At 46.1% G+C, this 115,343-nt stretch carries 117 protein-coding genes, 1 pseudogene and 1 riboswitch (2 of these 119 cut by a window edge); of the genes and pseudogenes, 14 read left to right on the top strand and 104 right to left on the bottom strand.

Annotation, left to right across the window (positions count from 1 at the left end; translation table 11 throughout):
- The 4 genes from B5G11_RS04845 to B5G11_RS04830 all read right to left on the bottom strand — a co-directional run.
- Nucleotides 1–802, bottom strand: the 5' portion of a protein-coding gene (locus B5G11_RS04845) for a ribonuclease E/G (protein WP_087252374.1). The gene continues 413 nt to the left of window position 1, outside the view; only the first 802 of its 1,215 coding nucleotides appear in the window; it begins with the start codon at nt 800–802; its stop codon lies off the left edge, out of view.
- Nucleotides 802–1,503, bottom strand: coding sequence for a TIGR03936 family radical SAM-associated protein (locus B5G11_RS04840; protein WP_343215473.1), 702 nt, complete (start codon nt 1,501–1,503; stop codon nt 802–804). The genes B5G11_RS04845 and B5G11_RS04840 overlap by 1 nt, the downstream gene beginning before the upstream one ends.
- Nucleotides 1,478–3,343 (bottom strand): TIGR03960 family B12-binding radical SAM protein, encoded by a 1,866-nt coding sequence (locus B5G11_RS04835; protein ID WP_087252372.1) that lies wholly within the window; start codon nt 3,341–3,343, stop codon nt 1,478–1,480. The genes B5G11_RS04840 and B5G11_RS04835 overlap by 26 nt, the downstream gene beginning before the upstream one ends.
- Before the next feature lie 608 nt (nt 3,344–3,951).
- A complete protein-coding gene (locus tag B5G11_RS04830) occupies nt 3,952–7,347 on the bottom strand; it encodes a carboxypeptidase regulatory-like domain-containing protein (protein WP_087252371.1) in 3,396 nt (1,131 codons plus the stop codon).
- A gap of 169 nt (nt 7,348–7,516) precedes the next feature.
- On the opposite strand from B5G11_RS04830, the gene B5G11_RS04825 reads away from it, so the two are divergent.
- Entirely contained in the window at nt 7,517–8,062 is a 546-nt protein-coding gene (locus B5G11_RS04825) for a hypothetical protein (RefSeq protein ID WP_087252370.1), read from the top strand.
- A gap of 2 nt (nt 8,063–8,064) precedes the next feature.
- Here the strand turns inward: B5G11_RS04825 and B5G11_RS04820 are convergent, their stop codons facing one another.
- The 10 genes from B5G11_RS04820 to B5G11_RS04780 form a co-directional block, all read right to left on the bottom strand.
- Nucleotides 8,065–8,256: a hypothetical protein gene (locus tag B5G11_RS04820; RefSeq protein WP_087252369.1), complete on the bottom strand. Its 192-nt coding sequence runs from the start codon at nt 8,254–8,256 to the stop codon at nt 8,065–8,067.
- A 436-nt stretch (nt 8,257–8,692) separates the two neighbouring features.
- Nucleotides 8,693–9,928: a hypothetical protein gene (locus B5G11_RS04815; protein WP_087252368.1), complete on the bottom strand. Its 1,236-nt coding sequence runs from the start codon at nt 9,926–9,928 to the stop codon at nt 8,693–8,695.
- Between the two features lie 422 nt (nt 9,929–10,350).
- On the bottom strand, nt 10,351–10,512 hold the full coding sequence (locus B5G11_RS16300; RefSeq protein ID WP_158099214.1) for a hypothetical protein: 162 nt from the start codon (nt 10,510–10,512) through the stop codon (nt 10,351–10,353).
- A 90-nt stretch (nt 10,513–10,602) separates the two neighbouring features.
- Nucleotides 10,603–10,767 (bottom strand): hypothetical protein, encoded by a 165-nt coding sequence (locus tag B5G11_RS16295; protein ID WP_158099213.1) that lies wholly within the window; start codon nt 10,765–10,767, stop codon nt 10,603–10,605.
- Nucleotides 10,764–11,321: an accessory gene regulator B family protein gene (locus B5G11_RS04805; protein ID WP_087252366.1), complete on the bottom strand. Its 558-nt coding sequence runs from the start codon at nt 11,319–11,321 to the stop codon at nt 10,764–10,766. Before B5G11_RS04805 ends, B5G11_RS16295 begins: the two co-directional genes overlap by 4 nt.
- A gap of 166 nt (nt 11,322–11,487) precedes the next feature.
- Entirely contained in the window at nt 11,488–12,723 is a 1,236-nt protein-coding gene (locus B5G11_RS04800; RefSeq protein WP_158099212.1) for a GHKL domain-containing protein, read from the bottom strand.
- Between the two features lie 64 nt (nt 12,724–12,787).
- Nucleotides 12,788–13,558, bottom strand: coding sequence for a LytTR family transcriptional regulator DNA-binding domain-containing protein (locus tag B5G11_RS04795; protein WP_087252364.1), 771 nt, complete (start codon nt 13,556–13,558; stop codon nt 12,788–12,790).
- Nucleotides 13,559–13,712: 154 nt separating this feature from the next.
- A complete protein-coding gene (locus B5G11_RS04790) occupies nt 13,713–15,521 on the bottom strand; it encodes a hypothetical protein (RefSeq protein WP_087252363.1) in 1,809 nt (602 codons plus the stop codon).
- A 1-nt stretch (nt 15,522) separates the two neighbouring features.
- Complete coding sequence (locus B5G11_RS04785) at nt 15,523–17,433, bottom strand: glycosyltransferase (protein WP_087252362.1); 1,911 nt, start codon at nt 17,431–17,433, stop codon at nt 15,523–15,525.
- Nucleotides 17,430–18,512 carry a bifunctional glycosyltransferase family 2/GtrA family protein gene (locus B5G11_RS04780; RefSeq protein WP_087252361.1) on the bottom strand — a complete coding sequence of 361 codons (1,083 nt, stop codon included), beginning with the start codon at nt 18,510–18,512 and terminating at the stop codon, nt 17,430–17,432. Before B5G11_RS04780 ends, B5G11_RS04785 begins: the two co-directional genes overlap by 4 nt.
- Before the next feature lie 205 nt (nt 18,513–18,717).
- On the opposite strand from B5G11_RS04780, the gene mtnN reads away from it, so the two are divergent.
- Together mtnN and B5G11_RS16655 are read left to right on the top strand one after the other, a co-directional pair.
- Entirely contained in the window at nt 18,718–19,173 is a 456-nt protein-coding gene (mtnN, locus tag B5G11_RS04775) for a 5'-methylthioadenosine/S-adenosylhomocysteine nucleosidase (RefSeq protein WP_242958936.1), read from the top strand.
- A pseudogene (locus B5G11_RS16655) lies at nt 19,163–19,321 on the top strand (ATPase); the annotation flags it as partial. The gene mtnN and the pseudogene B5G11_RS16655, both read left to right, overlap by 11 nt.
- 97 nt (nt 19,322–19,418) lie before the next feature.
- Here B5G11_RS16655 and B5G11_RS04770 read toward each other — a convergent pair.
- The 34 genes from B5G11_RS04770 to B5G11_RS04605 form a co-directional block, all read right to left on the bottom strand.
- On the bottom strand, nt 19,419–19,637 hold the full coding sequence (locus B5G11_RS04770) for an HD domain-containing protein (protein WP_204229567.1): 219 nt from the start codon (nt 19,635–19,637) through the stop codon (nt 19,419–19,421).
- Between the two features lie 84 nt (nt 19,638–19,721).
- On the bottom strand, nt 19,722–20,084 hold the full coding sequence (locus B5G11_RS04765; protein WP_087252359.1) for a VOC family protein: 363 nt from the start codon (nt 20,082–20,084) through the stop codon (nt 19,722–19,724).
- A 47-nt stretch (nt 20,085–20,131) separates the two neighbouring features.
- A complete protein-coding gene (locus B5G11_RS04760; protein WP_087252358.1) occupies nt 20,132–20,752 on the bottom strand; it encodes an ATP-binding cassette domain-containing protein in 621 nt (206 codons plus the stop codon).
- A complete protein-coding gene (locus tag B5G11_RS04755; RefSeq protein WP_087252357.1) occupies nt 20,749–21,690 on the bottom strand; it encodes an ABC transporter ATP-binding protein in 942 nt (313 codons plus the stop codon). Before B5G11_RS04755 ends, B5G11_RS04760 begins: the two co-directional genes overlap by 4 nt.
- An 11-nt stretch (nt 21,691–21,701) precedes the next feature.
- A complete protein-coding gene (locus B5G11_RS04750; RefSeq protein ID WP_242958935.1) occupies nt 21,702–22,526 on the bottom strand; it encodes an ABC transporter permease in 825 nt (274 codons plus the stop codon).
- Nucleotides 22,523–23,515, bottom strand: coding sequence for an ABC transporter permease (locus B5G11_RS04745; protein ID WP_330616901.1), 993 nt, complete (start codon nt 23,513–23,515; stop codon nt 22,523–22,525). Before B5G11_RS04745 ends, B5G11_RS04750 begins: the two co-directional genes overlap by 4 nt.
- Nucleotides 23,516–23,553: 38 nt before the next feature.
- On the bottom strand, nt 23,554–25,170 hold the full coding sequence (locus B5G11_RS04740) for an ABC transporter substrate-binding protein (protein ID WP_087252356.1): 1,617 nt from the start codon (nt 25,168–25,170) through the stop codon (nt 23,554–23,556).
- Nucleotides 25,170–26,408 (bottom strand): nickel pincer cofactor biosynthesis protein LarC, encoded by a 1,239-nt coding sequence (gene larC / locus B5G11_RS04735; RefSeq protein ID WP_087252355.1) that lies wholly within the window; start codon nt 26,406–26,408, stop codon nt 25,170–25,172. The genes B5G11_RS04740 and larC overlap by 1 nt, the downstream gene beginning before the upstream one ends.
- Nucleotides 26,408–27,172 (bottom strand): nickel pincer cofactor biosynthesis protein LarB, encoded by a 765-nt coding sequence (gene larB / locus B5G11_RS04730; RefSeq protein WP_087252354.1) that lies wholly within the window; start codon nt 27,170–27,172, stop codon nt 26,408–26,410. The genes larC and larB overlap by 1 nt, the downstream gene beginning before the upstream one ends.
- Nucleotides 27,173–27,194: 22 nt before the next feature.
- Nucleotides 27,195–27,953, bottom strand: coding sequence for an ATP-dependent sacrificial sulfur transferase LarE (larE, locus tag B5G11_RS04725; protein ID WP_087252353.1), 759 nt, complete (start codon nt 27,951–27,953; stop codon nt 27,195–27,197).
- A gap of 211 nt (nt 27,954–28,164) precedes the next feature.
- Nucleotides 28,165–28,572, bottom strand: coding sequence for a DUF3842 family protein (locus tag B5G11_RS04720; RefSeq protein WP_087252352.1), 408 nt, complete (start codon nt 28,570–28,572; stop codon nt 28,165–28,167).
- A 109-nt stretch (nt 28,573–28,681) separates the two neighbouring features.
- Entirely contained in the window at nt 28,682–29,500 is an 819-nt protein-coding gene (locus B5G11_RS04715) for a hypothetical protein (RefSeq protein WP_087252351.1), read from the bottom strand.
- A gap of 58 nt (nt 29,501–29,558) precedes the next feature.
- A complete protein-coding gene (locus B5G11_RS04710; RefSeq protein ID WP_087167857.1) occupies nt 29,559–29,819 on the bottom strand; it encodes a Txe/YoeB family addiction module toxin in 261 nt (86 codons plus the stop codon).
- Nucleotides 29,809–30,078: a type II toxin-antitoxin system prevent-host-death family antitoxin gene (locus tag B5G11_RS04705; RefSeq protein WP_087167935.1), complete on the bottom strand. Its 270-nt coding sequence runs from the start codon at nt 30,076–30,078 to the stop codon at nt 29,809–29,811. Before B5G11_RS04705 ends, B5G11_RS04710 begins: the two co-directional genes overlap by 11 nt.
- A gap of 161 nt (nt 30,079–30,239) precedes the next feature.
- The gene (locus B5G11_RS04700) at nt 30,240–31,541 is read right to left on the bottom strand and encodes a putative ABC transporter permease (protein ID WP_087252350.1); all 1,302 of its coding nucleotides are present in this window, start codon (nt 31,539–31,541) and stop codon (nt 30,240–30,242) included.
- Between the two features lie 21 nt (nt 31,542–31,562).
- Nucleotides 31,563–32,420: a dTDP-4-dehydrorhamnose reductase gene (gene rfbD / locus B5G11_RS04695; protein WP_087252349.1), complete on the bottom strand. Its 858-nt coding sequence runs from the start codon at nt 32,418–32,420 to the stop codon at nt 31,563–31,565.
- Nucleotides 32,421–32,438: 18 nt separating this feature from the next.
- Complete coding sequence (gene coaD, locus B5G11_RS04690; protein ID WP_087167854.1) at nt 32,439–32,936, bottom strand: pantetheine-phosphate adenylyltransferase; 498 nt, start codon at nt 32,934–32,936, stop codon at nt 32,439–32,441.
- A 40-nt stretch (nt 32,937–32,976) separates the two neighbouring features.
- Nucleotides 32,977–33,315, bottom strand: coding sequence for a hypothetical protein (locus B5G11_RS04685; protein ID WP_087252348.1), 339 nt, complete (start codon nt 33,313–33,315; stop codon nt 32,977–32,979).
- A 70-nt stretch (nt 33,316–33,385) separates the two neighbouring features.
- A complete protein-coding gene (gene hisIE, locus B5G11_RS04680; RefSeq protein ID WP_087252347.1) occupies nt 33,386–34,672 on the bottom strand; it encodes a bifunctional phosphoribosyl-AMP cyclohydrolase/phosphoribosyl-ATP diphosphatase HisIE in 1,287 nt (428 codons plus the stop codon).
- 20 nt (nt 34,673–34,692) lie between these two features.
- Nucleotides 34,693–35,283: an imidazoleglycerol-phosphate dehydratase HisB gene (gene hisB, locus B5G11_RS04675; RefSeq protein WP_087167851.1), complete on the bottom strand. Its 591-nt coding sequence runs from the start codon at nt 35,281–35,283 to the stop codon at nt 34,693–34,695.
- Between the two features lie 2 nt (nt 35,284–35,285).
- Nucleotides 35,286–36,587: a histidinol dehydrogenase gene (gene hisD, locus B5G11_RS04670; protein WP_087252346.1), complete on the bottom strand. Its 1,302-nt coding sequence runs from the start codon at nt 36,585–36,587 to the stop codon at nt 35,286–35,288.
- Between the two features lie 14 nt (nt 36,588–36,601).
- On the bottom strand, nt 36,602–37,240 hold the full coding sequence (hisG, locus tag B5G11_RS04665; protein ID WP_087167849.1) for an ATP phosphoribosyltransferase: 639 nt from the start codon (nt 37,238–37,240) through the stop codon (nt 36,602–36,604).
- Nucleotides 37,237–38,502, bottom strand: a complete 1,266-nt coding sequence (hisZ, locus tag B5G11_RS04660) for an ATP phosphoribosyltransferase regulatory subunit (protein WP_087167848.1) — start codon at nt 38,500–38,502, stop codon at nt 37,237–37,239. Before hisZ ends, hisG begins: the two co-directional genes overlap by 4 nt.
- Before the next feature lie 87 nt (nt 38,503–38,589).
- On the bottom strand, nt 38,590–39,123 hold the full coding sequence (locus tag B5G11_RS04655) for a Holliday junction resolvase RecU (RefSeq protein ID WP_087167847.1): 534 nt from the start codon (nt 39,121–39,123) through the stop codon (nt 38,590–38,592).
- Between the two features lie 20 nt (nt 39,124–39,143).
- Nucleotides 39,144–40,127: an RluA family pseudouridine synthase gene (locus B5G11_RS04650; RefSeq protein ID WP_087252345.1), complete on the bottom strand. Its 984-nt coding sequence runs from the start codon at nt 40,125–40,127 to the stop codon at nt 39,144–39,146.
- Nucleotides 40,128–40,136: 9 nt separating this feature from the next.
- Nucleotides 40,137–40,712: a hypothetical protein gene (locus B5G11_RS04645; protein WP_087167845.1), complete on the bottom strand. Its 576-nt coding sequence runs from the start codon at nt 40,710–40,712 to the stop codon at nt 40,137–40,139.
- Nucleotides 40,713–40,724: 12 nt separating this feature from the next.
- A complete protein-coding gene (locus B5G11_RS04640; protein WP_087252344.1) occupies nt 40,725–41,504 on the bottom strand; it encodes an SDR family NAD(P)-dependent oxidoreductase in 780 nt (259 codons plus the stop codon).
- A gap of 18 nt (nt 41,505–41,522) precedes the next feature.
- The gene (locus B5G11_RS04635) at nt 41,523–43,427 is read right to left on the bottom strand and encodes a YgiQ family radical SAM protein (protein ID WP_087252343.1); all 1,905 of its coding nucleotides are present in this window, start codon (nt 43,425–43,427) and stop codon (nt 41,523–41,525) included.
- The gene (locus B5G11_RS04630) at nt 43,417–44,106 is read right to left on the bottom strand and encodes an HAD family phosphatase (protein WP_242958934.1); all 690 of its coding nucleotides are present in this window, start codon (nt 44,104–44,106) and stop codon (nt 43,417–43,419) included. The genes B5G11_RS04635 and B5G11_RS04630 overlap by 11 nt, the downstream gene beginning before the upstream one ends.
- On the bottom strand, nt 44,107–44,841 hold the full coding sequence (locus B5G11_RS04625) for a pseudouridine synthase (protein ID WP_242958933.1): 735 nt from the start codon (nt 44,839–44,841) through the stop codon (nt 44,107–44,109). It lies immediately after the preceding gene.
- Nucleotides 44,838–46,244, bottom strand: coding sequence for an RsmB/NOP family class I SAM-dependent RNA methyltransferase (locus B5G11_RS04620; protein ID WP_087252342.1), 1,407 nt, complete (start codon nt 46,242–46,244; stop codon nt 44,838–44,840). The genes B5G11_RS04625 and B5G11_RS04620 overlap by 4 nt, the downstream gene beginning before the upstream one ends.
- Before the next feature lie 58 nt (nt 46,245–46,302).
- A complete protein-coding gene (locus B5G11_RS04615) occupies nt 46,303–47,145 on the bottom strand; it encodes a M23 family metallopeptidase (protein WP_242958932.1) in 843 nt (280 codons plus the stop codon).
- Between the two features lie 234 nt (nt 47,146–47,379).
- Nucleotides 47,380–47,913, bottom strand: coding sequence for a nitroreductase family protein (locus tag B5G11_RS04610; RefSeq protein ID WP_087252341.1), 534 nt, complete (start codon nt 47,911–47,913; stop codon nt 47,380–47,382).
- Between the two features lie 201 nt (nt 47,914–48,114).
- Entirely contained in the window at nt 48,115–49,554 is a 1,440-nt protein-coding gene (locus B5G11_RS04605; protein ID WP_087252340.1) for an aminoacyl-histidine dipeptidase, read from the bottom strand.
- Nucleotides 49,555–49,669: 115 nt separating this feature from the next.
- Here B5G11_RS04605 and B5G11_RS04600 point away from each other — a divergent pair, with 115 nt between their 5' ends.
- Complete coding sequence (locus B5G11_RS04600; protein ID WP_242958931.1) at nt 49,670–50,599, top strand: transporter; 930 nt, start codon at nt 49,670–49,672, stop codon at nt 50,597–50,599.
- Nucleotides 50,600–50,605: 6 nt separating this feature from the next.
- On the opposite strand, the gene B5G11_RS04595 is transcribed toward B5G11_RS04600, so the two are convergent.
- Together B5G11_RS04595 and rsmD are read right to left on the bottom strand one after the other, a co-directional pair.
- A complete protein-coding gene (locus tag B5G11_RS04595) occupies nt 50,606–51,187 on the bottom strand; it encodes an ATPase (protein WP_087167840.1) in 582 nt (193 codons plus the stop codon).
- A 73-nt stretch (nt 51,188–51,260) separates the two neighbouring features.
- Complete coding sequence (gene rsmD / locus B5G11_RS04590) at nt 51,261–51,812, bottom strand: 16S rRNA (guanine(966)-N(2))-methyltransferase RsmD (protein ID WP_087252339.1); 552 nt, start codon at nt 51,810–51,812, stop codon at nt 51,261–51,263.
- A gap of 151 nt (nt 51,813–51,963) precedes the next feature.
- Between rsmD and yfcE the strand changes: the two genes are divergently transcribed.
- Nucleotides 51,964–52,506 (top strand): phosphodiesterase, encoded by a 543-nt coding sequence (gene yfcE / locus B5G11_RS04585; protein ID WP_087252338.1) that lies wholly within the window; start codon nt 51,964–51,966, stop codon nt 52,504–52,506.
- A gap of 66 nt (nt 52,507–52,572) precedes the next feature.
- Here the strand turns inward: yfcE and B5G11_RS04580 are convergent, their stop codons facing one another.
- From B5G11_RS04580 to B5G11_RS04510, 15 genes are all read right to left on the bottom strand, one after another.
- Nucleotides 52,573–53,466 carry a mechanosensitive ion channel domain-containing protein gene (locus tag B5G11_RS04580; protein WP_087167837.1) on the bottom strand — a complete coding sequence of 298 codons (894 nt, stop codon included), beginning with the start codon at nt 53,464–53,466 and terminating at the stop codon, nt 52,573–52,575.
- On the bottom strand, nt 53,448–54,341 hold the full coding sequence (gene pgeF / locus B5G11_RS04575; RefSeq protein WP_087252337.1) for a peptidoglycan editing factor PgeF: 894 nt from the start codon (nt 54,339–54,341) through the stop codon (nt 53,448–53,450). Before pgeF ends, B5G11_RS04580 begins: the two co-directional genes overlap by 19 nt.
- Before the next feature lie 13 nt (nt 54,342–54,354).
- A complete protein-coding gene (locus B5G11_RS04570; protein ID WP_087252336.1) occupies nt 54,355–54,705 on the bottom strand; it encodes a YraN family protein in 351 nt (116 codons plus the stop codon).
- 13 nt (nt 54,706–54,718) lie between these two features.
- Nucleotides 54,719–55,477: a ribonuclease HII gene (locus tag B5G11_RS04565; RefSeq protein ID WP_087252335.1), complete on the bottom strand. Its 759-nt coding sequence runs from the start codon at nt 55,475–55,477 to the stop codon at nt 54,719–54,721.
- Complete coding sequence (gene lepB, locus B5G11_RS04560) at nt 55,470–56,039, bottom strand: signal peptidase I (RefSeq protein WP_087167833.1); 570 nt, start codon at nt 56,037–56,039, stop codon at nt 55,470–55,472. The genes B5G11_RS04565 and lepB (B5G11_RS04560) overlap by 8 nt, the downstream gene beginning before the upstream one ends.
- Nucleotides 56,040–56,051: 12 nt before the next feature.
- Nucleotides 56,052–56,903, bottom strand: coding sequence for a ribosome biogenesis GTPase YlqF (gene ylqF / locus B5G11_RS04555; RefSeq protein ID WP_087167832.1), 852 nt, complete (start codon nt 56,901–56,903; stop codon nt 56,052–56,054).
- Nucleotides 56,904–56,919: 16 nt separating this feature from the next.
- Nucleotides 56,920–57,492, bottom strand: a complete 573-nt coding sequence (gene lepB, locus B5G11_RS04550) for a signal peptidase I (RefSeq protein WP_087252400.1) — start codon at nt 57,490–57,492, stop codon at nt 56,920–56,922.
- A 69-nt stretch (nt 57,493–57,561) separates the two neighbouring features.
- The gene (gene rplS, locus B5G11_RS04545; protein WP_087167831.1) at nt 57,562–57,909 is read right to left on the bottom strand and encodes a 50S ribosomal protein L19; all 348 of its coding nucleotides are present in this window, start codon (nt 57,907–57,909) and stop codon (nt 57,562–57,564) included.
- 102 nt (nt 57,910–58,011) lie between these two features.
- Entirely contained in the window at nt 58,012–58,770 is a 759-nt protein-coding gene (gene trmD, locus B5G11_RS04540; RefSeq protein ID WP_087252334.1) for a tRNA (guanosine(37)-N1)-methyltransferase TrmD, read from the bottom strand.
- 16 nt (nt 58,771–58,786) lie between these two features.
- A complete protein-coding gene (gene rimM / locus B5G11_RS04535) occupies nt 58,787–59,296 on the bottom strand; it encodes a ribosome maturation factor RimM (protein WP_087167929.1) in 510 nt (169 codons plus the stop codon).
- A gap of 93 nt (nt 59,297–59,389) precedes the next feature.
- Complete coding sequence (locus B5G11_RS04530; protein WP_087167829.1) at nt 59,390–59,617, bottom strand: KH domain-containing protein; 228 nt, start codon at nt 59,615–59,617, stop codon at nt 59,390–59,392.
- Nucleotides 59,618–59,641: 24 nt separating this feature from the next.
- Nucleotides 59,642–59,887: a 30S ribosomal protein S16 gene (rpsP, locus tag B5G11_RS04525; protein WP_087167828.1), complete on the bottom strand. Its 246-nt coding sequence runs from the start codon at nt 59,885–59,887 to the stop codon at nt 59,642–59,644.
- 39 nt (nt 59,888–59,926) lie between these two features.
- A complete protein-coding gene (gene ffh / locus B5G11_RS04520; protein ID WP_087167827.1) occupies nt 59,927–61,291 on the bottom strand; it encodes a signal recognition particle protein in 1,365 nt (454 codons plus the stop codon).
- A 1-nt stretch (nt 61,292) separates the two neighbouring features.
- Nucleotides 61,293–61,637, bottom strand: a complete 345-nt coding sequence (gene ylxM, locus B5G11_RS04515) for a YlxM family DNA-binding protein (protein WP_182466514.1) — start codon at nt 61,635–61,637, stop codon at nt 61,293–61,295.
- A 74-nt stretch (nt 61,638–61,711) separates the two neighbouring features.
- Complete coding sequence (locus B5G11_RS04510) at nt 61,712–62,632, bottom strand: S8 family peptidase (protein WP_087252333.1); 921 nt, start codon at nt 62,630–62,632, stop codon at nt 61,712–61,714.
- 153 nt (nt 62,633–62,785) lie between these two features.
- Between B5G11_RS04510 and B5G11_RS04505 the strand changes: the two genes are divergently transcribed.
- On the top strand, nt 62,786–63,016 hold the full coding sequence (locus tag B5G11_RS04505; RefSeq protein ID WP_087252332.1) for a chorion class high-cysteine HCB protein 13: 231 nt from the start codon (nt 62,786–62,788) through the stop codon (nt 63,014–63,016).
- 54 nt (nt 63,017–63,070) lie between these two features.
- Here the strand turns inward: B5G11_RS04505 and B5G11_RS04500 are convergent, their stop codons facing one another.
- The 3 genes from B5G11_RS04500 to B5G11_RS16510 form a co-directional block, all read right to left on the bottom strand.
- Nucleotides 63,071–64,012 (bottom strand): GTP-binding protein, encoded by a 942-nt coding sequence (locus tag B5G11_RS04500; protein WP_087252331.1) that lies wholly within the window; start codon nt 64,010–64,012, stop codon nt 63,071–63,073.
- Nucleotides 64,013–64,027: 15 nt separating this feature from the next.
- On the bottom strand, nt 64,028–65,095 hold the full coding sequence (locus B5G11_RS04495) for a GTP-binding protein (protein WP_087252330.1): 1,068 nt from the start codon (nt 65,093–65,095) through the stop codon (nt 64,028–64,030).
- A 151-nt stretch (nt 65,096–65,246) separates the two neighbouring features.
- The gene (locus tag B5G11_RS16510) at nt 65,247–65,405 is read right to left on the bottom strand and encodes a hypothetical protein (RefSeq protein ID WP_171027902.1); all 159 of its coding nucleotides are present in this window, start codon (nt 65,403–65,405) and stop codon (nt 65,247–65,249) included.
- Between the two features lie 106 nt (nt 65,406–65,511).
- Between B5G11_RS16510 and B5G11_RS04490 the strand changes: the two genes are divergently transcribed.
- Entirely contained in the window at nt 65,512–66,054 is a 543-nt protein-coding gene (locus B5G11_RS04490) for a hypothetical protein (protein WP_087167821.1), read from the top strand.
- On the top strand, nt 65,957–66,259 hold the full coding sequence (locus tag B5G11_RS04485; protein ID WP_087252329.1) for a hypothetical protein: 303 nt from the start codon (nt 65,957–65,959) through the stop codon (nt 66,257–66,259). Before B5G11_RS04490 ends, B5G11_RS04485 begins: the two co-directional genes overlap by 98 nt.
- Before the next feature lie 13 nt (nt 66,260–66,272).
- On the opposite strand, the gene B5G11_RS04480 is transcribed toward B5G11_RS04485, so the two are convergent.
- Entirely contained in the window at nt 66,273–66,752 is a 480-nt protein-coding gene (locus B5G11_RS04480; RefSeq protein WP_242958930.1) for an acyl-CoA thioesterase, read from the bottom strand.
- Between the two features lie 80 nt (nt 66,753–66,832).
- Between B5G11_RS04480 and truA the strand changes: the two genes are divergently transcribed.
- The gene (gene truA, locus B5G11_RS04475) at nt 66,833–67,576 is read left to right on the top strand and encodes a tRNA pseudouridine(38-40) synthase TruA (protein ID WP_087252328.1); all 744 of its coding nucleotides are present in this window, start codon (nt 66,833–66,835) and stop codon (nt 67,574–67,576) included.
- Between the two features lie 628 nt (nt 67,577–68,204).
- Here the strand turns inward: truA and B5G11_RS04465 are convergent.
- Complete coding sequence (locus B5G11_RS04465) at nt 68,205–69,095, bottom strand: patatin family protein (protein WP_330677387.1); 891 nt, start codon at nt 69,093–69,095, stop codon at nt 68,205–68,207.
- Nucleotides 69,096–69,234: 139 nt separating this feature from the next.
- Here B5G11_RS04465 and B5G11_RS04460 point away from each other — a divergent pair, with 139 nt between their 5' ends.
- Nucleotides 69,235–70,479: an aminopeptidase P family protein gene (locus tag B5G11_RS04460; RefSeq protein WP_087252326.1), complete on the top strand. Its 1,245-nt coding sequence runs from the start codon at nt 69,235–69,237 to the stop codon at nt 70,477–70,479.
- A 133-nt stretch (nt 70,480–70,612) separates the two neighbouring features.
- Nucleotides 70,613–72,253 carry an ATP-binding cassette domain-containing protein gene (locus B5G11_RS04455; RefSeq protein WP_087167816.1) on the top strand — a complete coding sequence of 547 codons (1,641 nt, stop codon included), beginning with the start codon at nt 70,613–70,615 and terminating at the stop codon, nt 72,251–72,253.
- A 70-nt stretch (nt 72,254–72,323) separates the two neighbouring features.
- Here B5G11_RS04455 and B5G11_RS04450 read toward each other — a convergent pair whose 3' ends face one another.
- Nucleotides 72,324–72,956, bottom strand: coding sequence for a histidine phosphatase family protein (locus B5G11_RS04450; RefSeq protein ID WP_087252325.1), 633 nt, complete (start codon nt 72,954–72,956; stop codon nt 72,324–72,326).
- Nucleotides 72,957–73,099: 143 nt separating this feature from the next.
- Here B5G11_RS04450 and B5G11_RS04445 point away from each other — a divergent pair, with 143 nt between their 5' ends.
- Nucleotides 73,100–73,579 carry an S-ribosylhomocysteine lyase gene (locus tag B5G11_RS04445; protein WP_087252324.1) on the top strand — a complete coding sequence of 160 codons (480 nt, stop codon included), beginning with the start codon at nt 73,100–73,102 and terminating at the stop codon, nt 73,577–73,579.
- Between the two features lie 34 nt (nt 73,580–73,613).
- Here B5G11_RS04445 and B5G11_RS04440 read toward each other — a convergent pair whose 3' ends face one another.
- The 4 genes from B5G11_RS04440 to B5G11_RS04425 are packed head-to-tail and all read right to left on the bottom strand — an operon-like array spanning nt 73,614 to nt 77,587.
- On the bottom strand, nt 73,614–74,162 hold the full coding sequence (locus tag B5G11_RS04440) for a DUF5662 family protein (protein ID WP_087252323.1): 549 nt from the start codon (nt 74,160–74,162) through the stop codon (nt 73,614–73,616).
- Between the two features lie 22 nt (nt 74,163–74,184).
- Nucleotides 74,185–74,859, bottom strand: coding sequence for a TraX family protein (locus tag B5G11_RS04435; RefSeq protein ID WP_087252322.1), 675 nt, complete (start codon nt 74,857–74,859; stop codon nt 74,185–74,187).
- On the bottom strand, nt 74,831–76,561 hold the full coding sequence (locus tag B5G11_RS04430) for an alpha-amylase family glycosyl hydrolase (RefSeq protein ID WP_087252321.1): 1,731 nt from the start codon (nt 76,559–76,561) through the stop codon (nt 74,831–74,833). Before B5G11_RS04430 ends, B5G11_RS04435 begins: the two co-directional genes overlap by 29 nt.
- Nucleotides 76,562–76,588: 27 nt before the next feature.
- The gene (locus B5G11_RS04425; RefSeq protein WP_087252320.1) at nt 76,589–77,587 is read right to left on the bottom strand and encodes a substrate-binding domain-containing protein; all 999 of its coding nucleotides are present in this window, start codon (nt 77,585–77,587) and stop codon (nt 76,589–76,591) included.
- Between the two features lie 156 nt (nt 77,588–77,743).
- Here B5G11_RS04425 and B5G11_RS04420 point away from each other — a divergent pair, with 156 nt between their 5' ends.
- Nucleotides 77,744–78,040, top strand: a complete 297-nt coding sequence (locus B5G11_RS04420) for a DUF1292 domain-containing protein (RefSeq protein ID WP_087167809.1) — start codon at nt 77,744–77,746, stop codon at nt 78,038–78,040.
- On the opposite strand, the gene B5G11_RS04415 is transcribed toward B5G11_RS04420, so the two are convergent.
- From B5G11_RS04415 to B5G11_RS04330, 18 genes are all read right to left on the bottom strand, one after another.
- Nucleotides 78,012–79,880, bottom strand: a complete 1,869-nt coding sequence (locus B5G11_RS04415; RefSeq protein ID WP_087252319.1) for an ATP-dependent helicase — start codon at nt 79,878–79,880, stop codon at nt 78,012–78,014. The two genes, B5G11_RS04420 and B5G11_RS04415, sit on opposite strands and share 29 nt — an antisense overlap.
- A 3-nt stretch (nt 79,881–79,883) precedes the next feature.
- Nucleotides 79,884–81,341 (bottom strand): glutamate--tRNA ligase, encoded by a 1,458-nt coding sequence (gene gltX / locus B5G11_RS04410; RefSeq protein ID WP_087252318.1) that lies wholly within the window; start codon nt 81,339–81,341, stop codon nt 79,884–79,886.
- 20 nt (nt 81,342–81,361) lie between these two features.
- Nucleotides 81,362–81,688 (bottom strand): DUF3784 domain-containing protein, encoded by a 327-nt coding sequence (locus B5G11_RS04405; protein ID WP_158099210.1) that lies wholly within the window; start codon nt 81,686–81,688, stop codon nt 81,362–81,364.
- Nucleotides 81,682–82,173, bottom strand: coding sequence for a threonine/serine exporter family protein (locus tag B5G11_RS04400; protein ID WP_087252317.1), 492 nt, complete (start codon nt 82,171–82,173; stop codon nt 81,682–81,684). Before B5G11_RS04400 ends, B5G11_RS04405 begins: the two co-directional genes overlap by 7 nt.
- The gene (locus B5G11_RS04395; protein ID WP_087252316.1) at nt 82,170–82,943 is read right to left on the bottom strand and encodes a threonine/serine exporter family protein; all 774 of its coding nucleotides are present in this window, start codon (nt 82,941–82,943) and stop codon (nt 82,170–82,172) included. Before B5G11_RS04395 ends, B5G11_RS04400 begins: the two co-directional genes overlap by 4 nt.
- Nucleotides 82,944–83,082: 139 nt before the next feature.
- On the bottom strand, nt 83,083–84,237 hold the full coding sequence (gene grdD / locus B5G11_RS04390) for a glycine/sarcosine/betaine reductase complex component C subunit alpha (protein WP_087252315.1): 1,155 nt from the start codon (nt 84,235–84,237) through the stop codon (nt 83,083–83,085).
- A gap of 13 nt (nt 84,238–84,250) precedes the next feature.
- Entirely contained in the window at nt 84,251–85,783 is a 1,533-nt protein-coding gene (gene grdC / locus B5G11_RS04385) for a glycine/sarcosine/betaine reductase complex component C subunit beta (RefSeq protein WP_087167802.1), read from the bottom strand.
- 114 nt (nt 85,784–85,897) lie between these two features.
- Nucleotides 85,898–86,371 (bottom strand): glycine/sarcosine/betaine reductase complex selenoprotein A, encoded by a 474-nt coding sequence (grdA, locus tag B5G11_RS04380; protein WP_087167801.1) that lies wholly within the window; start codon nt 86,369–86,371, stop codon nt 85,898–85,900.
- A gap of 108 nt (nt 86,372–86,479) precedes the next feature.
- Nucleotides 86,480–86,806: a thioredoxin family protein gene (locus tag B5G11_RS04375; protein ID WP_087167800.1), complete on the bottom strand. Its 327-nt coding sequence runs from the start codon at nt 86,804–86,806 to the stop codon at nt 86,480–86,482.
- A 24-nt stretch (nt 86,807–86,830) separates the two neighbouring features.
- Nucleotides 86,831–87,775 (bottom strand): thioredoxin-disulfide reductase, encoded by a 945-nt coding sequence (gene trxB / locus B5G11_RS04370; RefSeq protein WP_087252314.1) that lies wholly within the window; start codon nt 87,773–87,775, stop codon nt 86,831–86,833.
- Nucleotides 87,776–87,887: 112 nt separating this feature from the next.
- Entirely contained in the window at nt 87,888–89,195 is a 1,308-nt protein-coding gene (gene grdB, locus B5G11_RS04365; protein WP_087167798.1) for a glycine reductase complex selenoprotein B, read from the bottom strand.
- A gap of 18 nt (nt 89,196–89,213) precedes the next feature.
- A complete protein-coding gene (locus B5G11_RS04360) occupies nt 89,214–90,494 on the bottom strand; it encodes a glycine/sarcosine/betaine reductase component B subunit (RefSeq protein WP_087252313.1) in 1,281 nt (426 codons plus the stop codon).
- A gap of 70 nt (nt 90,495–90,564) precedes the next feature.
- Nucleotides 90,565–90,948, bottom strand: a complete 384-nt coding sequence (locus B5G11_RS04355) for a GrdX family protein (RefSeq protein ID WP_087167796.1) — start codon at nt 90,946–90,948, stop codon at nt 90,565–90,567.
- Between the two features lie 112 nt (nt 90,949–91,060).
- Nucleotides 91,061–91,160, bottom strand: a riboswitch (glycine riboswitch).
- Between the two features lie 153 nt (nt 91,161–91,313).
- On the bottom strand, nt 91,314–92,726 hold the full coding sequence (locus B5G11_RS04350; protein WP_087252312.1) for a sodium:alanine symporter family protein: 1,413 nt from the start codon (nt 92,724–92,726) through the stop codon (nt 91,314–91,316).
- A 268-nt stretch (nt 92,727–92,994) separates the two neighbouring features.
- Nucleotides 92,995–94,425 (bottom strand): adenylosuccinate lyase, encoded by a 1,431-nt coding sequence (gene purB / locus B5G11_RS04345; RefSeq protein ID WP_087252311.1) that lies wholly within the window; start codon nt 94,423–94,425, stop codon nt 92,995–92,997.
- Nucleotides 94,426–94,517: 92 nt separating this feature from the next.
- A complete protein-coding gene (locus tag B5G11_RS04340) occupies nt 94,518–95,282 on the bottom strand; it encodes a hypothetical protein (protein ID WP_087252310.1) in 765 nt (254 codons plus the stop codon).
- Nucleotides 95,257–96,552 (bottom strand): DUF5716 family protein, encoded by a 1,296-nt coding sequence (locus B5G11_RS04335; RefSeq protein ID WP_087252309.1) that lies wholly within the window; start codon nt 96,550–96,552, stop codon nt 95,257–95,259. Before B5G11_RS04335 ends, B5G11_RS04340 begins: the two co-directional genes overlap by 26 nt.
- Nucleotides 96,553–96,567: 15 nt before the next feature.
- The gene (locus tag B5G11_RS04330) at nt 96,568–99,867 is read right to left on the bottom strand and encodes a DUF5717 family protein (protein WP_343215472.1); all 3,300 of its coding nucleotides are present in this window, start codon (nt 99,865–99,867) and stop codon (nt 96,568–96,570) included.
- A 240-nt stretch (nt 99,868–100,107) separates the two neighbouring features.
- Between B5G11_RS04330 and B5G11_RS04325 the strand changes: the two genes are divergently transcribed.
- Nucleotides 100,108–101,211 (top strand): threonine-phosphate decarboxylase, encoded by a 1,104-nt coding sequence (locus B5G11_RS04325; RefSeq protein WP_087252308.1) that lies wholly within the window; start codon nt 100,108–100,110, stop codon nt 101,209–101,211.
- A 109-nt stretch (nt 101,212–101,320) separates the two neighbouring features.
- On the opposite strand, the gene B5G11_RS04320 is transcribed toward B5G11_RS04325, so the two are convergent.
- The 11 genes from B5G11_RS04320 to B5G11_RS04270 form a co-directional block, all read right to left on the bottom strand.
- Nucleotides 101,321–101,674: a cupin domain-containing protein gene (locus B5G11_RS04320; RefSeq protein ID WP_243272985.1), complete on the bottom strand. Its 354-nt coding sequence runs from the start codon at nt 101,672–101,674 to the stop codon at nt 101,321–101,323.
- Between the two features lie 84 nt (nt 101,675–101,758).
- The gene (locus B5G11_RS04315) at nt 101,759–103,738 is read right to left on the bottom strand and encodes an FtsX-like permease family protein (RefSeq protein WP_087252307.1); all 1,980 of its coding nucleotides are present in this window, start codon (nt 103,736–103,738) and stop codon (nt 101,759–101,761) included.
- A complete protein-coding gene (locus tag B5G11_RS04310; RefSeq protein WP_087167789.1) occupies nt 103,731–104,498 on the bottom strand; it encodes an ABC transporter ATP-binding protein in 768 nt (255 codons plus the stop codon). Before B5G11_RS04310 ends, B5G11_RS04315 begins: the two co-directional genes overlap by 8 nt.
- Before the next feature lie 133 nt (nt 104,499–104,631).
- Entirely contained in the window at nt 104,632–105,639 is a 1,008-nt protein-coding gene (locus B5G11_RS04305; protein ID WP_087167788.1) for a sensor histidine kinase, read from the bottom strand.
- Between the two features lie 7 nt (nt 105,640–105,646).
- A complete protein-coding gene (locus B5G11_RS04300; RefSeq protein ID WP_087167787.1) occupies nt 105,647–106,321 on the bottom strand; it encodes a response regulator transcription factor in 675 nt (224 codons plus the stop codon).
- A gap of 87 nt (nt 106,322–106,408) precedes the next feature.
- Nucleotides 106,409–109,609 (bottom strand): carbamoyl-phosphate synthase large subunit, encoded by a 3,201-nt coding sequence (carB, locus tag B5G11_RS04295; protein WP_087167786.1) that lies wholly within the window; start codon nt 109,607–109,609, stop codon nt 106,409–106,411.
- Nucleotides 109,609–110,679: a carbamoyl phosphate synthase small subunit gene (locus B5G11_RS04290; protein ID WP_087252306.1), complete on the bottom strand. Its 1,071-nt coding sequence runs from the start codon at nt 110,677–110,679 to the stop codon at nt 109,609–109,611. The genes carB and B5G11_RS04290 overlap by 1 nt, the downstream gene beginning before the upstream one ends.
- Nucleotides 110,680–110,839: 160 nt before the next feature.
- On the bottom strand, nt 110,840–112,051 hold the full coding sequence (locus B5G11_RS04285; RefSeq protein WP_158099209.1) for a transglutaminase domain-containing protein: 1,212 nt from the start codon (nt 112,049–112,051) through the stop codon (nt 110,840–110,842).
- A 74-nt stretch (nt 112,052–112,125) separates the two neighbouring features.
- Complete coding sequence (locus tag B5G11_RS04280) at nt 112,126–113,388, bottom strand: peptidoglycan-binding protein (RefSeq protein ID WP_087252398.1); 1,263 nt, start codon at nt 113,386–113,388, stop codon at nt 112,126–112,128.
- Nucleotides 113,389–113,621: 233 nt separating this feature from the next.
- Nucleotides 113,622–114,656, bottom strand: a complete 1,035-nt coding sequence (gene rseP, locus B5G11_RS04275; RefSeq protein ID WP_087252304.1) for an RIP metalloprotease RseP — start codon at nt 114,654–114,656, stop codon at nt 113,622–113,624.
- 8 nt (nt 114,657–114,664) lie between these two features.
- Nucleotides 114,665–115,343: the 3' portion of a 1-deoxy-D-xylulose-5-phosphate reductoisomerase gene (locus tag B5G11_RS04270; protein WP_087252303.1), read on the bottom strand. Its footprint extends 464 nt past the window's final position; 679 of the gene's 1,143 nt are visible here — the last part of the coding sequence; its start codon lies beyond the right edge, outside the window; its stop codon occupies nt 114,665–114,667.

Here is a 115,343-nt window from a genome sequence, read left to right as displayed (position 1 = left end):
TGTAGAGCTTGACAAGAGGAAACTGCGGATCCGTATACAGTCTGAGACTGTCCAGCACTTTTGGTTCGGTCTGTTCCAGATAGGATCTGAGACGCTCATAAACGTCCGGGAGGTCGGTCACAACCTCTTCCAGCGTATCCCAGCGGACATGGGCAAATCCCGCCTCTTCTCCTGCCGCTCCCGCTTTCAGGCGGGTGAAACAGGTGCGTGTCCTGGCTTTTTCAAGCAGGTCTGCAAGCTCTTTTTCCTGTTTCTGCAGCTCTTGGTGCAGTTCCTCCAGAGTCAGCTGAGCCGCTTCCGTACGGAGAATCACGCCAAATGGAGAGCTGTCTGTTTCCTGAAGCCATGCTTTCAGAGCTTCCCGTTCCTTTTTCGGAATCCGGGAGGAAACGCCGGGCATCTGCTTTTTGCGCGATACGACAGCGTACCGGCCGGTCAGCGAAATATCCGTAGTAAGAGACGGCTTTTTTGCCTTGGATGCTTCCTTTTTCACCTGTACTACCAGCTCATCTCCAACACAGACCGGCTTTTTCCCTGCTTTGGAAGTAAAACAGCCATCTGCTGCCTCCTCCTCACTGCAGTAACACTCCGTCCCTGGAAAAATTTCAATAAAAACCGCATGGATATTCGGAATTCTTTTTTTTACCTTTCCAATATAGATATCTCCCGCATGAACCGTTTTTTCCGGATGCTCATTTTGAGCCGTTTCGTCCGTGCAGAAGATTTCGGCCGTCTTTCCGTCCTCTTCCAGGAAAAAGCAGAGACGATCCATTACATTTGTTACAAGCACTTTCTGTTTCATTATACGATCTCCGTTCCAAGCGCATCCAGCGGTACCAGTGCTTCATCCTTTCTGGCATAGTTCTCTAGCCGGTGATAACGGTAATCTGCTTCTGCATCCAGATTTGATCCGGTCTGCTTTAAGAGCGCGGACATCACAAGTTCCGGTTTCAGATTGGTGGAACTTCCCGCGCATACTTTCATAAAAATCGACGCGCCCTGCTTTTCCATTTCCAGAATCCATGGACGGATATTGACTTCTTTTTCGCTCTTCTTTGTCTGTTTTACGACCAGAATCTCTTCCCGGGAAAGGAAATCCTGAATTGCCGCTTCCGTGACTTCTTTGGTCTCATCTTTTGGAAGTGCAAGATAATCGGCAGCCTCAATGATTGCCATTCCGGTTGCTTTCTTTTCCTCCGGAATCTGAACGAAGCTTACCACTTCCATCCCTTCCGCCATCACTTCATTGAGCCTTCTCACCGCCTCTTTGGACGCAACCGGCCCGGTCAGTTCAATATCAAAATATTCTCCGTCACTGGTCAGTCCGACGCCAAGGGGATTGGCAAAGGACATGATCATATGCGGACTGAATCCCTGGGTAAATGCGATCGGGATCTCTGCCCGGCGCATAGCCTTCTGGAAATACCGCATCACATCCAGATGACCGATAAATTTCATCACTCCGTATTTTCGGAACTTAATTCTTGCCTTCAAAGCAGACACCTCCCTGATAACACATTGCGCCGCAGGCCGAGCAGCGTTCCCGGCAGTTTGGCGTAACTTCCCCTTTCATGGCACGCTCCCATTCCCGCTTCAGGAATGATTTGCTGACGCCCACATCAATGAAATCCCACGGGAACAGCTCGTCCAGATCCCGTTTGCGCATCGTATAGAATTCCAGATCCACTCCGGTATTTTCAAACGCCTGCATCCATTTTTCATTGTCAAACTCATCGCTCCAGGAATCATAGAGACATCCCAGACGGTACGCTTCCAGAAGTACTTTGCCGGTCCGGCGGTCACCACGGGCAAACACGCCCTCCAGCACCGTCACATCCGCCTCGTGCCAGTTGTATTTGAGGCTCTTCCGGTTTAACTGCTCTTTCATCTCCTGATTCACGACATGAGCCCGGTGGATATAATCTTCCTGCGTAAACATTTCCGCCCACTGGAACGGCGTAAACGGCTTCGGGATAAAGAAGGACGTACTGAATGTAATCTGGCATTTTCCGTTTCTCTGATCCTTCGGAATCTCGTAGTACTTTTTAGCCACCCGATCCGCCAGTCTTGGGATCTCTTTCATATCCTCTTCTGTCTCACCCGGAAGTCCGAGCATAAAGTAGAGTTTGACTTTATTCCAGCCGCCTTCAAAGGCTTTGGAAGCACCGTCCAGAATCATCTCTTCGGTCAGACCTTTATTGATGACATTCCGCATTCGCTGGGATCCGGCTTCCGGCGCGAAGGTCAGACTGCTCTTCTTGATATCCTGTACCTTACCCATCACATCCAGAGAGAAGGAATCGATCCGAAGGGACGGAAGGGAAATATTGATCCCTTTCCCCTTAAATTCCTCGATCAGGAAGGTCACAAGTTCTTTTAACTGAGAATAGTCGCTGGAACTTAACGAGCTTAAAGAAATCTCTTCGTGCCCGGTATTTTTCAGCATCTCATACGCATACTGCTTTAATGTTTCCAGATCTTTTTCTCTGGTTGGACGGTAAATCATTCCCGCCTGGCAGAACCGGCATCCACGGATACATCCTCTCTGAATCTCCAGTACGACACGGTCCTGGGTCACTTTGATGAAAGGAACGACCGGTTTTGTCGGATACGGCACCGCGCTCAAATCCATGACAACCTGTTTTTTGATCGTTCTTTTGGCATGAGGATTGTTCGGTTCAAAGGACTTTAATGTTCCATCCTCATGGTATTCGGCATCATAAAACTGTGGAACATAGATTCCTTCGATCTCCGCTGCCATCTCCAAAAATTCTTTTCTTGTTCCGTTCTTTTTCTTGTTTTCCTTATAGGCATCCAGAAGCTCATCATAAACGGTCTCGCCCTCTCCAATGTAAAAAAGGTCAAAAAAGTCAGCCAGCGGCTCTGGATTGACGGCACATGGGCCTCCTCCGATGACAATCGGATCTTCTTCTGTACGATCCTTGCTGAACAGCGGAATACCCGAAAGATCCAGTACCTGCAAAATGTTGGTATAGCACATCTCATACTGAATTGTAATGCCAAGGAAATCAAATTCCCGGACCGGATCCTGGGACTCCAGGGCAAACAGCGGAATGTGCTCCTCTCTCATAATCCGGTCCAGGTCGGTCCATGGGGAGTAAACACGCTCACACCACGTATCATCTCTCCTGTTGAACATGTCATATAAGATCTTCATTCCGAGATGAGACTCCCCGATTTCGTAGACGTCCGGGAAACACATGGCAAATCGAATCGCCACCTTTTCCTTATCTTTCATCACCGAGTTGATCTCGTTCCCGATATAACGGGCCGGTTTCTCGATTTTTAGTAATATTTCATCACTTAAAGCTAGTTTTCTCAATTTTTCAACACCTTTTATTGTAAATTTTATACAATTTCCATTTCTCTAATTTAACTACAAGTTACGGTTATCAAGTACGATTATACTTGATCTATTTTAATATACTTTGCTCCATTTTGCACCTTAAATTTTAATCAAAAAATGGCAAATGGCGACAAATTTTCATTTTCCAAATCAATAATATCCGGTCTTCCTGATATTTTGCATCCGCCGTTTTTTTTCGCTGTATCCGTCAGCTCTTTTTTGAAAATCCTCCTTCCCGCATATAAGAGATCGTGAAGTTACGGATGTTCACGTCCCTTTTCATAAAGCACCAAATGTCATTTACAAAAAAACTTCATTATTCATAGTATCCTCCATGGTATCTGCGATGGAGAAATTACGAATCCGTATAAATTGTACTAAAAGGAGAATGCCATGTCAATCTAACGGATCAACATCCAGATACCATTCCATATTGCTGATCCGCCGCTGGTAAAGTTTTTCTGTGGCAACGGCCGTTCCTACTACCTTGACATCTTGTTCCCGGATACCGGCACCCGGTTCCGAAAATTTTCGTAGAAAAAGAGAGGCTCAAGTCAAGCCTCTCTTCTGTGTCAATTTCTGTCCTATTTTGTTTCGTCCATAGGAACTGGAATAGCAGCCATTCTTGCGTTTGCATTCGGCTGGTAGGTAATGTCTTCCGTAAACTGGTTGACATCGGTAATGGTATTCGTTGCTGCATCGTAATCGAATACGTGCCAGTTCACACCTGTTTTTCCTGTCGGTACCGGATACGCTTTGTAAAGCTGTCCGTCCAGGTATACTTCCACGATGGCCCCGGACTGGGACATTGCCGTACTGTCAGAGTTTCCACCATTGGAATAGTCATGAACATAAAAGCTGTATGTTCCGGATTCATTCTTTTGATACAGGCTGGTCGTTTCCGGTCCGTAAGAAGTAATGTCATCCACATCCAGATCTGCAATCCTTACAGAATCTTCGTTATGTCTCTTGTTTCCATAATAAATGTGGAAGTAATCGGATCCGTCTGCAGTTGGTCCCAGCAGATGGGAATCCAGGTCTGACGGGGTTTCTCCCCAGGTCAGTACCACACGCAGGTCTGCGGCTTCCAGGTCTTCCCCGTTCGGATTCATGGCCGCACTCTGCATACCAAGATCCATCGGGAACACAACAATATTCTTTGTTACCGTTACATAACCATCCCGTTCAATGGTTGCAGTGTAGTTGCCAGAAGCCATCTCCACCCGGTAGTCTCCGTATTCGTTTGTTTCTACCGTTGCAACGACATCACCGGATGTCTTATTCCAGCCTCTCCGGAGCGTAAGAGTTGCCCCAGGGATTCCTTCTCCTGTCACTGCATTGGTAATACGGCCCCGTGCAGAACCGGTCACACCCTCATACTGCTCGTCGATCATCAGCAGTACTTCCGTGTAGTTTTCCTTGTCTTTTTCTACCGTTACATCACATTCAAAGCTCTGATATCCGGCTGCTTCCACCTTAATCTTGTACTCTCCTGCCGGAAGAGACATCTCAAATCCGCCGTCCTGTCCTGCCTGTGTACTTCCTGCTGCGGTGGTACTGTCACCCTGGTATGCAGAAATTGTGGCACCTGCAATAGACGTATTCCGGTCTGCTGCGTCAGCCACCCTGCCGACGATCTTTCCGGTTTCCTCTTCATATGTACAGTGGTCTACCCGTGAGAAGTTTTCAAAGTGCCAGTTCGCTTTCAACGGGCTGTTTTCTTTCTTCCAGAATTCCCAGGTATAGCCAATATCCAGCCAGTCACCGATTACGCCTTCATCCAGGGCCGAAAGTTCCCCGTACAGGAAGACGTTTGCATCAATACACATCAGCTCGGTGTTGCGGATCAACAGTTCCCCGCTGGCTTCCGGGCCTGCAGAAACGCCAAAATCAATCAAATCCCAGCGCTTGCAGACTTCCAAAAGTCCGGAAAGGCTCGGCCCGATTTTTGCAGAGCCGGCCAGTGCTTTGAAGTCCACATCTGCTTCCAGGGAATCCACTTTCCGCAAGCGGTTATTTAATACCTGGACGCCGGTTTCACCGTCAATATTGCAGACAACTTCAATCTTGCCGCTGATCTCATACTTGATGCCAATCTGGGCATAAATTGTGACACCAGGGATTCCGGCAATCGGAAGTTTTCCAAGTTCCAGCAATCCGCCATTCGGGATATAATCATCCGGAACATAAGACCCGCCGTCTTTCTTGACCTCATATCCGCCGGTAGCTTCGATTGTCAATGGGAATTTCAAGTAAACATCTTTTATGTTAAATCCGCCCCATCCAAGATCCACATCCGCTTTGTATTTGATTTTCGGGAGGTTAATGGCAACATTACCATACAGTTCCCCTTTTCCGATCTTCTTGTGGATTTTGAAGTTGACTTTTCCTGGTGCTGCAAGGGAACCTTCCACGTCCACAACATTCACCCTAGCTGCTTTTGCCATGGCCGGTGCTGCTTCCGTAAATGTCACGCCCTCTGCCGGAATGAATCCGGACATATCCGCTGTTGCGGTTCCGGATGCAGTAATCTCATCCAGTGTTTCCTGGATATCCGGCTCCGCTGTTTCCACAACAACCGCCCCATCCGTTTTCTGGACAGTGACCGCTTTGTAAGGGGTCTGGTCCGGCAGGATAAAGATGCTGCCCTCTGTTATCATATCCCCGCCGGATGTAAAGGTGATGGTTGTCCCGTCCATCGTATACTCTGCATCTTCCGGGATGATGATAGCATCCTCGTCATAAACCACCTCTCCGGTATTTTCCTCCGGAGTTTCCACGTTTGCGATTTCCCGCACCTTAGAAAGTGCCGCATCTGCTTCTGCCTGTGTCAGTTCCTCTGCTGGACGGAAAGCTTCGTCTGTCAGCTGGAACAGTTCCATTGCAACCGCCGTTTCCACCTCCTGCTTGTAGGTGATGGCTGCTGCATCGGCACACGCGATGTCCTTTACTGGCTGGAATCCCAGTGCCTTCACTGCGGTATAAGCCGCAAACTCACGGTCTGCCGGTGCATCCGGACGGAATTCTGTTCCCATTTCCGGAAGAAGCTGGTTCGCATATGCAAGCAGGATCTGGTTTTTCTTTGCATGGCTGTCGATATCTGTAAACGGCAGTGTTTCGTTGTCATATACCACTTCCGTTTCCGGTGCATTGACCGCTACCAGCAGTTCATCAATCCATTGTGCCCTTGTCAGTACTGCTCCGGAAGGAGCTACTGTCTCCGGAAGGGAATAGCTGATATCTGCAGTCAGGGTGTATGATTTGTCCCCCAGCGCTACGTCTGCTGCAACCTGCAGTCCGCCCTGTCTGGAATCTGCCGCCTTCACTGGAAGCACACCGATGACGTATGGTCCTACCAGGGCTGCTACTAAGAGCAGGGAAAGAAGACCTTTTCCTTTTTTCTTCCGGATGCAGACGATCAGGATCACGCCTGCTGCTGCCACGCATACGACAATGAAAATGACCGGATTTGCGGAGTCCCCGGTGTCAACGGCATCTGCATCCTCGGAAGAAGGGGTAGCTGTCTTGTCTCCTCCCTTGGATGGGTTTCCGCCATTGTCATTCTGGTCTGGATTTGGGGATGGGTTCTTGTCTCCGCCATTCTGGTTGGATTCTTCCCGATCCCCACTGTCTTGGGATCCGCCGTTGTCCTGTGTTTTTGCTGCTTTCACTGTGTACTGAAGTGCGGTTTCTGAACCCGGTGCCAGCGTTTCCTCTTCTTTGGTCAGTGTGTCCCCCTCTTCCAGGCTGAGGCCTTCTGGAAGGACGCCCTGAATCCGTACCTTGCTGACCGGCTCATTCCCGGTGTTCTGCAAATGCACGGTGACTTCTGCCGAAGTCTTGTCCTTGGAAACTTCTGCTGTGATCTCTGCTGTCACGTCTTCATTGGACTTTGCCAGTGCCACGGTCGGCATACAGGCTGCAGTCATAATGAATGACAGCAAAAGAAGGGGCAGAAATTTCCTGCCTTTTGTTCTCATTCCTAGTTTCCTCCTGTTATTCCATATTGTTAGACAACTACATTCTTAATTATAAATTCCAGCTGACAGGAGTTCAATGGGAGAAAGTTCCAAAAATGGATTCTGAAATTTTACGTTTCTGACAAACTTTGTTATACTATAACAAAAAAATCAAAGGAGGGATGAATCATTGAAACCACATATCCCAAAACACGATCCCCGCTACCGTAACATCCGTCCGGAGGAGCTGCACAAAAGGACGCTCTATGAAAGTGAGGTGGAAGTGATCCAGAATCTGAAAAAGAACCTGAACGGGACATCCACCGTTGCAGGCTGGTTTGCCTTCTTCATGGGCCTTGCATTCCAGGGGATCAGCCTCTACCTGGTTTCCCTCGGGCAGTCCAGTACAAAAGACGTTGTGGGTCTGGCAGTCGGCACCCTGATCTTCTGGCTGGTGGGTGGACTCACTCTCCACAGCCGGATCCCGAAGCACGCTTCCATCACTCATACCCAATACGGCATCGTTAACGGAAAATGGCCGTCCCCTGCAAGAAGTGGAAACACCAACGGCCGGACCTACTATCTGGATGTAATCTTCCCGGATACCGGCACACGGATCCAGAAAGTGATCTGTAGCTATGGCGACTATAAGCGTGCCGAGCAGGGACAGCAGGTGCTGACAGTTGTGTTCGAGAACCGGAACCAGGCCTTCGGCATCTTACTTCCCCAGTCCTGATCTCAGGATGACACAAGAACATATGTAACTTTTTGCCAATATGGGAAGCCATCGGCACATCCCCGAATTCCTGCCACAGATGCTCGACGCTCTCCGGCAGACGGTTCCAGAACGGTCCGGATCTTGGACCATTTCACGCCTGAAAAAATCTTATCAAGCAAAGTTTTTGGTGTTGGGTAAAATTTGTTGTTCATATTGGTTTCCTCCTGTAAATTCCATTCTCAGATCCAATATGGAAGAATGATTTTTATTTTCTAATATTCAGAAAATACAGTGACATAACAAGTCTCTCTGAGTTGCCACTCAGAGAGACTTGTTATCAAAATTATATAAAATTAATTCGACATTTCTGCATATGTCCAAACATTTAATATCCATTGCATGCTGAAGACATAGTGATCCACTCCGATTCTAATACTGCTTCATCCACAAGTCACGCACTCCTCCCCAACAACCCGAAGTTTTTGAAACTCATGATCAAGACCGTTTTTGCCGTGTTTACATGGCATATCCACATAACGCAAACTTGTATATTTCTGCATTTTTGACATTCTATTTCCACAATTCATCTTACTTTTCCCATTTAGTGTCTTTCTCGTTCTCACACGTTGATTTTTGAATTCCCTGGAACTATTCTTTTACTTGATTTTCATACAACTTCCGGGCATTCTCTGCAATTTCTGACCCAACCTTTTCACAGGCATCCCAATCTTTTGTTTTTTCCCACTTTCCTTCGGTAACAGCCTTTTCAACTGCCTCTTCTAAATAGCTCTCGGTATCTGTTGCAAAATATGCACAATTTATGTCTTGATAGGCTTTTAATGTCATGTTTAATGTTTCTTCTGATACCTTAATGATTCGCTCAAAAAACATTTGATACTTATCGGGATCCGTTGGCAGTCCCTGGGCGCTGATTCCCTGCCACAGAAGTTCTGTTTCGTGGTTTAAAAATAACATTAAAAACTTATATGCTTCTTCTTTTCTTTCACATGACATACCTACGGCTCCGTATGCTTGTATAGATGCAACGCGGTTACCCGTTATGTCCGGAATAAATTCGATCCTTTTCAATCCATCCCGTACACTCGTCCAAGATGTATCTTGACTCCAATTTGCGCTTTGATCAATGTTAAGAGAAAAGAATTTCGTGTTAGAGACAAAGAACTCTTTCCATTTCTCCTTATCATATCGAACTTCTTGCTTCTGATAATCTGCTGCAGGCTGATACCAATTTTTAGGCATAAGTATATGATGCATAAAAACGCCTTTTAAATCCGTATCTTCTGAGCTTTCCGCACATTTCAGCCATTCAACAAGATTATCAGCCTCTGGCTTCTGAATCCAGTCATTTTCCGAAAGCAACAATTCACCAGAAAATGTAAGCGGGAGAATATACTGTTTGTAATCATATTTTCCTGCTTCCAGAAAAGCCGAATTATATGAACTCTTGTCCCAGTAATCATCCTGCTTCATATAATTGTCAAGCGGAGTAAATAGCCCGCTTTCCACTGCTTTATAAGGATTTTTAATAAGCGGCATCATATCAATTGGTCCGGCATTGTCATATCTTAAATTATTAAGCAGATAAATATCATACCCCTTTCCGGCCATGATCTGGGTTATTAATTTTTGGATTTCAATTTCTCTTGTACTAGGATTTGTAGACAGCGTTTTAATTTCTATATCCATATTAGGTGATTGCTCTGCCAAAAAATTTCGTGCGATTTTTATCTGACTTTCAAATTCCTGCTCTGTTAAAATACTAAGTGTAAATTTTTCAGGCTTTTTTTGATTTTGGCATCCGCAAGCCATCAGGCTTAAAAATATTGGGATGAACAATACGTAACCCCATCTTTTCCTTTTCATCAAATCACCTGCTCGTTCCTAAAGAGTTGCCCATAAAGATGGACAACTCTTTAATTTTCAATTCTCGTGCCATTAACTCAATAGACTCATTCTTTAATTGTATCCATGGCAGTCTGTTTTAACTGTAATCCAACCTGTATTTGTCACTGTTCCAGTTGCGCCACATTTTGGACAAGTCTCGGTATTTGAATATCGATTCTGAGTCAATAAATCTGTGCCGTGAGGTTTATGTGTACACTTGACTTCTGTTATACGGGAATCAATTACTCTTCTTACATTTGTCATTCCAATTCCGCAATTTGGGCAAAGACGTGCTCTTGCTTCTACATCATTTTCGGCTGCATTAACAGATACCATACCCATTGATAATACCATAATAATTGCTGCAACTACTTTTTTTGCTAGCGGATACTGACAAAAATCTAATGATCATTATCAGTCTTTTTATCATTCTTCTCTTTTTCAAGAATATCAAATGCTTCTAATATACCATCTCTTACAGCGGTTTTGATAACAATCATTGATACTGGAATAACTACAAATATAATAATTAAAACAATAAGAACGAAAAGTTCAATATCCATATAAAACTCCATAATGATATTTTTAGACATTTTTATTTTCTTTTAGTCTAACTTCCCACTGGCACCCTTCCCCTTTCCTAAAACTTCCATTTAGCTTTTTCTTTCATCTTTTTCCTGCTCTACTTTTTTAACAAGTTCAGCGAAATTCTCAGGCTTTTTCACTTTGTGCATGCTAAACGGAATACTCTTTCCCACACTTCGTTTTGCCACATCAAGTATCAATTTCTCGGCATAACAGGTAATTTTCTCTCTCATTTTAGATTCCTCCTTCTTATTAATGTTATTCCCTCTGCCAATATTGCACCTATTCCAATTGCCCCCCAATACCAATTTATACTAAAAAGAAATAATAATAGAATGTTAATTAAAATCATGATCTTGCATTTAACTATATAATATTTTTTTTGATCTAATTGACCAAAATACTCGTCATATGGAGCAAAAACAAGGTATAAAGTATTAATAATCAAGAAAAGAAGTATCCGTATTTTCATATTATCTCCCATGATGTGAGGGGCCGATATAGACATCGCAATAGCAATTCCTGTTAAGATAAAACACCCTGTCCCAGTCTTTGCATGAATTCCTCCTACATATTTTCGGACAAACCCAAATACAAGCACTGCAAATAAAACTTCGTAGAACTTATCAATAGCTATTCTGATCAGCAAATAAACAAAAAATTTAATCGCAGAATCTAAAATCAATTCTATTCCATAACCTATAAGTTCTTTTTTTTCTTGGCTATATGCCTTATCATAATCCAAAACATTTATCAATTTATTAGATAATTTATTCTTTTTAATCATTCATTTTTCGCCCTTGCATTTTGTTTTCTGTTAATTTCAGATTATACAGATATATCCAACAAATTCAATATAGTCTGCATGAACGTCACGATTTCTTGCACAAACGTTAAAAAAAGATTTGTAAATCGATTGTTTCACAAGCAAATTTACAAATCTTTTTATAAGATTAGATAAATTCTATTTCCAGTTTTTGAATTACATTTCCATTTTCTATTTGAATTTCATGATACATATCAGAGTGCTTTCCTATGAGTTCCTGTGCCCAGTAAAGTCCGTTTCCATGATGTTCCCCTTTTGTCGAATAATGCTTCTCAAACATTTGTACCAGATCCGGCACTTTCAAACAGGTATTTTCAATCCTGAAAATCATTCTTCCTTCCGTATTCCGCACAGAAATCCAAAACTTTTTCGTTGTACATTCTTTTGCCGCTTCCATTGCGTTATCAAGAAAAATCCCTAAAATTTGTATCACGTCTTCTATCGAATGGTATTCTATATGAAGTTCTTTTGGAACATCAATAGAGATTTCGATCCCTTCTGCCATTGCAGCTACAACCTTTTCATAAAAGAACCCCTTCATTTCTATCGGATATATATGACGTAAGGCAGTCCATATTTGGGTTTTCTCTTCTTCTTTTACCAGGGGATTCTGAAATTTTTCTTTGAAAAAATCCTTTAATTCTTCCATACGATTTTCTTTTATATATCCTGACATTGTAAGTAAAAGGTTTTTGTAATTGTGGCGGAATCTTGACATGTCATCCAGCATATATTCCAGGCCCTTAATATAGCTTTCCATATCTTTTTGCTTCCGAGCCTTTTCTTTAAGTTTTTCTTCTTCCAGTATATTTTTTGCATTTTGGAGCATAAGTCCGCTGCTGATAAAAAGGCAGCAGGCATAAATAATACAATTTAACTTTAACGCAGCAGGATCATACCCGACACTTCGTCCCAACGTAATTGTTATCAGAAAAACAGCCAGAAACAAGAGACAGTTCCCTGCAAGTGCAATCCATACAGGGCTGTTTAATTCTGACAGTTTTACTAATGAAAGCTTTTTATACAAGATATATCTCAAGGCAGTGATCAATAGAGCGAACAAAACAATATAACTGATTGAGAATAACCACCAGTAATTCTCTGCAATAAAATCTGGCGTAACTTTGGCAGCTTTCGTAACGATTACCAGAAAGATATTATTACAAAATATTCCTATCATATAACCTACACATGCCAATGCCAGATTTGCTGCTTTGTTTTTTTGAACCATACAGATCAAAAAAAATAACAATAGCGTTATCATCAGAAAATTGGAATGAAAACTAAAATATTCCCCCAACATTCCTGCACCGGTCATATATACAGTTAAAACCAGATATTGCCATATTTTTAATGGTTGCATCAATAAGCCGCATGTTCCTAACAGAACACATACAGCGTTACAAAACCAATAAAAAAAGCTCATTCTACTCGCCTTCTTTCATTTTCCAATATACTTCCGTTACTTCTTTTATCTTGCGAAAGGAAATCTCATATTGTTTCCCATTTTTCATAGAAACCATTCTATTCTTTTTGTCCAATGTTTCCATTTGATGCACTGCTATAATACAACCTTTATTCACTGTAAGAAATTCTTCGCTAAGTTGAGCTTCCAATTCTTTCAGGGGCATACCGGAGATAATTACCCTGTCTTTAGCATAAACCATAATTTTTCGATGGGCAGTATCTGTTTCAATACAGACTATCTCGCTTTCGAGGACTCGATTATTTCCACTTCTATCCAGATAAATAATTTTCTGTTTCTGCTTGTTTTGTTTTTCCTGTATTACCTTGAATATTCTGTTCAAACGAAGCCATGTTTTTTCGCTTAATGCTGGCGATAGGTACTCTTCCGTGTCCTTTACGACATAATCAATGATATCCATCTCTTCTTCAAACACTCGATATGCTAAATCTGATCTGGATGTAAGAAAAACATAGAAAAAATTTTCATTGATACTTTTTAACCTGTTAACCAATTCAAATCCATCCATCTCATATCCATCCAACTGAATATCTACAAAAAATAACACTTTATCTTCTTTTTCTGTTTTCGAATCAGCAATGGTATCTTCAGGATTATTTCTAACAGAAACAATTTTTGCTTCTAGTTTTGTTTTATCTATATAATGTTCAAGAATCTTTTGAAATAAATGTAATTGTTCATCGTGATCATCACACAAATATATTGAGATCATAGTAAAGTCTCCTTCTCGTTCTTAGTATATCATATCTTATTCATGATTCACAATCATTCATTATATAGACTCAAGTGTAATGCTTTTAGACGACGGAATGTATTACGCAGAAAAGACTGCCGTCGGCAGTCTTTCCAATACAAAGTCCCTGTTTTTAATTATCTTTCAGCGGGTACACCCCACTTCTGTTCCATACAGCATTTTCTACATCAGCTGTTCCACTGTGCACCGCACTTTCATCCAGAATGATAAGAACATCGTATTCTTTTTTTATTTCATCCATATTACCCGCATCCAGCCGCTCTGTCACCTCCACATTCGGCGCGTTTAAAAAGTATCTGCTCACATAAAAAACTTCACCGTTTGAGACCTGACCTTCGCGGTCAGAAGCTGCAACAAGATATTTCCGTTGATCCTCTTCTTCCTGCCACCGGTCACCCGCCAGTGTTTCCATTCTGCCGGCCAGAGACTGAGAATAGTTACTCTGAATGTAGAGAAGGCCATTGATTTCTGAATACAGAAAATTGACTCCGATCATCATGGTCGCCAGCACCATGTACTGATATCTCAGCTTTGCCGCAGGAGAAGAAAACGCACGATAGGTTCCGTTGCCCTCGATCCGCACGGCAAAAGAATGTTCCATGTCAATGGTCGCCTGCATAAAAAGCAGACCCGCAGCCAGGACCATGATGCTGCACGCATACCGGTCAAATCCGGCCAGGCGAACCGCTTCTTCCTCCGGCATAGAAAAAAGGTAAAGTCCAAGAATCCCTATATGATAAACAATGGTCATAAGATCAACTACAATCAGTACTCTTCCAAGTTTCCATTGCTTTTTCAGAAAAATCCGGACGAACAGTACAGCCAGGACAGCGGCAATATTACATAGAAAAAATGCCAAAATAGCTCTGTTAGATATAGAAAACGCAGCTTTTACAAATTCCTCTGTAATCTGTCCGTACTGCTCTTTGGATACCGCTAAGCTTTCTTGTTTTCCAAAAGCCAGCTGGAATTTCTGTTCAATCCCGGAAAACCGACAGCGGACGTAGAGATTCCAGACCACATACGGGATCAGCGCTAAACAAACAGTCATGCATACGGTCACCGCTTTTATCCATGCTGCAATTCCCTTTTTCTTTCCAATGTTCCATATATAGTAGGCAAGAACAAATCCTGCAAACACAATTCCTGTATTTTTGACAATGCATGTAAAGCCAAGAATCAGAGCCGTGCACAACGACGTCTTCCAGAGAGAATCCAGGCTTTGATACACAAAAGCAATCGCTGCCATTGCAAGAAGCGGCAGCAGGAAATCAACAAGGAGGTTGTTGATGCGTATGGTAAGATTCAGATAAGACAAAAGAGAGCATCCCATACCAAGAAAGGAATACAAAAGAAATCGTTGCTTCTCTTTTATAATACCAAACACCGCCAGAAAACAGGAAAACAGAATACTGTTCTGCGCAAGCAGCATCACACCCTGCGCATTTCCAAGGAATTTGCAGACGTAGTAGATAAACACCGCACATCCCGGCGGATAATTTTTAAACGTAACAAGTTGGTTCCTTGCATCTGGCAGTTGATCCGTAATCAGCATGGATTTTACGATCATTGCCCAGTGGGAGAAATTGTCATAATGTTCAAACCGGAATCCCAAAGTCAACACTGTAAATATCAGGATACCGCTGCCAAAGCAGACAGAAAATAAGGTTGGAGCAGGAAATGATACGTTCTTTTCTGCCACATTTTTTATAAAAAAACCAAATCCCAAAAGTCCTGCACCAACCACAAGCCAGGACGATGGATTCAGCATGCCAGTCAAAGCGCCTGCATACAAAAACAGGCTGATTCCTACTGATGTCATTACAGGAACAAACAGAACAGGAACCTTGCCTTTCTTGTAAACAATAAACAGCCAGCCCCACATGGATGCCAGGAACATCACCCCTTTGATCATCTCCATTTTATTGATTCCCCTTTCTTGCCGAACGGATACGCATGCGAATATTTCTGCAGACATCATCGTACACGGTCATCCACGGATCCATCTCTTTCGGGAGGGAATGCTCTCTGTCATGAATGATCTGCATCCAGTTTTGGAACGATGTTTCCTCTTTTGGAGTCACTGTTGCCGCATAATAAAACGCTTCTGGCGTCTGTTTTACATACACGAATTCCGCCTTCAGATCTGCATGATAATCATTGCCCTGAACAACAATCAGAAATTCCTCTCCTTTTTCCATCGGAATGTATTTGTCCAGCAGGAAGGCAATTCCATTTTCTGAGACATCAAAGGTTTCTCCTTCCTGCCAATTCCCGTGAACACAGATTTTTACGTTCTCTTTTGCCATGATTCTTTCAAATTTGCGTTTGGAATCTCTGCCAAGCATAAAAAATACCGCATAGGTCAGTGCGATCAGATTGTATAAAAGCCAAAATAAGATGACACTGCTGAACAACAGCGCCATTCCGTATTTTCCCTTCACGTAGCGGATGATCGCTGCGATGCTCAATACGATCAACGCTCCATGTGGAAGGATATACCAGAAAGAGGTAGTTTTGTTACTTGCCTTTTTCTTCTCTGTTACCTTAAATGTCTTCTGCTGAATTCCAATAGACTCCAAAAGCACCGGAAATATAAGATAAGGTGCAAGAATCGTGTCTATGATCTGACTCCACCGCATGTTTCTGATGTTGGTACTCAGATAGCGCATGGACATGCTGGAGCATAAATGAGACGGAAGCCAGAAAATCATCAGTTCCCAGAAGCCGCATCTCGCCAACTGGAAATCAAATAATGCAAACAGGATCGGAGCCAAAATAAAGATCATTCTGTTAAAGAATGACCACCAGTAAAAATACGCATTGAGATAGGAAAGATTTCCGGCAAGGGATAATTTCCTTGTAAACACAGCATTGGTATTTCGTATACTCTGGATGACGCCCCTGGCCCAGCGGATTCTCTGCCGGATCATACTTTTTACCGTTGTGGTAGAAAGTCCGGATGCCAGTACTTTTGACGTCGCATATGTAATGTATCCCGCCTTTTGCAGTCGTATGCTTGTCTCAAAATCTTCTGTAATTGTTCCATATGGAAATCCACCGATTTCTTCCAGCGCTTTTCTTGAGATTACCGTATTGCTGCCGGTATAAGCAGCGGAATTGGAAGAGTTTCTTAAAATATTGATCTCCCTCGAGAAAAAATCCTGCTCGTTTGGAATGTCTCTTTCCGAATACAGGTTAAACTGAAATAAATCCTGATTATAAAAGCTCTGCGGTGTCTGAATCAGCCCAACTTTTTCTTTGTTCTGCAGAAAATAAGGAACCGTCTCCATAAGAAATTCTTTTCTAGGGATCATGCCCGCATCAAAAGTAGCAATCAGAGGCGAACTTGTCTTTGAAAGTGCGTGATTGTAATTCCCTGCTTTTGCATGCACATTGTCGGCAAGCCCGAGGTATCCCACTCCCTGTTTTTCTGCAAGATCAGCGATCTCCTGTCTGTTTCCGTCATCGCATACGTAAATATGTACTTTGCTTTTGTCCGGATAGGTAAGATAGGTACAGGCATTGATCGTGGTGTACAGCAGTTTCTCAGACTCATTATGCGTGGCAATAAAAATATCTACATCCGGAAACTGTTCCCTCGGTACATCCGGAAATTCCAGTTGTCTTCCTTTAAAGCGCATCTTGCTCGCCATCAGCTCAAATACTCCAAGCGTTGTCACAGCCTCTGCTATAACCAGAAGAATTCCAAAAAAGAGCTGTAAGGGTGTCGTCTTCCACGGCAGTGTAAAGAAAATTCTCCATATCAGATAAATACTGGAAAAACAAAAGGTGAGCGCAAAACATAAAATTCTCTTTTTTTCTAAACTCATTCTCTTACACGCTCCGTTCTCAAAAACACCCAGCTTTTCTGTATTCTGTAAGACACAAAAAATAAAATAGAATCACAGACTATTTTACTGGTTGCAGGGTTGATATGTAAAATCCGGTTCATTCCGAATACACTGACAGCGGATGCTGCTGTAAGAGCATAGCACAAAAGCGCATAGCGCATCAGCGACTGCGATCGGGTTTTGCTTTCAAATACGAGATGCCGATTCATCTTATAATTTGCTCCGGCAGACGCAATTCTTGCCACCACGGTTGCGGCAAAAACCGTGTGTAAACCAAACATCCCTTTTCCGTTCCCTGTCATGTTCAACATAAGCCAGAACAAACATACATCCAGCAGGGCACATAAAAAGGACGACAGACCAAACTTGACAATATTGGAAAAAAGCGCTCCAAGCACTCCGAAGCTGTCACGTACAGGGTGAAAATGAGAGCCGGGATTTCCGTCCTGATAAATCGTCCGGATCGATTCTGTCCGGATAGGAATCTTATTTTGAATACATGTCAGCAGCACCTGCATCTCATATTCAAACCGGGTGCCGGAAACTTCCAGCATCAGCTCTAAAAGACTTGTATCAAATGCGCGGAAACCTGTCTGCGTGTCTGAGAGCCATCTGCCGCTCATTATCCACAGGAAAAAGGAAGTTGTCCGGTTTCCGATCAAAGAGCGAAAAGGAATATTCCCGCCGCTAAACGCTCTGCTTCCCAGTAGCAAAGTCCCCGGATATCGTTTCATTTTTTCACAGATTGCAACAACATCTTCCACAGCGTGCTGTCCGTCACAGTCCACACATACAATGTGATCGCCCTCTTCCGCCTGCTCTTTTACGTACTGAAACCCTGTTTTTAGCGCTGCTCCTTTTCCTTCGTTTTTGTGATGCGTCAACACCACACAATTTTCCATGTGTTTCAGCGTTTGAAACACTGTCTGATAGTTCTCTCCGGAACCATCATCTATCACCACAATATATGGATTTTGCATTTTTTGAAGTTTTCTAACATAATCACAAAATTCTAATTCCGGCTCCAAAGCCGGTATAATGATATAGGTTTTTTTCATCCCGTTCTCCTTTGTGCCAGGAAAAATCTCCCCGGAGCTTTTTTATCGGCCAAATCATTTCTGCATTTATCAGCTCTTCCAATATATCAAGTCCTGCCCATGAAATCATCTGGAAATTAATGGAAATTAGATATTTAATCACTCTGCGATTTTTTATATAAATTTGAAATATCAAAAAAATTTCACTTCTCTTATTATTTATGCTATGATAACGAATAAGACTATAAATCAAAAAATCCGGGAGGGAAAAATAAAAGTTGGAATTCTATGTGCGGGCGATGAAGAAGTTGCTCCTTTTTTACCTTTACTAAACAATTGTAAACTAACAGAGAAAGCGATGCTGAAATTTTATGAAGGACAAATTGACGGGTTGGAAGTGGTCACTTTGTTTTCCGGAGTATGCAAGGTCAATGTTGCCATAGCTTCACAGCTTTTGATCGATGTGTTTGGAGTAGATCTGATCATTAATTCCGGAACGGCAGGCGGAATGAATCCCGATCTCCAGATATTCGACACCGTGATCTCCACGGAAGTTTGCTACCACGATGTTGCCAAGGATATTTTAACGGACTTTCATCCGTGGATGAAATCGGTATTTTTTAAAGCAGATAGGGAACTGATTGAATTATCAAAACTTGCTGTTAGAAAACAGACTGCCTGAAGAATCTGACCGGGAGGTTTCTAATCTGCTTGAAATCAAAGACCATTATCCTAAATATGTGGTAACACTGGACGAACTTGCCACTGGAAATATTAACGGGGTAAGAATTGTTCATTTGGCAGATTTTCTGTTGAGCAGAGAATACTAAAGGGTATGACATTGCATCATACTGAAAAGTGAACATCCGGAGATCATCTGCAAAAGAGATTTCCGGATGTTCACTCTTTTTTATTTATTATGCAAGGCTATCGTATTAAGGCATGTTCTTCGCTGTTTCCTCCCGTCATATAATAAATATCGTGTAGCATGCCGCAGGTGGCGGCAAGTTCGGGATTTAACTTTCTTTTTAGTGCAAGTAATGTACAGAACTTAGAGACACCGTACATATGGGCAGTAAAATTGCAGATCAGCTGTGGATCATTATTTAGAATCAGTGCATTCATACGAATACGAAGTTCTTCCAATCGATTTCTCTTCACTCTTTTCCCTCTCCCTGTCCTTTTGAATGTCATATGACTTTTGCATTAAAAATGAACCGGAAAGAAATTTTACGCCGGAACAATCTCGATCCAGTATCCATCCGGATCTCCGATAAAATAGATGCCCATCTCCGGATTTTCAAACAGGATCACTCCCATTTCTTTGTGTTTCCGGTATGCTTCTTCGTAATGATCTGTTGTGAAGGCAAGATGGAATTCTTCCTCTCCCAGATCATATTTTTCTGTTCTGTCTTTCAGCCAGGTCAACTCAAGCGTAAAGGAACTCTTGCCGTCTCCGAGGTAAACAAGGATAAAACTTCCGTCTTCTGCTTCTTTTCTCCTTACTTCTTTCAAACCCAGAGCCTCTTCATAGAATTTCAGGCTCTTTTCCAGATCGAGAACGTTAAAATTAAAATGATTAAATGCGAACATGGTATTTCTCCTTTCTGAATCTACCATACCTGTTTTTTAGAAAAATGTCAATGCATAGAAACCTGCGGCAGCGTTTCTATTCTCGTACAGACTTTTTGAAGCAGGGCATCATCGTGACTTATGATCAGCATTCCCAGATCTCTTCGTTTCCCCTCTTCCAGCAGGAAATTCCAGATCTGAGCCTGGGTGACAAGATCCAGCATGGCCGTAATCTCATCGCAGAGGAGAAAGCGGGTGTCCGGATGCAGAGCCCGGGCAAGGCAGAACCGCTGCAGTTCCCCGCCGGATAATTCCGACGGATACCGTTTCAGCCACCCTTCTTCAATATGAAGTTCCTTCAAAAGCCGTTCCTCCGGCTTCCCTGCTTCGTTCAAGGTGACACCAAGCTGTAACAATGGATCCACTACCGTTTCCGGATGCTGCCATACCATCTGAACCGGACAGACGCCGCGAAAAGAGGAAAGTGCCTTTCCATTCAGAAGGACCTTCCCCTGCTGCGGCTTTTCATATCCTGCCAGAAGCCTGCACAATGTCGTCTTTCCACGGCCGCTTGGTGCTCTCAGGCCTACGCGCTCTCCGGAAGTAATTGACAGGCTGTAATCCTGCAAAATGCACTCCTGTTTTCTTCTTCGATAGGAAAATGTAAGGTGTTCTGCCTGCAGTATCATTTTGCCTCCTCCTTCCCCGGATACAGACATCGTACCAGTCCGCCCCGGTATGGTTTCAGTGAAATCTGATCTGCCTCCCGGCAAAGTATTGTGCACTTTCTGCACTGCCGCGCAAACGGGCATCCTTTCGCCACTGTTCCCGGATAAGGCTGCGATCCTGGAATCGGATGAAATCCATGTTCCGGCATGGCATGCCATAAGGATTTTGTAAACGGATGCCGGAGTTTTTCTACATCCTTAAAATCTGAAGCATCCGCTTCTTCTATAGTCTCCCCGGCATAAAATACTGCAACCCTGTCCGCAACAGTCAGGGCAAGTTCCAGATCATGTGTGATAAAGAGGATACCGGCTCCTTCCTCAGCCAGCTCCCGAAAATGCCCGAGAATTCTTCCAGCCGCCTTTTTATCCAGTCCCGGTGTGGGCTCGTCGGCAATGATCAGTCTGGGAGATTCGGTTACTGCCGAGGCAATCAGTACCCTGCGTGCCATACCGCCGGAAATTTCAAACGGATACTGCTCCTCGATCTCTTCCTTCAGCCCATACCGTTTCAGCGCAGCCCGGCACCGTTCCCGGATTCCCGCATCTCGTTTTCCTTTTCTGATCTGCGGCCCGATCTTCATCAGTGGATCCAGATACGTGACGCCCTGCGGGATCAGCATAATCTCCCGCCCCCTGAGGGCTTCTGCCCGTTCTTGTGTCAGGGGACGGCCGTCATATTTCAGTGTTCCGCTCATCCGGCTGTTATAAGGCAGGATGCCCAGAATACTGTGAGCCAGCAGACTTTTCCCGGATCCGCTTGCTCCCACTGCGGCGACAATCTGCCCCGGCTCGATCTGCAGTGACAGATCTTTAATTACAGGGAGCTCGCGCTTATGAATGCCGCGTTCGTATTGTGTAAACGTAATAGACAGATGGGAAATTTCTAAAATCGGTTCCAAAATATTCCTCCTTACTCATGTGCACTGGCCGGGTTCAGCAGCTTCTCCACCCGTTCTCCAAGCAGGGCAAACAGCATCACGACACAAACCAGCGACAGCCCCGGGAACAGTGCAAGCCACCATCTTCCGGTTGTCAGGTAACGCATGCTTTCTGAAAGGATTACTCCGATGGCAGGCTGCTCCGAAGAGAGACCGAATCCCAGAAAGGTAATACTGGATTCATGCAGAATCGCATGCGGGAACAACAGAATCAGCCCGGTTACAAACTGCGGAAGAAGGTGGGGAATCATATGGTTTTTTACGATCTGCATCTTTGATACGCCCAATTTTGAGGCCGTCAGAATATATGGCGCTTCCCGAAGCTGCAGCACTTCCCCGCGGATAACCCGCGCAAGAGAAGTCCAGTGGCTCAGGGCGACACCGGCAACCACTCCGGTAAATCCCCGCCCGCAGGCGATGGAAATAAGCATCACCAGAAGGATATGCGGGATACCCATCATCAGATCAATCCACCAGGAAATCACTGCATCTGCTGCTCTTCCCAGAACTGCGCAGGCCGTTCCAAGAATCAGGGCAATCAGGGCGCTTACCGCGGCTGTGAGCAGTCCAATCCGGATACTAAGTGACAGCCCCGCCAATGTCCGGGCAAACATATCTCTCCCCATCCAGTCGGTGCCAAATAAGAATTCTCTGGAAGGCGCCAGATTCTTTCTTGCAAAATTTGTCTGGACAGCCTGATCCTTCAGAAGCATTCCCGCTGCGGTGATCAGAATGAGCACTCCGGCCGTCACAATCAGAAACAGGATCGTATTTCTTCTTTGATTCTGTGGTTTCATAACTTTGCGGCCCTCCTTCGGATTTTTGGATCGATGACACCGTAGAGAAGATCCGCTGCCAGATTTCCGGCAAAGACAATCGCCGCCGTAATAACGGTAATGCCAAGAAGCAGCGGAAGGTCACTTCCCAGACCTGCGGTAACCGCCGCCTGTCCAAGCCCCGGATAGGAAAAGACCTGTTCCACCAGAACCGACCCTCCGATGATTTCACTGATGGATACAAACTGCAAAGTCATGGCAGGAAGCGATACATTACGCAGTCCGTGCCGCAAAAGGATGGATGTCTGCGATTCCCCTCTTGCTTTTGCGAAAAGTATATAGTCCGATGACAGGACTTCGATCAGTTTTTCTCTCGTGTGCAGGGCAATGTTTGCTACTCCGGTCATGCTTAGCGTAAGAACCGGGAGAATCCCGTGACGAAGCCGGTCAATGAACGTGACCGAATCCGCCTGAAGTCCCATCGGAACGGCGAGACCTACGGGCAGCCATCCCAGTTCCACCGCAAAGATCATCAGAAGTAAAATGGCAAGCCAGAAAGCCGGCGTACTGGAAATCAAAAGGCAGTATCCCCGGATCGCCCGGTCCGGCCATCGATTCCGGTAAGCCCCTGCAAGCATGCCAAGAACCAGTCCAAGGACCCCCGAAAAGATCCAGGCGGCCGCCATCAGCCCCACTGAATTGGCAAGACGCTCTCCTATCACCGTCAGAACCGGCTGACGGTAAAGAAGTGAGGTGCCGAAATCTCCGTGAAGTACGCCGCTCAGCCATCCGAGATACCGCTGTGCCGGAGGCATATCCACGCCCCAGTACGCTTCCAGTTCTGCGATCTGTTCCTGTGTCATGGATCCAAGCGCGGTCTGACCGACATTGGTCTGCAGCGGATCCAGCGGCGAAGACCACATCAGGAGAAAGGTCAGAAGGCTCACTCCCAGAAGGAGAAGCAGCATCCGGATCAGTTTTTTTCCGGCAAATTTCAGTCGATGTTTCAATGCTATCCGTCCTTTCCTTTCGATCTCGTTTTGATCATCTAACTCCAGCTCCACTGATCGACATTATTCACAATGGACCAACCATGTCCATGAGGGTGGATTTTCTGTTCTGCGACCTGAAGTCCGTCCGCTACCCAGTAGAGATGATCAATATTGACCAGCCATACCCACGGAATATCTCCATCCTGTGTTACTCCGGTAGTGCCGTCCCACTGGGCTTTCTGCCAGAGATCATAAGATACTTCCAGATCACTGGAGGCAAGTGCCTGATCCATATAGGCATCCACAGTGGAGTTGGAATACGGGGAATACTGCGCCAGTCCGGTGTCTCCAATTGTATGGTAAATATTATAAAGCTCCATCGGCGTATGCGCGCCCCATCCCCAGATCAACGGATCGGACTGTGCCCGGTCATAAGCTGTATCCCAGCCGACACCTTCCAGCGTACAGGAAATTCCAAGTTCCTTCAGCTGTTCGGAAAAATCAGCCGCCAGCGCCTGGCGCACTGAATCTCCGGTTGCATAGAGCAGATTTAATTCTGCCTTGACACCGTCTTTTTCCCGGATTCCGTCTTCTCCTGTCTTCCATCCTGCTTCGTCCAGAAGTGATTTGGCTTTCTCCGGATCATAAGTGACTTCCGATGCGGAATTATACCACGGCATTTGGTCACAGACACTATAAGCCGGGGATCCATAACCGTTCAGGACATGATCGATCATTTCCTCGCGGTCCACACCAATATTGATAGCACGGCGTACCTGCACATCTGCAGTAAAATCATTTCCGATCGTCTCTCCGGATTCTGTCGTCTGCTCCGGGACGGCCGGAAGATTGAATCCTCTGTTATCCACGCTTTCATATGCGGCAAGGGAATAGCCTTCCACAGTCTGATCGGAGTAAGTCGCAGAAGTATAGGCAAGGTCTACTTCTCCGGCCTGAGCAGCCAGAAATGCCGCGTCTTCTTCCATAAATACAATCGTTACCCTCTGCATATTTGGCTGTTCGCCATAATAGTCCGGATTAGCATCCAGAATGACCTGCTGTCCCTTATCCCACTGTTTCAAGATATATCTGCCGGAACCGATCGGATTAGAACCATAGGAAGCGCTGTCATATGCATGTTCCGGAACGATTCCCACAACAGCCATAGTGTAAGGCCAGATGGAAAACGGCCGTGTCATATGGAAAACAACTGTTGTATCATCCAGAGCCTCTGCATGATCCAGCATGGTAAAATCATTGACGGAACTGGCTTCCTTCACTGTATTATAAGTAAATGCCACATCTCTGGCTGTCAGCGGTTCTCCATCGGTAAACTTTACATCATCCCGGATATGAACAGTCCAGAGCAGTCCGTCCTCACTGACAGAATAATCTGTAGCCAGATCATAATCGATGGTCAGATTCGTATTTGTGACCGTCAGCGTGCTCTGGATCAACGGTTCATGCACATGCTCTCCCGCTCCCCAGCCAAAAGCAGGATCAAATCCGGCTTCCGGCTCCGAGTTGGGATCCATGGCAATCACAACGGAAGAACGATTCTCTGAGGTATTCGACCGGGATTCAGAGGAGGACCCACCGCATCCTGCCATCAGGGAAAGCACTAGCAAACAGGCAAGGAGGGCCGCCGGTTTTCGTTTTACATTGCTTCTCATTATTCTGCATCCTTTCCATGTTCATTTTGCATAGAAGCAAACACTTCCTCCCGTACCTGTTCGCAGGAAATCTGGTGTACTCTTGCAAGCCTGGATACATCGTCAAATTCCGGTTTCATATGAGTCACTCCATATCCACTGGCTTTCTTGACTCTCACCGTCCCCCATTTGGTCTCCACTTCGCTGATTTCCGGCTTCAGAAAGCACTTCCGGCATCTGCGGATCCGAAGCCCGTTTGTAGTTGTCTGCGCCAGGATATGCCGTGCCATCTCTTCTTCCTTTTCCGGATCACAGAGAACTGTCAGAACATGTCCTGATCTTCCTTTTTTCATGGTTCCCGCAACCGTATAGACATCCAGTGCGCCAAGCTCCAGAAGTCCTGTGCAGGCAAAGGCAAGGGTTTCCGGTGTCATGTCGTCAATATTGCATACCAGTTCCGTAATCATGGAGCCGCCCTCTTCCTCTGTTTCTCCCAGAAAGGCACGGACGCAGTTTGCCTGTTCAAAATGTTTGGTGCCGATTCCGATTCCCGTTTTCGCGATTTTCATCATCGGCATTTCCGCAAATTGATCCGCAAAATGTGTCAGAAGCGCTGCTCCGGTCGGGGTGCAAAGCTCACCCTGAACCGTTCCGGCATAGACCGGAACACCTACAAGCAGATTCGCCGTAGCAGGAGCCGGAACCGGCATAATGCCGTGGGCACAACGCACCGTTCCCTTTCCTACATGTACAGGCGATACAATCACCTTGTCCAAATGAAGCAGGAACATGGCGTAACAGACACCTGTCACATCCGCCACTGCATCCAGAGCACCCACTTCATGAAAATGGATTTCCTCCACCGGACAGCCATGTGCTTTGGATTCCGCGTCCGCAATAGCAGAATAAACGGATTTTGCGTGATTCTTAACCTCTGCCGGAAGTTCCAGATGTTCAATCAGGTCCGCAATATATCCCGGAGCTGCGTGGTGATGAGAATGTCCATGATGATGGTCGTGACCATGATGATCATGACCGCCGACAGCTTCTTCTTCTCCGTGCACTATTACTTTCATGTGAGTTCCGCTGATACCGCAGGTGGATCCATTTTCAGCTTCCACCCGGACATCCGACAGCCCCAGATGATTCATTGTGTGCAGAAATGTTTCTTTCTCTTTATCCTCCAGAAGTTCGTATAATGCAGCCATCAGCATATCTCCGGCTGCTCCCATATTACATTCGATATAAAGTGTTCTCATTACTCTTCCTCCAATCCTTCCATCTGATTGATTCTGCTGGCAAGATATCCTGCTCCGAATCCATTATCAATGTTGACGACACTGCACCCGGAGGCGCAGGAATTCAGCATGGACAGCAGCGCAGACAATCCCCCAAAGCTGGCGCCGTATCCGACGCTGGTCGGCACCGCAATCACCGGACAGTCCACCAATCCACCGATGACAGACGCCAGAGCACCTTCCATTCCCGCCACGGCAACAATGCATCTGGCGCTCATCAGGTCGTCCAGATGGGATAACAGCCTGTGAAGGCCTGCCACCCCAACGTCATACAGGCGGACAACATGATTTCCCAGGACTTCCGCGGTCAGAGCCGCTTCTTCTGCCACCGGGATATCGCTGGTTCCTCCGGTTGCGACAACGATACGCCCCCTCTTTTTATGTTCCGCCGGATAGGCAATGGCAAGCCTTGCATCCGCATGGTAATCAAGGGGAATCGGATCCGGAAGCTGATTTACGGTTTCCTGGCTGACTCGGGTAATCAGGATGTTCCGGCATCCCCGGTTTCCCATAGCCTGAACGATCCCTGCGATCTGCTCCGGTGTTTTGCCTGCCCCGTAAATGACTTCTGCCGCGCCCTGCCGGACACTGCGATGCAGATCAATTTTGGCATAGTCCAGATCTTCAAATGGTGCTTCTTTTAACTGTAATAATGCCTGCTCCGGTTCAGTTGTGCCGTCTGCCACACTCCGAAGCAACTGTAAAATATCATATTTATTATCCATAATGCTCTCCTTCCCGATGAGGTTATACTGATTTGGCCCGCGCTTCCAGATCCAGCAGGATGGATGAAAAGAGCGGCCGAAGTATTGTCAGGATTTCTTCCCTTTTGGAAAACAGCAGGGGCATCTGTTCTTCTGTAATCTGAAGCCGGGCGCCGCCATCCTCCATCAGTCGGACACGGAAATCATGAAATCCAAGGTTTGCCAACGCCGTCTCCGCTGTCTCTGCTTTCTTCAGAAGTTCCGGTGTAATGGCTGTTCCTGTCGGAATCCTTGTTGCCAGACAGGCGTAAGCCGGTTTTCGGCTTGTAAAGAGCCCTGCTTCTTCGGACAGACGCCGGACTTCGCTTTTGGAAATTCCACATTCCCGAAGGGGCGAACGTACCTCAAGTTCCCGAATCGCCTGCATACCCGGACGGTCATCTGCATCGTCTGACGCATTGGTGCCATCCAGAAGGCAGAAGTATCCGTCTTTTCGCGCTGCCGCCCATAACTGTGTAAACAGCGCTCTTTTGCAGTAGTAGCACCGCTTTGGTCCGTTTGCGGCTGCTTCCGGAACGGCAAGTATGTCCTTTTCCAGCACGGTCATTGGAATGTTCAGCGCTTCTACAACTCTGCGTGCGTCTTCCATTTCAAACTCCGGCTGAAAAGCCGTTTTCATATAATAAGCATGTACGTCGCAGCCATACTGCTTTGCCGCCCATAAAAGAAATGCCGAGTCTGTGCCGCCGGAAAATGCCACGGCCGCTTTTGGCACTTCACAGAAAAACTCTTCCAAAGTCATCTATTATTTCCTCCTTTTCGACAAAAAAGAAGGTATCCGCCTTCTTCTGAAAGCAGATACCTTCCTGGTATCAAAATTTCTATTCTGTATTTTAATTCGTAATTTTTACTGCAAAATTTCTGTTCTATCAGTCGATTGCCAGTAATGCCGTTTCTCTGTCATATGGCACTGATCCGCTTCTGCCGATCATTCCGGCTTCCTGCCGGATTAGTTAGTCTATCAGTGTACCCAGAATCTCAACTGCATTCTGTACATTTTTCGTCATAGAGAGGTCTGTAACGCCGACAATGATATTGTCGCACAGATTCACCGGAATCAGTATCCGTTTTGCACGGCTTTGTCCGACAGCCTGCGCCATAGCCGGGGTGATCTCCCCAAGCATGGAATCTGCAATCACAATTCCCACCGGCCCTATGATCACATCTGCCCTGCGGCATGCAACGATCACAGAATTCTCTCCCGTGGCCGCCTGCGTTGCCCCGGCACGAAGCATGGCATTGGTCGCTGCACTGTTTGCCCCTATTGCAATGATCTCAATGTCCGGATACCGGTCTTTGACTGCGCTTACCAGCTGACGGCCAAGTCCGCCGCCCTGGCCATCTATGATTACCAGATTCAAGTCTGTTCCTCCCTCATGTTTCCATCAATAAATTACAACTATATAGTTTAAACGATTTTGGGAAATTTTGCAATTTTTATTTAGAAAAGCCTCCTCTTTCTTTTACCAATTATTCATTTTGTTCTGCTGCTTCTTTTTCCTGCAGCAGTTCATCCTCTTCGTAGGCCTTATGATCCCGTGGATCCAGCAGATATTTCATGAACTCGCGGTCAGTATATTCCGTTTCCAGAAATTCGCTGAAGCATGGGTAAATCAGGTCGTGGAATCCTTTTTCAAAAAGGTAATCTTCCAGATTTCCTTTGTAATCAGCGTCCTCTTCCCGCTTCTGACGCCACGTATCTGCTGTTTCAGACAATTCCTGTAATGTGATACCATGAGTAAACATCCACCACATCTGAAACTTTGCATATGCTTTCTTCCGAAAAGCTTCCCGCTCGGACGGCTCCTCCTCACGTGTTTCGTAGTGTTTTAAAATCTCCCGATTCCGTGCTGTATCCAGGTAATAACGCTCGAAGCCTTTTCCGAGATTGAGATCACGGATCATGACAACTCCGTCCATCTCCGCAAAGCGGACAGCATCTTCCAAAGACATGTCTGCATCAGCGGATGTATTAATAAACTTTGCTCCATACTGATCCGTATCTATTACGTAATGTGTCGGTCTCGCCCAGAAAGCTTCCATCAGTATCTGTACTTTCTCCGCGATGATTTCTGCTCTTCTGTCTGTATTTCCATATTTAGATCCGACTCTGTTGCGGACCCGGACATAGGCGTATCCGAGAAGTGCCTCCTTGTTTGGAGCCAGTGTCCCGATGATTTTTTTCAGTGCTCTGTTGGCACAGACTCTTTCCCCTTTCGTAATCTCGTCCTGAATCTGTAACAGTCCCTGTTTGACAAATTCATATGTATTTCTGGTAAATCTTTGCATGTTGCTTCCCCCTGTTTATCTAAATGTATTCCTTCTATAACGAAAATATGAAGTGAAATCAATCATCGTGAAAACGACAGGAAAGAATGTAGATATTGTCATCGTCCATGCAATATACCAGCCTGTCTTTATCATTGATCCGGCGGCTCCAGCAACCTTCCATCCTGCCTGTCAGGGGCTCAGGTTTACCGATTCCGGTAGTTCCGTTTTCACAGATATCCGCAATAAGCAGATTGATCTTTTTCAGTGTTTCCCGGTCGTTTTGCTTCTGAAAAAGATAGTCTTTCCACCCATTTTCCGTAAAATGCTTATTCTTCATCTTCTGCCATTCCGATCAGATCATGGATCTGTTCGTTTCCCCTTTTCAACTGTCCGGCAGATTCCAGCAGCCATCTGTAGTTGGATTCCTTCGCAGTCAGATGCATGTTTTCCAGCATATTATTGTACATTTCCTCGGAAATCATTACAACATTCCGGTTTTTCTTTCGGGTGATGATAAGTGTCTCGTAATCATCAGTCACTCTGTCCATACATTCTTTCAGATTGTTCCGCAATTCTGTGTAGTTTATTGCAAGCACACTTTTCACTGTCCTTTCAAGTACAAAATATTGTACTTGTATTATAGTATATGTACATCATGTCGTCAACACAGGAAAAGAATTCCTGAAATCAGTTTTCCAGAGTATAAAAAGGCCGAAGATCACTCTTCGGCCCCTGATTTTTTCGGTTGTATGCCGGCTCACCGTGCGGATTTGGCATTCGGATAAATCTTCTCCATTCTGGCATCGTCAAATCTGGTATCAATCAGTTTTTCAACGGCATTGTCCGGTGTATCACCTTGTGCTCTCTGGTCGTATCTTACAAGAGCAGCGGCTGATACAACCATATTCGCTGCCATAAACAGGATAAGACACCATGTAACAATATATCCTGTGAGTTTTGGTATCTTTTCGATCCAGTCGGATATACGGGGATACAGTACCTTGATCCATATTACTGCAGCGATTCCCCAGAAGAAACAGTAAAGCAGGTTAATTCGCCCGCCCAGATTAAAAGGAATGCCACTGTAATCCCAGAATACTTTTCCGAAAAACAATTCGGCGAAAACACTGCACAGGTACTCATAAGCGCCGCCCAGAAACGTGCCGACCATAAAAAGATACCGGTCCGGCTTCTCTCTGTCCTTATGTAAAAGAATTGTTGCCGCAACAATCGCCATTCCCCAGATGATACTGAACGGCCCCCATACAAGGCTGCTCCGGCTCATCCATACTCCTGCTGTAATCCGGCAGAAAATGGTCTCAACCAGATCCCCGAGGAGCGAACCGATAACGAACAGCCAGAACAGTTTGTAAAATCCGCATCCCTCGGCAAACCGTCCTTCTTTCTCAGCTTCTTCTCTTGCCACCTGGATCAGAGGATAAGCTTTTTCCATTCTTCGCTCTACATGGCCGACAATCAGCGCCGTGAATTTTCCCGTAACAACTGCCACTTTCCGGTTCCAGCGGACTGCGGCTTTTGTCGGCCTGCCAATGCGCAGCGCCGCCGCCGATGACACAGACATATCAACAATAATTCCGGCAAAGGCGATACCGACCAGTATATTCCCAAACGGCCTGGGGATAAGATGAAACAGCCTGGTGAAATCTTCATCTCCGAATTTGACTGCCAGTACACCAAGAACTCCCCAGAGAACGCTGTACTGCAGACAGATATATCCGTCAAAATTCCATTTTTTATCGGAATAGTCCCACCATTTGCGCTGATTCATCCGTTCCAGAATTTTACCGGCAAACCATTCGATCGTCGTAGCAATTATCATGCATCCGAGAAACAGGAAAAACGGCTGATTTTCCAGATCTTCCAGAGAAATGATCATGATCAATGCTGCTGTTCCGTATATAAAACAAAACGGTCCTGAAGAAAATCCCCGGTTTACAAATTTCTTTTTCCGTATGGTTCCGACAATTGTCTCTATGAACCATCCCAGAAAGGAATAGATCAGTACCAGCCATATAAGCTCCGAAAATGTATAATGCATAATTACTCCTGCTGTCTTATTTTATCTTTTGTATTCCTGCTCTATATATTCTTCCAGTGCATCAATCCATGTCGGCATCTTATGTATGCCGAGTACCGTAATCAGAAAATTGTCAAGTACTGTAAAAGTCGGTCTTGCAGAACAGTATTCAGCTTTTCTGGTCGGTACAGGGATTACCCTGACATCTTTTTCCGCAATCCTTACAATCTCTTTTGCGAATTCGTACCGGTTGCAGACACCGCTGCATGTCACATGGTAGGTCCCGTATTCTTCTGTATTGATCAGTTTCAGCATAAATGCCGCCAGTGCATTGGCACTGGTCGGTGAACCGTACTGATCATCGGAGATATAGAGTTCTGTCTTTGTTTCAATTGCTTTTAAAATCTGATTGACAAAATTTGCATCACTTCCGCGCCCAAAGACCCAGTTGCTCCGGATAATGAAATGGTCATGCGCAAATTCCTTGACATAATTTTCTCCTGCAAGTTTGCTTCTTCCATAAACTGTCATCGGATCCGTCTCATCAAATTCATGGTACGGCACCTGACGGATCCCGTTAAACACGTCATCCGTTGACAACAGGAGAATTCTGGCCTGAACTTTAGATGCTGCAATCGCAAGATTTCTTGCACCGATCGCATTAACTTTATAGGCGTATTCCGGCGATTCTTCACATGTCCCGACGTTTGTGACCGCAGCGCAGTCAAAAATCACATCCGGCCTTTTTTCCTTTGCAAAGTCGATAACCTGATTTAAATTTGTCACATCGACCTCTTCGATATCTGTGTTGATAATCTCAGCGTCCGGCTGATACTGCTTTGCCATATCATTAAGCGCGCATCCAAGCTGTCCGGCCGCTCCTGCAATCCATATTTTCATCTTCTTCACCTGATTTCTCTACTGTTGTGTATTTCCTGCTTCCGGATATTTCGCTTTTAATGCTCTGGAAACAACCTTAGGAACATATCTGTCTGTATCGGAGCCATAATATGCAAACTCTTTTACCAGTGTAGAACTTAAAAAGGCATATTCCAGACTTGTCGTAAAGAACATGGTATCAATCTCATTGTCCACACTGTGGTTGATCTGTGCCAACTGCATTTCATATTCAAAATCCGTAACGGCCCGAAGTCCACGGATAATCAGTCTTGCATGGTTCTGCTTTGCAAACTCAACGGTCAGGCCTTCAAATGCCTTTACTGTTACATTCGGGAAATCTTTTGTCACTTCCTGAAGAAGCTGCAGACGCTCCTCCATGGTAAAAAGCGGTGTCTTTTTCTGGTTGACAAGGACGCCGATAATGAGTTCATCTACGACTTTTGCCGCCCTTGTGATGATATCCAGATGTCCGAATGTAACCGGGTCAAAACTGCCTGGATATACTGCTTTAATCATCTGTATTCCTCATTTCATGAAAATTTCTTCAATAACTATACTACAAAATACCGGTCAGGTCAAACTGTTTCACGGATGGAAGGGAAAACGGCGCCTGTATCTGACGGAGAATCTCTGTCCTTTGTGGAACAGACGAAGGAAGCTTCTCATAATCCAGAGAAAGGAAGCCTGCAAACAGCAGAATACTGATGACAATCCGGACTCCTAATGTTCCGGTCTGACGCGTTTCCTGTTCCGGATAGATACTTCCGTAAGCCGCGCGGTATCTCGGGTGGACTGCCGGTGCATGAAGGGAGGACTCCGCCGGATTCTCCTCCCTTGCCCGCATCTGCTCCAGTGCCTCTTTTCTCTTTCTTTCCCGGCTGTCATTCAAAACCATACACCTCCGCATTGCCGTCTAAAAAAGACAGGATATATAATCATAATATACCCTGTCTTTCCAAAGTATGCTAGTGTCTGTCAGATAATTCCTGAATAATGTCGTTCCAGTCAAGTCCCCGCTCTACCATCAGCACCATGGCATGATAAAGGAAGTCGGAGAGCTCGTATTTCAACTCCTCTGTGTTCGGATTCTTGGCTGCAATAATGACCTCTGCCGCCTCTTCTCCCACCTTCTTCAGAATTTTATCAATTCCTTTATCAAAGAGATAATTGGTGTATGATCCTTCTTTTGGATTCTTCTTCCGGTCCAGGATCGTGCCATATACGGTTTCAAAAATCTGAAGCGGGTTGGTTTCATCATAATCCGTGCCTGCGATAGTCTGGAAAAAGCAAGTCGGATTTCCGGTATGGCAGGCTGCTCCGATCTGCTCCACTTTTGCAAGAAGCGTATCCTTGTCACAGTCGATGGTCAGGGATTTGACATACTGGAAATGTCCGGATGTCTCTCCTTTTGTCCAGAGACACTGTCTGCTCCGGCTGTAATATGTCATTTTTCCGGTTTTCACCGTCCGGTCAAATGCTTCTTCATTCATATAGGCAAGCATCAGCACTTCGCCTGTTCTGTAATTCTGCGCGATAACCGGAATCAGGCCATCGGAATTCAGCTTGAAATCCGAAAAATCAAGCACGCTCTCAAAAGAGGTCATCTGGATGCCGCACTCCTGACATTCGGTCTTAAAGAGATGAAAATCCATATCCATGCGGCTGACAAATTTTCCGGAAATGCCTCTTGCCCCCGGACTTTTCAGAATCCGGAAAATCTCAGATTCTTCCATCGTATCGGTCAGGACCACATATGGAATTTCTGTCAGTGTCATCACAGAGTTCAGATCCAGTCTGTGCATGAAAATGATCTCGCTGCTGTATTTTTCAATCAGATGCTGCTGTTTGAAAAGGGTATCAAAATCATTCAGAGAAACGGCCGTTTTCTCTTTTCCGAATCTCTTGGACGCTTCCTCCAGCATTTTTACAGAGCTTGCTTTGGAGAAATTCAGAACGACCCGTTTAGCTCCGGTGTAAAGTATCTTTTTCACATCTTCCAGACGTTTGATATTTCCTCCTGCTACAACAGGGATCCCGGCTGATTTTGTGATTTTTTTCAGCAGGTCGATGGACTCCTCATGATCCTCATCCGAATCAGAAAGGTCGAATACAAGAAGCTCGTCTGCTCCCTTATCGCTGTAATGCTTTGCAAGAGCAACCGCGTCTTCCGAGAGAACATCCATATCATCGAACCATCTGACTGCTTTTCCCTGCCATAAAAACAAGCAGGGAACAATTCTTTTATAACTCATCTGTTTTCAGTTCCTTTCTTCTATAAGCTACCTTTTGTAGACCATACTTCCGTCATACCAGGCTCAAAGGAAACGGCCATGTGAAGAGCCTTTCCAAAACTTTTAAAAAGCGCCTCCGCCATATGATGATTGTTTCCTTCATCTACGATTTTCAGATGCAGATTCATCATGGCGCTGTAGGATACTGCATAGAAAAACTCCCGGATCATCTCCGTATCCATTTCTCCGATCTTTTCCACGGTAAACTCTGCCTGATATTTCAGAAACGGACGACCGGAAAGATCGATTGCCGCAAGGGAGAGTGTTTCATCCATTGGAAGGAGAAAGAATCCAAACCTCCGGATCCCTTTTTTATCGCCGACTGCTTCTGCGATCGCCCGTCCAAGAACAATCCCGGTATCCTCGATGGTGTGATGCGTATCTACGTTCAGATCGCCTTCTACCTGCACTTCCAGGTCAAAAAGGCCGTGCCTTGCAAACCCTTCCAGCATATGGTCAAAAAATCCGATTCCGGTCCGGATCTTTGTCTTTCCGGTCCCGTCCAGATTCAGGCGGACGGAAATATCCGTCTCTTTCGTCTTTCTGTGTTGTTCTGAAATTCGCTCCGGCATCGCTATTCCCCCTCTTTTTCAAACCGTACTTTGATCGAATTGGCATGAGCGGTCAGCTGCTCTGCCTGCGCAAAATATTCGATGTCCTCGTGAATTTTCTCAAGCGCATCTCTGGAGTAGGAAATAATGCTGGACTTCTTGATAAAATCGTCGACAGAAAGCGGAGAGAAAAACTTTGCTGTTCCATTTGTCGGCAGAATGTGGTTCGGTCCTGCAAAGTAGTCCCCAAGCGGTTCGCTTGCATACTCTCCAAGGAAGATAGCTCCTGCATTTCGGATCTTTGTCATCACATCGAACGGATTTTTCGTCAGAATTTCCAGATGTTCGCTTGCAATTTCATTGGCTGTCTCGATGGCTTCCTCCATCGTTTGGGCAACAAGGATATATCCGTAATTATCCAGTGATTTCTGTATAATCTCCGCACGGGAAAGTTCCTTCAAGAATCCATCCACTTCGTCGGATACCTTCTCTGCCAGTTCGGCGCTTGTCGTTACCAGAATCGCAGAAGCAAGTTCGTCGTGCTCTGCCTGGGAAAGAAGATCCGCCGCAACATATCTTGGATTTGCGGTTTCATCTGCGATAACCAGAATTTCCGAAGGTCCCGCTACCGAGTCAATGCTGACATATCCGTAAACTGCTTTTTTTGCAAGGGCAACATAGATATTACCCGGTCCTACAATCTTGTCCGTCTTCGGGATACTCTCTGTCCCGTAGGCAAGGGCAGCAATGGCCTGAGCCCCGCCGACTTTATAGATTGCGTCCACTCCTGCTTCTTTTGCCGCAACCAGCGTATGCGGACTGACTTTTCCGTCCCTTCCCGGAGGCGTCACCATGATGATCTCGTCCACTCCGGCAATCCTTGCAGGGATCACATTCATCAGTACGGAAGACGGATAGACCGCCTTTCCTCCCGGCACGTAAACGCCCACACGTTTCAGTGGGGTAACTTTCTGTCCGAGAAGCGTGCCGTCCGGCTTGCTGTCAAACCAGCTGTACTGCTTTTGCTTTTCGTGGTAGCTTCTGATATTTTCCAGCGCTTTTCTGATTACACCGATCAGCTTTTTGTCTGTTTTTTCATATGCCTCTGCAATCTCCTCTTCGGATACCCGGACCGTTTCTTTTGTAAGATGAGCGTGGTCAAACTGTTCGGTATAGGCAAAGAGCGCCTCATCACCTTTCTCTTTTACCTGTTTCAGAATCGCGGCAACCCGCTCTTCGTATTCTCCATAACTGTCCGGACTTCTCTTTAACAGATCCTGTAAAAGGTTCTGTTTTGTCTCTTCTGTCAATTTCTGGATTCTCATCTTCTATCCCGCCTTTACTTTAAAATTTCCCTCAGTCCGGTGATCAGTTCCCGGATTCTGTCATTTTCCATTCTCATGCTGACCGGATTGACGATCATTCTTGCGGAAAGCGGGCAGACTTCCTCCAGAACTTTCAGTCCGTTTTCTTTCAATGTCGTTCCGGTCTCGACAATATCTACAATTACTTCGGAAAGCCCGACGATCGGAGCAAGTTCAATGGAACCGTTCAGTTTGATGATCTCCACCGTCTGGTGCTTCTGGTCGAAGAAATAATTTTTTGCGATATTCGGATATTTTGTGGCTGCCCGGATAATCTCCCGGTGTCCCAGAAGCTCCTTTGCGCTTTCCGGTCCGCAGACACACATCCGGCAGGCACCGAATTTCAGGTCGAGTACTTCGTGGACTTTCCGGTCCTCTTCCAGAATAATATCCTTTCCGACCACACCGATATCCGCGGCTCCGTACTCTACATAAGTCGGAACATCCGGCCCTTTTGCAAGGAAAAACCGGAGTTTCAGCTCTTCGTTTACAAAAATCAGTTTGCGCGAGGACTTGTCTTTCATTTCCTCACAGGTAATGCCAACCTGCTCCAGAAGCTCCAGCGTCTGTTTTGCAAGGCGCCCTTTACAGAGGGCAAAGGTCAAATATCTCATGACTGTTCCTCCTCCTTCTTCTGTCCGATTGTTTTCCGTTCCCCGGTTTTCAGGTTAATCATCTCGATCTCTCCGTTTTCCGGAAGATAGAGGAGATTCTCCGCCTGATTTTTCTTACCGTACTGGATGTAATAATCCAGGGATTCTTTGGCCTTTTTGCAGAACAGTTCCGTACTGTTCTGTCGTGCCCGGAATTCTTTCGCAAGGCTGATCGCCTGTCTGCGCTGGGAATCCGCATAGACAATGATAGCAGCATTCTCTTCGTAGGAAATCTGCACATGCTGTCTTGCAAGGGCATTCATCAGTTCATCGATAATAACGGCAAATCCGATGGAAGGCGCACGCTTTCCGAATTTTTCCATCAGATGATTGTACCGGCCTCCTTTGACAACCGCGTCTCCGGTGCCGAATGTATATGCTCTGAAAATCACGCCTGTATAATAGCCGTATGCACCGCTCATGCTCAGGTCAAATGTGATATATTTCTGTACGGTATATGCTTTCAGAATTTCATATGTATCTTTCAGACGTTTGATGGCGCGTTTTGCAAGCTCGTTCGGCGCAATCGCCATCGCCTTATCAAGGACTTCCGGTCCTCCTACCAGTTCCGGCAGATGGCCGAACAGCTCTTTCATCTCCGGTTTGACATTTGCCTCGTCCAGGAGCTCCGTCACACCGTAATAATTCCGGTTTGAGATCAGCTGCCGCAGGTGTTCCTCATATTCCGGCGGAAGTTTGGCTTCCTTCATGAGACTGTACAGGAATCCGACATTCCCTACGCTGATCTGGAAATTCTCAAGACCGGACTGTCTTAAACAGTCCACAACCATTGCCAGCATTTCCGCATCCACATCCTTGGAATCTACCCCGATATACTCGGCGCCAAGCTGTGTATTCTCCCGCAGGCGTCCCTGATAGCGGGAATGGTTGATAAACGTGTTTCCTATATAGCAAAGCCGAAGCGGCTTTTCTTCGATTTCATACAGAGCCGAAGCAGCTCTGGCAACAGAAGGCGTAATATCCGGCCGAAGCGCAAGGATATTTCCCTCCCGGTCAAAAAATTTATATAATTCCTTCACAGAAATCGTTCCGATCTCTTTTCGGAATACGTCAAAATATTCGAAGGTCGGCGTCTGTATATCATGATAGCCATAAAGATGCAGGACGTGATGCAGCTTATCCTGCAGTGCCAGCTTTTTCCGGCACTCTACTTTGTAAATGTCCCGTACCCCTTCCGGTGTGTGTAAAATTTTCTGTTTCATGTCTTATCCACTCTTTCTCTTTTTCTTTTTGTTCACTTTATCATGCTACCATGTTAAATTGAAATTACAACGAATATTATAAAAATCTTACTCTCTTTTGTCAAGATCTTTCTGTATCTCATCCAGATAAGGAACCATGCACCCGCTTTTCAATGTGAAGAAAAATTCGGGATCCAGTTCTTCATACCGGATACTTTTTCTTCCGCCTTTCTCCATCCGTTCCCAGAACCGCTTCAGTTCCTGAAAACGCATGTAGTAAAGCTCTGTCCTTCCCGTGTAGAGGATCAGCAGAAAGGCGATCCCTCCCTGACGCTCAAATTCCTCCATAAATTCTACCTGATGCCGGTGTACATTCTGAAGCGGGAAGGTGTCCGCCGCGCACTCTTTGGCATCGAAGCAGACCGGAATCCCCTGCACGGCGCCGATATAATCGACGGTACTTCTCTGGTCGAAATACGCCAGGGTAATGTGCCGGTGTTCTTTGTCGATCCGGACCGGAGTGATCGGCGTTGGAATCTTCTGAATCAGAGCAAGGCCTTTGTTGCGGTATTGTTCATTTGTGTGATTGATATAGTCCTCCAGGGCAGAACCCCGCAGTCCTCTCGATGTCCATGTGGCCATGTTGCTGCTCCTTTTTCACTCTAAATATATACTTTTTGAATCATCTCAAACTGTTTCGGAAGCTCCGCCCGGACGATCAGGCCGGACAGCTTTTTCAGTTCTGCCGTTTCTTCCGGGAACTCCATCCGGTATGCATGAAGAAGCTGGTGTGTCAGTCCGAACTCCTTTTTCAGACAGTCGTTTTCTCTCCGGTTTCCGTATTTGTAATCTCCGATAATCGGATATCCGAGGGAAGCAAGGTGGGCCCGGATCTGATGGGTCCGTCCGGTAATCAGGTGCACCTCCAGAAGGGTGTGCTTCGCCCCTGTCTGAATTGGAACATATTCGGTCTCGATCGGGACGCTGCCCTCGGAAGGCTTGGAACTGATCGATACTTTGTTATGCTGCTCGTCCTTGGTCAGGAAACCGCAGGCCCGGACAGGCTCTTTCATCTGTCCGTACACGATGGTCCGATAATACTTCCGAACAGAACGGTCTTTCAACATCCCGCTCAACACCTGAAGGCCCCGCAGGCTTTTCCCGGCTGTCACAATGCCGCTTGTATTCCGGTCCAGGCGGTTACAGATGGACGGGCGGAAACGCCGAAGCTCTTCCGGTGTGATCTCCCCCTTTTCCAGCAGGTAGGCTGTCAGATACTCAACCAGAGAGATGTCGCCGGGCGATGCTTTCTGCGAGAGCAGTCCGCACGGCTTGTTGACAAACAGTACATCCTCATCTTCATAAAGTACCTGAAGCTTTCCGGCCAGTGCTTTTTGATCCCTGACAGCCGGCCCCTGGGACTTGCTTTCGGAAAATTTTTCGATCGTCTCATCGGAGAGAAACATCTGGATAAGGTCTCCCTCGGTAAGATGTTCGCTCCCCGTCATCTTTTTCTTATTCAGGGTGATGTTTTTTTTCCGCATCATTTTATAGATAAAGCTTTTTGGTGCCTTGGACAGGTATTTGGACAAAAACTTGTCCGCTCTTTGCCCGGCATCATTCTTTTCAATTCTGATTGTCTGCATTGGATTCTCCTATACCGCAGCCGTCAGGATCAGCCGGCGCATTTCACGCACCGCTCTGTCCGGCTGCCCTTCTGATTTCTGCTTTGTTTCTCCAAAACTTTCGGCCCGCTTCAGAAAGGAATCGTAGTCAGTAAAAATTTTGACTGTTACTTTGTCGTAATGATTCTCTTTCAGTATCCGGGCGAGATATGCCTCCACCTCTGCCGGAGGAACCTTGGTTCTGGAAACATACCCGCAGATCAGGTGTCTGGAAATCAGGAGTACATCTACAGGCATTACTTTCTCCGAGCTGGTAAGCACCATGTCATAAGCGGAAAGAATTCCGGCAGCCGCTGTTTCCACCTCCCTGACTTTCTCTTCCTCAAAAGACCGGTATGGCAGCAGCATAATCATTCCGACAGCGGATCTGGCGGCCGGAAGGCATCCCAGAATCGCCACGATGGTAAGCAGATTGTTTCTCGTGTGTGTTGTCAGATATCCGGTCAGAAAGACGGCAATGCTGATCCCAAAAAGAAGGATGGTGATCAGGATCCGCTTTTTCTTCTGGTCCTTGATATAACCTGGCATCCCTTTTGTAATTTTCATAAATGCTCCCCTTTATTTCATCCATTTGTCCATGGCGTAAAAGATGACATTCTCCGGCATCAGTTTACCGGCGATCCTTGCCCCTTTCATCAATGTTCCATGAACAGAAACAGGCTTTTTCATTTTTGCATCCAGCAGTGCGGTCCGGACTACATCCTGCGCCGAAACCATCGTTGCCTGTTTGGCCTTGCTGTTATTGGTTCCGGACACCTCAAAGAATTCCGTATCCACAGGTCCCGGGCAGACCGCTGTCACAATGATTCCGTCTTTTTTCAGCTCTTCGGCGAGTCCTCTGGAGAAGCTGGTGACATACGCCTTTGTTGCCGCGTAAACCGTAAATCCAGGCTGCGGGCAGAAGCTTGCCCCGCTTGATATATTTAAAATCCTGCTTCCCTTTTTCATGTACGGGAGGATCATCAGCGTCATTTTCGTGAGCGCGCGGCAGTTGACGTCGATCATCCGAAGCTGGGCCTGCGGATCGTACCCGGCAATCTCTTTTGCCTCTCCGATTTTTCCAAATCCGGCGGCATTTACAAGCATCCGGACATCCGGATTCTGATTCTCGAGGCGGTTTAAGATTTGCTTATAGATCAGATCTTTTTCCAGATCGCCTGCAAAAATCCGGACATAGATCCCGGTTTTCTCCTCCACGGTCTTTTTGACCTGTTCCAGCCTTTCCGCTCTTCTGGCCGTGATCCATATCTCATCAAGCTGCCTGTAAAATGCGGGGATCCGGGTTACAAACTCTCTCCCGATCCCGGAAGATGCTCCTGTCACAACTGCAATCCTCATATACATTCCTCCCTGCTGCTATTTTTTCTTTTTCTTATGTGTATTTCTGATGGTTTTCTTTTTCCTCGGTGCGGCAGCCTCCTTTGACTGCTGCCGTTTTTTTGCAAAATACCTGTCCTCTTTTGTCTGTCTCGGACGGATCAGACAATGCTTTCCGAACCCGATCAGATCTTCCCGCCCTGCTTTTTTGAGAGCTTCCATGACCAGCTCATAGTTTTTCGGATTCCGGTACTGAATCAGCGCCCTCTGCATCGCCTTCTCATGCGGGGACTTCGGTACATAAACCGGCTTCATTGTCCTTGGATCGACTCCCGTGTAGTACATACAGGTGGAGATGGTGGACGGTGTCGGATAAAAGTCCTGCACCTGTTCCGGCATATAGCCAAGATCCCGCAGATATTCCGCAAGAGCCACCGCCTCTTTTAAGGTGGAGCCCGGGTGAGACGACATCAGGTATGGCACCAGATACTGTTTCTTTCCAAGCTGTTCGTTGATCTTTTTATATTTTTCAGTAAATGCGCGGTACACGGAATTCTCCGGTTTTCCCATCATCTGAAGAACCGGGTCCGCAATATGTTCCGGCGCTACTTTGAGCTGCCCGCTTACGTGATATTCGCAAAGCTCCCGCATAAAGGTATCATCCGGATCTGCCATGACATAATCAAACCGGATACCGGAACGGATAAAGACCTTCTTGACCTTCGGTATTTCCCGGAGGCTTCGCAGGAGCTTCAGGTAGTCTTTATGATCCACATTCAGATTTTTGCATGGTTTCGGGAACAGGCACTGTCTGTGCTTACATGCTCCGTGAGTCAGCTGCTTGTCGCAGGCCGGATGCCGGAAGTTGGCAGTCGGTCCGCCTACATCGTGAATATATCCTTTGAAATCCGGCTCCTCCGTCAGAAGTTTCGCCTCCTCAATAAGGGACTCATGACTTCTTGTCTGAATGATTCTGCCCTGATGGAATGTCAGTGCGCAGAAACTGCAGGCACCAAAACATCCCCGGTTGCTGATCAGACTGAATTTCACTTCTGAGATGGCCGGAATTCCTCCGTCCTTTTCGTACATCGGATGATAGGTCCGCATGTAAGGAAGCGCGTACACATCGTCCATCTCGGTCTGGGACAACGGCTTTGCAGGCGGATTCTGTACGACATAGACGTGCTCCGAATACGGCTCAATCAGCCGCTTTGCCGTAAACGGATCCGTATTACAGTACTGGGTATAGAAACTCTCGGCATAACAAAGCCTGTCTTTCTGAAGCTCGGAATAGGCCGGCAGCTCCACGGCGTCATATATCGCTTCCCGGTCTTTGACCTTGCAGACTGTCCCGTCAATATAAGTCAGGTCTTCCACCCGGATTCCGGCGTTCAATGCATCTGCGATTTCCACAATGGAGCGTTCTCCCATTCCGTAGGAAATCAGATCCGCTCCGGAATCCAGAAGCACGGAGCGTTTCAGCCGGTCAGACCAGTAATCGTAATGGGCCAGTCTTCTGAGACTTGCCTCGATTCCGCCGAGAATCACCGGCGTCTTTTTGTACGTCTGGCGGATCAGATTTCCGTAGACGACGCAGGCGTAATCAGGACGTTTCCCCATGACGCCGCCCGGCGTATAGGCGTCCTGGCTTCTGCGCTTCTTGGAAACGCTGTAATGGTTGACCATGGAATCCATATTTCCGGCCGATACAAGAAATGCAAGTCTTGGCTCCCCGAAAACGGTAATGCTGTTCTTGTCCTTCCAGTCCGGCTGTGCAATGATCCCGACTCTGTATCCATGAGCCTCCAGAAGTCTTGTAATGATGGCGTGTCCAAAGGACGGATGGTCTACATAGGCGTCTCCGCTGATGTAGACAAAATCAACCTGATCCCATCCCCGCTCTTCCATCTCTCTTCGGGAGACCGGTAAAAACTTATTTTCCATCTGTGTTCCTCTCTTTGATGCGATCCATTACATCGTGAAAATCATGGATGTAATAGTCGGCAAGTTTTTTCTTTTCCTGATCCAGTGGACGGGAAAACTCATCGTAGACGGCGCACACCTGCATGCCCGCGCGTTTTCCTGCCAGAATCCCCATCGGTACGTCCTCGAACACAAGACAGTGCTCCGGACGGACCTGCATGTCCTCAGCCACCTTGAGGTAAATATCCGGAGACGGCTTTCCAACGTTTACCTCCCCGGAAGTCCGCATGGCCGTAAAATAGGTATCGATCTGAAGCGCTTTCAGTGCTGCTTCAGCAAGAGTCCTTCCGTTGCTCGTCGCAATTCCGAACAGGATTCCGTTTTCCTTCCCATACCGTAGGAATTCCTCCACTCCCGGTTTCAACGTGACCTCCTCGGTATACCTCTGGTAGGCAAGGCGGGTCCATTCGTCCATGATTTCTTCGGTCGATAGTGCCATGTCAAATGTATCCCGGAAATACTGTGCCGTCTCATGGTAGGACTTTCCCTCGATCGCTCTGTGAAAATCATCCGGAAGCTCCAGATGATATTTTTTTACATAATATGCATCAATGTCCGGCCAGATCCACATGGAGTCGATCAGGGTCCCGTCCATGTCAAAGATCACTGCTTTTGTTTTTTCAGTCATATCTGTTCTCATTTAGCTCTCCTTTGCCCAGGCCTGTTTTAACGCATTAATTTCTTCTTCTGTCAGCCGGCGTGATGCCCCCTTGGGAAGCGCCGGATCCAGCTTCAATGTTCCCATCCGGATTCGTTTCAGATAAACAACGCGCTTTCCAACCGCCTCAAACATCCGTTTGATCTGGTGATAGCGTCCTTCCTGTATTGTGATGGAAATTTCGGAACAATTCTGCTCCGGATCGGTCTTTAAAATTTCCAGCACTGCCGGAAGTGTCAGAGTATCGTCTCCGATATCCACTCCCCGTGCAAATGCGGCTGCGTCCTCTTCCGTGACAATACCGGAAATGACAGCCTCGTATGTCTTATCTACATGCTTTTTCGGTGACAGGAGACGATGGGCCAGCTCTCCGTCGTTTGTCAGAAGCAGAAGCCCCTCTGTGTCCTTGTCAAGGCGTCCCACCGGGAAGAGATCGTTTCGTGCCGGATTCTCCAGCAGCTCCAGTACGGTCCGCTCTTTGGAATCCTCCGTCGCAGATACGACACCGGCCGGTTTGTGGAGCATATAATAAACATAAGGCTCATACCGGTACGAAATGCCAAGGCACCGGATCCTGGCGGTTTTTTCCTCTACTTTGACCTCCGGCTTTTTGATGATCTCTCCATCCACGCTGACCTGTCCTTTGCGGATCAGCTTTTTGACTTCCTGCCGGCTGCCTGCTCCCATCTCTGTTAAAATCCGATCTAACCGCATCATGATGACATCCATCTCCATCCTGGAAGATATTTGTTCTTCAACGTGCCCTGGGAAAGCTTTCCGAATCCAAGTGGATATCCGTCCACGCAGACGAGATACCATCCCTTTTCTTTCGGCCCGGTCAGATCATCGGTGAGAATCGTCTCACCTTTCAGATATTTGATCACACGCTCATCTGAAAGCGGAAAATCGAGAATATTCTCATATTCCTCTTTTTTCAGGTTCATGGCAAGCGCCTGACTTGGCTCAAATCTTCCTTTTTTCAGTTCTCCAATGAGAAGACCGCTTCGCAAAAAGCGGATGCCGGTAAGATCCGGAAGGCCTTCCGGCATATAGTAAACCCGGTCTTTACGGATATCAAACCGGCCGGCATCAAACGGACGGTGCACAAGCTGCAAAAAATTTCTCAGATCTTCCGGCAGTTTCTCGTAGGAAGCACTTCTTCCTTTCGCCGGGTGAATCCTGGATGTCTGTGTTTCGGAACCTTCCCCGTTCCCCTTTTTCAGAAGGGCAAGGTAATGTCCCTCGCCTTTCATGTGATGTGGGAAAATCCGGACGGTTTTACGAAACTCTTCCTGACGGATGGAAGCATATTCCGGGCGGCCTTCCCGGAATCCTTCATATGGGCGGATCTCCTGAAGTTCAAACTCCGGATACTGTTCCAGAAGCCGGGAGACGCTTCCCTCATTTTCCAGCGGGTCAAACGTACAGGTGGAATACAGAAGCATTCCGCCCGGCTTCAACATTGCTGCGGCCTGGGTCAGAATGCTTCTTTGAAGTTTTGAGAAAAACTCAGGGCCGTGTTCCTCCCATGCCTTCATCATCTTTTTATCTTTCCGGAACATTCCTTCGCCGGAGCACGGAGCGTCGATCAGAATTTTATCAAAATATTCCGGGAAGTAGTCCATCAGCTTTCCCGGCTCCTCGCTCAGAACAAGCATATTTCCGATTCCGAACAGTTCGAGATTCTTTAAAAGTCCCTTGGCCCGGGAGTTGCTGATATCATTGGCGATCAGAACGCCCTCTCCCTGAAGCTTCGCTCCAAGTTCCGTCGCCTTTCCGCCGGGAGCGGCACAGACGTCCAGCACCCTCTCCCCCGGTGTAATATCCAGGCGGTTGGCCGGTGTCATGGCACTTGGCTCCTGCAGATAATAAAGACCTGCGTAATAATATGGGTGTCTGGCCGGGCTTTCTTTTTCTCCGTCATAATAAAATCCGTTTTCGATCCACGGAACCGGGGTAATGGAAAACGGACAGATCTTTTGGAATTCTTCCACGCTGATTTTGGAAGTATTGACACGGAGGCCATAGTAGCGCGGCTCCTCATAGCAGGCCGTATATGCATCAAATTCTTCACCCAGAAGGGTTTTCATTTTCTCTTCAAATGCTTTTGGTAACTCCATATTTTCTCCTTTCGCATACAGAGTCAGTATACCATACCTGCAGCAAATTCTCCATGCTTCAGTCACTTTTTCTACAGAAAAGTTTGGAGTCTTCCGCATATCGGAGAATCCAGTATGGATTGATACTGATTTCTTCGTCCGGCTCTTCCAGATAAATCCCAAGATGCAGGTGTACCGGGAATTTACCCGTTGTCCCCTCGTCTCCGTATCCGCTGTCACCCATATACCCAATCAGGTCGCCTGCCTCTATCTCCTCCCCGATTTCCACATCCGCGTAAGAATCCAGATGAGCGTAATAGAAATAGCCTCCGTGAGGTGCCGTGATCCCGATCCGCCATCCTCCTTTCGGAAGCCATCCTTTACTTGTGACCGTTCCATCCGTCATGCTGACAATCGGGAAAATCCCTCTTTTATTTTCGGATGCCATCAGATCCGTCCCCTCGTGTCCCCTCTTTCCTCCGTAAGTCCGCTCATACATCCAGGAATCTTCGTAGGTGACGGTAAGATCCGGCTCCTCTTTCCAGAACATAACCGGAAAATACCGGACATCCGCCCAGATCTTTTCGCAGGCTGCCATATAGGCGGAATAAGACGGGCTGGCCCGCCACTGTTTTTCGATCTTCTGAAAATTCTGCTTTGTCAGTGAAGGAAAAGAAATATCCGAGTGGAAGTTCTGTTCCAGAAGAAACAGTCCGGCCGCCCGTCCCGGTTCTTTGGAAGTTCTCATATACGAGACCATCTCCTCTGTCAGCTCATGACTGCGGAAAAACTCTTCCGAAACAACGCTTTTGCCAAGGGAAAAATAGGATGCGTCATTTTGAAATTTGGGAATGGCAGCTCCTTCCAGAATCAGAAGAAGAACCAGTATCAGAAACTGCATATATCCTCTGCGTCTCTGCATATGTGCCAGCTTCCCCCTTTTTGACTAGTAGTATGAAATGTCCGGCCGGGATATGACAAAGAGTTCCGCAAGAGGAACTCTTGCGCCGAGCGCAGTCGCTTTAGCGACTAATTTCTGCTTTGCGCGAGTACGCATCCCGCGGAGCCTTTTTGTTTAACAGGGAATGAAGTTTCCTGTTAAACAAAAACTGCCGGTTCATCAGGGAATCCGGCAGTTTTGTTTTCAGATTTGAATTTAATAAAATTTCGCGGTTTCATCGACGCTTTTTCTCTTCGGCATTTCCGGATCTACATCCGCATATCCGACTCCGATCACGCTGACAACGATCTCTTCTTCCGGAATCTCAAATACCTCTTTCAGTTTCCCGGCATCCCGGATTCCCATTACAAGGGTTCCCAGACCAAGTTCGGTCGCTTTCAGAAGCAGATTCATATTCTGCATGCCGCAGTCGTAGCATCCCCAGCCGTCTTCCAGTTCATTGGAGGCAGTACCATCCACATTGTATCCGGAACGGCCCTTAACGATGGTGGAAACGATCAGAACCGGGGCATCTTTTGTATTATTACGGTTAAACTCCGGCAGCGCTTCTCTTACCTTTTTCAGTGCCTCTTCAGACTGTGCGACATAATATCTCGTAACCTGAGAATTCTTCCAGGACGGAGCAAGAATAGCCGCCTGGATCATCTGGCGGATTTTCTCAGGCTCCACCGGTTTTGCCTGATATTTCCGGATACTTCTTCTTGTTTCCAATGCATTCTGTAATTCCATAATATCCTCCTTTTCAGAATAAAGAGTTCCGCTTGCGGAACTCTCGCGCCGAGCGCGGTCGCTTTAGCGACTAATTTCTGCTTTGCGCGAGTGCGCATCCCGCGGAGCGTTTTTTGTTTAACAGGGAACGGAGTTTCCTGTTAAACAAAGAGTTCCGCGCCGGCAGCATTCCTGTCACCGGCGCGGCGTCCACATTCTGTTTTATTTCAGTTTTGCGAGAACCACTTTGATCATTTCCCATACACGCGCGGTTGACTCGATATCCAGACGCTCATTGACAGAGTGTACATCCGGGATATCCGGTCCGAAGGAAACACAGTCCAGTGTCGGCTTTTTCGCAGACAGAAGGCCACATTCCAGTCCGGCATGTACAGTAGAAATCACGGCATCCTTACCTGTGACTTCCTTGTATGCTTCCGCCATCAGAGGACGTATTTTTGATTCTTTCTGATACATCCATGCAGGATATTCTCCACTCTCTTCATGAGTGCCTCCAAGCATTTCAGCCCATGTCCGGAAAATGGATTTTAATTCCTGCATCTGGGAGTTCACGCTGCTTCTCAGATAGTACATCAGGGAGATGGCTGTCTCATCAGTTTTTACAATACCAAGATTCAGGGAAGTCTCTACCACACCTGGAAGATCTCTGCTGAGTCCCTGTACACCGTACGGTGTGCAGACCATTGCAAAAATCACTTTCTTTGTGACTTCTTTTGTGAGTGCCTGTACCGTCTCTTCCGTGACGGTAACCGGAACCTGAAGATCCGGTTCATCAGAGGAAAACTCTGCCTTTAATGTAGCTTCCATGTCAGATACAATCTCCTGAGCCTTCTTCGGATCTGCCACTGCAATTACTGCTTCTGCCGTACCGGCAATGACATTATCTTTGGAACCTCCACTTACGGATACAAGAGCAATCTCAGTACCCTGATCGAGATGATTCAGGATTCTTCCCATGATTTTATTTGCGTTTCCACGCTGCTCGTGGATCTGGGATCCGGAATGTCCTCCCCGGAGTCCTCTTACTTTGATTCTCATCACAGAACCGCTCTTTTCTTCCCTCTCTGCAGGAATCTTCAAAGTCTCAAGAACACCTCCTGCACAGCCTGCAAGAATAATGCCTTCCTCTTCTCCGTCGATGTTGAGGAAAATATTTCCCTTGATCTGTGACATGTCAAGGGCATTGGCTCCGCCCATTCCGATCTCTTCGTCTGTTGTCACAATAACTTCCAGCGGCGGATGCGGAATATCATCGCTGTCGAGAAGCGCAAATGCGTAGGCAATGGCAATTCCGTCGTCACCGCCAAGTGTTGTTCCTTTCGCTTTTACATATCCGTCTTCTACATAAAGCTCCAGAGGATCATTCTCAAAATCGTGATCTGAGCCCTCCACTTTCTCGCAGACCATATCCATATGTCCCTGCAGAATGACCGGCTCCGAATTTTCATATCCAGGTGTCCCCGGCTTTTTGATGATGACGTTCCCCGCGTCGTCCTGTATGTATTCCAGATTCCGTTTTTTTGCAAAGTCCACACACCAGTTGCTGATTTTCTCATCGTAAAATGTTCCTCGCGGAACAGAGGAAAGCTCCTCAAAAATCTGAAATACTTTTTTTGGTTCTAATTGTTCCAGTACTGCCATTGTTATCTCCCTTTCTCTCGTTTTTTACCAAATCTAAACTTATTATAGCATAGTGCTTCTAAAATCACCATATTTTTCATACAATTTATTGACTATTTTTACCAAAGGAACAATTTTGAAACGTTATTTTTTTGTCATTTTCACGATTTTTCTATTTGTCATCATGCTGTTGTTTCCGGGAGATGTATTTCAGGGGGCCAGGAACGGGCTGCTGCTCTGGTTTGAGACGGTACTTCCGACTCTGCTTCCTTTTCTGATTATTGTCAATATCATGCTGAGGACCAGTCTGATCCGGCACATTTCACGCCTTGTCTATCCGGTCCTCGGACCTTTGTTTTCTGTCAGTCCGGGCGGCTGTTTTGCGGTGCTTACCGGATTTTTATGCGGTTATCCCATGGGTGCGAAGGTCACGGCGGATCTGGTGCGGGACCGGAGGATTTCATCCCGCGAGGGGGCATATCTGCTCTCTTTCTGCAATAATACCAGCCCTGGTTTTATGGCCGGGTTTGTAGTATGCCAGACGATCGGGGACCCTTCTCTTGTCTTTGGATCCATGATAATTTTTCTTCTTGTTCCCGTGGTACTGAGCTTCGCCTTTTGCAGGATCTATCTGAAAAAAGAAACCCATCCGGCACCGACAGTTTTTCACGGAGACAACGGACGTTTTTCCATGGATGTACTTGATCTGTCAATTATGGACAGCTTTGAAACGATAACCAAAACCGGAGGATATATTATTGTATTTTCCGTATTTCTGGAACTTGCGTGCAAGCTCCCCTTCGCCGGTACTCTTCCAGGCAGGCTGCTGCTTTCTTTTCTGGAGATCACAAATGGAGTGGTAATGCTGGAAACACTCCCTCTTCCCTTTTCGTTACGCTATGCCTGTATCATGGGACTTTGTGCCTTCGGAGGATTTTGTGCCGGTGCACAGACAAACAGCATGCTGAATGGAAGTGGTCTGAAAATCACTCCGTATATTGCAGAAAAACTGGCTGCCGGTGCGGCAGCCAGTCTCATGGCGTATCTCTATATTCAAATACTGTAGCAGCTATTATTCCTCATCCATAGCCTGAGCGAACTCTGCTTCTGTCTCATCCTGAATCCGGAGTTCCTCGCGGTCATTGCGTACCATGTCGTAAGATTCCTGAAGGGAATTGACAAGGCTGTCATACTTGGATGTATAATTATCCAGCGCATGTCCGATCATATTTTCTACTTTTGCCATCAGATCATCTGCATATCCCATGGCACCCATGCGGAGCTGGTTTGCATCCTCAGTCGCGCTGTCAATAATCTGCTGTGCCTGTTCCGTAGCAGCCGCTACGATCTCGTTTGCCTGTGCATATGCCTGCTGCATGATTTCATGATCACTTACAAGCTCGTCTGTCTTTGCTTTTGCTTCCTGAATCATCGTATCTGCCTTTGTCTGGGCATCTGCAAGGATTGCGTCTTTATTATCGATGATCTTCTGATAACGCTTGATCTCTTCCGGCGTCTTCATTCTGAGTTCTCTCAACAACTCGTCGATCTGATCTTTGTTCACAATAATCTTTGTCGTGGATAATGGCTGGAACTTACAATTATCTATGTATTCCTCAATTTCATCAATAATCTGCTCAATTCGGCTGCTCATAGTTACACTCTCCTTCTTACTTCGACAAATCCTGTCATTTACTTTGTTATTCTATCACGTTCCACGAAAGAACTCAACGTCTTTCGACAAAAATATGCCTGTTTGTTTTATATTTTTTTTCTTTTATAATCTCGTATCCCATCTCCTCCAGAAAACTGAAATCAGTATCCAAAGATGCCTCCAGAATGATCAGTGTATCCTCGCTGACGAGTGAAGAAGATCTCAGATAATCAAATACTTCAAACTCTGCTCCCGCATGATACGGCGGATCCATGAAAATGAAATCAAACGGCGCTTCTCCTTCCATTTTTCTCAGTGCGCTGATGACATCTGTTTTCATCAGGACTGCCTGATCCTCCAGTCTGGTATGTTTCAGATTGTCACGGATGCAGGCTGCCGCCTTTTGGTTTTTTTCTACAAAATACGCGGTCCGCGCGCCGCGGCTTAATGCTTCAATCCCGATGGCTCCGCTGCCGCTGAACAGATCAAGAAACCGGCAGTCGGCAAGTTCCGGGGAAATCATATTAAACAGTGTCTCCTTGATCCGGTCTGTTGTCGGCCTTGTGTCAAGCCCTTCTATCGTTTTTAGCTGCAATCGTTTTGCACTTCCTGCTATTACACGCATGTTCTTATTCCTTTCTTCCACCTGAAAAGGCAGTATGATTCTGCCACTTATTATATCGGATGGATCCTTTTTCTGTCAAATCACGATCGGGCAGAGCTTGAGTATTTTTTTAGACTGTGATACACTTTTTGAGAAAAGGAGGAATACTGCTATGAAATATTTTATTGCATCCGATATCCACGGATCTGCTTTTTACTGCAAGAAAATGCTGGAAGCATTTAAAAACGAATCCGCCGACCGTCTGGTTCTTCTTGGAGATATCCTCTATCACGGCCCGCGCAATGATCTTCCTGCGGAATATGATCCGAAGAAGGTGATTGAACTGCTCAATCCTCTTGCATCACGTGTTTTCTGTGTGCGTGGAAACTGTGACAGCGAAGTCGATCAGATGGTTCTCAACTTTCCTATTCTTGCAGACTACTGTCTGATTTCCGAAAAGGACCGGATGGTTTTTGTTACACATGGTCATCAGTATAATCTGCAGACACCACCGCTTCTTCAGGAAGGAGATATCCTGCTTCACGGACATACTCATGTGCCTGCATGTACAAAAACAGAGACCTTTACTTATCTGAATCCGGGATCTGTCTCTCTTCCAAAAGAGAACAGCCGGCATAGCTATATGATTCTTGAAAATGGTACCTTTCACTGGAAAACTCTGGAAGGAGAGGAATATCAGATCTATTCCATGTAAGAAAAACGGCAGAGGCATCCGTCATGATTTTCACGCGATGCTCTCTGCCGCCTTTTTATGATTCTGTCATTCTTTCATGACAATTTCCATCTTTTGTCCGGCAAAGCGGATTCCCGCTTCGTCAAGTGCAAGTTTCGTCTTTTCCATGATACTCGCCCGTATATCCCAGTATACATCGGATTTCAGCCATAGTCTTACGCAAAGTCTCACGTAACTTTCTGCCAGATCATCCACAAAAACCGTATGCTCTTTATCCTTGATTACTTCCGGCTCCTGCTCCATTACATGCCGGATAATCTTCTGAGCAGACTGCAGATCCTCATCGTATCCGATTCTGACATAAAAATCCAGCCGTCGAAGATCCATCGCTGTTACATTGGTCAGACTGTTGTTTGATAAACTTCCGTTTGGTATAACGATCGTCTTGTTGTCAACAGTGGAAAGCTTTGTATAGAAAATCTGAATCTCTTTAACAGTTCCTTCCAGATTATCCGTATGCTCAATAATATAGTCTCCTACTGTAAATGGTCTCAGAAGAAGAATCAGCACTCCTCCGGCGAAGTTTGACAAGCTTCCCTGTAACGCAAGACCGATTGCCACACCTCCGGAAGCAAGAAGCGCTGCTACCGAAGAAGTATCCACTCCAAAACGCACAACAATTGTTAAAATCAGTATTGCGTACAGCCCCGTCTTCAGACAGGAATCCACAAACTGCTCTACCCCTTTGTCTGCATTGGACCGTTCGATGGAAGCGCGGACGAGTTTCCGTACCCAGTTGATCAAAACCCTTCCGATCGCAAAAAAGATCAGCGCAAAGATCACACCGATTCCGAATTCAATGACCTTTGGCAGATTTTCATTCAGGAAATTGACAGCAAAGTTTGTCTGTGTCTCGACTTCCTGCTGAATATTTTCGGTTACCCTCTCTGTTACATTTTCTGTCAGAAGTGTGTAATACATGGTGGTTGATTTCCCTCCTGTGTTTCTTTCAGGGCAAGAAAGGCGGCAAGACTCCCCCGTCTGCCGCCGGACGCCCTGTGTGAATATAATAGCTCCGGATTGCAGTTCGTACAGATATTCGTCACCGCAATGTGTTCCGTCAAAATGCCGGCCTCGGCAAAGACCACTTCATTTGCTTTCCAGAGGTTAAGCTGATATTTCCCGTCCGGTTTTTCGTAGAACAGTGTTTCCCAAAGCCTGGGAGAAAAAGACTCCCGGAACGCATCAATGACATCTCCGCTCACTTCATAGCATGACTGGCAGATGGACGGGCCGATACATGCCAGAGTATCCTCCGGGCGGCTTCCATAGACTTCCTGCATCTTCTTCACCGTTTCCAGGCCGATTTTTGCCACAGTCCCGCGCCACCCGGAATGGGACAGACCGATCACCTTCCTGACCGGATCCAGAAAAAACAGCGGAACACAGTCTGCATAAAATGTCACAAGGCAGAGTCCCGGCACATCGGTGACAAGGCCGTCAACATTATCGTAATCTACCGGACAGACAATTCCTTTTCCACGATCCTCCTCTGTGACAATACGGACATTGGACGTATGTGTCTGTCTGGAAAAGACCATGTCAGAAGTCCGGACGCCGATTGCAGCGCCGAACCGTTCAAAATTCTCCCGGACAGATGCATCTTCATCGCCCCTTGTGAAGCTCAGGTTCATGCTCTCATAGATTCCGGTACTCACTCCGCCCATGCGGGTGGAGAATCCATGATGTACCAGACCGCTCTGCTCAAGAAGCGGAAACGACAGATACGGAACGTCTCCTGCTCCGGTGCGGCACACAATATCATTCTGATTGTTTGTTGTTTTCCATGTTTTCATAATCTGTTACCTGTTATTCCTGAAATTCAAATGCATGTTCAAAGTGCGTGATCTCCTCTCCAAGGACGGCAATCACATCAAAGCGGACCGGGCTCTCCAAAAGCCCATGGGTTGTAAGATAGTAAAGTGCAGCCCTGCAGATCCGCCGCTGCTTTCTCTGGTCAACCGCTTCCTCCGGCCGTCCAAGAGACGTGCTGCTCCGGTATTTGACCTCTGCGAAAACGATACAGTCCCCTTCCTTCGCAATCAGATCAATCTCCCCGGCACGGCAGCGGAAATTCCGTTCCAGAATCTGAAAGCCTTTTCTCTCCAGAAAGGCTGCCGCAAGATGTTCCGCAGCATTTCCTTTGTCTTTCTGATTCATCCGGCATCCTCCGTTACACAAAGTGTGTGATAAATGTGCTTCTGTGAATCGGGGACGGTCCATATGTTTTCAGTGCCTCGATGTGGTCTTTGGATCCATACCCTTTATTGGACGCGAATCCATATTCCGGAAGTACTTTGTCGTATTCCACCATCAGCCGGTCTCTTGTCACTTTTGCAATAACACTGGCACAGGCGATGGAAATGCTTTTCGCATCTCCTTTGATAATCGGGACCTGTGGAATCAGGACATCCGGAATCGTGACCGCATCATTGAGCAGCAGATCCGGCCGGACCGTCAGCTTACTCACTGCTTCCCTCATTGCCTCATAAGTCGCCTGCAGAATATTGATTTCGTCAATTCTCTGCGGTCCCGCCATCCCGATTCCTACTGCAATCGCTTTTTCCATGATCTCGCCATAAAGCTCTTCCCGCTTTTTGGCCGAAAGTTTCTTTGAATCATTGATATAGAGGATTTGGCAGTCCTTTGGCAGGATCACTGCCGCCGCTACCACCGGGCCGGCAAGCGGCCCTCTCCCCACTTCGTCAATCCCACAGATATAATCATAGGACTGATATTTCTTTTCGTACCGGCACATTTCCTCCAGACGTATCAGCTCCTGCTTTCTGGCCTCCTCCTGCTTCCGAAAAGAGTGAAGCAGTTTCTGAACGCCGGAACGGGAATCACCTTCGTATTCCGAATAAAGCGCATTCCAGCTCTCCACAGGGGTTCGCCCGAACTCTTCTTTTATTTCTTTGATTGTTTTACTCATGTACAACAAACCCCATTTCATCAAACGGATAAATCCGGATCCAGGCTCTTCCGATCAGATCCTCCCTTTTCAGTACTCCGACACTGGCGTCCCGGCTGTCCGAGCTGTGGTTCCGGTTATCGCCCAGGACAAAATATTCATCGTCGCCAAGCTGAATCGGCTCCGCGGCAATTCCGGCATCCTCCATCGGCTCTGCCCCGTAATCTTCTCCGAGCAGTTCCCCGTCAATATAGACTTCCCCGTCTTTCACCTGGACCGTCTCTCCCGGCAGGCCGATAATCCGTTTGATATAATATGTATTCTCTTCATATTTGTACGGAAAAACGATGATTTCATAACGTTTCGGATCACGGAAACGGTACGACAGCTTATCTACAATCAGGTTGTTTCCGTCATGAAGTGTCGGCTCCATGGACCGGCCGTCTACTACAGTGCGTACTCCGACAAATGTGATAATCAGCCAGGAAAGCAGCAGGACAATGCCAATATAGATGATCCAGTCCAGCACTTCCCTCGCAGCTGATTTCCTTTTCCCCTTTTCTTCTTTATCCTCTTGTTTCATCTTTGTCTCCCCTTATTCGTAATCCTCCGGAATTTCCAGCGTCAGCCTTCCAAGCTTTCCGCTTCGGAAATCATCCATAAATAATACAGCCGCTTTCTCTAAGTCAAGCTCTCCTCCCTTTGTCAGGCAGTGTTTCTTTTCTGCGATCAAACGCAGTGTTTCGTACGGATCCCGGCTTTCCTCTATCCCATAATGTTCTTCCGTCAGATTCGGGTATCTGCCCTGCAAACGCCGGATCAGCTCTGCAGCAAGCTCTTCTGTATTTAAAATCTCATCTTTGATTGATCCAATGAAAGCCAGCTTCATCCCGACTTCCTGATCCTCAAACTTCGGCCAGAGAATTCCAGGTGTGTCCAGAAGCTCCACCTGCTTATTCAGACGGATCCACTGTTTCCCCTTTGTCACACCCGGCTTGTTTCCGGTCTTGGTGCAGGCCTTTCCAGCCAGGGAATTGATAAAGGTCGACTTTCCTACATTCGGAATTCCGACTACCATGGCACGGACCGGTCTGTTCAAAATACCGCGTCTTCTGTCACGTTCGATTTTCTCCCTGCAGGCTTCCTGAATCACCCCGTTGATGGATTTGATCCCTGCTCCGCTTCTGGAATTCACCTTCACAACGGAAAAGCCCTTATCTTTGAAATACTTCTCCCATTTTTCGTTGCATCCTTCCGATGCCAGATCTGACTTGTTCAGAAGGATCAGTCTTGCTTTCTGTTTTCCAAGTTCATCGATGTCCGGGTTCCGGCTGCTGACCGGAACTCTCGCATCCACAAGTTCGATAATCAGGTCAATCAGTTTGATATTTTCCTGCATCATTCTTTTCGCTTTGGTCATATGACCCGGGTACCATTGAAAATGCATAGGTGCCTCCTTTTATCTATATAAATCCAAAATTTCCTTTTGTCGAAAGAACAAACCATGCTTTGCCTTCGATCTCGGAACGTTTTACATTCCCGATATCTGCCATTCTGCTGTCTTCACTGTTCCTGCGGTTATCGCCCAGAACAAAATACTCATCTCCGTCCAGAGTTATCTCCTCCGAAGCGGTTCCGGCATCCTCAATGGCAGTTGTTTCGTACTTTTCTTCCAGCTTCTCGCCGTCAATATAGATTTCCCCGTCCTTGATCTGAACAGTCTCTCCGGGAAGTCCGATAATCCGCTTGATATAGGATCGGGCGTTTTCATTGCCGTTTGGCTTGAATACAATAATATCGCCGCGTTTTGGCTTGCTTGCGTCATAAATCATTCGGTTTACCAGAACGATATCTCCGTCCAGCACTGCCGGACGCATGGAATCTCCTGAATTTTTTACCTGTCTTCCAAAATAAAACACAATGACAAGTGCCAGCAGGCATACAAGAATAATTTTAAATGCCCAGATTCCGACAGTACGGATCAGGTCATAATCAATCTGCTTTTTTTCTTTTCCAAACTGTATTCTTTTCTTCATGTAACATACCTGTTTATTTAACACAAAAGGGGCAATCATACATGAATGTACCTTGCCCCTTCCCATGTCCTATTTAACTAATTCTTTGACCTTTGCTCTCTTACCTACACGGCCTCTTAAGTAGTTAAGTTTTGCTCTTCTGACTTTACCTCTTCTTACTACCTCTACCCTTTCTACGTTTGGAGAGTGCAGCGGCCATGTCTTCTCAACGCCCACACCGTTGGAGAATTTTCTTACTGTGAAAGTTTCTCTTGTGCTTCCGCCCTGTTTCTTTAATACAGTTCCTTCAAACACCTGGATTCTTTCACGGTTTCCTTCTTTGATTTTACCGTAAACTTTTACAGTGTCTCCCACGTTAAACTGTGGTACGTTTTCTTTGAGCTGTTCTGCTTCAATCTTTCTGATGATTTCGTTCATTGTGTGACCTCCTTGATTCTTTTGACGTTCTTAATACTTGATATACCGTATCAGAGGACCATCTCTTTCTTCTCACAACAGTCCTAGTGTATCATATAGTCTTTAGGATTGCAAGCTGTTTTTTCTATATTCTTCGAGGAATTTCTGCTCTTTTTCCGTAAGTTCTGCTTTTTCAAGCAGATCCGGCCTGTTTTCAGCAGTCCGGATAATTGACTGTTCCCTTCTCCACTTTTCAATGTTCGCATGATGACCGGAAAGAAGTATCGGCGGCACCTGTTTTCCGTGCCACGTCTCCGGCCTGGAATACTGCGGGTATTCCAGAAGGTGATCCTGAAAACTCTCAAACTCTGCCGAAACATCATTGTGAAGGACTCCAGGTACCAGCCTTGATATTGCGTCTATCATGACCATAGCCGCGAGTTCTCCTCCTGTCAGGACATAGTCTCCGATGGAGACATAATCTGTCACAATCTCTTCCAGTACTCTCTCGTCAATCCCTTCATAGTGGCCGCAAAGCAGGATCAATTCATCCTCTTTCGCGAATTCTTCCGCCATTTCCTGGTTAAAGGTCCTGCCCTGTGGAGACAGGTAGACAAGCCTCGGTCTTTTTCCTTCCTTTGATGCCTTTGTCTTCTGACAGACGGCCTCATAGCACTGAAAAACCGGCTCTGCCTGCATCAGCATTCCTGCCCCGCCTCCATATGGATAATCATCCACGCTCTGATGCTTGTTAAATGCGTAATCCCGGATATTGACCGCGTCAATGGATAACAGACCTTTTGCCTCGGCACGTCCGATGATACTGGTCTTCAATCCCTGTTCTACCATATCCGGAAACAATGTCATAATGTAAAAATTCATCTGTGTTTCCTTCCTGTTACTGGATCAGTCCCTTCATCAGATGAATCTTCATCTGCCTCTTTTCCGGATCCACATCCAAAATACATTCGCGGATGGCCGGAATCAGAACTTCTCCCTGCTTTTCTGTCTGAATGATGTAAACATCATTTGCGCCTGTTTCCATGACATCGCTCAGGCGTCCGAAACAGGAACCGTCCTCCGTCACTACATCCATGCCGATCAGGTCGGCAATGTAGTATTCGTTTTCATCAAGCGGCACGGCGTCTTCTCTTGCAACGAGAAGCGGGCGGCCTTTATAACGCTCGATATCATTTATATTATCGATTCCTCTGAACTTCAGAATGACCATCTGTTTAAAATAACGGACATTCTCAATCTCCAGCGTCATCTGTTCTTTTCCTGTATCCAGTATGACTTCTTTCAGCTCCTGAAAGCGTGTCTTCTCATCCGTGGTAGGAAAGACCTTTACCTCACCTCTGATTCCGTGTGTGCTTGAAATCACTCCCACCTGCAGAAACTGTTCCATACGCTTCTCCTTCTCTATAAAAATGAAGAACAGTCCCGCACATGCCCGGCATGGCAGCCTGTTCTTGCTTTTGCAGTCCGCAGACATCACTGCTTAAGTGATATCTACGACTACCTTTTTGTCTTCTTTTGCGGCGGCAGCCTTTACAACAGAACGAATTGCTTTCGCAATACGGCCCTGTTTGCCGATCACCTTACCCATATCGCCTTCTGCCACATGAACTTCGATGACCGTAGTTCTGCCTTCCACCTTTTCCGTAACTACTACCTGATCCGGTTCATCAACCAGAGCTTTCGCAATTACTTCTACTAATTCTTTCATATGCAGGCACCTCCGACGTCTGGACTATTTTTCGATACCAGCTGCTTTAAAAATCTTGCTTACAACTTCTGTCGGCTGTGCTCCGTTGTTTAACCATTTCTTTGCTGCTTCTTCGTCTACCTTGAAAACGCTCGGATCTTTTGTCGGATCGTAAGTACCGATTTCCTCGATGAACTTACCGTCTCTTGGGGAACGGGAATCAGCTACGATGATTCTATAGAAAGGAGCTTTTTTCTGTCCCATTCTTCTTAATCTGATTTTTACTGCCATTTGTTTCACCTCCACTATACTGTTTCTCTTTTATTTATGTTAAAAAGGTAATTTGAATTTTCCCTTTTTACCACCTTTGCCGCCCATCATTCCAGGCATCTGCTTCATCATCTTTTTCATCTGTTCAAACTGCTTGCACAGCTTGTTCACTTCCGAGATGTCCACTCCGGCGCCTTTTGCAATCCGGTGCTTTCTGGAAGGTGTCAGGATATCCGGATTTCTCCGCTCCTTGACTGTCATCGAGTAGATGATAGCCTCCATCCGCTCCATCTTCTTTTGCGCATCATCGGAATCAATGTCAGGCATCTTACCTTTCTTTCCCATCATGCCGCCGATTCCCGGAAGCATGCCGAGGATATTTCCAAGGCCTCCCATGTTTCTCATCTGCTTCATGGACTCCAGATAATCTTCAAAGTCAAACTGGGCCTTCCGAAGCTTCTGTGACATCTCTTTTGCCTTGTCCTCGTCAATGTCAGCCTCCGCTTTTTCAATCAGAGTGAGGATATCACCCATACCAAGGATTCTGGATGCCATACGGTCCGGATAAAACTGCTCCAGATCGGAGAGCTTCTCACCCATACCAACATACAGGATCGGGCACCCTGTCACGGCCTTGATGGAAAGTGCGGCACCGCCTCTTGTATCACCGTCAAGCTTTGTGACAATGACACCGTCTATTCCAATCTTATCGTTGAATTCCTTTGCAACATTGACCGCATCCTGACCAGTCATGGCATCCACCACAAGAATCGTCTGGTGTACGGTCACTGCCTCTTTAATCTCCTGGAGTTCTTCCATCATATCTTCATCAATGTGAAGACGTCCGGCCGTATCCAGGATTACAATGTTGTTTCCGTTCTTCGCCGCATGCTCCATGGCCGCTTTGGCGATATTTGCAGGTTTATGCTTCTCTCCCATGGAAAATACTTCTACACCCTGCTTCTCCCCGTTAATCTGAAGCTGCTGGATCGCCGCCGGACGGTAAACGTCACAGGCAACCAGAAGCGGTTTCTTGCCTTTGAGCTTGAACTTCCCTGCAAGCTTTGCGGTAGTGGTCGTCTTACCGGCTCCCTGTAACCCTGCCATCATGATGACAGTCGTTGCTTTCCCAGGTTCCAGCTTGATCTCCGTAGTCTCAGACCCCATCAAAGAGACAAGCTCTTCGTTTACGATCTTGATTACCATCTGTCCAGGATTCAGTCCATTCATAACATCCTGTCCGACCGCGCGTTCCTGCACGTTTTTGATAAAGCTCTTTACAACTTTGAAGTTTACATCGGCTTCCAGGAGAGCCATCTTGACTTCTCTGAGGGCCGCCTTTACATCCTCTTCTGTCAGCCGCCCCTTGCTTCGCAGATTCCGGAATACATTCTGAAGTTTCTCTGTTAAGCTGTCAAATGCCATTCTATAACTCCTCTATGATTTCATCTGAAATCTGCCGGATCTCGCGGATCAGAGTCTCTTTCTCCTTTTCCTGCCAGGTGTCCAGCAGACGGTCAATCTGATGTACCTTCTCTTTTACTGTAAGAAACTTCCGGATCAGGTGGAGCTTCTCCTCATACCCCTCCAGCGTCTTTTCGCACCGACGGATCGTATCGTGGACCCCCTGCCTGCTGATTCCTCTCTCTTCGGCAATCTCACCGAGGGAAAGATCCTCCAGCATAAACTGTTCATATATTTCTTTCTGGTTTGCTGTCAGCAGTTCGCCGTAAAAATCATACAGCAGAGCACGCATTACGATTTCATCCATGTTTCTCACCTGTGACATCATACTATAAATAAAATGCGGTGTCAAGAGGAAATGCTTGACACCATAAAAATTTTTTACAGCTTTGGATTAAGCAGTTTTTCGATGTTTAACAGCCCTCTTCCCTGAATGTTTGCATCCTTTCCCATGTCATCCGCGCTCATCAGAAGACGAAGCTTGACTTCCACATTTTTCATATCCGGATATTTGCTCAAAAGAAGCGCCGCTGCCCCGGATACAATGGGAGCGGACATGGAGGTGCCGCTTTTTACCGAATACATCTTCTGATTCTTTTTCTGTCCGAATCCGTTGCAGGAACGGATATAGGATCCGGGGGCCACCAGATCCGGCTTGCAGACGCACTCGAATGTCGGTCCTCTGCCGGAGTAATTCGTCCCGACTTTTCCAAACCGGTCTTTTTGCTCTCCGTCATCGGACGCTCCGACTGTGATCACTTTTTTGCTGACACCGGGAATCGTTACGGTTCCACTCCTGGGGCCGAAATTTCCGGCCGCCGTAACAACTACAAGGCCCTCATCCCACATCCGGTCCACCCAGCGCAGAAGCTCCGCCTCTTCCTCGTCTCCACGGTGGGGAAGGGTTCCGATCGAAATGTTCACGATCCGGATCTCCCATTTTTCCCGGTTTTTCAGGATCGCCCGGATGCCTTCTATCAGATGCCGGATCTTTCCTTCCCCTTTCTGATCCAGCACCTTAACGGCCACAATCCGGGAAGCCGGAGCGATGCCTGCATACACTCCGGACGACATTTTCCCTGATCCTGCAATGATGCCTGCCACATGAGTGCCATGAGAATTATCGTCATACATCCGCCTTTTTCCATGCAGCATATCACCAAATGCGACAATCCGTCCCTCCAGGTCCGGGTGCGGTGAGATACCGGTATCCAGCACGGCCGTCGTGATCCCGTGCCCGTCGATATGACCAAAGAGTGTATCGTCACAAAAATAATGAACGTTTTCCTTAACCCGTCTCACGCAAAAAACTCCTTTTCTTTCATCCTATTCAAGAAAAAACCTCTGTGTGAGCGCCTTATATTTTCTCTTTGGAAATATTTTGAAATCAAGGAAACACTTACAAGCCCTGCTACATAGTATAACATTGTAAATAACAAATATGGAGGCAAAAAAATGAGTGACTTAAGTGCAACAAACTGTGGATGCGGATGCGAATCTTCTTCTGGTTTCGGAGGTAATTCCTGCCTGTGGATCATCCTTCTTCTGTGCTGCTGCGGCGGATGCGGAGGAAACGGAAGAAGCGGTTTTGGCGGCGGATGTGACAACTGCCTGTGGATTATCCTTCTGCTCTGCTGCTGCGGCGGATTTGGCGGAAACGGATATAACGACAACGGCTGCTGCTAGTGCCTGCTGACAAAAAGGGGAGGCGGGGTAAAACATCCCGCCTCCTCTTTTCTTCTAATCAAATGTTACCACATCATTGGCCGGTTTCTTTGCCGGAAGAACCTCTTCCAGGTAAAGAACCGGTCCTTTTTCTTTGTACTGCTTCATATATTCATACCGGAACGAAACCGTTACAAATACCCAGTCTCTGTTCTGATAGGGAATCTCCTCTTTACATTTACAAAGATACCCAAGAAATGTAATGTCCTCCTCGCAGCAGGTCATCACAAAACGGCCCGGCACAAAAAAACCGCCTCCCAGTTTCTTGTTTTTATATACCTGTGCAAGAAACCTGAGCTTTTTGTTTTTGTAATGCTCCGGGTGCTCCATGGCGTCCAGATACCAGATGCCGTAATCGATCTCATCAATCTCGATCACCGGCGCATTCAGATCAAACGGCAGATCCTCCTCTGTATTCTCAACCGGCTCTCCGTCCTCATTTTCAAAAACGATCTGTGCTCTCGGATTCATCACCTTGATGCTTCTGCGGATCCTGGCTTTATCCGTATCGTCCTCTGTCCGGTTGACAATAACCAGATCAGAATAAAGAAGCGGAGCCAGAAACATATTTCTCATATTCAAAAGATACATCTCTGCCGTGCCTGCATCCACAGTAGAGAGTACTGCTCCAATCTCCCATCCCGGCGGAAGCTTCATCTCCAGCATCCGGTTCAGATCCCATGTGCCGTTGAACTCGATCATGACATGATCCGGGCGGTAGTTCAGTTCCAGTCCCTCAAGGAAGAATTCATTAAGTTTTTCCTCCTCGTCTACCACGTATTTGATGATTCCGTTTTTCTTAAGCCACGCTTCGTCGTACTCCTCGTCCCCCTCTTCACAGACAATCAGAAGTGTCTGATTGTAGTCAAGAAAGTCCGGGCTGTGCAGCGCTTCATTAATTAAAGTTGTCTTCCCGCTTTCCAGAAATCCTGTAAAAAGTTCTACTACTGTTTCCATCTGGCACTCTCCTGTCTATACATGCAGTGTCTGCTGAATGTTATCAGTATGGATATCGGTTCCGATCACACAGATCTTTCCGGTATAATCCGCTTTGGTGTCACGGATCTCATATTCTCCCGGCACATAGTCAAACTCCATCCAGCTTCCGTCAGTTCCCTCGACGATTCCCTTTGCTCTTAAAATGGTACCGTATGTTTCTTCATCTGCAAGAGAATCCAGGAACTGTTCAATCTCGGAACGGTCGTATTTCTCTACGGTCTCTGTTCCCCAACTTGTAAACACATCGTCTGCATGATGATGCCCTTCATGATCGTGGTGGTGATGTTCATGACAGCCGCAGTCTTCGTGATCATGATGGTGCTCATGTCCATGTCCTTCATGGTCATGATGATGCTCATGGCAGCCGCAATCTTCGTGATCATGGTGGCAGCATCCGTCATGATCATGGTGAAGGCATGCTTCATTGAGAAGATCCGTCGGCTTGGAAGTCTGCTCTACCGCATTGCGGATCACTTCCCCGTCAAGCTGATCCCATGGTGTTGTGATGATGGCAGCATCCGGGTTTTCTTCCCTGATCAGAGCGACAGCCTCTTTGAGTTTTGAGTCTGTCATGGACTGGGTCCTGCTCAGCACGATCGTTGCGGCATGTTCAATCTGATTGCTGTAAAATTCACCGAAGTTCTTCAGATAGATCTTTACTTTCTTTCCGTCTGCTACTGTGATACAGCTGTTCAGTTCGATTCCGCAGTGTTCCTCTACATTTCTGACCGCTCCTGCCACGTCAGACAGCTTGCCCACACCGGACGGCTCAATGATGATACGGTCCGGATGATACTGATCTACGACTTTTTTCAGCGCTTCGCTGAAATCTCCCACGAGGGTACAACAGATGCAGCCTGAATTCATCTCGGTAATCTCGATCCCGGCATCTTTCAGAAATCCGCCGTCGATTCCGATTTCCCCGAATTCATTTTCTATCAGTACGATCTTTTCCCCCTGAAATACATCCGTCACCAGACGTTTGATAAAGGTGGTCTTTCCGGCTCCGAGGAAGCCGGAGATAATATCTACTTTTGTCATAATGCATCCTTCTTTCTTTTTTCATCGTCTTTTATCATAGCAGTTTTTTGTCTTTTTTAAAAGACTTCTGTTGTAAAAAAGAGCAGGACCGGCTGCTCCGGTCCTGAAAATTTCTGCAGTTGAAACAGACGTTATCCATTGCATCTCCGGTCTATTTCCTGTTCTGACGTCTTACTGCTTTTTCCTCATCTTCTTTATTAACGTGAACGGCGAGAGTCTCTTTATCGTATTCGGAACATTTTTGCTGCAGCATGCATTCTTCATCCAGTTCATAAACCGTATTCCCGTCCAGAATCAGTTTTCTTGGCATGTCTCATTCTCCTTTTCCTTTTTCTTCCAGTATATGATGCCCGCATATTTTCGGTTTTATTCACATATATATTTACAACGCCGGATCAGATAGGAGATGCAAACATATGAAGAACAAAACTCCATTTCCCATGACACCTTTCGATATGCTGGTAGTACCTGAACATCTTCATATTATGAAGCTGTTCCTCCCCTATCTGCCTTCCGGCACTCAGAAAATTCTGGCTGTTTGGATCAAATATATGGAGCTTCATAATACACTTGCATATTTCCGGAACTTCCCTCATTTTGGCCTGGGGGAATGTCTCTCGCCAAAACAGGCGGGCGCAATGGAAATTTTCGAAGAGCTCCGCCCGTATATGAAGGAAGACGAGGCCGAACAGATCGATATGGCTCTTTCCGCCATGAGCATGATGGAAATGATGAATGCTGCCGGTCCGGCAGAAGAACATCCCGGCCCGGCAGATCTGCTCCGGTCCATGATGCCTTCCGGCACGGACGACATGTTCGATCTCTACAGTCAAATGTTTGAAAAAGGAGGCGAAGCTGAAGATGAATCCGAAGGACAGCCAGTGGGCGGAATGGATGAAGAATCCTGCGATCCGGAACCTGGATCCGCTGAAACAGGAACTGATACGGACAGCATTTGAAAGGACACAGGGAAAAACAGGCCGGAATCTGGCGCCTGTCATGATGTCTTTGATCACTCAGGCAAATCAAAAAGGAATCCGATTTTCCGAGGATGAAATGACTTTGATTCTCCAGTTTTTAAAGGAAGGGAAAAGCAAGGAAGAACAGGCCCGAATCGACCAGATGGTCGCCTTTGTCAATGCTGCATGGAAAAAGAGGAACTGAATACAGTTCCTCTTTAAAATCCTTCTTCTTTTCTCATCAGGCGGTTTTCTCTTCTTTTCAGAGCCCCTTCCCATTCGGCCTTTTCTGTCTCAGACTCGACTATCAGACGGGGAACTTCTTTTGGACGGTCATTTTCGTCCAGCGCCACTACCGTAAAATAAGCACGGTTGATCGGCCGGCGCATGCCGGTCGGATCCTCCACATAGGTATCTACCCTGATTTCCATGGATGTGTGTCCTGTATAAGTCATTTTCGCCCGGATCACAACCATATCATTTTGATAAGCCCCGCGGATGAACCGGAGATTATCTACTGAAGCTGTTGTAATATTGCTCATGCAATGACGCTTTGCTACAATACCGGCTGCCTCGTCAATCCACTGCATCAAAACGCCCCCAAACAGACGGCCGGCTGAATTCAGATGGGTAGGCCGCACCAGATGGACCGTCTCCACCATGGAATCCTCGACTCTCTTTGGTATGATTTCACTCATAATTTTAACCTCTTTTTGACTTTCTTTTTTCCTTTTTTTATTATATCATGGTACTACAAAAGAAAAAAGGAGTAAAATCTATGCGAAATATCAGACTGACAATAGAATACGACGGCTCCAGATACCACGGCTGGCAGAGACTCGGAGCCGGTGAGGATACTTCCAGTACCATTTCCGGAAAACTTTCTGAAGTAATTTTCCGGATGACCGGTCAAAAATCAGAGCTTTTCTGTGCTTCCAGGACAGAGACCGGAGTCCATGCCTACGCACAGACGGTCAATTTCCATACAGGCTGCAGCCTCAGTGCCAGGGAAATCAAGCATTATTTTAACCGCTACCTCCCTTCCGACATTGCTGTTCTGGAAGTAGAGGATATGCCGGAGCGTTTCCACGCTTCCTTAAATGCAAAGAAACGCACCTATATCTACCGGATCTCCACTGCGGAAGTGCCGGATGTATTCGAACGGAAGTATGTATATCATCTGTTTAAGAAACCGGATATTGAGAAGATGCGTGAAGCATCCGGACTTCTGGTTGGACGCCACGATTTTCAGCACTTCTCTTCCTCTAAAAAGAAAAAAGGCGGAGTCAAGGAAATCTTCTCCATTGACATATACGGAAGCGGGGATGAACTGGAATTCACTATTACAGCCAATGACTTCCTTCATAATATGGCACGGATCATCATCTCCACACTCCTGGATATCGGACAGGGAATGCGTCCGGTTGACGATATCGGACGGATCTTTGACGGCAAAGAAGCCGCATCTGATCCGATCGATCCAAAGGGCCTGTTCTTCCAGGAGGCAGAATATCCACAATAGTACAGACAAAAGGCCAGAAAGGACAGGGCACGACTGAACCTTTTCTTTCCGGCTTTTTTTAATACAACAGTTTGCTGCAGCAAGGGCATCTGTTTCGAAACAGCGGAAGCAGAAAAAGCCTCCTGCCACAGTTTTTGCAGGTACTGACTTCCCACAGAAACGGTGATATTATAAAACAAATCATAAACATTAATATCGTGGAGTCATATGCAAGATGCACGTCCATTTTGTTGAATATCGATGTAATCAGAACATCCACGACCGTGCAGCCTGAACAGATCCGCCAGGTATACAATCCCCATTTTCTGCGCTTTATCTGAAAAAGACAGATAAAAATCAAAGAACCGATATAAATGCTGTATCTTAAAATCACGTATAGATTTAAAAAACATGAAATCATATCTTTTACCAACCAAACTATAAGAAGCTCAACATAAGTCGATTTTCTCCTGTTTTAGAGAGACATTGTTTCAATCCAATATTATCTTCATTACAAATTCGATTCAATAATTATACCGTTAATTTCATGCTAAATTTATGTTAAAGCATTTTCCGCATCTATTATTATCACCTGTCGGCACAAAATAAGACCAGCTGCCACTTCAGCTGATCTTATTTGCTTTTCATTTTATTTATTTAAATATTCCAGCAGTCTTTCATACTCTTCTTTCATCTGCACATAGCCGTGCTCATAGAACGATGTAAGACGATCGTAATTCTTTTCCATTCTTCCTATCGTTTTTATCTTCGGACGGAGGACAAAAATTTCTCCTTTCCGTTCCAACTGCTCAATCTGCTCCATCTGCTTATTGTAAACATAAGGACGTCTCAGGATCGTCCGGACCAGATTCGGATATTTCTTATATGCAGCGCGATAGATTCTGGTTTCTCCAAGGGACGGTTTCTTCTTCCGATAGCCCTCGTTTCTTGTCAGAATGACAATAATCTTTTTCCTTCCCTTTTTTAAAGCTCTTTCGATCGGCACGGAATCTGCAAGTCCTCCATCCAGATACGGAACTCCGTCAATCCGGACAATCGGAGCTGCCAGCGGCATACTGCTGGAAGCCCGGCAGATTTTTAGAAGCCGTTCTTTTTCTTTTCTCTCATCGAGATACTCTGCTTTCCCGGTCTCGCAGTTTGTCACTACCTGATCACATTTCATCTCCGACTGGAAGTACGTGTCAAAGTCAAATGGAATCAGCTCTTTTGGATACCGGTCAAAAATGAGATCCATATCCATCATGCTTTTTTCCTTGACCATCTTGCGCAGGCCCAGATAAAAGTCATATTCTTTTTCCTTGTGTATCATGCACTTTTTCGTGCGTCCGATCTGCCTGGACACATAATCGATTGCGTTGCAGGCCCCTGCGGATACTCCGATCACATCGGTTGTGTAAAAATCTTTTTCCATAAGAAAGTCAAGCACTCCGGAGGTAAATACTCCTCTTGTCGCGCCTCCTTCCAGAACAAGAACCGCAGGAATCAGTTTGTTATTCTGGCTATTCTGTCTTTCGTCCATTTTTCTCCTCCTGCTTTCAAATTTTGCCTTTGTCTTTTATAGTATCAGCTTCTTTTCATGAAGTAAACAATGAATTTGATCTTTTTCTTTCTTCCTGTGTTATACTGGTTTCAACGAATGAACAAGGAGGAACTTATTTATGATCAGCAAAGAATTTCATGCTTCCAGACGGACGCTCTACGCTTCTGTTCTGAATGAGAATTCTGTCGGATTTGTCTTTTCCGGCACAGAAAAGGAATGGAAAGGGGATGAAATGTATCCTTTTACACCCTATGCCAATTTTTATTATCTGACAGGATTTTCCTATCCGGATGCTGTCCTGATGGTTGTCAAGAGAAACGGCGTTATCCGGGAGACATTGTTTATCGATCACCCGGATGAAAAGGCTGCCCGCTGGACCGGCGTCTCTTACACAAAGGAAAGCGTCAAGGAAGAAACCGGCATCGAACAGGTGGAGTATCTGGAGCGTTTTGAAAAATCTATTCCGCTGTTTGGCGAGCCGGGCCTGATTCATCAGGTTTATATCGACATTCCCGGATGGGAGCGTCCGTTTGTTAAAAATGAGGCCCGCAGCTTTGCCTGCCGCATCCATAACTTTGATCCTACTCTTCCGGTTTATAACACCTTTCAGGATCTGGCGCGGTTCCGCCAGGTAAAAACAAAGGAAGAAATCGCACTGCACCGCAAAGCCTGTGAGATTACGGAAATCGGCGTAAAAAACATGCTCTCCCATTTGAAACCGGACATGTATGAATACGAAAGCGAAGCGTACTTTGATTTTTCCCTGAAGTCCCACAATGCTGCGCACGCGTTTCCAACCATTGCTGCTTCCGGTCCGAATGCCTGCTGCATGCATTACAGTGACAACGACCGTCTGATGAAAGATGGAGACATGATTTTATATGACCTTGGTGCCAAATGGGGCGGATATGACGCGGATGTCAGTCGGACCTATCCGATAAACGGACATTTTACCGAGGAGCAGAAAACCCTTTACAACATCGTTTTAAAAGGACTGGATGCTGCCATTGCTGCGACGAAACCGGGCCAGCCGAAAAACGAGCTGCAGGAATTAAGCAAGCAGGTGATGGCGGAAGAACTGATCCGGATTGGCATGATCGAAAAGCCGGAAGAAATCATTCGCTACTATTTTCATGGATCCGGCCATTATATTGGTCTTTATACGCATGATGTAGGGGACGATAACGCCCTTCTGGAAGAGGACATGGTCTTCACCCTGGAACCGGGGCTCTACTTCGATGAGCTTGGGATCGGCATCCGAATTGAAGACACTCTTGTTGTGACAAAGGACGGCTGCGAAGTACTCAGCGGAGGAATCCCGAAAACAGTTGAGGAAATCGAAGCATTCATGCAGAAGTCATAAGCCGGCACAACTCGTTCATTTACCGGATTCTGCCGGGGAAATCCCTTGCCAAGTGGATATGGATTGTGATAAGATAGGCGATGGTTATTATGACGCAGACAATCTGAATTCACGTAAAGGAGAACGAAACGCTATGATCAGTACAAATAATGTCACACTTCGCGTTGGGAAAAAAGCGCTGTTTGAAGACGTAACGATCAAATTCACCGAAGGCAACTGTTATGGACTGATTGGCGCCAACGGGGCCGGAAAATCTACTTTTCTGAAGATTCTTTCCGGACAGCTGGAGCCGACGAACGGGGAAGTGATCATTACACCGGGAGAGCGTCTTTCTTTCCTTCAGCAGGATCATTTTAAATATGATGAATACATGGTTTTGGATACCGTAATTATGGGAAATGCGCGGTTATACGAAATCATGAAAGAAAAAGAGGCGCTCTATGCCAAAGAAGACTTTACCGATGAAGATGGCATGAAAGCAAGTGAGCTCGAAGGAGAATTTGCTACCATGAACGGATGGGAGGCAGAATCTGACGCAGCCAGTCTGTTAAATGGTCTTGGCATTGAAACGGATCTTCATTATCAGTATATGAAAAATCTGACCGGTGCACAGAAGGTGAAGGTTCTGCTTGCACAGGCACTGTTCGGAAATCCGGATATCCTTCTTCTGGACGAGCCGACCAACCATCTGGATCTGGATGCCATCGCATGGCTGGAAGAATTCTTGATCAACTTTGAGAATACAGTCATCGTAGTCTCCCACGACCGTTATTTCCTGAACAAAGTCTGCACTCAGATCGCAGATATCGATTATGGAAAAATCCAGCTCTATGCAGGAAACTATGATTTCTGGTATGAGTCCAGCCAGCTTTTGATCCGGCAGATGAAAGAAGCAAACAAGAAGAAGGAAGAAAAGATCAAAGAGCTCAAAGAGTTTATCTCCCGTTTCAGCGCCAATGCTTCCAAATCCAAGCAGGCGACTTCCAGAAAGAAGGCTCTGGAAAAGATTCAGCTCGATGAAATCCGTCCTTCCAGCAGAAAATACCCGTACATCGACTTCCGTCCAAACCGTGAAATCGGTAATGAAGTTCTGACAGTGGAAAATCTGACCAAGACTATTGACGGAGTGAAAGTTCTGGATCATTTAAGCTTCACCATCAATCACGATGACAAAGTCGCTTTTGTCGGAAGTAACGAGCTTGCAAAGACAACCCTCTTCCGCATTCTCGCAGGAGAGCTTGAGCCGGATGAAGGTACCTACAAATGGGGGATCACAACTTCTCAGGCCTATTTCCCAAAGGACAGCGGAAAAGAATTTGACAGTAACTATACGATCACAGAATGGCTGACACAGTATTCTGAAGAGAAGGACGTGACTTATGTCCGTGGCTTCCTTGGCCGTATGCTCTTTGGAGGAGACGATGGAATGAAGCGTGTCAATGTTCTCTCAGGCGGGGAAAAGGTACGCTGCCTCCTTTCCAAGATGATGATTTCGGGAGCCAATGTTCTGATTTTCGATGAGCCGACCAACCATCTGGATATGGAATCCATCACTGCGCTTAACAATGGTATGATCAAATTCCCGGGAGTGATTCTTTTCTCTTCCCGCGACCACCAGATTGTACAGACAACAGCAAACCGGATTATGGAAATCATGCCGAACGGCCAGATGATTGACAAGATCACAACCTATGATGAATATCTGGAAAGCGATGAGATGGCCAGAAAACGCCAGACTTATACTACTACAGCTGAAGAAGAGGAAGATGACTAAAATACCAGACGTGTATCTTCCATAAAAAATCCCCGTCCTGCGGCCAGATACGCAAGACGGGGATTTTAAGTTACCATGGTTTGACTTCTTCTGTATAGTAGGTTTTTCCTTCTTCTACAATCCGGTATTCTTCCGGTGTCACGTCCACGATTGTCACCGCACAGTTCTTGTGAACTCCCGTTCCCCAGAAATCTTTGACATCTGCTCCCTTCATATGACATAAAAGAGCACAGAGTGCTGCGCCGTGGGTCGCAATCAGAATCGTCTGCCCTGCACGTGCAGGATCCTGACGAAGCTCCTCCAGAAATTCCCCCGTTCTTTTCAGGACATCCTCAAAGGATTCTCCTCCTTTTGGTGGACGGTACTTTTCCGGAGCATGGAAAAACTGGAAAAACTCCGGATCCGGAATTTCGGATGCCTCTTCTTTACAGATCAGCCCTTCGTAAATGCCAAATCCCATCTCCTCGATTCTTTTCTTATCGAGAATTGGAACATTACGGTCTCCGAGAACAAGCTCTGCCGTCCTTCTGGCACGCTTCAGAGGACTGGTATAAGCCACATCAAAAGGGACGGTGCTTAATGCCTCTCCTGTTTCTTCCGCCAGATGCTCTCCAAAGGCATTCAATGGAATATCCGACTTTCCCTGCAGTTTTTTCACTTTATTCCAGTCCGTCTCACCATGACGAATCAAATATAAACGCATAAGTAACCCTCCTGATTCTTTATCAAATCTCAGTGTCCTAACACTCTTTTCCTATTTTAACACAACCTGAGATTCATTTCAGTATTCCCTTGCCCTTTTTAACAAATCAGTCTATACTTACTAAGTGAAAGGAGAGGAACAACATGGAAAAAATTGCAAGTTTTACGATAAATCATCTGACCCTTCTTCCAGGTGTCTATGTGTCACGAAAGGATACTGTGGGGGATTCTGTTATTACGACATTCGATCTTCGAATGACCCGGCCGAACTATGAACCGGTAATGAATACCGCAGAGGTTCACACGATCGAGCATCTGGGGGCAACATTTCTGAGAAACCATGAGGGATTCGGGGTAAAAACCATTTATTTCGGACCTATGGGATGCCGTACCGGATTTTATCTGGTGCTTGCAGGCGACTATGAATCCCGGGACATTCTTCCGCTTTTAAATGATATGTTTGATTTTATTGCCGGATTTGAAGGAGAAGTTCCGGGAGCTTCCGCCAGGGACTGCGGGAACTATCTGGATATGAACCTTCCGATGGCCCGCTATCTTGCAGCAAAATATAAAAAAGAAGTGCTGGATCATATTACAGAGGAGCGTCTTGTTTATCCGGACTAATCTGAAAATTTCAAAGAGAGAGTACAGTCTGAGTCTACAGACTGTGCTCTCTCTTTCTTTTTTTGATTACCCGTTTCAGATAAGAAAAAGTCTTCTCCTCTCCCTCTTCCGCCAGCATGTGCAAAAGCTTTTCCAGTACTTTCTTTGTATGTGGATGAAGAAACCGGGCTGAACAGCCCTTCTCATAATATTCCAGCGGACAGCGATCCGTATATGACTCTTTTTTATATGTTTTGGATGCCGCAATCCGGTCCAGAAACATCTCAAAAATATACCTGTCCGGCATCCTCATGCCGCAGATCCCGTCTTCCGGACGAAGTCCATAATCCATCCAGTACTCATAATGATGCTTGTTGCGTCCCTTATGATGCAGCCAGGCAGTTGAGCAGCCTTTGTCCTCCCGTTCGGCATTATTCGGGCTTCTGTTGCCTTGAAAATAACGACAGCCGACAAGAAACTCGCACGGCGAATATTTCGACAAGTCATGCAACAGTCCCTGCCTGTACAGTCCCACCCGAAAACAATATTTCATCACCAGAAATTTATGTCGGTTGATTGTACAAAAATGTCCCCAGACGTTCATTGTGTTTCCTTTCTCTTTGTTGTTACTGTTCGATCCACCACCGGATTCCCGCCAGAAGCGCAAGATGCAGCGGATAAAACAGATAAAAGATTTTTTTCATATCCCTTCCTTTTTCTCCGCTGTAAAGATGGAGAGGAATCAAGGACAAAACCGCAAACATCTGTCTTCCTCCCATCAGTAAAACATTGACGGCTGCAAGAGATATATCGCGCTTTAGATTTTCATTGTAAAAGCAGTAACAGAATAAAATCATCAAAAGTCCCATGGAACTATAGTCTGTCGCAAAAAATTCTGCTGCCAGAAGAACCATAAGTACAGAAAAACACCTGAATACCATGTTTTCAAAATACAGCCAGAAATAAAGCATCAGACCTCCTAGCGCAAACGTAAAAAGAACATTCTGTCTTCCAGGATAAACAGGTGTTCCGAAAAAAGCAAGATCGTAAAATGGCTCCGAGGCAACAGCGAAAGCAAACAGCCTGAGACCGTAACTGACGATGTTCCTCGTGTACATGAATCCGACTGCCGTCGTGAAAGCAAAGATCGGAAACGAAATCCTCCCGATCACGTCCAGAATCCACAGGTCCGGAAAAAAGATCAGTCCGACGTGATCGATCAACATTGTAATCAGTCCGGTCCACTTCAACTGACACGCAGAAATCTCCGGCCTATTTTTTACAAGTATCTTCTGATTCATATGCCTCCCCTGTAAATACCGCTATGGATCTCGCCTCAATCACTGCCTTGCGCTCCTGACAGACTTCACCATTGCTTTCTAAAAATCCTTCCTGGACTGTTGTGGTAAAAATCTTCCTCCAGTGTTTTCCTTTTGGCAGAGACGGCAATGCAAATGTATGATCTTCCCAGTGCATATTGTAGGCAATATAAAGATCTTTCTCCCTCTTGGTCGCGCCACTGTAAAAGACTCCAAGTTGTCTGCTTGCAATCTCATTCGGAACCTGCCATGCATTCTCTCCGTGATAAGACACATCCGGCACTCCACAGTGGGTCAGATCAATTCCCTGACATTCTTCTGCCGGGTGAAGGATCCTGTGCTCTTTCCGGAAACGGATCAGCGCTTTGACATAATCTGTCAGCCACTGCTCTTTCTCCGCCTTTTTCCAGTTTACCCAGGCAGTATCATTGTCCTGACAATACACATTATTGTTTCCATTCTGAGAATTTGCGAACTCGTCTCCGGCCAGAATACACGGCGTCCCCTGAGCCATCAGAAGCAGAAAAAATGCATTGCGCATCTGCTGCTCTCTGAGTTTTACAACCGCTTTTTTTCGTGTCGGACCTTCTACTCCGCAGTTCCAGCTGTAATTGTAGTCCGGTCCATCATGATTATTCTCGCCATTTAATTCATTATGCTTTCCATCATAGGAGACAAGATCACAAAGCGTAAATCCAGTGTGATCCGTAATATAATGATACTGATGGTCATTTTGACAGAGATGCTTCAAATGCCAGATGACACTCTCGATCATACCTTCGTCTCCCTTCAGGAAACGCCGCATAACTGTTTGAAACTCGTCATTTTTCACAATCAGCTTCAGATTCTTCAGATAATCATCACTCTGAATCACTTCCAGCGGAACCGTATATGGATTTACGACAAAACCGTCTGCATGAAACTCCTGCCGGTAATATCTCAGGCATTCAATCATCTTTTGTTTCGGCATGGCATCGTAAAACGGCAGGTGAAGGATTACCTCAATCCCTGCCTGATGGCATGCCTTGACCATCTCTTTTAATTCCCGGACCGGATTGGAGCTGGCGTAACGGCTCTTCGGAGCAAAACAGTAGGCCTCACCATATCCCCAGTAATTCCTTGCAAGTCTGATGTGATCTTCAAACTCATAGACCGGCATGCACTGAATCTGATTGATGCCAAGCTCTTTCAGATACGGAATTTTTTCAATAATGCCTCCAAAAGTTCCTCTGTTTTTTACTTTAGAGCCCTGACTTTTTGTATATCCGCGCACATGAAGGCTGTAGGCGATGATATCCTCATCCGGAAGATCCAGCGGGCGGTCATTGTCCCAGTCAAAATCCGGTGCACAGAGAAGCGCCCTCACATATTCGGTCTCCAGACCGTTTTCGTCCTGTCCGGTATACTTTCTGATCCCATGGGCATACGGGTCTACATAGGGCTCGTCATCAATAAAGTACAGATACTCATCTCCATCCTTAAGACCGCTCTGGATACCGGATGAACGGATATCTCCATAAAGAATATCTTCTTCCATGCTGATCTCCCGATATGGCTCTGTCTTTTTCCCCCGGTAGATACAAAGCCTGCAGTTCTTTCCTTTCGGAACCGCTACAGAAAAGGAAATCCCCTCCTCTGTCCATAATACTCCTGCCGGCACAGGTCGTTTTTCTCCATGTGTCATAACTTTTAATCCTTTCCGGCGGCAGTGCTACTGCCAGCCATCGACTCCGTACATTTCAACATTGCTTCTATCAATGTAAAGTACTTCCTCTAATGTCTCTTCTTCATATCTTTCCCCGTTCATAATCTGAAATGCCACTGTCACTGCAGATTTGCCAATATTGATCGGCGACTGTGCAGCAATTCCGACAACCAGACTGTCATCCTTAGCAAGTTCCTGCTTTAACTCCGGCGAACCGTCTACACTGTAGATCATCATGTCTGTTCTGCCTGCTTCCTCGATGGCATCCAGCGCACCAAGAGCAATCTGGTCATTTCCGCACATGACCGCTGTAATATGCTCCTGCTCTTGCAGGATGGATGCCATTTGTTTCTTCGCCTCTTCACGTTCACCATATGTCTCGGCTCTCGCCACAACTTCAAAGCCTTCTCCGGCAATTGTCTCCTCAAATCCGTTAATCCTGTCAATAATTGAATTCTGTGTTGTGCACTCCAGGATCACAACCTGTCCGCCATCCGGAGCAGCCTCGATCAGCTTTTCGCCGCAGATAACCCCCGCACTTGTATTGTCAGAACCGATATAGGCATCGACATCCTCCCGGTTCTGTACCTGCGTATCAAGATTTATGATCTTAATATCTGATTCCTTTAACTCTGTTACTGCAGGCTGAATCTTCTCCCAGTCTACCGGACATAAAAAAATTGCTTCAATTCCGTCCGAAATCATCTCACGTATCTGCTGGATCTGTGTTGTGGAATCTCCCTTCGGATCTTTGGATATCAAAGTGCTGCCCGCCTCTTCAACGGCCTCCCTGATAGATGCCTCCAGCGTGTCATAATAGGGATTGTCCATGTTAATACAGGAAAAACCTAATTTATATGATTCGGTTTCAACTTCTTCTTCCTCCTCTGCCGGGACCGGATTGTCTTCCGGAGTACCGCCTGCCGGTTTGGCGCAGGCCACAAGTCCCAGGCTGAAAACAAGCAATAGTGCAACAATACCTGCTGCCCATCTTTTGAACTTCATATTCTTTCCTCCCGATGTTGTACTAATCAGTTTTATTGTAACTTTTCCCCGTAGGGAATGTCAATAGTTTAAAATTTCATTCATTTTTTGTTTCCCCTTGCTTTTTATGAACGGGTCTGATACAGTAAATTTATCAACACAAAGGAGAGAAAGAGTATGGAAGATCAAAATTTAACTGTCACTCTTACGCTTGATAATGACGAGGAGCTGGAATGCGATGTGCTGACTATCTTTTCTGCCGGTACACATGAATATATTGCCCTGCTTCCTCTGGATGAAAATGGGGACGCAAATGAAAACGGGGATGTATTTCTTTACCGCTACGAAGAGATTGACGGCGAGCCGAATCTTTCCAACATCGAGGATGATGATGAGTATGAAGCGGCCGCTGATGCATTTGATGAGTGGCTTGATGAGCAGGAATTTAACGAGCTTCTTGACGAGGACGAGTAAATAGTTCCTGGACAAAACGGGATGGATAAACTTCCTTCCCGTTTTTTTCTTTGACATAACAGATGGAAAGCTCTTCCTTTGCGCGCGTCATGGCAACATAAAACAGCCTTCTCTCCTCTTCGATTTCCTCTTCCACAATGGCTTTCCTGTGGGGAATACTGCCTTCCTGCGCTTCAATGATATAAACACAGCGGTATTCCAGGCCTTTGGCTCCGTGCATCGTCAGCAAAGCTGTTTTCCCCTTTGTAAATTTTTCTTCCTTTTCCATCTGACGGATCCGGTCTGTATAAACCTGTGTGAATTCAATCCACTCTTTCATGGTATCCATCTTTTTCATGCTCTGGGCAAGTTCATCTACAATCTCGGTAAGCTCTGCCTCCTCAATCTGCATCTTCTGCGAATACTCTTTTAGATACTCCTGATATCCGGTCTTTTTCAGAAGAAACTGAAATGCCGCATATGGCGCCATCCTGGAAACTGCCTCCATATCTTCTTCGAAAGCATCAATTCTGTCCAGCATCCACTCTTTATCACAGTAAAATAATTTCAGATCCTCAAAATCTGTCCGCTCTTTCTCCAGAGCACTCCGGCTGATGTAACGGTTCGGGCGGTTGATTACCCGCAGAAAATCACTGCGGTTTCTTTCCCCCATGGCAATCCGAAAATATGCCTTCATATCTTCCGCAATAAAATGCTCAAAGAGATGGAATGCTTTTTCTTTCATAAAAAAAGGAATCCCCCGGTTCATAAAGGCGGACATTACCATAGAAGCGTCCTGTACGGTCCGGAAAATGACTGAAATCTCTTCCGGCGGCACTCCTTCTTCCAGTTTCTTTTTTACAGCGGCTGCGACATACTCAGCCTCCTGCTCCATGTCTTTTAATTCCTGTACATGAACCGGCTTTCCCCGGTCATGGACCGCTTCAAGATCTTTGGAAAAGCGGAACTTGTTTTTCCGGATCACTTTTCCGGAAGCCTGTACAATAAACGCGCTGCTCCGGTAGTTCACGGATAGCCGGACAAGCGATGCCTGAGGAAAATCCTCCATAAACTGTTTCATGATGCCCGGTGTGGCCCCGCGAAACCCGTAAATCGCCTGATCATCATCTCCTACCACAAAAAGGTTCGCCCTCTTCCCCGCAAGTAATTTGATAATCTCGTACTGTATTTTGCTGCTGTCCTGAAACTCATCGATCAAAATGTAAGGATATCGTTCCTGCCATTTCTTCAGGATCTGAGGCTGACGACAGAATAACTGATAACACAGCAGAAGCATATCATCAAAATCGATCCGGCCGGCCTCTTTTTTCCGCTTCTCGTAGGCATGGTAGATCTGCCGGTCTTCCGGATCATCCGTAATTCCGGAAAATCCCCCGTTATTTTTTACCTTCCCGATCATAAGAAGGACATCTTTGTCTTTCGGGCGTTTCCGGTTTTCTCTTTCCACATCCCTGACCGCTGCTTCTACCATGGCCTTCTGTTCTTCTTCCGTCAAAATCTGATCCGGAGCAAGATGATAAATCTGACGGAGCATTCCATAATAAATGCCGTGGAATGTCCCGAAGGTCACCGGACAATGTTTCAGTCCCATCCTGGCAAGGAAACGCTCTTTCATTTCCTTTACCGCATACTTGGTGAAGGTAATAACCAGTATCTCCTCAGGCCGGATCCTGAAATGGCGGATCATCCATTCCAGACGTCCCGTAATCACAGCCGTCTTTCCGGAACCCGGTCCTGCAAGGACCATACATGGTCCTTCACGGTGGCAGACCGCCTCCCTCTGTGCCTCATTAAAATCGGAAAGCGGGGGTCTTTCTCCCCCGCTGTGCTTTTTTTCCATACTCTATTTCTCCAGTAATTCGATTGCTTTACGGATCCTGTCAAGAGATTCTTCCTTTCCGAGAACCTCCATAATCTCAGTTGCCCCGCCCGGTGTATTCTGTTTTCCGGAAACCGCTGTTCTAACCGGCCACATTACATAGCCGTTCTTGCATCCTTTCTCTGCAACATATCCTTTTAATGTTTCAAAAAGTGCATCGTTGGAATAGTCATCCTGCTTTTCCAGAACCGGAAGAAGCTCTTTTAACACTTCAAGAGATGTCTCCTCATTTGTCTTCATCTTCTTGTGAATGTACATGGACGTGTCATACTCCGGAAGTTCCTCGAAGAAATCAATCTGCTCCATGATATCCGGGAAAATTTCAATTCTGGTTTTGACAAGAGCAGCGATTTTCTTCAGATCGTAGTCTTTTGTGATAACCTTCCTGATATAAGGCTCCGCCATATCATAGAAGGTATCGAAATCCATCATCTTCATATATTCGCTGTTCATCCATTTCAGCTTCTGTACGTCAAATACGGCCGGAGATTTGCTCATATGGTGGTAATCAAATGCCTTTACAAGCTCTTCCAGACTGAAGATCTCCTGATTGTCCTGCGGGCACCATCCAAGAAGTGCCACATAGTTTACGACTGCCTCTGAGATAAAGCCCTGTTCGATCAGATCCTCATAGGAAGAATGACCGCAGCGTTTGCTCAGTTTTTTATGGTTCTCATCCGTAATCAAAGGACAGTGCACATAAACCGGCGGCTCCCATCCAAATGCCTCGTAAAGTCGGTTGTATTTTGGCGCGGAGGAAAGGTACTCGTTTCCTCTTACCACATGTGTGATATTCATCAGATGGTCATCGACCACGTTTGCAAAATTGTAGGTCGGGTATCCATCAGACTTGATCAGAATCATATCATCCAGCTCAGCATTGTTAACTGTGATATCCCCGTAAATCTCATCATGAAAGGTTGTCGTTCCTTCTGTCGGCATATTGATCCGGATAACATACGGTTTGCCTGCCGCCAGGTTCGCTTCGATCTCTTCTTTGCTCAAAGACAGACAGTGTTTATCATAAACACGGATCTCTGTCCCGCTTTCCGAGACAGTAGACTTCAGACTGTCCAGACGCTCCTTGTCACAGAAGCAATAATAGGCATCTCCCTGCTCAATCAGCTGCTTTGCATATTTCAGGTAGAGACCGCTTTTATTTCTTTCACTCTGCACATACGGCCCATATCCGCCATCCTTGTCCGGTCCTTCATCGTGAATCAGGCCCGTCTTTTCAAGCGTCCGGTAAATAATTTCCAGAGCGCCGTCCATAAAACGCTCCTGGTCTGTATCTTCAATACGAAGCATGAAATCTCCGCCTTCGTGTTTTGCAATCAGGTAGGCATACAGCGCCGTACGAAGATTGCCGACATGCATTCTCCCTGTCGGACTTGGTGCAAATCTGGTTCTTACTTTACTCATAGTTTTCTCTCCTGCTTTCCTTATTTGTCTTTTTTGTCCTTTCCGGTAATATTGATCATATCAATAATCGCAATGCTGACAACAAACAGCAGCATCATACCGTAAACAGCATATCCCTGAAGCTTTTCCGAGTCTGAAAAATATACGATGATGAAAAAAATAATCATGACAATATCGACGCCTGCCATAGGAATGCCAAGTTTACGTCCAACCTTCTTCGGATCAAGTGTTTTTTTCACTTTATCCGGAAGGGTACGGTAGCCCGGAACCATATTCAAAGCTTTTCCGTTGATCAGCGCGATGCTGATAATTGTCATAAATCCAATTACGATCAGACTTCCTACCATTTTTCCTCTTCCTTCCTTTCCTCTTTTTGTATATAGCGGAGGGAATCCTGCTTCCATTCTCCTTTTCGTACCACTTTAAACAGCGTATCCATCAAAAAGATTGCCAACGCTATGGCACCCGCAATCTCAAGTGTCTGAGTCAGGTAGAAACTCGCCATAGAACGGTCATTTTGAAGAACGTAATTCATAATCTGATAAATACCGTTTCCCGGAACAGTCGGCAGAATTCCGCCAATCAAAAATATCGTAACCGGGGCCTTTAATGCCCTTGCAAAAATATGGGAAATCAAACCGGCAGCCAGAGCGGACCAGAAAGACGATATCACCGCGTTCCATCCCGCCTCCATACAGATCATATAGATAAATCCTGCGGCTGCTCCGGAAATCCCTGCCCAGATCAAATATTTTTTCGGTGAATTAATCAGCATGGAAAAGGAAAATACCGCAATAAAAAACCCGATTGTCTTGATTCCGATTTCAATCATAAGTTTCCTCCCATGATTCCATTTCCAAATACTGCAAATGCAACTCCGACCCCGAGCGCGATCGCCGCCGCCTTTAGAAATGCTTCCAGAATTCTCGCGCATCCTGATATATAGTCACCCTGCAGTGTGTCACGCACAGCATTGGTAATTGCAACCCCCGGAACAAGCGGCATGATAGATCCGATTACGACAGTATCGAGATTAATTGCTCCTCCAAGAATAGATTTCACAATAACGGCCATCAGACCTACGCAAAAAGATGTTCCGATATCAAGAATCAAACCGTCAATTCCCGCCGTTTCTGCTCCCGCCATCACCCCTGAAAGAGCAAGGCCGACAATCACTGTTGCCAGCACATCATAGAGCGAACCGCCAAGTGAAATCGTAAATCCAACCGCCACCGCAAGCGGAATAAAAAAAGCAAGTGCACTTGGATATGGAACGGATTCTACTCTTTTCAGCTGGTCATAGGCTTCCTGAAGTTCAATTCCTCCGCCGCAGTATCGTCTGGAGATCTGATTCACCTGCTCAATCACACTTAAGTTTGTTCCTCTTTTTTCAATCCCCTGAATCAGAGTAACAGGGGCAACATTTTCACCGCTGATGCATGCTGTGATTCCCGTCAGGACGACAAGAATCTCCACCACCTCCAGATGGGAAGTCTTTAAAATGTGGTGCATCGTGTCCTCAACCCGGTAGGTTTCCGCACCACTTTCCAGCATCATTTTTCCAGCAAGCATTGCTGTATCCATTAAGAGTTTGTAGTCCATTTAGATGTCCTTTTCCTGTTATCATAGTTCCATGAGACATCATACTATTTCTTCCGGGAAAAATCAAGCCACACAGGAAAACCAGCCCGAAAAAACTTTTCCGGGCTGGTTTTGTATAGGATTTATTATAGTATATCGGCTAGTTAATGTATCCTGCTTTTTTCAGCTCTTCTTCAGCTTTTGCAAGATTTGCCTCAGATACACGGATGATCGGGCCTGTACATCCCATTCCGCTTTCAGCGTAAACTTCGATCTTCCACAGTGCGCGCACTGCATCTTCAAGATCCATAACCTCAATTCCGGCAATCTGAGCTGTCACGATTTCCTTCGGCGGCTCTTTTACTTCCTCTTCTGCTGCAGCCGGTTTTGCAGCTGTCTTATATGCAGCAAGTACTTCTGTATATCCGCATTTCTTTACAGCATTGAACTCAGCTTTTGCAACATCAAATACCTTGTTACGTACAAGTTCTGCAGCGTAGCAGATTGCATTTGCGATTACCGGAGCACCGGAAGCACGTGAAACGATCATAACGAGTTCATCGTATCCTTCTCCGATTCCCGGTCCGTATCCATATCCTGTTGCCTCGAAGCTTCCGCCTGTGTTGAAAGAGGAAAGCATCTTTACAAGAATGTTTCCTGTCAGGGAATCTGTAACAAGGATATCCGGGGATGCCTGAAGGACGTCATTTCCTCTCATTACACATCCGCCGTCTGCACGTCCGGATTCAGCAAAAGCAATATCGTATCCATTGCTCTGAAGCTCCTTCAGTGCTTTTTCTGTCTGGCGTGCGCCGTCAACATTCAGGATGCCGACTGTCGGTTTTGCGATTCCGCAAGCCTTTGCAGCAATTACGCCGTAAACAGCATTTTTAATCATACCTTCAATACGGTCGGTACTGGAAGTACCTGTCGTATTGGCGATAAACATTTCTTTTCCTTTAGCAGGTGTTACAACGCGTCCGACAGTAGATACGCCGATCGGGAACGGGAAATGCATTGTTACAGCACCGTCGATCTCCTTGTTTTTCAGCATATCTTCCATCTTTTTATGACCTTCTTCATCGTCAGCCACTTTGATTGTTGTTACGCCTTCTGCTTCCAGAGTTCCGATGTAATATACATCTACGCCCTGCTTTGCTGCCATCACCGCTGCCTGCATGGAATTTTCTTCACCGTGTTCGCTGCCCATTCCTGTCAGAGCAATTTTCGGGCGTTTGCCGTACTGGCCGCTCTCCAGTCCCTGTGCCATTTCCATAAAGGTAGAGGCAATTACTTTTTCAATACTACTTGCCATTTTCTACACCTCACTATTCTGCCATCAGAGTTTCAGCGAATTCTTTCATAGCTTTTGCGATCAGGCCTTTTACTTCTTCTTCAGATACAGCAGATTCTGCGCTGTTTCCTTCATTTGCCTGGATTACAAAAGATACACCATCGAACAGGTTTGTCATACGTCCAAGGAAGAGACTTCCTTTTCCGATGATCATTGCTTTCTTGATCTTTCCTTCCAGAATATCTTCACGTGCAAATCCGATGTACGGAACACCTGACGGAATATGTCCCTGTGTCGGAGCCCATCCTGTCAGACCATGCTGTGCGATGAAGTCCGGAAGAGCTTTTCTGTCGATATCGCCGCGTTTTACAGCAAGCGCACCGATCATCTTGTAGTTTGCAAGCGGAACATCACCTGCTCCTGCCGGTTTTGTGATATCCGGATTCTGCATTTCCGGTGAGAATTTGTCAATATCTGTTACTTTCCAGCCTACTCTGTCAAGCGGATCTGTTACAAGACTTCCGATAACAGCCTGAGGTGCGGAACCGGTTCCTACTGTATGACGTCCAAGAACATCCAGATTGATTTCCGGGTTTACACCATCGTTTTCTGTAACGACAACCGCAAATCCTCCAAGGCAGTCTTCCAGGATCGGAAGGCCTTTTTTCACGTGGTCTTTACCGTTCATACCAAGTTTTGCAGTACATCCACCTGCTGTAACAACAACAGTTTTATATGCTCCGGATTTTACGAGAGCAGCTGCCTCAATCAGAGCGTGGGATGGTCCTGCACAGAATCCACGGGAGTCAGATCCTGTTGCGGATACAAGTCCTGCTACTTCTGCAGCAGCTTTCGCGAAGTTACCGCCGCCTCTCTGGTTCATATCACCACATGCTTCCTCAGCACAGTCGATAACGTACTCAACGTCTTCTTTGTTGATTCCAGCATTGCGGATTGCATATAACAGAGCAAGTACGCTGGAGGCTTTGCTCATCAGGTTTTCATGCATTACATGAGCAGAAAGGTTCACATCGATATCGTGAGCTGTTCTTACACATCCAACAAGTTCATTGTTGTGGTACAGTCCTTCTGCATGCTCATTTTCGATATAGTGTTTGATTTCGTCCAGCTCATAACCTTCTTCAATCTTGGAGATGATATCCTCTGTGATGATCGGGTCAGCAGCCAGAGCATCTTTATGAGCGCTTACGAAGTTCTTGTCAAGTTTTACAACTTCGAACATATCGCAAGCCTGTACTAAAAGAAGGAACTCTTCTTCCGGCATGATTTCACCGAATTTTCCGTATCTTTCTGCTCCTTCTTTTGTTTTATCATAGTAAGGGAATTCAACCTGGGAAAGTTCTTCCGGTGTAGCGTTTCCAATGTAAACCTGGTTTGGCCAGTAGTTTACACATTCTTCATAAGAGCGTAAATGACCTCTTAATTCTTTTAAATATTCTGATTCCGGATTGACAACTCTTTCTGTTGTCTGTGTTGTTCCGTTATATACTACCATTTCAGGAGTATGTGCCAATACATAGCTGGCTCCTTTAATTACACTGTTCATTGTTAGTGTCCACCTTTCTTTACGTTATAAAAAGGAATTATGTTGTAGAAAAAGCGGTGAGGTAAGTATTTACCCCACCGCTCCTGAATCCGAAATCCGGTATTTCAGATTTTCCTATAAATACTTACAGTATTCGTCACGGATTGCAGACATTTCGTCTACGATGTCGTCAACATCAAGAACCATTTCCATCATGCCGACCTGCTCATCGTATACCGCTTCATCAAACTCTTTTTTCAGTTCTGGTTCACAAACGTGATATGTCGTGAGTCCAAGCTGGACCCCTGTCAATGGACCTGCGAATGTTGGGTCACCAGCAGTAACTGTTTCAGCTGCAAGACCAGCAGCTTCACCTTCAGCTGCACCAAGTACTACTACCAGGTTTTCTGGTCCGAATTCATCTGCGAATTCTTTAACCCTCTTCTGATTCTCAAGATCCATTGCGCCTGCGCTCGTTCAGACGAAACATTCTGTTGAAGAAAAAACAATTTCTCCACCGGCTGTCTTTACGCATTCTGCGATAGCCGGTCCCGGAACACCATCACGGTCACCAATAATAATGACTTTTTTACCTTCTAAAATTGCCATGATGTTTTTCCTCCTTCCCTTCATTTTAATAATTGGTTGATAAATATTTATTCAGGGCACCGCTTTATGCCCTCGTAAAGCCCGAAAGGGCAATTACGCAAAAGAAATTTACGCCATAGCGTAGTATTTTTTAACCATCTCTTCTACTGCTTCCGGAGTAGCGTCATCTTTTACTAACTCTTCCACTTTTTCACCATCTTTATAGATAGCAATAACCGGAAGTCCAAGGATCTTCTGGCCGATTGCAAGACGGCGTGCTTTTGTTGTATTTAAAGATGTAAATTTGATTTTGTCGCCATATTTGTCAGCATATGCATGAACATGCGGCATTAAAGCCTGGCAAGGTACGCATCCATCTCCGAAGAAATCTACGAGAACGTATCCTTCTGCCTGCAGAACTTCTGGTTCAAATGTTTTCTTATCTACTTCTAACATTGTTAAACTCCTCCTTAATACTTCTTATTCGTTTTCGTTGATATATTTTTCAGCCTGTGTAGCAGCAATTGCTCCATCTGCAGCAGCTGTTACTACCTGACGAAGGCTCTTGATACGAACATCACCTGCCACAAATACGCCAGGAATGTTTGTATGCATGTTTTCATCGGATTTGATATATCCTCTTTCGTCCATGTCGATCACGCCTTCGAAAATTTTGGAATTCGGGATTGTTCCGATAAATCCGAATACACCGAACATTCCGTCATCTTCGTCTGCTTCGATTGTAGTAAGTTCGCCAGTCTTAACGTTCTTAACTGTCATGGAAGAAAGAATACCGTCACCGTTTACTTCTTCTACAACGGTATCCCATAAGAAATGGAGTTTGTCATTCTTAAACGCCTTTTCCTGAATGGACTTCGCTGCACGAAGTTCATCACGTCTGTGGATGATTGTAACTTTTCTTGCGAATTTTGTAAGATACATCGCTTCTTCAACAGCAGAATCTCCGCCGCCTACTACGAAAACTTCAAAATCTTCAAAGAAGTTGGCATCACATGTTGCGCAGTAAGAAATACCTTTTCCCATAAATTCTTTTTCGTTTTTGCATCCAATCGGACGTGCAAAAGCGCCGGTTGCAATGATCACTGTTTTTCCAAGATATTCTGCCTTGGCACTCTTCAGCTTTTTCACATCGCCATCCAGTTCAACAGCATTGATTACGTCTGTCACACGCTCTGCGCCAAACTTCTCAGCCTGTTCTGTCATTCTTGCGATCAGAGAAGGGCCGCTTTCTCCCTCCACGATCTGTCCCGGATAGTTTTCAATTTCATCCGTGATAGCAATCTGTCCGCCGTCTTTTCCTTTTTCAATGATCAGAGTGGATAAGCGGCTTCTTCCGGCATAAAGGCCTGCTGCTAATCCGGCCGGTCCTGCTCCCAGGATGATTACGTCATAAATTTTGCTCATAACGTTTACTCCTTCTTTCCTATAATGTCTTTATCCTTACGTCCGGAAGGCTGCAGGCCTGTCCGGACGCTGAATTCCACATGACGCCAATCAAGAGGGCGTTTTCAGACTCTTATTTATCGAAAATCGTCTGATCTTCAACTTCTGTAGTAAGAGCATTTAATGCTTTTTCTACGATTTCTTTACGAAGTTTGTATTCTTCGTCTTTATCAAGTGCCGGGTTGCCAAGCGGATGAGGAATGGCAATAGCCGGAACGATTCTGTTTGCACCAACTGTCATGGAGATTGGTGTAACTGTGCAGACATGAACAACCGGAAGTCCGGCAGCTTCGATGCCTTTAACAAGCGTTGCACCGCAACGCGTACAGGTACCTCATGTAGAGGTGAGGATAACTGCGTCAACTCCGTCAGCTTTCATCTTCGGAGCGAACTCTTCAGCGAATGCTTTTGCAGAAGCAACGGCTGTTCCGTTACCAACTGTTGTATAGAATTTATCATACAGTTTTCCAATCTTACCTTCTTTTTCCATTTCACGGAGAACATCCACCGGAAGTACGCGGTCCGGATCTTCGTTTGCGTATACCGGGTCGTATCCGCCATGTGCTGTCTCGAATGTTTCTTCTGTCAGATCATCTACGCCTGCAATGCTGTATTCACCGTATTTGGAAGCATTGGAGCTTTCAATATGATCCGGATTTCCCTTCGGTACAATACCACCGGATGTAACCAGTGCAATTGTTGCTTTGGAAAGATCTTTTACAGCCGGATTCGGAGCAACTCTGTCGAATGTCGGCATCGGATACTCTGTTTCAAACGGTTTGCCGGCGATCTTCTTAAGAAGCATTTCAACGGCACGTTTGGATCCGCGTTTTTCTTCGAAGAAGTTTACACGAACACCGTTCGGCATATAACCTTCCTGACAGGAAGCACCGATCTTCTCATGTTTTGCAAGTTTAAGAGCAAGCGGAGCCATGCTTCCGACTGCTTTTCTCATTCCTGCAGCAGAGTTCTTTGTAGCTACTGTGTAAACTTTGTTTTTGAACATATCAGCACCAGGGTTTTCTGTGTACATACCTGTCACTGCCGGAATACCAAGTTCTTCCTGTACAGCGTCACAGATTGTACCGCAGGCAACACCGTAACGTCCGGCATTGAATGCAGGACCTGCTACGAATACATCCGGGTTGTATTTTTTAACGATTTCAATAATTTCTGCTTTTGCTTTGTCAAGGTTTTCGTTGAAGTAAGAGTCACCGCAGATGATAGTAGCAACGATTTCTGCTTCTTCTCCGAATGCCTGTTTAAATGCCATACCTGGTCCGACAACTTCGCCCTCGCGAACTTCTACCGGGTAATCAGCTTTTTCTTCTCCACCAATATTAGCGAAGAACTGATTGATATAATGAACTACTTTTAACATCTTTTTCTTCCTCCTTCACTATCTGGCGCTTAAGTAACCAAATCCTGTTTCGTTTGTTGCACCTGTAATTGCCTGGATTTCAACTTCGATTGTTCCGTCTTCACGTAAGCTGTGTTCGTTACCGCCGGCAATAGTGTTGACATAATCCAGAGTTCCGATTACTTTGTCAAGTTTCGGAAGTACGACTACCTGGTTTGCGTTACCGCCTGTTACAACTGCATCTGCTGCAACGTCAGCGTCAGCAAGTGACTGGGATTTTCCATCGCGTCCAGCATATTCGTCTGTGATGATGACAGTCTTAACGCCTTCTGCTTCAATTTTCTTACAGTTCATGATAAGGTCTGTATCCGGGTTACCGAATCCTTCCTGAGATACGATAACTGCATCCAGATCAAGAAGACGGCAAAGTTTTGCTGTCCAGTCAGAAGAACGCTGTTTGTCAGCAAGGTATACGTTTTCGTTTGTCAGGATCTGGCATACGAAGTTGATTGTCTTGCCGTGTTCTTCAAAGAGGTCATGTACAACCGGGTTGTTTTCGTGTACGTATGTAGGGTTCTTGTCACATGCAGATACACAGTTACCGGAAACGATTGCACCGTCCATTACTTCTGTCGGGTTGATGATTGTAGAAAGTGTTTTCTTTGCGTCAACGCCGTATACATATGTATCATGCAGAAGTCCCTGGCTCTGAAGCATCTGTACATATGCTACTCTCGGAAGTCCCGGAAGTTTTTCCATTCCTTCTTTGATTCCATATGTTTCATATACTTTTGTTTCATCCGGTGTGAGTTCTCTTGCGAGTTCACCGAGATATACAGCAACACGGAAACCTGCGAAACGTACCGCTGCTTCATATTCATGCTGTTTGATTCCGTCAACCGGCTCACATACAACTACAAAGTTGTTCAGTTTGGAGAATGGTGTGTAGTCAGCTCCCGGGCCTGTCATATCGATGATACCTTCCTGGAATCCGACAATCTTACCTGCTGTTACGACAGCCATTCCCTTTAATGCGTATGTTTTTCCTTCGCCGACTGTGTCAACTTTGGAAATAACTCCCGGGAAAACTCCTCCGCGTCCTTCAACCTTTACACGAGGTTCGATAACGTCTTTTACCGGTGTGATTCTTACGCTTTCTCCCGGTCTTGCGATGTCAAATTTTACGCTTTTGATGTGCTCGTCCTCAAGGACAACTTCTTTTACAGCTTCTTCGGATACATAAAGAACACCGTCTTCAATTTTAGACTCAGTGCCAAACTGGATGTCCTTGATAAAAATGTGTCCAACTTCTAATCTCACTGTAATTCCCTCCTTCTAAATAATGAAATCTATGCCCCAAAGTACCCCAGTACTTTATAGCCTTTTTCTTTTACCAGGCATCTGCCGACGGAAGTGCACTGGATATTAATGTGTAATCAATCAGCCTGAAATCTTCATAAACCTGCGGTGCATATTTATCCGATTTGAACTGAAACTTGCTGACGGAGGCAATGGCCCGTTCGATAATTTCAATTCCCATCAGGTCTGTCTCGCCGCTCTTTCGGGAAACCATTACTGATTTGTAAGGTGTTTCATTCGGCTTAACACTTCCGGAAAGCGGATGCGTTAAGAGCTTGTACCCTTTACATACTTCTTCTTTTACTTTTTTCAAAACATCTTCATATGAGCAGTCATAAAACTCCACATCATGATCCTGCCCGAGCTTTTCACGAACGAGCGGGTTGTTTGTTATAATTCTATAATCCTTCTTCATGGCTCCACCTATTAAAAAAGGACGGCTGACTTCCGCCGAAGCAGAATACAAGGCCGCCCTTCTGTCTTATGTATGTCATCCTGATATATTTGTCATACACGATTCAGAATGTGGTCCTTTCCCTGATCCTTTTGCCTGAAAGTTTCACCTTTGGTCTGTAAGGTTTGCATCTTCGGCGGTTCATTTGCGAACTCTCTCGCAGGAAAAATCATCCCACTATTCAATTGTCATATGCGCAGAATATGTCTTTCACAATTCTGTTTAGAGTATACCACATCGATTTATAGATTTCCAGCTTTTTATTCGATTTGCACATAGTTTTTTTCTATAAACCATTTCTCTTGTTCATGTTGATACGCTCTTTGTTATTTTTTCTTCTTTCTCTGAAGCTCAGGATGCTTCGGCAGGAAGTTTTTAAAGTAATCGTCGTGGGTCTTCTTGATCATACCGCTCAATGCAAAGAGGGCGATAATGTTAGGAACAACCATCATACTGTTGAAGCAGTCTGCCATATTCCATACAAGGTCAACCTGTGCAAGAGAACCAAGTACTACGCATACACAAACGAGAACCGAATAAACCGGAACTGCTTTTGGTCCGAAGAGATACTTGATATTCGCTTCTCCGAAGAAGTACCATCCGATAATGGTAGAGGAAGCGAAGAAGAACATACAGATCGCAATAAAGATCTCTCCGCCTTTTCCATAAAGAGTCGAATACGCAAACTGGCTGAGTGCTGCTGCGGAATATCCGCCTTCAACCACTTCATAGGACTTCGGAAGCGCCTGAGTTGTTACAATAACGAGAGCTGTCATTGTAAGAACGATAAACGTATCAATGAATACACCTGTCATTGCCACAAATCCCTGCTCTACCGGATGATCTACCTTTGCAACCGCATGTGCATGAGGTGTGGAACCCATACCGGCTTCGTTGGAGAACAGTCCTCGTGCAACACCTTTTGTAATCGCCTTGGAAACTGTAGCACCGATCGCACCGCCTGTGATAGCATCAGGTGCAAATGCGCCTACAATAATCTGCTCAAATGCCAGAGGAATATTTCTCCAGTTATAGATAATAATAATCAGAGAACCGACAATGTAAAGTGCCGCCATAAGCGGAACCATAAGCTCGGTAACTTTTGCAATACGTTTCATTCCGCCTGTGAAAATGAACAATGCAATAACTGCTACAACTACACCTGTGATCCACTGCGGAATACCAAATGCCGTGTGGAAAGAAGATGCGATAGAGTTAGACTGAACTGCATTACCCATGAAACCAAGTGCGAAAATCAGAAGTACCGCAAAAATCGCTGCAAGTACTCTGCCGAATGTACCTTTGAATGCTGCGCGAATGTAGTAAACAGGTCCTCCTGTTATAATTCCGTCGCTGCCGACTTTCTTGTACTTCTGTGCCATAATTGCCTCGCAGTAGATCGTCGCCATGCCAAGGAATGCTGCCACCCACATCCAGAATACAGCACCTGGACCGCCGATCGCAATCGCTGTCGCAGCTCCTGCAATATTACCAGTTCCTACCTGAGCAGCAATCGCTGTCGCCAGCGCCTGGAAAGAACTCATTCCGTCTTTTCCCGCTTCTCCTTTTTTGGAAAACAATCCGCCGAATGTACGTCTCAGGCCTTCCGTGAAGCCACGGACCTGAATGAAACCGGTACGGATGGAAAACCAGATACCTCCTCCTACAAGTGCTACGATCAGGATATAGTTCGACAGATAGTCTTGAATAGTTAGTACGATGTTGTTCAATGTTTCCATAACAACCCCTCCTTTGCCCTATAGATGTTTTGAATATTTTTTCCTGATGTATCTATCATACCATTTTTAAGCTTAGTTTACAATAATTTAATGAATTTTATATATTTTTTGTTTATTTTATCCAGTTTTTATTTTATCTTTCTGCTTCAACGCAAAAAAAGAAGGCGGAATCCCACTGTTTCAGGGGGTTCCAGCCTCCTTAAAATATGCATCTTAATTATAGTTTCTTTACTTTTTATGCACATTGCCAAATTTTTGTCATTTTGTTCTATACATTTATTTCCGCTTTTATTCCAAGCTCATCTTTATGCTGATCCAGTACCGGACGTACCACATTCGCAAGGAACGCCTCCACCTGCTCTTTCGCGCGTCCTGTATAGCGGACCGGATCCATTGTCTTTTGAAGCTCTTCCAGCGTCAGGTTGAATGCAGGATCTGCCGCAATCAGTTCCAGAAGGTTATTGTCAAGACCTTTCTCTTTCACATTCTTTCCTGCTTCCATGGAAAGTTCGCGGATTCTCTCGTGCAGTTCCTGACGGTCCCCGCCTGCCTTTACCGCATCCATCATGATGTTTTCTGTTGCCATGAACGGAAGTTCTGACATCAGACGCTTCTCGATGACTTTCGGATAAACGACCAGTCCGTCTACCACATTCAGGCAGAGATCCAGAATACCGTCAATGGCAAGGAATCCTTCCGGAATGGAAAGACGCTTATTTGCCGAATCATCCAGTGTTCTCTCAAACCACTGGGTAGCCGAAGTAATGGCCGGGTTCAGCGCGTCGATCATCACGTATCTGGAAAGTGATGCGATTCTTTCACTTCTCATCGGGTTTCTCTTATATGCCATAGCCGAGGAGCCGATCTGATTTTTCTCAAACGGCTCTTCCACTTCCTTCAGATGCTGAAGAAGCCGGATATCGTTTGACATTTTATGTGCACTGGCAGCAATACCTGCAAGAATGTTCAGCACTCTTGTATCCACTTTTCTGGAATAAGTCTGTCCGGAAACCGGATAGCAGGCCGAGAAGCCCATTTTCTTCGCGATCATCGGATCAATTTTGTCGATCGTCTCCTGGTCTCCGTCAAAAAGTTCCAGAAAGCTTGCCTGTGTTCCGGTCGTTCCCTTGGAACCTAAAAGCTTTAATGTTCCGCTTACATACTCCAGATCTTCCAGATCCATCAAAAATTCCTGGAGCCAGAGCGTTGCCCTCTTGCCTACCGTCGTCGGCTGCGCCGGCTGAAAATGAGTAAACGCAAGAGTCGGCTGCGCTTTATACTGATCCGCAAAGCCGGCAAGCTCATTGATTACATTGACCAGTTTCTTTCTGACCAGTTTCAATGCCTCTGCCATCACGATAATATCTGTATTATCTCCAACATAACAGGAAGTCGCTCCGAGATGGATGATTCCCTTTGCCTTCGGACACTGCTGACCATAAGCGTAGACATGGGACATAACGTCATGACGCACAAGCTTTTCCCTTTCTCTTGCAACATCGTAATTGATGTCATCCGCATGTGCCTTAAGCTCTTCGATCTGCTCGTCCGTAATAGGAAGTCCCAGTTCCTTTTCCGTTTCCGCCAAAGCGATCCAAAGTTTTCTCCACGTTCTGAATTTCATATCCGGAGAAAAAATATACTGCATTTCTTTACTTGCATACCGTTCTGATAATGGACTCTGATATCTGTCGTTCACTTTTCCATGCTCCTTTTCTTAGTTTCGGCCTGTCGGCCTTTTTGCATTCCTACTATACTACAGAACAAAGAGAAACGCAATATAATACGTTTCTATAGATAGCGGCGGTACTGATGCTTCCATTTCTCCAGGATCTCCGGCGCCGCTTCTTCTTTCATCCCGCTCTCCTTTTCTTCAATCATCTGCTCTACCCGGTCCGCCGTCCGGGAATAAGACGGATTTTCCTCGAGAAGTTTCCGGTATTCATCCTCCTGCATATATCTGGAGCAGGCATAGATATAGGCCGTCAGCATTGTCTCATCCTGACAGATCTCATATGCCTGTCTGTACATGGACGCTGCCTGCTCATAGAGAAGTTCCCTTCCGTAAGCTGCTCCAAGACATCCGTACACCTTGCCGTAAAACCGTTCTCCCGCGGATTCATCTCTCTCATCCTGCAGAATGGACAGATAGACAAGAATCGCAGATTCATATTCACCGCTTTCCAGCAGATTGTCCGCCTTATATTTTCTGCGTTCAATCTCTTTCTGATCCTTCAGTCTGTCCAGTACATTCCGGATATGTTCCATCTCCGGTTCCGAGTAAATTCTGGCATGCTCCAGAATGCGGAGCACGAACTGTTCAATGGTCCCCTTTTTCTGGATCAGATCTAGAAGTTCTCCTGCCAGTTCCCGCATATCCAGTTCCGAATACAGCCACTCGCAGATTTTTTCATTCATGATCGTATAATCAATCAGATAGAGATTATTGCAGAGATAGTAGCACAGTTCTTCTATTGTATAGATCTTTCTGTGAATGCGTGTAATCTTGTACGGTTGTGATGCTTTTTTGTTATGACAAAGAATTAAACTGCCCATTGGTACCTCCCAGATGAATTATTTTTTCTACCTTGAAGTCCGTAGCCGGGAAAAAGTCTCCAAATCCTGCATCTCTGAAGCTCAGCCGGCAGGTACGCTCGTCATCAAATTCCGTGCGGACAATCAGTTTCATGGAATATTCCTTCCGTTTCGGCATTCCCGCGAAGGAAACAGTCTCTACGTTCCACTGGCCTGTTGCAAGGGATTCGATATGAATTTCAATATCCTCGGTGTTTTCAAGGAGCACCTCCCATTCACGGGTATCTTCATACCAGTGTGTTCCGAACTCGACAATCGGATACCAGATATCCACCCCATCGATCCTCATCTTCAGGCAAATCTGCTCCATCAGCTTTGTTTCATCCAGATACGTCGGCACATCAAGAGAATTGGACCGTTTTTTCAGTCCGCAGTAGCAGGCTCCTTTGCTGTAGAGATTATTGCCGATAAAAGCCCTGCGTCCATTGCAAAGCACTTTCTGCGAATTCGGATACCAGTTGTTTTCAAATCCTTCTCCCGTCAGGTAAACAGAAGAAACATGCTTTTTATCAAACACTCCCTGAATAAAGTGCCGGAACCGTTCGTCCGCATTTCTGGCCTTGTCGACATTGAGCACAGGATAAACCGCTTTCAGCTCTTCCATCTGGGCTTCTGCAACCTTTTCCACGCTGACGAAATTCTCTTTTTCTCTCCGGTAGTCGGTATTCAGCTGCTTCAACATATACGCCTCAATCTTTTCCCGGTCACAGTAAAAGAGAGCAGACTCATACTGCCAAAGCTCTTTCGGCTGATAAAGCATATAATAACAGAAACTTTCACGATAATCCATTGCATAGACCCGCGCTTTATCTACTCCCGCCTGCGCCCCTGCTTCTCTCAAAAATGTACGGATCTCCTGATCAATCCAGGGTACTGTAAACGAAACAAAGGTCACTTCTTTCTTGCGGAATGTCTGCAGTGTCAATTCAATAAATTTTCCAAGGAGCCATCTTGCCTCATAGACAGTCCCCTCTTTTTCAATCTGCTCATTTCTCTGCGCTTTCCGGTAAAGATCGGAAACCACCCACCCCTTGTCCATCATCGCTGCTCTCTGCGCTTCGCGCCCGAACATCCATGCTTCTTTATAATGTCCTACCATCAGCGGAATCTGGTAATTGTCAGCTGCCACTTCCAGTGTCTTGAGCTCATGCTTTTCTTCATCAAAGTAACTGATCTGACATCCGTTTTCATTCAGATCATATCCGATGATATATCCACCATTTTCCATCATGATCCCTCTCCTATTCTAGTATAACATAAATAATTCCTGTGACAGTTCCTTCTCACGGCTGTACTCATTTATGGCCTGTTTCAGGGCTTCTTTTGTAAGCTCCGACATATCATCAAGCCGTCCGTAAGTTCCGACAGCCGGTATTTCACCGTCAAGGCGGAGTACATGTTTTTCGGACACTGCCGTACTTCCATCCATCTTCAATTCCTTAAAGTAGTATTCGAGAATCTCGTCGCTGTAAAGAATAAATGTCCTTACATGAATATCCTCATAAACAGCCGGCATAATTTCTTTCTGATACGGCTGTTCATCTTCCTGGTCTTTCGCTTTTCTGATCTTGTATTCAATTACAACCTGGCTTCCTTTTTTGGCCCGGTATTCAATAATGCTCTTATCATACAGCATCACCTCCTGCAGCCATGGCCTTGGATATTTCAGATAGAACTGAAAGACAGCCTGTTTTTCACAAAGTTCTCTTAAGAAACGTTTAAGCAGTTCCTCCGACGCGCTTTCCAGATCATGCTCTGAATAGTATTTTAAATATGCAATCCGGCAGATATCCGGAAGCTGCTCTCCAACAGCTGCTTCCTTCTCCACAACTTTCCATACCGACTCTCCTGTCTGACGTTCCCGCATCAGATACTCCCGGGAGATATACGCAAGATACGCTCTGATCAGGCGGAAATACCCGTTTCCACTGTCATAGTAATCGCAGAAAATTTCCTCTTCTCCGAAAATATTTTCGGAAAAGACCATCTGTGTGATGATACGCTCTGCAATCTTGCCGGAAGGTACCCCCTCCTTTTTCGCCGCGCGCCACACCTGTTTCATATTCCTGGTAGCCCCACAGTAATACATGGAAAGATACGTCAGTGTCGTCCTGTCGAAATGGCCTCTCTGGAAGAGGACAAAACATACTTCCAGAAGAGTCTCCTCCTCTTCATATCCGTCTTCCTGAATTTTCTTCGTACAAAGGTCAAAAATCTCCTCGTCCGCAAACAGCTCCATTCCATGTTTCTCGATATTCTCAAAGGAAAGCTCCGGAACCGGCACGGATTCTTCTTCCTGATCCGGTTTCTTTTCAAATTTTCTGCACAGTTCGACAAAACGCATCTCATAAAAAAGTCTGGTCGTTTCATATGGAATCGAATCGGTATAATGCCGTCCGTCCATGGATTCCCAGATAATTCTGGAATCTTTATCGTAGAGGAAAATCATCGCGCTGCCATCAACAACGCCGACTCTCTGGTGGATTTCCCCGTCTTCCTCAATCACCATGACAGACTTCATAAACGGGAGCTTTGTCCTGACTTCGTAAGCATGACAGATATCGTTAAGCGCTTCCAGCCTGTCTTCCGTCATATTTTCTTCCGTGCAGAATTTCTTATAGATAATCCGAAGCGGCTCATTGATATGGCGCTTCAGAAGCTGTTCCCACGCAAACGCCTCCATCTTGTCACGGTAGTAGGCGTAAATCTCTCCTGTCTCATCCTGAAACTGTATGATATTGGCATAAAGAAACGCTGTCTTTTCATAAGTAAGCGTATTCCCGTGCATAAAGTAAAGGCATACCGCTTTTGGAAGCGGATCTTTGACTCGCTCCTCCTCGATGGTCATCATATAATATTCATAGAGCTGTACGATTTTCATCTCCTGTTCTACCGCAAGCTCATACCATTTGAAATACTCGGACCGGATCTGATTTCCTTTAATCAGAAGCGTACAGATGGAAGTCAGCACCATCGGGTCCGGATAATCTGTATACAGACGTTTCAGAAGTCTGAAAAGCTGTCTGTCAAATTTCTTCTGCTGCCCTGCCAGATTCGCTGTATAGAGGGCAAGCTCCCGTGTAAACAGGCCGTATCTGGATCCAAAACTCAGAACCCGAATTTCAAAATTTCCAAGTTTCTTCAGACAGACCGGATCTTCCCGGTAACATTTAAACGCCTGCAGGTACAGAAGTGTATGACCTGCTTTTTCTGCATAGAAATGCTTCTCCAGCGCGGCAAGCCTTCTTGTAATATTTCTGTATTCCGGATCAATATCAACAAGCATGCAAAGAGCGCTCCACATTTTCGGGTGCTTATTATATGCCTTCTTTATCTCATCGGTCACATGTTCTGTATGGTTTGCATTCTTTTTCAGAAGTGCCGTCAGATACAGATAATATGTTGTATTTTCCGGACGCTTCATCATGTCGAACCGTCCGTAATTATACTCTTCGATAATCCTGGCGGCCTCCTCGGTCTGACCGCTTTCCAGGTATGCATGCGCTTTTACAAGAGAACAAAATGCCGCATCCCGTCCAAGATTTTCCATTTGCCCGGCCAGCTGCACCGTATCCTCTGCCCAGCTTAACAGATCGCTCGTTCCGGTAATACAGGAAAAATATCCTTTTATAATCTGTGTCATATAAAAGGTCTGCTCATGCTTCGGAGTATGCACTCCTTCCCGTGTCACCTCGATCTCGTACGCAATCTGTTCGTACGGAGTTGTAAAAATAATCCGGCCGAAATTTCTTCCGGCATGAAGAACCTGCGGAGTAATCACATAATGGAATCCCAGCGTATTTCCGACAAAATCATCGGTTGTAAACTCCTTCTGCGTGATCTGGATAAAATTACCCTCCACAGAGGCACGGATCGGCATATAACCCCATGTATTTTTGGTAATGATTATATTCTCCCGCACCGCCTCATTCGGGCTTTCAAACTTCTTTTCGTACTCGGACAGAGAAAGGAAGAGGCATTCCTTCTGCTTGATTCCCACAAGGAACTCCTCCACTGCCTGCTCTCCAAGAGACCATTTCCGCATATTATTATAGAGCGCCACCACCCTTGGATTTTCATACCGCAGGATCTCATAAAAACTCATGGAACGGAACAGCCTGCGCGCTTCCAGGAAATCCTTCATCGCCAGGAGTTTAAAATCCTTCATGTTCTGCACCTTTCCATGGGATGTCATAAGATAAGGGCGCTCAATCACTGCTGTAAAGGAAAGCTCATATTCACCTCCGTTACAAACCACGGTAAATGTTCCGTTTTCCACGTATCCGGGCTCCAGCCCTTCTGCATCGTAGGTGAATGAAATCACAACCGGATTCCCCTCAAATCCACTCTCTTTCAGATGTATCCGGAAAGAGGAGGAATAGACAAGTCCTCTTACCGGTGCTTCTTTTCTGTTTTCAATCGTAAAATTCCCCTGAAATGTTTCCCCTTCTCCAATCAAAAGCACCAGGTTGGTCTCTGAAAACCTTACATCCGGCTGCTCCTTACTAAAATCTCCATTTGAAAAGCGTTTAATCTTATTTTTCAAGCCTTCCACCTCTTGCATTGCATTTTTTATCAGATATACTATAATTGAAATTATAACATTATTCCCTGTCATATGGCAATGCCTGTGCAAAATTTATCAAAACTTGTCAAAAAAGTTGTTACTGTTCACACAGTATTTCGGAGCAGACAGATACAGCGGCATGCTTGCATATAAGATGTATCTGCCTGCTCCGGAGTACGAGTTTAACTTGTAACCATAAATATTAGGAGGACATACACTATGAGCCAGTCAACCGCTTTTCATGGAAGCGATCTCGAGCAGGTCGCGCAATATTACCATCTGCCGCAGGAGGAAATTATCTGTTTTTCCGCAAATGTTAATCCTCTCGGTTTTCCCGCGAAAACAGCCGGACTTGTCTGTCAGAATTTTTCCCGCCTGATGACTCATTATCCGGACCGGGAGTATACAGGTCTGAAACAGGCAATCGGTAACTACTGTCATATTTCCCCGGACCATGTTCTTGTCGGCAATGGTTCTACCGAGCTGATTTCTCTGCTGATTCAGTCCTCCGGGAGAAAACGTGCCGTTCAGATCGGTCCTTCCTACTCGGAGTACGAAAGGGAACTGAATCTTGCCGGAATCTCTTTTACAACATGGTTTCCGAAAAAGGAACACCTCTTTCAGCCTGACACGGATGATCTGCTTGACTTTCTGACGGCTCACAATGCAGACTTTCTGATTCTCTGCAATCCAAACAATCCGACCGCCCGCGCACTTGCAACCGGAGAGATTGCGGAACTTCTGGAGGGATGTATGAAAGCCGGTATTTTTGTAATGATCGATGAGACTTATGCGGAATTCGCCGACAGAGAAGTTTCTGCGATGTCTCTCGTCTCCAGGTTCCCGAATCTGATGGTAATCCGGGGAATTTCCAAATTTTTCGCTGCTCCCGGACTCCGTCTCGGGTACGGTGCATCCGGAAACCGTGCTTTTCTTGATCATGTAAAGACGCACCAGAATCCATGGAGTGTCAACAGTGTTGCAGCCTTTGCCGGAGAGCATCTGTTCTGTGAGGAAGAGTTTATCGTTAAAACAAAAGCCCTCATATCAGGCGAGCGTATCCGCATGATACAAGGACTTTCTGAAATTCCTGCTCTTCGTGTCTATCCGAGCGACAGCAACTTCCTGCTTGTCGAGATCCTGGATCCTTCCCTCACGGCATCCGGTCTTTTTGACTGCCTGATCCGCCAGAAGCTGATGATCCGGGACTGTTCCTCTTTCGAGGGACTCGGAACTCAGTTTTTCCGGTTCTGCCTGATGCTTCCGGAACAGAATACCGCACTGCTCCAGGCAGTCCAGGAATTTTTCGCAAAATCGCGATAAGTCCGGGAATTCTTCTCCCGAAAGATGATTCTACAGAAAAAAACCGCACTGCAGCGGAAAACGCTGCTGCAAAAGCAGCCCGCCGCATGCGGAAATCCTGTAGATTTTTTTATTTCTTTTTCAGGATGAGAGCGATAAATATGATATCCTCGTCTCCGTCATTTACAAGTCCGTGGCCCTCTCCGTCCGGGCAGAACGTCACATCACCCGCGCAGATTTCGCGTTTTGTGCCGTTTTCATTGTAGATTCCCTTTCCTTTTAAAAGGTAATACGTTTCTGTTTCGCCATGATGCTCATGGTATCCAAGCTCGCATCCGGGCTTGATTGTCACCTCGCTGAACATGCCGCAGCCATCTCCAAGCTGTTCTCCTTTGATCAGTGCTTCTTTGAGAATGTATCCCGCACCGCCGGAAGCGTGCTCTGCCTTTTGAATTTCCCGTTCTTCCTTATGTGTAATCATCATCTTGCCCTCCTTTTGCTTCTTTTCCAAACTGGTTTTATCATAACACAAAGGCACTGCATTTTCAAACACAGTGCCCTTTCCCGGTTATCTGGTAACAATTTTATAATATTCTCTTGCCGTCAGTTTAAAGACAAACGCATAAATCAACGCAAAGATAAGAACCGTTCCAATTGTACATGCAACAATCAGGTTTGTGTTCGTCAGATTAAATGACGAAAGAAGTCTTCGAATCAGCTGGAATGCCGCTGCCAGATGGAGAACCGAAAGTCCAAGCGGCAGGAAAAATACCATCCTGATCTGACTGTTGACGGTTTTTTTAACCTCCCGCCGGCTCATGCCGACTTTCTGCATGATCTGATACCGGTTCCGGTCCTCAAATCCTTCGGAAATCTGCTTATAGTAGATAATCAGTACGGTTGCCATCAGGAACAGACCGCCGAGGAAAATTCCAAGGAAGAAGAAGCTTCCGTAAAACATATGGAAATCTTCTTCGTAGACGCCCCGGAGTTCCAGGTATCCTCCGATTCCGTAATCATTCTGAATCCTGTTGGTAATGGCCTCTGCTGCTGCCTCTTTTTTCTCTTCGCTTCCGGTCAGATCAAACCCATAGGAATATTCCATCGATACTTCTCCGGATTTCGGCAGGGATGAGATCAGATTGTTAATGACCGTCTGATCTTTGACGAACAGGATATAAGACTCCATTACAGGGAAGTTCTGCTTCTTTTCCATCGGAATTGCATCCGGCTCTTCTACAATGGTAAACTCCGTGTCTTCAATCCGGAAATGATCCTTTCCATAAGGCGTTTTGGAAGAAGTGTATATGACTGCTTCCTGATCCGAAAGCTCCAGATTTTCTCCCATCATCTCATTATAGTATGATACCGGAGCAAGCTGTACCAGCACCCGGTTAGGGTAAAAGAGACTGCCGAACGCATAGAAGGAAAATCCATCTTTTTCTTTATCCGTCACCATGGAAACAGACTGACACCGGTATCCGTTTTCCTGCCGGATCCCTTGCCGGTTCAGTTCTTCCGCCACTACCGTATCCACAGTCCGGATCGTTTCTTCATTACTTTGCTCAATGGTCAGAATCAGCTCCTTCGGAAACCGGTTTCCCATTATGTTTTCCATTCCCAGATTCAGGCCGACTGTCGTTGAAAGCGTAACCAGTACCATTGTACTCAAAATACAGATATTGGCAAGTCCTACTGCATTCTGCTTCATCCGGTAAATCATGCCGGAGACAGAATGAAAATGTTTCGCCTTATAATAAAAAGATTTATTTTTTCTCAGAAGTTTTAAAAATGCTATACTTCCTGCAACAAACAACGCGTATGTTCCGATAACGACAAGGAGCACCGCTACAAAGAAGACACTGATCGCTTCAATCGGATTTTCTACGATATTGGCCAGTATATAACCTGCCGCGATTGTCACGACTCCGAAAACAGTAAGCAAAATCTTGGTTTTTGGCTCTTTTTCACCTACATTTCCGCCTCTGAGAAGTTCAATCGGATTTGCTTTACGCACCTGAATCAGATTGGATACAAATGCTACAAAAAAAATTACCGCAAAAAGAATCAGGGTCGTGCTGATACTGCTGCCCGTCACTTCATACTGAAGGGATGTTTGATATCCGATAATCTTATAGAGCAGAAGAAACATCAGTCTTCCAAGGATAATTCCGCCAAGAATTCCCGCCAGGATACTGGCGCCTCCGACCATCAAGGATTCCCAGAACATCATAATGGCAATCTCTTTCTTTCCCATTCCGAGAACATTATAAAGGCCGATCTCTTTTCTCCTCTGCTTGATCAGGAAGCTGTTTGTGTAGAAAAGAAATACACACGCGAAGATTGCAACAATGACTGTACCAAATCCGAGAATGCTTCTCATGCTGCCTGCCCCCGGCATTTCTTTAATTCCGGAATTGTCCATGATGATCGACATATCGAAAAACAGCATGATCGTGATGATGCTGGTTACCAGAAACGGAAGATACGACCGTTTGTTTTTCTTCAGGTTGGTGAATGCAAGCCGGATGTAAATCGATTTAAACATGCCGCTCACCTCCTGTGGTCAGTACCGTCAAGGTGTCTGAAATCTTCTGGTACAGCTCTTCATTTTTCATATTGCCCCGGTAAATCTGATGGAAGACTTCGCCATCTTTGATGAAAAGGACTCTGCCGGCATGGCTTGCCGCTTTCACAGAGTGGGTTACCATAAGAATGGTCTGTCCCGTCTGATTAATCCTTGAAAACTGGTTCAGCAGATCGTCTGCAGCCCTGGAATCCAGCGCACCGGTCGGCTCATCTGCAAGAATCAACTGTGGTTTGGTAATCAATGCTCTGGCCACCGCCGTCCGCTGCTTCTGTCCTCCGGATACTTCATAGGGAAACTTGGAAAGAAGCTCATAAATTCCAAGACTCTTTGCGATCGGCTCCAACCGCTTTTCCATCTCCGGATACTTCCTTCCTGCAAGCACAAGCGGAAGGAAGATATTATCACGGATGGAAAGAGTATCCAGAAGATTAAAATCCTGGAATACAAATCCCAGATTCTGTCTCCGGAATGTTGCGATCTCCCTCTCCGGCACTGTAGAAAGATCTCTCCCTTTCAGCTTGATGCGCCCGCCTGTCGGCTTATCCAGCGCTGCAAGAATATTCAAAAGTGTCGTCTTTCCGGAACCGGACTCTCCCATGATTGCGACATACTCTCCTTCTTCCACGGAAAAGGTCACATTTTTCAGGGCTTCTACCTGATTCCCTCCAAAACGTGTTGTATATGTTTTCTTTAGATTCTGCACTTCAAGAATCGTCATCTGCTTCTCCACCTTTCTGAAATTCTGTTCTTTTCTATGCCTTTATTATAGTCAACCCCCGATGGTCTTTTCCATCGATTCGGCTTACAATCCATCCGCAAACCTTACGATTTTGAAAGGTAGAGAATCCCGCTTATTCCACATCCAGTTCCCTGCGCCCCAGGTCCAGTGTCACCTTTGTTCCTTTATCCGGTTGGGAGGAAATCTGAATCCCGTGGTTTAATTTGTCCATCACTTTCTTGCAGAGATAAAGGCCGATTCCGGTGGACTTTTTGTCCTTTCTGCCGTTATATCCGGTATAGCCCTTCTCCATGATTCTCGGAAGATCCTCGCTGGAAATCCCGATTCCGGTATCTTCAATCACCAGATGGTCACCGTCCTTCATATAGATGGAAATCTTTCCTTTTTTCGTATACTTCAGCGCATTGGAAAGGATCTGCTCTACCACAAAGGAGAGCCATTTTTCATCTGTCAGCACCGTCTCCTTGATTTCACCCAGTTCCAGCGAGAGCTTTTGCAGGATAAACAGTCTGGAGTACTTCTTGACGGCCTGACGCACCACTTTCCCAAGATCGCAGTTTGTCAATACCATATCTTTGGATATGTCACCGATTCTCAGGTAGGACAACACCATCTCCACATACTGTTCCGTCTTAAACAGCTCCATCTGCAGAGAATCATAGAGTTTCCGGTCAATCTTTTCTTCTTCACTCTCCCGGCCGGACTGCAGAAGAATCCGCATGGCGGCGATCGGAGTCTTAATCTGATGCGCCCACATGCCGTAGTAATCCATCATATCATTATATTTGAGTCCATCCTCGTACAGAACCTCTTCCTTTTCATGTGCCATCTTCTCAATCAGCTGCCGGTAAAGAGCATCCATCGCTCCAGGTGATGTATAAAATGTTCCGGAACAGGTATCCATCGTCTCGATCCGGCGCTTCAGTTCTTTCCACCGGCCTGCATATTTCGTCACATCCACCAGAAAACAGAGAAATGCTCCGGCCAGAGTAAACTCTGCTATATAAAAGACCTTTTCCATCGGAATATCATATAAATATCCGATCAGAAACAATGCCGCGTAAAAAAACAGAAAAACCGCCCAGGCCAGCATCCTGTCTTTCAAATATCCTTTCACCATGGTTCTCTCACTCCTTTATCATGTAACCGATTCCTTTTTTGGTCAGAATGATATCCGGCAGGCCGGCCTTATCCAGCTTTTTCCTCAGCCTTGTCATATTGACTGTCAGCGTATTGTCATCGATAAAGCTGTCGTCCTCCCAGAGTTTCGTGATAATGTCCTCCCGGGAGACAATTTTCCCCGCACGTTCCATCAGGCACTGTAAAATTTTATATTCATTTTTCGTAAGATCAATCCGCGCACCTTCATACAGAACCGAAGCGTCACTCATGTTCAGAATCAGGCCTTTATGCTCAATCACATTGATATTTCCCTGAAAAGAATAACTCCTCCGCAGCAGTGCCTGAACTTTTGCCGTCAGAACATTCAGGTCGAACGGCTTTTCTACAAAATCATCTCCGCCCATATTCATGGCCATGACGATATTCATATTGTCAGACGCCGATGACAGGAAGATGATCGGCACTTTGGAAAATTCCCGGATTCTCTGGCACCAGTGGAACCCGTTGAAAAACGGCAGCATGATGTCCAGAAGAATAAGGTGCGGCGAACAGGCCGCCGTCTCTTCCAGAATATTCTTGAAATCCTCCACATATTTCACCTCATATCCCCACCGGGTCAGATGGGATGCCAGGGTTTCTGCAATGGTCATATCATCTTCGATAATCAGAATTTTGTACATAACGCTTCCCTCCTGCTGTCAAATTACCAAGCGCTATGATCCGGATGGACCATAGCGCTTCTCTTTTATGTTCTGTCTTCAATTATACTACTGAACTTTTGCGATATCAATCAAAGTCAGTTCTTTGATATTGGTATTTTCAAGGCTTGTCACCAGTGCTCCTGCCGTATCCATCGCAGTCAGTACAGTCACACCTGTTTCGATGGCATTTCTGCGGATCGTAAATCCATCTCTTGCATGATCTGCTCCCTGCGGAGGAGTATCGATGACAAGGTCAATCTCATGTCCCAGGATCAGATCCAGAAGGTTCGGTGATGCCTGCTCGATCTTGTTGACAGAAATTGCTTTTACCCCTGCTTCTTTGAGGGCTTCCGCTGTTCCGGCTGTTGCAAAGATCCGGTATCCGAGAGCCTCGAATCTGCGTCCGATCTCTACCGCTTCCGGCTTGTCCTCATCCCGCACGGTCATAATCATATTCTTATATTTCGGAAGTTTGATACCTGCTCCAAGGAAGGCTTTGTATAATGCCTCGTTAAAGGTCTTCGCAATTCCAAGACATTCTCCGGTGGACTTCATTTCCGGTCCAAGGCTGATGTCTGCCCCGCGGATTTTCTCAAAAGAGAATACCGGCATCTTGATTGCGATGTATTCCGCCTCTTTCTGCAGTCCCGGAGTATATCCCATCTCACGGATCTTATGTCCGATAATAACTTTTGTTGCAAGCGGAACGATCGGGATGCCTGTCACCTTGCTGATATACGGAACGGTACGGCTGGATCTTGGATTCACCTCGATGACGTACACTTCTTCCCCGCAAACAATGAACTGAATGTTAATCATACCGATGACATTCAAAGCTCTGGCAAGTCTTCTTGTGTACTCTTCGATCTTCCGCTTTGTTACTGCTGAAATGCTCTGGGCCGGGTAAACGGAGATACTGTCTCCGGAGTGAATACCGGCTCTTTCGATATGCTCCATAATACCCGGAATCAGGATATCTTCTCCGTCGCACACCGCGTCAACCTCGATCTCTTTTCCCATCAGGTACTTGTCTACCAGAATCGGATGCTCCTGTGCGATCCGGTTGATGATTCCGATAAACTCGTCGATATCATGGTCGTTGATGGCAATCTGCATGCCCTGGCCGCCAAGAACGTAGGACGGTCTTACAAGAACCGGATAACCTAGTTCGTTTGCAACCTTTTTCGCTTCCTCTGCTGTAAAGACCGTTCCACCTGTCGGGCGCGGAATCTTACATTTTGCAAGGATTTCGTCAAAGAGTTCTCTGTCTTCCGCTGCATCTACATTTTCTGCCGAAGTACCGAAGATCGGAACTCCCATCTTCATCAGTGCCTCGGTCAGCTTGATGGCTGTCTGTCCTCCGAACTGCACAACAGCGCCGTCCGGTTTCTCAATATCTACGATGCTTTCCACATCTTCCGGTGTCAACGGCTCGAAATAAAGCTTGTCTGCGATGTCAAAGTCAGTGCTGACTGTCTCCGGGTTATTATTGACGATGATTGTCTCATAGCCTTCTTTTTTGAATGCCCAGGTACAATGTACGGAGCAGAAATCGAATTCGATTCCCTGACCGATGCGGATCGGGCCGGAGCCAAGGACAAGAACTTTCTTCTTTCCACTTGTTTTTTCTACTTCATTTTCACTGCCGAATACAGAATAATAGTACGGTGTGCTTGCAGCGAACTCTGCCGCACAGGTATCTACCATCTTGTATGCCGCACGGATTCCGTTGTCCACGCGCATCTGATGGATCTCTCCCTCGGTCTTACCGGTCAGAGATGCAATGACATGATCCGGAAATTCGATCCGTTTTGCTTCTTTTAAGAGTTCCGGTGTCAGCGGTCCGTCTTTCAGGGCTTTCTCCATCCCTACAATGATGGCGAATTTATCAATAAACCATTTGTCAATTTTTGTAATGCTGTAAAGGACATCGTAGGAAACGCCTCTTCTCAGGGCCTCTGCAATCATCCAGATCCGTCTGTCATCTACAATATGAAGCTTTTCCATCAGTTCCTCATCAGACAGATCCGAGAAATCATAGGACATCAGGCTGTCTACATGCTGTTCCAGAGAACGGATTGCTTTCATCAGCGCGCCTTCGAAATTGTCACAGATACTCATGACTTCCCCGGTCGCTTTCATCTGTGTAGTCAGTGTTCTCTGGGCACTGATAAATTTATCAAACGGCAGACGCGGGATCTTGACAACACAGTAATCCAGCATCGGCTCAAAACTTGCATAAGTCTTTCCGGTAATGGCGTTTTTGATTTCGTCCAGAGTATAGCCAAGTGCGATCTTTGCCGCCACTTTTGCAATCGGGTATCCTGTCGCCTTGGATGCAAGTGCAGAAGAGCGGCTCACACGCGGATTGACCTCAATAACACAGTATTCAAACGTATCCGGGTGAAGAGCATACTGCACATTACACCCTCCGGTAATGTTCAGCTCGCTGATAATATTCAAAGCAGAAGTTCTCAGCATCTGATACTCTTTATCCCCCAGCGTCTGAGACGGTGCCACAACAATACTGTCTCCGGTATGAACACCGACCGGGTCGATGTTTTCCATATTACATACGGTAATGCAATTTCCATTTCCATCCCGCATCACTTCATATTCAATCTCTTTCCATCCTGCGATGCAGCGCTCTACAAGTACCTGACCCACACGGGAAAGACGAAGTCCGTTTTCCAGGATCTCCACCATTTCCTCCCGGTCATGGGCAATACCACCGCCGCTTCCGCCAAGGGTATAAGCCGGACGCAGAACGACCGGATAACCGATCTCCTCTGCAAATGCCACGCCGTCCGGTACGTTTTCCACGACAAGGGATGCCGCCACCGGCTCTCCGATCTTTTCCATTGTGGCCTTGAATTCCAGACGGTCCTCCGCCTTTTTGATTGTTTCGGATGTCGTTCCGATCAGACGCACATTGTTTTCTTTTAAAAATCCTGCCTCATCCAGCTCCATGGCAAGATTCAGTCCGGCCTGGCCTCCCAGTGTCGGAAGAATACTGTCCGGCTTTTCTTTGCGGATCAGTTCTTCTACTACTTCTACCGTCAGAGGCTCGATGTAAACCCTGTCTGCAATATCCTTATCTGTCATGATGGTGGCCGGGTTTGAGTTAAGAAGTACAACTTCGATTCCCTCCTCTTTCAGGGAACGGCAGGCCTGTGTTCCTGCATAGTCAAATTCAGCTGCCTGGCCGATGACAATCGGCCCGGATCCGATTACTAATACTTTTTTAATATCCTGATTTCTTGGCATTATCTGTCCCCTCCCATCATTTCCATAAACCGGTCAAAAAGATATCCGGAGTCCTGCGGTCCAGGACATGCTTCCGGATGGAACTGTACGGTAAAGATCTTCTTTCCGGTGTATTCCATTCCTTCATTGGTTCCGTCATTGACATTGACAAACGCCGGCTTTGCGATTTCCTGACTCAAGGTTGCGTCATCAACGACATAACCATGATTCTGTGAGGAAATGTAAACACGGTTTGTGCTCAGGTCTTTCACCGGATGGTTTCCGCCGCGGTGTCCATATTTCAGCTTGTGGGTATCTCCCCCATTTGCAAGTGCCATCAACTGATGCCCAAGGCAGATCGCGAAAATCGGCACATCACTTTCATAAAACTTTCTGACTTCTTCGATAATATCGGTACATGTCTTCGGGTCTCCAGGACCGTTGGAAAGCATGATCCCGTCCGGGTTTGCCGCCAGTACTTCCTCCGCCTTTGTATGAGCCGGATACACGGTAACCTCACAGCCCCTCTGATTCAGGGACCTGGCAATGTTGTTCTTTGCGCCGTAGTCCATCAGCGCAACCTTGTAGCCGTCTCCCGGAAGCACATAAGACTCTTTACATGTTACTTTGGAAACAACGTCTCCAACCTCATATGCCGCAATCTTCGGAAGTACCTCTTCCAGATTATAGGCAGCATTGGTTGTAATCATACCGTTCATGGTTCCCTTTTCTCTCAGGATCTTCGTAAGAGCACGGGTATCAATGCCTGCGATGCCCGGAATATCCTGCTTTTCCAGAAATTCCTGTATCGTTCCTTCGCACCGGAAATTGCTCGGCATTCTGGAGAGTTCTCTCACAATATAGCCGTCCGGCCACGCTTTTTTCGACTCCATGTCAGGAGTAATTCCATAATTTCCAATTAACGGGTAAGTCATGACAACTGCCTGTCCGGCATAAGAAGGATCCGTAAGGACCTCAAGATAACCTGTCATAGAGGTGTTAAAGACAATTTCACTGATCATCTCTCTCTTCGAGCCGATGCTTGTTCCTTCAAAGACGGTTCCGTCTTCCAAAATCAGAAATGCTTTCATAGCTTCACCTTATCCCTTCGTAGTTTCTATATGTTTGTTTGCGCAAAAAGAAAGGCGCATGAGTGTCTTTTCGATACTCGAGCGCCCTCCTTCTCAAATTGTAAAGATTTTACCATATCTCTTTTTGTTTTTCAACGCTTTTCCGGAATTTTCTTCCTTTTTATTCATACTGCCAGTAAACGGTGATCTTACACAGAACCGGATCGTCCTGATAGGAATACCGGGCACTTGAAAGGCCGTTCTGCTGTGCCAGAATCGATGCCGCATCCCGTATCAGCCCGTTCATAAGCCTGTCTCTGGACTCTTCGTAAGCTGACTGCCCTGAAAACTTGAAGACAGAAACCGGCTCTTTGGAAGAAATCTCCTCATTCAGTTGTTTTTGCATCCGGTCCTGGTCAAAACGCTGGTAATAGCATCCCTCTCTTACATAGTAATTATCGTTCACAGCAGTACAGGACGGAAATGTAACATCTGCATCCAGTTCGTGCGTCCGGAATAGTTCCTGTTCACTGCAGCAAAGATAATCGTACTGAATCTGCTGTTCTTCCGGAATCGACCCGCCGTCGGTTTGAAGGAAGACCGGATCGCCCCAGGTGGTGTCCACGTAATAATAGTTCCCGTCACACCGGACCAGATTCCATGCGTGCGGCTGTCCTCTGGTTGTCCCTGTGACATATGTGCAGAATACTCCAAGCCGTTCCAGAAGATACTGGGTCTCCCGCGCATAACCGGCGCAAACAGACTCCTTATTGACAAGCGCGCTGTAGAGATTCTGACTGTCACTTGCATTTTCCACATAGTCAACCGAACGGATAACATATTCATAGACATACCGGATTCTGTCATATTCCGGATCGCTCTGTGATACATCCGCCGCACCAAGAATGGCCTCTGCCTCCGCTTCAATCTGTGCCTGCATCTGTTCCTTCTGTTCCCCCTCGTAGGTATACTCCGGGCAAAACTCAGAATATCCTCCTCCCGGAATCTGATAAGCTGTCGTCTCCGCCGCACCGCTACACCAAAAAATATCCGGGAAATCATTCAGAACAAATTCATAAATCTGGTTGACCCGCTTTGCATCTGTCATCTCCACGTTGATCGTTTCCGAATTATTCCGGACACCCTGAAGAACGGCCTGATACACCTGCTGTTCTTCTTCACTTAACGTACTGTAATAAAATTTCTCCGCTACTTCTTCGGCCGGAATTTCGACTTCCTGAAATACCGGCTGTTCTGCTGAAGAAGCAGTCCTCTCTTTAACCGTTGACACAGACCCGCGGAACAAACCGGCAAGTCCTGCCGCAACTGCCAGAATCAATATGACGCACAGAACAACGCATCCTTTTAAGAATCTGTTTTCTCTTTTTCTCATGCTTTTCTCCGTAATCATCCTTTACTGTCTATTATAGAGAAATTCCTGCCCGATACGCAACCCTATTTATGCTTTTATACAAGTTCCGCAATTCTGGAAACGCCCACATAGACCTCCGAAATTTTATACCAGGTCCGGTAATCCACTTTCCCCGTCTGCGGAAGCCCGAACACTTCCTGAAACTTACGGACTGACGCTTCCGTCCTTGGACCGTAAATTCCGTCCGCATCCACTTTCGGAATCGCCGGATAGGCTCCCGCAATCACATTCAGCTGTTCCTGCATCTGCAGAACTTTGCTGCCGGAAGACCCATTTTCCAATGTGTAACCCGGCCACGATGACGGAATCCCGGAAATCTCCTGGGCGGTATTGATATACATGTCACTTCCGTAAAAATAACGCAGGATCTGGATTGCACTGTATCCCTGATCCGCCAGATCTTTGGAACCCCACTGGGTCATCCACCCCGGACAGGTCACCTGTTTTCCGTCGCAATACTGAGTCAGGATCGGCTGGCGTACGTTCGGTCTGGAAAGATAGGACGCAAACAGATCATCCACAACTACGGAAATCGTGTCGTAAATATTCCGTTGCGGAATCCACTTATGGTCAAAGGCAGTGGAGGAGGAAATCGTAAATTCAAAGCCCTGATTTCTGTACCATTCTGTGTAAACCCTGTTCAATGTAAAGGACATAATTGCAAGGACATTCGCCTTGATCGCTTCCTCCGGCCATGTCGCATATATTTCGCTGGACGCCACATTTTTAATATAATCCTTGTATCTGTCATAGTAATTCAATGCCGTAGAATCCCGCGGTGACCCATCATGTACAACAATGTACTCCGGCACTACAACACGGCTCAAAACAATCTCTCCTGATTCGTCCATCGGCTTGATTTCAGCTTCCGGAATTTTGGGAGGATAATTTCCAAACAGCGTATGTGCCGGAATCACATAGACCTCCTGACCTTCCTCACGTTCCAGAGGAAGCATCCGGATATTCTGAAGCGCAGTTACCCCCGAGAGAATCTCTGTTCCCGCGATCTGAATCGGTTCAAATCCTGGCGCTGTTACTTCCAGTGTATATTCCGAGTAAGGCTGTTCCTCCTGACGCTCATCCAGACTGTACTCTACCGGAGGGGCCGGCAACTCCAGCGTCTCCGTTTGTCCGGAAGAATCTGTGGAGACAGTCTCAATCGTCTGATCCGGCACCCCGGTATAGGTGATACGAATACTTGCGTCCTCCACCGGGAAGGATGTAGCCTCCGATGTGATCTGTATTTTCAGCTTCCCTTTATCAATATTGTTTTCCTGCATTCCGTAAATTTCGTTCATGCCCACCTCAAAGCATTTCTTCTCTTCAAGATATGAAGGCACTTCCGAAAACATGCCTTGAAGAGAACAAAGAGTTCCGCCCGCGGAACTCTCGCGCCGAGCGCGGTCTCTGCAGCGACAAATTTCTGCTTCGTGCGAGTGTGCATCCCGCGGAGCGTTTTTATTTAACAGGGAACGAGGTTTCCTGTTAAACAGGAAAAGGCACCGCACATCCGTGCGGCACCTTCTGTAATTCAGAGAAAAATTCTCTGTATATCATTGAACATTACAAAAACCATCAACAAAAGCAGGCAAACCATTCCGACCATATGAACATAGCCTTCTTTCTCCGGCGGCACCCGTTTCCCGCGGATCACTTCTATGATCAGGAATACAAGCCGCCCACCGTCCAGTGCCGGAATCGGAAGCAGGTTCATGACACCCAGGTTGGCAGAAAGCAGAATCATAAGATTCAGCATGTTAAGAAATACAAGCGATGCTCCGCCGCTTCTGCTCTGATTGTAGGTATCCTGCACCACATCGACAATTCCTACCGGACCGGACATGCTGTCCATTCCGATCTGTCCCGTAACGAGCATCTTCAGGCTTTCGATTGTGGATGTGATCCAGTATTCAACCACGTAGAAACTGTATTTTATCGTTTCAAAAAAGCCGGTCTTTACATATCCGCCACCAGAATACCCATACCGGTACATTCCGCTTTCTTCATCCCACTGCGGCGTTAAATGAACCGTTGTCTCCACGCCGTCCCGCTCATAAGTCAGATCAATCTCCTCATTTTGGTGAAACTGATTATAAGTCGTTGCATCCCGAAACAGATGGATACTGCGTCCGTTGATTTCTTTGATAACATCCCCGGCCTGCAGTCCTGCCTCAGCCGCCGAATAATTCTCTTCCACCGAAGCTACAATCGGTTTGTCCACGCCGATCCACGCTGTAATAATGATGGCTCCGATCAGAGCCAGAATAAAATTGAATCCTGCCCCTGCTACGATGACACTGATCCGTCTCCACGGGGATTTCTGGTTGAAATTCCCGACGCTCTCCCCGTCCTCAGTTTCGTCCTCGCCCATGGCACAGAATCCGCCAAGCGGCAGAATTCGGATGGAATACTGCGTTTCTTTTCTCTGAAATCCTACGATTTTCGGCCCCATTCCGATAGAAAACTCCTGCACCTCAATCCCGTTTAGTTTGGCCAGAAGAAAATGTCCAAACTCATGGATAAAAATGATAAATCCAAAAATGATAATTGCAAGAATAATTCCCAAACTGTCTGCTACCTCCTGCTGCGAATTCTTTCATATGTTTCCTGTTCAGTCATAAGAATCTGTTCTAAGGAAGGATTCTCAATCTTCTTATGAGCCTTCATACAGTCCTCTATAATCTCCACGATTTCCAGATATGTGATCTGTCCGTCTAAGAACATGCTGACAGCCAGCTCGTTGGCTGCATTCAGCACGGTCGGCATGCTGCCTCCCTCTCTTCCTGCCTCATAGGCAAGTGCCAGCCCGTAAAAAGTATCCAGATCCGGCTTTTCAAAGTCCAGATGGGAAAGGCTCCAGAAATCCAGGCGGTCGCCCGGAAGATATCTTCGTTCCGGATAATATAGCGCGTACTGGATCGGAAGCTTCATGTCCGGTGTTCCAAGCTGTGCAATCACAGAGCCATCCTCGTACTCCACCATGGAATGGATCACCGACTGCGGCTGGACCACAACCTGAATCTCATCTACGGATACATCAAACAGCCATTTGGCTTCGATTACTTCCAGGCCTTTATTGATCATGGTGGAAGAGTCAATCGTGATCTTTCTTCCCATGGACCAGTTCGGATGCTTCAGCGCATCTTCCACCTTGACATTCAGCAGATCTTCCTGCTTTTTCCCGCGGAATGGTCCGCCGGACGCCGTCAAAAGAATCTTCTGTATTTTATTTCCGGCATTTCCCTGCAGGGAT

It is taken from the genome of Drancourtella sp. An57 (assembly GCF_002161525.1).
GTDB classification, from domain to species: Bacteria; Bacillota; Clostridia; order Lachnospirales; family Lachnospiraceae; genus Sellimonas; species Sellimonas catena.
This window is presented reverse-complemented; position numbering and strand designations above follow the sequence as displayed.

Excerpts from the sequence above, each read along its gene's own strand:
- mtnN (WP_242958936.1), top strand. The coding sequence starts at position 18,718 with ATGATAACGAATAAGACTATAAATCAAAAAATCCGGGAGGGAAAAATA.
- B5G11_RS04630 (WP_242958934.1), bottom strand. The coding sequence starts at position 44,106 with ATGAGAACAGATATGACTGAAAAAACAAAAGCAGTGATCTTTGACATG.
- larC (WP_087252355.1), bottom strand. The coding sequence starts at position 26,408 with ATGAGAACACTTTATATCGAATGTAATATGGGAGCAGCCGGAGATATG.
- carB (WP_087167786.1), bottom strand. The coding sequence starts at position 109,609 with ATGCCAAGAAATCAGGATATTAAAAAAGTATTAGTAATCGGATCCGGG.
- B5G11_RS16300 (WP_158099214.1), bottom strand. The coding sequence starts at position 10,512 with ATGGATATTGAACTTTTCGTTCTTATTGTTTTAATTATTATATTTGTA.
- B5G11_RS04530 (WP_087167829.1), bottom strand. The coding sequence starts at position 59,617 with ATGAAAGAATTAGTAGAAGTAATTGCGAAAGCTCTGGTTGATGAACCG.
- B5G11_RS04400 (WP_087252317.1), bottom strand. The coding sequence starts at position 82,173 with ATGATTGAAATCGGAATCAAGACAATCGGGTTTTTTATTGCGGTATTT.
- hisD (WP_087252346.1), bottom strand. The coding sequence starts at position 36,587 with ATGAGAATCCAGAAATTGACAGAAGAGACAAAACAGAACCTTTTACAG.
- B5G11_RS04450 (WP_087252325.1), bottom strand. The coding sequence starts at position 72,956 with ATGCGTTTATATTTGATTCGTCATGGTGAGACGGACTGGAATAAAGTG.
- hisIE (WP_087252347.1), bottom strand. The coding sequence starts at position 34,672 with ATGAGTTATAAAAGAATTGTTCCCTGCTTGTTTTTATGGCAGGGAAAA.
- grdD (WP_087252315.1), bottom strand. The coding sequence starts at position 84,237 with ATGGCAAGTAGTATTGAAAAAGTAATTGCCTCTACCTTTATGGAAATG.
- B5G11_RS04635 (WP_087252343.1), bottom strand. The coding sequence starts at position 43,427 with ATGGAAAATAAGTTTTTACCGGTCTCCCGAAGAGAGATGGAAGAGCGG.
- B5G11_RS04565 (WP_087252335.1), bottom strand. The coding sequence starts at position 55,477 with ATGAGTAAAACAATCAAAGAAATAAAAGAAGAGTTCGGGCGAACCCCT.
- gltX (WP_087252318.1), bottom strand. The coding sequence starts at position 81,341 with ATGAGTAAAGTAAGAACCAGATTTGCACCAAGTCCGACAGGGAGAATG.
- B5G11_RS04640 (WP_087252344.1), bottom strand. The coding sequence starts at position 41,504 with ATGAGGATTGCAGTTGTGACAGGAGCATCTTCCGGGATCGGGAGAGAG.
- B5G11_RS04655 (WP_087167847.1), bottom strand. The coding sequence starts at position 39,123 with ATGGCCACATGGACATCGAGAGGACTGCGGGGTTCTGCCCTGGAGGAC.
- pgeF (WP_087252337.1), bottom strand. The coding sequence starts at position 54,341 with ATGAAAACATGGAAAACAACAAACAATCAGAATGATATTGTGTGCCGC.
- B5G11_RS16510 (WP_171027902.1), bottom strand. The coding sequence starts at position 65,405 with ATGCCAAGAAAACTGATTCTGGACGGGAATACGGTTTATGAACTGGAT.
- B5G11_RS04740 (WP_087252356.1), bottom strand. The coding sequence starts at position 25,170 with ATGAGAAGCAATGTAAAACGAAAACCGGCGGCCCTCCTTGCCTGTTTG.
- B5G11_RS04310 (WP_087167789.1), bottom strand. The coding sequence starts at position 104,498 with ATGACGATTCTTGAAGTGCAGAATCTAAAGAAAACATATACAACACGT.
- B5G11_RS04570 (WP_087252336.1), bottom strand. The coding sequence starts at position 54,705 with ATGAATCAGAAAGACAAAGGAAATGCTGCGGAACATCTTGCGGCAGCC.
- yfcE (WP_087252338.1), top strand. The coding sequence starts at position 51,964 with ATGAAATATTTTATTGCATCCGATATCCACGGATCTGCTTTTTACTGC.
- B5G11_RS04435 (WP_087252322.1), bottom strand. The coding sequence starts at position 74,859 with ATGAATCAGAAGATACTTGTAAAAAATAGGCCGGAGATTTCTGCGTGT.
- ffh (WP_087167827.1), bottom strand. The coding sequence starts at position 61,291 with ATGGCATTTGACAGCTTAACAGAGAAACTTCAGAATGTATTCCGGAAT.
- B5G11_RS04780 (WP_087252361.1), bottom strand. The coding sequence starts at position 18,512 with ATGAAAAAAACCTATATCATTATACCGGCTTTGGAGCCGGAATTAGAA.
- B5G11_RS04615 (WP_242958932.1), bottom strand. The coding sequence starts at position 47,145 with ATGCAGAGACGCAGAGGATATATGCAGTTTCTGATACTGGTTCTTCTT.
- B5G11_RS04325 (WP_087252308.1), top strand. The coding sequence starts at position 100,108 with ATGAGCCAGTCAACCGCTTTTCATGGAAGCGATCTCGAGCAGGTCGCG.
- B5G11_RS04645 (WP_087167845.1), bottom strand. The coding sequence starts at position 40,712 with ATGAAAATTACAAAAGGGATGCCAGGTTATATCAAGGACCAGAAGAAA.
- B5G11_RS04425 (WP_087252320.1), bottom strand. The coding sequence starts at position 77,587 with ATGAAGTTCAAAAGATGGGCAGCAGGTATTGTTGCACTATTGCTTGTT.
- B5G11_RS04500 (WP_087252331.1), bottom strand. The coding sequence starts at position 64,012 with ATGGAAACAGTAGTAGAACTTTTTACAGGATTTCTGGAAAGCGGGAAG.
- B5G11_RS04320 (WP_243272985.1), bottom strand. The coding sequence starts at position 101,674 with ATGATGATTACACATAAGGAAGAACGGGAAATTCAAAAGGCAGAGCAC.
- hisB (WP_087167851.1), bottom strand. The coding sequence starts at position 35,283 with ATGCCGGAGCGAATTTCAGAACAACACAGAAAGACGAAAGAGACGGAT.
- lepB (WP_087167833.1), bottom strand. The coding sequence starts at position 56,039 with ATGAAACAAGAGGATAAAGAAGAAAAGGGGAAAAGGAAATCAGCTGCG.
- rfbD (WP_087252349.1), bottom strand. The coding sequence starts at position 32,420 with ATGAAAATATGGATTGCAGGAGCGGCCGGACAGCTTGGATGCGCGCTT.
- B5G11_RS04485 (WP_087252329.1), top strand. The coding sequence starts at position 65,957 with ATGAATCCGAAGGACAGCCAGTGGGCGGAATGGATGAAGAATCCTGCG.
- B5G11_RS04495 (WP_087252330.1), bottom strand. The coding sequence starts at position 65,095 with ATGACAAAAGTAGATATTATCTCCGGCTTCCTCGGAGCCGGAAAGACC.
- trxB (WP_087252314.1), bottom strand. The coding sequence starts at position 87,775 with ATGAGCAAAATTTATGACGTAATCATCCTGGGAGCAGGACCGGCCGGA.
- B5G11_RS04290 (WP_087252306.1), bottom strand. The coding sequence starts at position 110,679 with ATGAAAGCATTTCTGATTTTGGAAGACGGAACCGTCTTTGAAGGAACA.
- B5G11_RS04785 (WP_087252362.1), bottom strand. The coding sequence starts at position 17,433 with ATGAGTTTAGAAAAAAAGAGAATTTTATGTTTTGCGCTCACCTTTTGT.
- B5G11_RS04595 (WP_087167840.1), bottom strand. The coding sequence starts at position 51,187 with ATGAGCAGCCGAATTGAGCAGATTATTGATGAAATTGAGGAATACATA.
- B5G11_RS04800 (WP_158099212.1), bottom strand. The coding sequence starts at position 12,723 with ATGCAACCATTAAAAATATGGCAATATCTGGTTTTAACTGTATATATG.
- B5G11_RS04340 (WP_087252310.1), bottom strand. The coding sequence starts at position 95,282 with ATGGGCAGTTTAATTCTTTGTCATAACAAAAAAGCATCACAACCGTAC.
- B5G11_RS04405 (WP_158099210.1), bottom strand. The coding sequence starts at position 81,688 with ATGGTAGGAAGTCTGATCGTAATTGGATTTATGACAATTATCAGCATC.
- ylxM (WP_182466514.1), bottom strand. The coding sequence starts at position 61,637 with ATGGATGAAATCGTAATGCGTGCTCTGCTGTATGATTTTTACGGCGAA.
- B5G11_RS04795 (WP_087252364.1), bottom strand. The coding sequence starts at position 13,558 with ATGATCTCAATATATTTGTGTGATGATCACGATGAACAATTACATTTA.
- B5G11_RS04710 (WP_087167857.1), bottom strand. The coding sequence starts at position 29,819 with ATGAAGAATAAGCATTTTACGGAAAATGGGTGGAAAGACTATCTTTTT.
- hisZ (WP_087167848.1), bottom strand. The coding sequence starts at position 38,502 with ATGAAACAGAAAATTTTACACACACCGGAAGGGGTACGGGACATTTAC.
- lepB (WP_087252400.1), bottom strand. The coding sequence starts at position 57,492 with ATGAAGAAAAGAATACAGTTTGGAAAAGAAAAAAAGCAGATTGATTAT.
- B5G11_RS04760 (WP_087252358.1), bottom strand. The coding sequence starts at position 20,752 with ATGATACTGCAGGCAGAACACCTTACATTTTCCTATCGAAGAAGAAAA.
- rimM (WP_087167929.1), bottom strand. The coding sequence starts at position 59,296 with ATGGAACAGTTTCTGCAGGTGGGAGTGATTTCAAGCACACACGGAATC.
- B5G11_RS04815 (WP_087252368.1), bottom strand. The coding sequence starts at position 9,928 with ATGAAAAGGAAAAGATGGGGTTACGTATTGTTCATCCCAATATTTTTA.
- B5G11_RS04715 (WP_087252351.1), bottom strand. The coding sequence starts at position 29,500 with ATGCAAAGATTTACCAGAAATACATATGAATTTGTCAAACAGGGACTG.
- rsmD (WP_087252339.1), bottom strand. The coding sequence starts at position 51,812 with ATGCGTGTAATAGCAGGAAGTGCAAAACGATTGCAGCTAAAAACGATA.
- B5G11_RS04610 (WP_087252341.1), bottom strand. The coding sequence starts at position 47,913 with ATGGAATTACAGAATGCATTGGAAACAAGAAGAAGTATCCGGAAATAT.
- B5G11_RS04650 (WP_087252345.1), bottom strand. The coding sequence starts at position 40,127 with ATGCAGACAATCAGAATTGAAAAGAATGATGCCGGGCAAAGAGCGGAC.
- B5G11_RS04830 (WP_087252371.1), bottom strand. The coding sequence starts at position 7,347 with ATGAGAACAAAAGGCAGGAAATTTCTGCCCCTTCTTTTGCTGTCATTC.
- B5G11_RS04440 (WP_087252323.1), bottom strand. The coding sequence starts at position 74,162 with ATGAACGTCTGGGGACATTTTTGTACAATCAACCGACATAAATTTCTG.
- B5G11_RS04480 (WP_242958930.1), bottom strand. The coding sequence starts at position 66,752 with ATGAGTGAAATCATACCAAAGAGAGTCGAGGATTCCATGGTGGAGACG.
- B5G11_RS04765 (WP_087252359.1), bottom strand. The coding sequence starts at position 20,084 with ATGTTCGCATTTAATCATTTTAATTTTAACGTTCTCGATCTGGAAAAG.
- B5G11_RS04300 (WP_087167787.1), bottom strand. The coding sequence starts at position 106,321 with ATGTACAAAATTCTGATTATCGAAGATGATATGACCATTGCAGAAACC.
- rpsP (WP_087167828.1), bottom strand. The coding sequence starts at position 59,887 with ATGGCAGTAAAAATCAGATTAAGAAGAATGGGACAGAAAAAAGCTCCT.
- B5G11_RS04685 (WP_087252348.1), bottom strand. The coding sequence starts at position 33,315 with ATGGTTTTGAATGACAGCCGGGAAAGAAAGAGAAAAGAGGCACTGGAG.
- B5G11_RS04605 (WP_087252340.1), bottom strand. The coding sequence starts at position 49,554 with ATGGCAGTACTGGAACAATTAGAACCAAAAAAAGTATTTCAGATTTTT.
- trmD (WP_087252334.1), bottom strand. The coding sequence starts at position 58,770 with ATGAATTTTTACATTATGACATTGTTTCCGGATATGGTAGAACAGGGA.
- B5G11_RS04395 (WP_087252316.1), bottom strand. The coding sequence starts at position 82,943 with ATGGACTACAAACTCTTAATGGATACAGCAATGCTTGCTGGAAAAATG.
- truA (WP_087252328.1), top strand. The coding sequence starts at position 66,833 with ATGCGAAATATCAGACTGACAATAGAATACGACGGCTCCAGATACCAC.
- B5G11_RS04700 (WP_087252350.1), bottom strand. The coding sequence starts at position 31,541 with ATGCATTATACATTTTCGGAGCTTATATGGCTGGTACTGATCTATTCC.
- B5G11_RS04625 (WP_242958933.1), bottom strand. The coding sequence starts at position 44,841 with ATGATGCGGTTAGATCGGATTTTAACAGAGATGGGAGCAGGCAGCCGG.
- B5G11_RS04620 (WP_087252342.1), bottom strand. The coding sequence starts at position 46,244 with ATGGAGTTACCAAAAGCATTTGAAGAGAAAATGAAAACCCTTCTGGGT.
- larE (WP_087252353.1), bottom strand. The coding sequence starts at position 27,953 with ATGACTTTGGAAGAGTTTTTCTGTGAAGTGCCAAAAGCGGCCGTGGCA.
- B5G11_RS04315 (WP_087252307.1), bottom strand. The coding sequence starts at position 103,738 with ATGTTTAAATCGATTTACATCCGGCTTGCATTCACCAACCTGAAGAAA.
- B5G11_RS04490 (WP_087167821.1), top strand. The coding sequence starts at position 65,512 with ATGAAGAACAAAACTCCATTTCCCATGACACCTTTCGATATGCTGGTA.
- coaD (WP_087167854.1), bottom strand. The coding sequence starts at position 32,936 with ATGATTAAAGCAGTATATCCAGGCAGTTTTGACCCGGTTACATTCGGA.
- B5G11_RS04430 (WP_087252321.1), bottom strand. The coding sequence starts at position 76,561 with ATGACACATGGAGAAAAACGACCTGTGCCGGCAGGAGTATTATGGACA.
- grdC (WP_087167802.1), bottom strand. The coding sequence starts at position 85,783 with ATGAACAGTGTAATTAAAGGAGCCAGCTATGTATTGGCACATACTCCT.
- B5G11_RS04505 (WP_087252332.1), top strand. The coding sequence starts at position 62,786 with ATGAGTGACTTAAGTGCAACAAACTGTGGATGCGGATGCGAATCTTCT.
- B5G11_RS04445 (WP_087252324.1), top strand. The coding sequence starts at position 73,100 with ATGGAAAAAATTGCAAGTTTTACGATAAATCATCTGACCCTTCTTCCA.
- B5G11_RS04415 (WP_087252319.1), bottom strand. The coding sequence starts at position 79,880 with ATGGAAAAAAAGCACAGCGGGGGAGAAAGACCCCCGCTTTCCGATTTT.
- B5G11_RS04820 (WP_087252369.1), bottom strand. The coding sequence starts at position 8,256 with ATGAACAACAAATTTTACCCAACACCAAAAACTTTGCTTGATAAGATT.
- B5G11_RS04455 (WP_087167816.1), top strand. The coding sequence starts at position 70,613 with ATGATCAGTACAAATAATGTCACACTTCGCGTTGGGAAAAAAGCGCTG.
- B5G11_RS04805 (WP_087252366.1), bottom strand. The coding sequence starts at position 11,321 with ATGATTAAAAAGAATAAATTATCTAATAAATTGATAAATGTTTTGGAT.
- B5G11_RS04375 (WP_087167800.1), bottom strand. The coding sequence starts at position 86,806 with ATGTTAGAAGTAGATAAGAAAACATTTGAACCAGAAGTTCTGCAGGCA.
- ylqF (WP_087167832.1), bottom strand. The coding sequence starts at position 56,903 with ATGCATTTTCAATGGTACCCGGGTCATATGACCAAAGCGAAAAGAATG.
- B5G11_RS04355 (WP_087167796.1), bottom strand. The coding sequence starts at position 90,948 with ATGAAGAAGGATTATAGAATTATAACAAACAACCCGCTCGTTCGTGAA.
- B5G11_RS16295 (WP_158099213.1), bottom strand. The coding sequence starts at position 10,767 with ATGAGAGAGAAAATTACCTGTTATGCCGAGAAATTGATACTTGATGTG.
- B5G11_RS04750 (WP_242958935.1), bottom strand. The coding sequence starts at position 22,526 with ATGAAACCACAGAATCAAAGAAGAAATACGATCCTGTTTCTGATTGTG.
- B5G11_RS04280 (WP_087252398.1), bottom strand. The coding sequence starts at position 113,388 with ATGAACGAAATTTACGGAATGCAGGAAAACAATATTGATAAAGGGAAG.
- B5G11_RS04285 (WP_158099209.1), bottom strand. The coding sequence starts at position 112,051 with ATGAGAAAAAGAGAAAACAGATTCTTAAAAGGATGCGTTGTTCTGTGC.
- larB (WP_087252354.1), bottom strand. The coding sequence starts at position 27,172 with ATGGATAATAAATATGATATTTTACAGTTGCTTCGGAGTGTGGCAGAC.
- B5G11_RS04460 (WP_087252326.1), top strand. The coding sequence starts at position 69,235 with ATGATCAGCAAAGAATTTCATGCTTCCAGACGGACGCTCTACGCTTCT.
- B5G11_RS04305 (WP_087167788.1), bottom strand. The coding sequence starts at position 105,639 with ATGGTGAAAGGATATTTGAAAGACAGGATGCTGGCCTGGGCGGTTTTT.
- B5G11_RS04465 (WP_330677387.1), bottom strand. The coding sequence starts at position 69,095 with ATGGACGAAAGACAGAATAGCCAGAATAACAAACTGATTCCTGCGGTT.
- B5G11_RS04420 (WP_087167809.1), top strand. The coding sequence starts at position 77,744 with ATGGAAGATCAAAATTTAACTGTCACTCTTACGCTTGATAATGACGAG.
- rplS (WP_087167831.1), bottom strand. The coding sequence starts at position 57,909 with ATGAACGAAATCATCAGAAAGATTGAAGCAGAACAGCTCAAAGAAAAC.
- B5G11_RS04335 (WP_087252309.1), bottom strand. The coding sequence starts at position 96,552 with ATGATGGAAAATGGTGGATATATCATCGGATATGATCTGAATGAAAAC.
- B5G11_RS04350 (WP_087252312.1), bottom strand. The coding sequence starts at position 92,726 with ATGGAAACATTGAACAACATCGTACTAACTATTCAAGACTATCTGTCG.
- hisG (WP_087167849.1), bottom strand. The coding sequence starts at position 37,240 with ATGAGATATTTGACCTTTGCCCTCTGTAAAGGGCGCCTTGCAAAACAG.
- B5G11_RS04580 (WP_087167837.1), bottom strand. The coding sequence starts at position 53,466 with ATGTATTACACACTTCTGACAGAAAATGTAACAGAGAGGGTAACCGAA.
- B5G11_RS04790 (WP_087252363.1), bottom strand. The coding sequence starts at position 15,521 with ATGGAGATGATCAAAGGGGTGATGTTCCTGGCATCCATGTGGGGCTGG.